Annotated in this window: 92 protein-coding genes and 8 tRNA genes (1 of these 100 running past the window's edge); 54 read left to right on the top strand and 46 right to left on the bottom strand. The window is 48.7% G+C overall.

Translation table 11 applies throughout. The features are described from left to right. The 3 genes in view from ACYQ2M_RS06065 to ACYQ2M_RS06055 are tightly spaced (at most 22 nt apart) and all read left to right on the top strand, a layout consistent with a single transcriptional unit that may run on beyond the window. Positions 1-347, top strand: the final stretch of a protein-coding gene (locus ACYQ2M_RS06065; protein WP_459915429.1) for a methylenetetrahydrofolate reductase. It extends 577 nt beyond the left edge of the window; the window shows 347 of its 924 coding nt (coding positions 578-924); the start codon falls outside the window, past its left edge; its stop codon occupies positions 345-347. 22 nt (positions 348-369) lie between these two features. After that, positions 370-1,518, top strand: a complete 1,149-nt coding sequence (locus ACYQ2M_RS06060) for an FAD-dependent oxidoreductase (RefSeq protein ID WP_459915428.1) — start codon at positions 370-372, stop codon at positions 1,516-1,518. Next, positions 1,515-3,089 (top strand): hydrogenase iron-sulfur subunit, encoded by a 1,575-nt coding sequence (locus ACYQ2M_RS06055; RefSeq protein WP_459915427.1) that lies wholly within the window; start codon positions 1,515-1,517, stop codon positions 3,087-3,089. The genes ACYQ2M_RS06060 and ACYQ2M_RS06055 overlap by 4 nt, the downstream gene beginning before the upstream one ends. Before the next feature lie 173 nt (positions 3,090-3,262). On the opposite strand, the gene ACYQ2M_RS06050 is transcribed toward ACYQ2M_RS06055, so the two are convergent. The 3 genes from ACYQ2M_RS06050 to ACYQ2M_RS06040 form a co-directional block, all read right to left on the bottom strand. After that, on the bottom strand, positions 3,263-4,513 hold the full coding sequence (locus tag ACYQ2M_RS06050; RefSeq protein WP_459915426.1) for a lactate racemase domain-containing protein: 1,251 nt from the start codon (positions 4,511-4,513) through the stop codon (positions 3,263-3,265). Positions 4,514-5,007: 494 nt separating this feature from the next. Continuing rightward, complete coding sequence (locus ACYQ2M_RS06045) at positions 5,008-5,970, bottom strand: hydrogenase iron-sulfur subunit (protein ID WP_459915425.1); 963 nt, start codon at positions 5,968-5,970, stop codon at positions 5,008-5,010. A gap of 162 nt (positions 5,971-6,132) precedes the next feature. Beyond that, positions 6,133-7,563, bottom strand: coding sequence for an FAD-binding oxidoreductase (locus ACYQ2M_RS06040; RefSeq protein WP_459915424.1), 1,431 nt, complete (start codon positions 7,561-7,563; stop codon positions 6,133-6,135). A 662-nt stretch (positions 7,564-8,225) separates the two neighbouring features. On the opposite strand from ACYQ2M_RS06040, the gene ACYQ2M_RS06035 reads away from it, so the two are divergent. From ACYQ2M_RS06035 to ACYQ2M_RS06015, 5 genes are all read left to right on the top strand, one after another. After that, positions 8,226-10,187: an ASKHA domain-containing protein gene (locus ACYQ2M_RS06035; protein ID WP_459915423.1), complete on the top strand. Its 1,962-nt coding sequence runs from the start codon at positions 8,226-8,228 to the stop codon at positions 10,185-10,187. Then, positions 10,187-11,755, top strand: a complete 1,569-nt coding sequence (locus ACYQ2M_RS06030) for an ASKHA domain-containing protein (RefSeq protein ID WP_459915422.1) — start codon at positions 10,187-10,189, stop codon at positions 11,753-11,755. Before ACYQ2M_RS06035 ends, ACYQ2M_RS06030 begins: the two co-directional genes overlap by 1 nt. Before the next feature lie 12 nt (positions 11,756-11,767). Next, a complete protein-coding gene (locus ACYQ2M_RS06025; protein WP_459915421.1) occupies positions 11,768-12,190 on the top strand; it encodes a hypothetical protein in 423 nt (140 codons plus the stop codon). A 90-nt stretch (positions 12,191-12,280) separates the two neighbouring features. Continuing rightward, positions 12,281-12,562 (top strand): acylphosphatase, encoded by a 282-nt coding sequence (locus ACYQ2M_RS06020; RefSeq protein WP_459915420.1) that lies wholly within the window; start codon positions 12,281-12,283, stop codon positions 12,560-12,562. Between the two features lie 6 nt (positions 12,563-12,568). Continuing rightward, positions 12,569-13,360, top strand: coding sequence for a Mut7-C RNAse domain-containing protein (locus ACYQ2M_RS06015; protein ID WP_459915419.1), 792 nt, complete (start codon positions 12,569-12,571; stop codon positions 13,358-13,360). A 386-nt stretch (positions 13,361-13,746) separates the two neighbouring features. On the opposite strand, the gene ACYQ2M_RS06010 is transcribed toward ACYQ2M_RS06015, so the two are convergent. From ACYQ2M_RS06010 to ACYQ2M_RS05970, 8 genes are all read right to left on the bottom strand, one after another. After that, positions 13,747-15,162 (bottom strand): tetrathionate reductase family octaheme c-type cytochrome, encoded by a 1,416-nt coding sequence (locus ACYQ2M_RS06010; RefSeq protein ID WP_463682441.1) that lies wholly within the window; start codon positions 15,160-15,162, stop codon positions 13,747-13,749. After that, on the bottom strand, positions 15,159-16,856 hold the full coding sequence (locus ACYQ2M_RS06000; RefSeq protein WP_459915416.1) for an ABC transporter substrate-binding protein: 1,698 nt from the start codon (positions 16,854-16,856) through the stop codon (positions 15,159-15,161). Before ACYQ2M_RS06000 ends, ACYQ2M_RS06010 begins: the two co-directional genes overlap by 4 nt. A gap of 540 nt (positions 16,857-17,396) precedes the next feature. Next, on the bottom strand, positions 17,397-18,056 hold the full coding sequence (locus tag ACYQ2M_RS05995) for a DUF1638 domain-containing protein (protein WP_459915415.1): 660 nt from the start codon (positions 18,054-18,056) through the stop codon (positions 17,397-17,399). 101 nt (positions 18,057-18,157) lie between these two features. Further along, complete coding sequence (locus ACYQ2M_RS05990; protein WP_459915414.1) at positions 18,158-18,568, bottom strand: PAS domain S-box protein; 411 nt, start codon at positions 18,566-18,568, stop codon at positions 18,158-18,160. Positions 18,569-18,620: 52 nt separating this feature from the next. Continuing rightward, a complete protein-coding gene (locus tag ACYQ2M_RS05985) occupies positions 18,621-18,800 on the bottom strand; it encodes a hypothetical protein (RefSeq protein WP_459915413.1) in 180 nt (59 codons plus the stop codon). A 115-nt stretch (positions 18,801-18,915) separates the two neighbouring features. Continuing rightward, the gene (locus tag ACYQ2M_RS05980; RefSeq protein WP_459915412.1) at positions 18,916-19,107 is read right to left on the bottom strand and encodes a hypothetical protein; all 192 of its coding nucleotides are present in this window, start codon (positions 19,105-19,107) and stop codon (positions 18,916-18,918) included. A gap of 439 nt (positions 19,108-19,546) precedes the next feature. Then, on the bottom strand, positions 19,547-20,743 hold the full coding sequence (locus ACYQ2M_RS05975) for a hypothetical protein (RefSeq protein ID WP_459915411.1): 1,197 nt from the start codon (positions 20,741-20,743) through the stop codon (positions 19,547-19,549). Positions 20,744-21,059: 316 nt separating this feature from the next. Next, entirely contained in the window at positions 21,060-22,475 is a 1,416-nt protein-coding gene (locus ACYQ2M_RS05970) for an outer membrane homotrimeric porin (RefSeq protein ID WP_459915410.1), read from the bottom strand. 834 nt (positions 22,476-23,309) lie between these two features. Between ACYQ2M_RS05970 and ACYQ2M_RS05965 the strand changes: the two genes are divergently transcribed. Beyond that, positions 23,310-26,576, top strand: coding sequence for a cyclic nucleotide-binding domain-containing protein (locus ACYQ2M_RS05965; RefSeq protein WP_459915409.1), 3,267 nt, complete (start codon positions 23,310-23,312; stop codon positions 26,574-26,576). Positions 26,577-26,729: 153 nt separating this feature from the next. Here the strand turns inward: ACYQ2M_RS05965 and ACYQ2M_RS05960 are convergent, their stop codons facing one another. The 3 genes from ACYQ2M_RS05960 to ACYQ2M_RS05950 all read right to left on the bottom strand — a co-directional run bounded on the left by ACYQ2M_RS05960 (position 26,730) and on the right by ACYQ2M_RS05950 (position 31,895). Continuing rightward, positions 26,730-28,142: a sigma-54 interaction domain-containing protein gene (locus ACYQ2M_RS05960; protein ID WP_459915408.1), complete on the bottom strand. Its 1,413-nt coding sequence runs from the start codon at positions 28,140-28,142 to the stop codon at positions 26,730-26,732. Continuing rightward, positions 28,129-30,786: an ABC transporter substrate-binding protein gene (locus tag ACYQ2M_RS05955; protein ID WP_459915407.1), complete on the bottom strand. Its 2,658-nt coding sequence runs from the start codon at positions 30,784-30,786 to the stop codon at positions 28,129-28,131. Before ACYQ2M_RS05955 ends, ACYQ2M_RS05960 begins: the two co-directional genes overlap by 14 nt. A 218-nt stretch (positions 30,787-31,004) precedes the next feature. Continuing rightward, on the bottom strand, positions 31,005-31,895 hold the full coding sequence (locus ACYQ2M_RS05950; protein ID WP_459915406.1) for a pseudouridine synthase: 891 nt from the start codon (positions 31,893-31,895) through the stop codon (positions 31,005-31,007). A 337-nt stretch (positions 31,896-32,232) separates the two neighbouring features. Here ACYQ2M_RS05950 and ACYQ2M_RS05945 point away from each other — a divergent pair, with 337 nt between their 5' ends. From ACYQ2M_RS05945 to ACYQ2M_RS05935, 3 genes are all read left to right on the top strand, one after another. Further along, entirely contained in the window at positions 32,233-34,212 is a 1,980-nt protein-coding gene (locus ACYQ2M_RS05945) for an LTA synthase family protein (protein WP_459915405.1), read from the top strand. A 405-nt stretch (positions 34,213-34,617) separates the two neighbouring features. Beyond that, on the top strand, positions 34,618-34,752 hold the full coding sequence (locus ACYQ2M_RS05940) for a hypothetical protein (RefSeq protein ID WP_459915404.1): 135 nt from the start codon (positions 34,618-34,620) through the stop codon (positions 34,750-34,752). A gap of 60 nt (positions 34,753-34,812) precedes the next feature. After that, a complete protein-coding gene (locus ACYQ2M_RS05935) occupies positions 34,813-35,973 on the top strand; it encodes an FAD-dependent oxidoreductase (protein ID WP_459915403.1) in 1,161 nt (386 codons plus the stop codon). Between the two features lie 117 nt (positions 35,974-36,090). On the opposite strand, the gene ACYQ2M_RS05930 is transcribed toward ACYQ2M_RS05935, so the two are convergent. The 7 genes from ACYQ2M_RS05930 to ACYQ2M_RS05900 all read right to left on the bottom strand — a co-directional run bounded on the left by ACYQ2M_RS05930 (position 36,091) and on the right by ACYQ2M_RS05900 (position 41,616). Continuing rightward, complete coding sequence (locus ACYQ2M_RS05930) at positions 36,091-36,321, bottom strand: hypothetical protein (protein ID WP_459915402.1); 231 nt, start codon at positions 36,319-36,321, stop codon at positions 36,091-36,093. Beyond that, positions 36,318-36,770, bottom strand: coding sequence for an iron-sulfur cluster assembly scaffold protein (locus ACYQ2M_RS05925; protein WP_459915401.1), 453 nt, complete (start codon positions 36,768-36,770; stop codon positions 36,318-36,320). The genes ACYQ2M_RS05930 and ACYQ2M_RS05925 overlap by 4 nt, the downstream gene beginning before the upstream one ends. Before the next feature lie 75 nt (positions 36,771-36,845). Further along, complete coding sequence (locus ACYQ2M_RS05920; protein WP_459915400.1) at positions 36,846-37,730, bottom strand: methylenetetrahydrofolate reductase; 885 nt, start codon at positions 37,728-37,730, stop codon at positions 36,846-36,848. A 156-nt stretch (positions 37,731-37,886) separates the two neighbouring features. Further along, entirely contained in the window at positions 37,887-38,474 is a 588-nt protein-coding gene (locus tag ACYQ2M_RS05915) for a lysophospholipid acyltransferase family protein (protein ID WP_459915399.1), read from the bottom strand. 727 nt (positions 38,475-39,201) lie between these two features. After that, complete coding sequence (locus ACYQ2M_RS05910) at positions 39,202-39,633, bottom strand: YqaA family protein (RefSeq protein ID WP_459915398.1); 432 nt, start codon at positions 39,631-39,633, stop codon at positions 39,202-39,204. Positions 39,634-39,701: 68 nt separating this feature from the next. Then, the gene (locus ACYQ2M_RS05905; protein ID WP_459915397.1) at positions 39,702-41,144 is read right to left on the bottom strand and encodes a diadenylate cyclase; all 1,443 of its coding nucleotides are present in this window, start codon (positions 41,142-41,144) and stop codon (positions 39,702-39,704) included. Positions 41,145-41,154: 10 nt separating this feature from the next. After that, positions 41,155-41,616, bottom strand: coding sequence for a DUF2914 domain-containing protein (locus ACYQ2M_RS05900; protein ID WP_459915396.1), 462 nt, complete (start codon positions 41,614-41,616; stop codon positions 41,155-41,157). Between the two features lie 421 nt (positions 41,617-42,037). On the opposite strand from ACYQ2M_RS05900, the gene ACYQ2M_RS05895 reads away from it, so the two are divergent. Beyond that, a complete protein-coding gene (locus tag ACYQ2M_RS05895) occupies positions 42,038-42,676 on the top strand; it encodes a hypothetical protein (RefSeq protein ID WP_459915395.1) in 639 nt (212 codons plus the stop codon). 9 nt (positions 42,677-42,685) lie between these two features. Here ACYQ2M_RS05895 and ACYQ2M_RS05890 read toward each other — a convergent pair whose 3' ends face one another. The 4 genes from ACYQ2M_RS05890 to ACYQ2M_RS05875 all read right to left on the bottom strand — a co-directional run bounded on the left by ACYQ2M_RS05890 (position 42,686) and on the right by ACYQ2M_RS05875 (position 47,236). Next, complete coding sequence (locus ACYQ2M_RS05890; RefSeq protein WP_459915394.1) at positions 42,686-43,423, bottom strand: RNA methyltransferase; 738 nt, start codon at positions 43,421-43,423, stop codon at positions 42,686-42,688. Between the two features lie 93 nt (positions 43,424-43,516). Then, a complete protein-coding gene (gene hisJ / locus ACYQ2M_RS05885) occupies positions 43,517-44,371 on the bottom strand; it encodes a histidinol-phosphatase HisJ (protein ID WP_459915393.1) in 855 nt (284 codons plus the stop codon). A 100-nt stretch (positions 44,372-44,471) separates the two neighbouring features. Next, complete coding sequence (locus ACYQ2M_RS05880; protein WP_459915392.1) at positions 44,472-45,740, bottom strand: radical SAM protein; 1,269 nt, start codon at positions 45,738-45,740, stop codon at positions 44,472-44,474. A 38-nt stretch (positions 45,741-45,778) separates the two neighbouring features. Next, positions 45,779-47,236: a 30S ribosomal protein S1 gene (locus ACYQ2M_RS05875; RefSeq protein WP_459915391.1), complete on the bottom strand. Its 1,458-nt coding sequence runs from the start codon at positions 47,234-47,236 to the stop codon at positions 45,779-45,781. A 438-nt stretch (positions 47,237-47,674) separates the two neighbouring features. Between ACYQ2M_RS05875 and ACYQ2M_RS05870 the strand changes: the two genes are divergently transcribed. Then, positions 47,675-48,772, top strand: a complete 1,098-nt coding sequence (locus ACYQ2M_RS05870; protein ID WP_459915390.1) for a tRNA-queuosine alpha-mannosyltransferase domain-containing protein — start codon at positions 47,675-47,677, stop codon at positions 48,770-48,772. A gap of 89 nt (positions 48,773-48,861) precedes the next feature. On the opposite strand, the gene ACYQ2M_RS05865 is transcribed toward ACYQ2M_RS05870, so the two are convergent. From ACYQ2M_RS05865 to ACYQ2M_RS05835, 7 genes are all read right to left on the bottom strand, one after another. Next, positions 48,862-49,641 carry an ATP-binding protein gene (locus ACYQ2M_RS05865; protein WP_459915389.1) on the bottom strand — a complete coding sequence of 260 codons (780 nt, stop codon included), beginning with the start codon at positions 49,639-49,641 and terminating at the stop codon, positions 48,862-48,864. Between the two features lie 33 nt (positions 49,642-49,674). Continuing rightward, positions 49,675-49,974, bottom strand: a complete 300-nt coding sequence (locus ACYQ2M_RS05860) for a hypothetical protein (RefSeq protein WP_459915388.1) — start codon at positions 49,972-49,974, stop codon at positions 49,675-49,677. Positions 49,975-50,136: 162 nt separating this feature from the next. Then, the gene (locus ACYQ2M_RS05855; RefSeq protein ID WP_459915387.1) at positions 50,137-51,042 is read right to left on the bottom strand and encodes a dihydropteroate synthase; all 906 of its coding nucleotides are present in this window, start codon (positions 51,040-51,042) and stop codon (positions 50,137-50,139) included. Positions 51,043-51,169: 127 nt separating this feature from the next. Continuing rightward, positions 51,170-52,510 carry an acetyl-CoA decarbonylase/synthase complex subunit gamma gene (gene acsC, locus ACYQ2M_RS05850; RefSeq protein ID WP_459915386.1) on the bottom strand — a complete coding sequence of 447 codons (1,341 nt, stop codon included), beginning with the start codon at positions 52,508-52,510 and terminating at the stop codon, positions 51,170-51,172. An 81-nt stretch (positions 52,511-52,591) separates the two neighbouring features. Next, complete coding sequence (gene acsB / locus ACYQ2M_RS05845; RefSeq protein ID WP_459915385.1) at positions 52,592-54,805, bottom strand: acetyl-CoA decarbonylase/synthase complex subunit alpha/beta; 2,214 nt, start codon at positions 54,803-54,805, stop codon at positions 52,592-52,594. 63 nt (positions 54,806-54,868) lie between these two features. Then, positions 54,869-56,896, bottom strand: coding sequence for an anaerobic carbon-monoxide dehydrogenase catalytic subunit (gene cooS / locus ACYQ2M_RS05840; RefSeq protein WP_459915384.1), 2,028 nt, complete (start codon positions 56,894-56,896; stop codon positions 54,869-54,871). A gap of 68 nt (positions 56,897-56,964) precedes the next feature. Then, positions 56,965-58,545, bottom strand: a complete 1,581-nt coding sequence (locus ACYQ2M_RS05835) for an acetyl-CoA decarbonylase/synthase complex subunit delta (RefSeq protein WP_459915383.1) — start codon at positions 58,543-58,545, stop codon at positions 56,965-56,967. 817 nt (positions 58,546-59,362) lie between these two features. Between ACYQ2M_RS05835 and ACYQ2M_RS05830 the strand changes: the two genes are divergently transcribed. Then, complete coding sequence (locus ACYQ2M_RS05830; RefSeq protein ID WP_459915382.1) at positions 59,363-61,138, top strand: formate--tetrahydrofolate ligase; 1,776 nt, start codon at positions 59,363-59,365, stop codon at positions 61,136-61,138. A gap of 261 nt (positions 61,139-61,399) precedes the next feature. Continuing rightward, positions 61,400-62,293, top strand: a complete 894-nt coding sequence (gene folD / locus ACYQ2M_RS05825; RefSeq protein WP_459915381.1) for a bifunctional methylenetetrahydrofolate dehydrogenase/methenyltetrahydrofolate cyclohydrolase FolD — start codon at positions 61,400-61,402, stop codon at positions 62,291-62,293. Positions 62,294-62,456: 163 nt separating this feature from the next. On the opposite strand, the gene ACYQ2M_RS05820 is transcribed toward folD, so the two are convergent. Continuing rightward, entirely contained in the window at positions 62,457-62,882 is a 426-nt protein-coding gene (locus tag ACYQ2M_RS05820) for a hypothetical protein (protein ID WP_459915380.1), read from the bottom strand. Positions 62,883-63,505: 623 nt separating this feature from the next. Here ACYQ2M_RS05820 and ACYQ2M_RS05815 point away from each other — a divergent pair. The 11 genes from ACYQ2M_RS05815 (at position 63,506) to ACYQ2M_RS05765 (ending at position 72,652) form a co-directional block, all read left to right on the top strand. Further along, positions 63,506-64,273: an ATP-binding protein gene (locus ACYQ2M_RS05815; protein WP_459915379.1), complete on the top strand. Its 768-nt coding sequence runs from the start codon at positions 63,506-63,508 to the stop codon at positions 64,271-64,273. A 14-nt stretch (positions 64,274-64,287) separates the two neighbouring features. Continuing rightward, on the top strand, positions 64,288-66,423 hold the full coding sequence (gene acs, locus ACYQ2M_RS05810; RefSeq protein ID WP_459915378.1) for an acetate--CoA ligase alpha subunit: 2,136 nt from the start codon (positions 64,288-64,290) through the stop codon (positions 66,421-66,423). Between the two features lie 11 nt (positions 66,424-66,434). Further along, entirely contained in the window at positions 66,435-67,079 is a 645-nt protein-coding gene (locus tag ACYQ2M_RS05805; protein WP_459915377.1) for a 4'-phosphopantetheinyl transferase family protein, read from the top strand. Between the two features lie 13 nt (positions 67,080-67,092). Further along, positions 67,093-67,413, top strand: a complete 321-nt coding sequence (locus tag ACYQ2M_RS05800; RefSeq protein WP_459915376.1) for a DUF1844 domain-containing protein — start codon at positions 67,093-67,095, stop codon at positions 67,411-67,413. Further along, entirely contained in the window at positions 67,413-68,294 is an 882-nt protein-coding gene (ispE, locus tag ACYQ2M_RS05795; protein ID WP_459915375.1) for a 4-(cytidine 5'-diphospho)-2-C-methyl-D-erythritol kinase, read from the top strand. Before ACYQ2M_RS05800 ends, ispE begins: the two co-directional genes overlap by 1 nt. A gap of 8 nt (positions 68,295-68,302) precedes the next feature. Then, positions 68,303-68,377: transfer RNA gene (locus tag ACYQ2M_RS05790), tRNA-Gln, on the top strand. A gap of 39 nt (positions 68,378-68,416) precedes the next feature. Then, on the top strand, positions 68,417-69,355 hold the full coding sequence (locus tag ACYQ2M_RS05785; protein WP_459915374.1) for a ribose-phosphate diphosphokinase: 939 nt from the start codon (positions 68,417-68,419) through the stop codon (positions 69,353-69,355). Positions 69,356-69,406: 51 nt separating this feature from the next. Continuing rightward, entirely contained in the window at positions 69,407-70,039 is a 633-nt protein-coding gene (locus ACYQ2M_RS05780) for a 50S ribosomal protein L25 (RefSeq protein WP_459915373.1), read from the top strand. 27 nt (positions 70,040-70,066) lie between these two features. Next, positions 70,067-70,645 carry an aminoacyl-tRNA hydrolase gene (pth, locus tag ACYQ2M_RS05775; RefSeq protein WP_459915372.1) on the top strand — a complete coding sequence of 193 codons (579 nt, stop codon included), beginning with the start codon at positions 70,067-70,069 and terminating at the stop codon, positions 70,643-70,645. A gap of 269 nt (positions 70,646-70,914) precedes the next feature. Next, a complete protein-coding gene (locus ACYQ2M_RS05770; protein ID WP_459915371.1) occupies positions 70,915-71,424 on the top strand; it encodes a CarD family transcriptional regulator in 510 nt (169 codons plus the stop codon). A gap of 259 nt (positions 71,425-71,683) precedes the next feature. Further along, entirely contained in the window at positions 71,684-72,652 is a 969-nt protein-coding gene (locus ACYQ2M_RS05765; protein WP_459915370.1) for an RluA family pseudouridine synthase, read from the top strand. A gap of 353 nt (positions 72,653-73,005) precedes the next feature. Here ACYQ2M_RS05765 and fdhF read toward each other — a convergent pair whose 3' ends face one another. Next, entirely contained in the window at positions 73,006-75,777 is a 2,772-nt protein-coding gene (gene fdhF, locus ACYQ2M_RS05760) for a formate dehydrogenase subunit alpha (protein WP_459915369.1), read from the bottom strand. A gap of 228 nt (positions 75,778-76,005) precedes the next feature. Between fdhF and ACYQ2M_RS05755 the strand changes: the two genes are divergently transcribed. Further along, entirely contained in the window at positions 76,006-78,105 is a 2,100-nt protein-coding gene (locus ACYQ2M_RS05755) for an RnfABCDGE type electron transport complex subunit B (protein WP_459915368.1), read from the top strand. Between the two features lie 699 nt (positions 78,106-78,804). On the opposite strand, the gene ACYQ2M_RS05750 is transcribed toward ACYQ2M_RS05755, so the two are convergent. From ACYQ2M_RS05750 to ACYQ2M_RS05730, 5 genes are all read right to left on the bottom strand, one after another. Next, a complete protein-coding gene (locus ACYQ2M_RS05750) occupies positions 78,805-79,725 on the bottom strand; it encodes a manganese-dependent inorganic pyrophosphatase (RefSeq protein WP_459915367.1) in 921 nt (306 codons plus the stop codon). Between the two features lie 385 nt (positions 79,726-80,110). Further along, on the bottom strand, positions 80,111-80,830 hold the full coding sequence (locus ACYQ2M_RS05745; RefSeq protein WP_459915366.1) for a pyridoxine 5'-phosphate synthase: 720 nt from the start codon (positions 80,828-80,830) through the stop codon (positions 80,111-80,113). A 12-nt stretch (positions 80,831-80,842) separates the two neighbouring features. Further along, on the bottom strand, positions 80,843-81,250 hold the full coding sequence (gene ybeY, locus ACYQ2M_RS05740; RefSeq protein ID WP_459915365.1) for an rRNA maturation RNase YbeY: 408 nt from the start codon (positions 81,248-81,250) through the stop codon (positions 80,843-80,845). Beyond that, a complete protein-coding gene (locus ACYQ2M_RS05735) occupies positions 81,240-83,600 on the bottom strand; it encodes an HD family phosphohydrolase (RefSeq protein WP_459915364.1) in 2,361 nt (786 codons plus the stop codon). The genes ybeY and ACYQ2M_RS05735 overlap by 11 nt, the downstream gene beginning before the upstream one ends. A 9-nt stretch (positions 83,601-83,609) precedes the next feature. After that, a complete protein-coding gene (locus ACYQ2M_RS05730) occupies positions 83,610-84,548 on the bottom strand; it encodes a PhoH family protein (protein WP_459915363.1) in 939 nt (312 codons plus the stop codon). Positions 84,549-84,743: 195 nt separating this feature from the next. On the opposite strand from ACYQ2M_RS05730, the gene ACYQ2M_RS05725 reads away from it, so the two are divergent. The 4 genes from ACYQ2M_RS05725 to hisF are packed head-to-tail and all read left to right on the top strand — an operon-like array spanning position 84,744 to position 87,491. Beyond that, a complete protein-coding gene (locus ACYQ2M_RS05725; protein WP_459915362.1) occupies positions 84,744-85,292 on the top strand; it encodes a CvpA family protein in 549 nt (182 codons plus the stop codon). Next, positions 85,253-86,062: a nucleoside triphosphate pyrophosphohydrolase gene (gene mazG / locus ACYQ2M_RS05720; RefSeq protein ID WP_459915361.1), complete on the top strand. Its 810-nt coding sequence runs from the start codon at positions 85,253-85,255 to the stop codon at positions 86,060-86,062. Before ACYQ2M_RS05725 ends, mazG begins: the two co-directional genes overlap by 40 nt. Beyond that, positions 86,059-86,694 (top strand): imidazole glycerol phosphate synthase subunit HisH, encoded by a 636-nt coding sequence (hisH, locus tag ACYQ2M_RS05715; RefSeq protein ID WP_459915360.1) that lies wholly within the window; start codon positions 86,059-86,061, stop codon positions 86,692-86,694. The genes mazG and hisH overlap by 4 nt, the downstream gene beginning before the upstream one ends. Continuing rightward, entirely contained in the window at positions 86,688-87,491 is an 804-nt protein-coding gene (gene hisF / locus ACYQ2M_RS05710) for an imidazole glycerol phosphate synthase subunit HisF (RefSeq protein WP_459915359.1), read from the top strand. Before hisH ends, hisF begins: the two co-directional genes overlap by 7 nt. A 147-nt stretch (positions 87,492-87,638) precedes the next feature. On the opposite strand, the gene ACYQ2M_RS05705 is transcribed toward hisF, so the two are convergent. Both ACYQ2M_RS05705 and ACYQ2M_RS05700 read right to left on the bottom strand, forming a co-directional pair. Beyond that, positions 87,639-87,998, bottom strand: coding sequence for a hypothetical protein (locus ACYQ2M_RS05705; protein ID WP_459915358.1), 360 nt, complete (start codon positions 87,996-87,998; stop codon positions 87,639-87,641). A 192-nt stretch (positions 87,999-88,190) separates the two neighbouring features. Beyond that, a complete protein-coding gene (locus ACYQ2M_RS05700) occupies positions 88,191-89,480 on the bottom strand; it encodes a class II fructose-bisphosphate aldolase (RefSeq protein WP_459915357.1) in 1,290 nt (429 codons plus the stop codon). A gap of 496 nt (positions 89,481-89,976) precedes the next feature. On the opposite strand from ACYQ2M_RS05700, the gene ACYQ2M_RS05695 reads away from it, so the two are divergent. From ACYQ2M_RS05695 to ACYQ2M_RS05680, 4 genes are all read left to right on the top strand, one after another. After that, positions 89,977-90,561: a TetR/AcrR family transcriptional regulator gene (locus tag ACYQ2M_RS05695; protein WP_459915356.1), complete on the top strand. Its 585-nt coding sequence runs from the start codon at positions 89,977-89,979 to the stop codon at positions 90,559-90,561. 417 nt (positions 90,562-90,978) lie between these two features. Continuing rightward, positions 90,979-93,045 carry a (Fe-S)-binding protein gene (locus tag ACYQ2M_RS05690; protein WP_459915355.1) on the top strand — a complete coding sequence of 689 codons (2,067 nt, stop codon included), beginning with the start codon at positions 90,979-90,981 and terminating at the stop codon, positions 93,043-93,045. Positions 93,046-93,090: 45 nt separating this feature from the next. Next, on the top strand, positions 93,091-93,882 hold the full coding sequence (locus ACYQ2M_RS05685; RefSeq protein WP_459915354.1) for an electron transfer flavoprotein subunit beta/FixA family protein: 792 nt from the start codon (positions 93,091-93,093) through the stop codon (positions 93,880-93,882). Continuing rightward, entirely contained in the window at positions 93,882-94,847 is a 966-nt protein-coding gene (locus tag ACYQ2M_RS05680) for an electron transfer flavoprotein subunit alpha/FixB family protein (RefSeq protein ID WP_459915353.1), read from the top strand. The genes ACYQ2M_RS05685 and ACYQ2M_RS05680 overlap by 1 nt, the downstream gene beginning before the upstream one ends. A gap of 151 nt (positions 94,848-94,998) precedes the next feature. Here ACYQ2M_RS05680 and ACYQ2M_RS05675 read toward each other — a convergent pair whose 3' ends face one another. Then, the gene (locus tag ACYQ2M_RS05675; RefSeq protein WP_459915352.1) at positions 94,999-95,196 is read right to left on the bottom strand and encodes a hypothetical protein; all 198 of its coding nucleotides are present in this window, start codon (positions 95,194-95,196) and stop codon (positions 94,999-95,001) included. A gap of 537 nt (positions 95,197-95,733) precedes the next feature. On the opposite strand from ACYQ2M_RS05675, the gene trkA reads away from it, so the two are divergent. The 8 genes from trkA to ACYQ2M_RS05635 all read left to right on the top strand — a co-directional run bounded on the left by trkA (position 95,734) and on the right by ACYQ2M_RS05635 (position 103,840). Further along, entirely contained in the window at positions 95,734-97,098 is a 1,365-nt protein-coding gene (trkA, locus tag ACYQ2M_RS05670; protein WP_459915351.1) for a Trk system potassium transporter TrkA, read from the top strand. After that, complete coding sequence (locus tag ACYQ2M_RS05665; RefSeq protein ID WP_459915350.1) at positions 97,098-98,546, top strand: TrkH family potassium uptake protein; 1,449 nt, start codon at positions 97,098-97,100, stop codon at positions 98,544-98,546. The genes trkA and ACYQ2M_RS05665 overlap by 1 nt, the downstream gene beginning before the upstream one ends. A gap of 75 nt (positions 98,547-98,621) precedes the next feature. Beyond that, a tRNA-Lys gene (locus tag ACYQ2M_RS05660) sits at positions 98,622-98,697 on the top strand. Positions 98,698-98,715: 18 nt separating this feature from the next. Beyond that, positions 98,716-98,793: transfer RNA gene (locus tag ACYQ2M_RS05655), tRNA-Glu, on the top strand. A 403-nt stretch (positions 98,794-99,196) separates the two neighbouring features. Further along, positions 99,197-100,666: a ribosome biogenesis GTPase Der gene (der, locus tag ACYQ2M_RS05650; protein ID WP_459915349.1), complete on the top strand. Its 1,470-nt coding sequence runs from the start codon at positions 99,197-99,199 to the stop codon at positions 100,664-100,666. Position 100,667: 1 nt separating this feature from the next. Next, positions 100,668-102,020 (top strand): replication-associated recombination protein A, encoded by a 1,353-nt coding sequence (locus tag ACYQ2M_RS05645; RefSeq protein WP_459915348.1) that lies wholly within the window; start codon positions 100,668-100,670, stop codon positions 102,018-102,020. Positions 102,021-102,300: 280 nt separating this feature from the next. Then, positions 102,301-103,587 carry a thiolase family protein gene (locus tag ACYQ2M_RS05640; protein ID WP_459915347.1) on the top strand — a complete coding sequence of 429 codons (1,287 nt, stop codon included), beginning with the start codon at positions 102,301-102,303 and terminating at the stop codon, positions 103,585-103,587. Positions 103,588-103,681: 94 nt separating this feature from the next. Then, positions 103,682-103,840 (top strand): hypothetical protein, encoded by a 159-nt coding sequence (locus ACYQ2M_RS05635; protein ID WP_459915346.1) that lies wholly within the window; start codon positions 103,682-103,684, stop codon positions 103,838-103,840. Positions 103,841-103,870: 30 nt separating this feature from the next. On the opposite strand, the gene ACYQ2M_RS05630 is transcribed toward ACYQ2M_RS05635, so the two are convergent. Beyond that, a complete protein-coding gene (locus tag ACYQ2M_RS05630; RefSeq protein ID WP_459915345.1) occupies positions 103,871-104,107 on the bottom strand; it encodes a hypothetical protein in 237 nt (78 codons plus the stop codon). Positions 104,108-104,517: 410 nt separating this feature from the next. Here ACYQ2M_RS05630 and gyrA point away from each other — a divergent pair, with 410 nt between their 5' ends. The 5 genes from gyrA to ACYQ2M_RS05605 are packed head-to-tail and all read left to right on the top strand — an operon-like array spanning position 104,518 to position 110,285. Then, the gene (gene gyrA / locus ACYQ2M_RS05625; RefSeq protein WP_459915344.1) at positions 104,518-107,061 is read left to right on the top strand and encodes a DNA gyrase subunit A; all 2,544 of its coding nucleotides are present in this window, start codon (positions 104,518-104,520) and stop codon (positions 107,059-107,061) included. Further along, positions 107,024-107,758 carry a RadC family protein gene (gene radC / locus ACYQ2M_RS05620; protein ID WP_459915343.1) on the top strand — a complete coding sequence of 245 codons (735 nt, stop codon included), beginning with the start codon at positions 107,024-107,026 and terminating at the stop codon, positions 107,756-107,758. The genes gyrA and radC overlap by 38 nt, the downstream gene beginning before the upstream one ends. Then, positions 107,751-108,041 (top strand): hypothetical protein, encoded by a 291-nt coding sequence (locus tag ACYQ2M_RS05615; protein WP_459915342.1) that lies wholly within the window; start codon positions 107,751-107,753, stop codon positions 108,039-108,041. The genes radC and ACYQ2M_RS05615 overlap by 8 nt, the downstream gene beginning before the upstream one ends. Then, complete coding sequence (locus ACYQ2M_RS05610) at positions 108,038-109,228, top strand: phosphoglycerate kinase (RefSeq protein ID WP_459915341.1); 1,191 nt, start codon at positions 108,038-108,040, stop codon at positions 109,226-109,228. The genes ACYQ2M_RS05615 and ACYQ2M_RS05610 overlap by 4 nt, the downstream gene beginning before the upstream one ends. Position 109,229: 1 nt before the next feature. Then, positions 109,230-110,285, top strand: a complete 1,056-nt coding sequence (locus tag ACYQ2M_RS05605) for a hypothetical protein (RefSeq protein ID WP_459915340.1) — start codon at positions 109,230-109,232, stop codon at positions 110,283-110,285. A gap of 218 nt (positions 110,286-110,503) precedes the next feature. Here the strand turns inward: ACYQ2M_RS05605 and ACYQ2M_RS05600 are convergent, their stop codons facing one another. The 3 genes from ACYQ2M_RS05600 to ACYQ2M_RS05590 all read right to left on the bottom strand — a co-directional run bounded on the left by ACYQ2M_RS05600 (position 110,504) and on the right by ACYQ2M_RS05590 (position 113,677). Continuing rightward, the gene (locus ACYQ2M_RS05600) at positions 110,504-111,790 is read right to left on the bottom strand and encodes a peptidase U32 family protein (protein WP_459915339.1); all 1,287 of its coding nucleotides are present in this window, start codon (positions 111,788-111,790) and stop codon (positions 110,504-110,506) included. Continuing rightward, positions 111,757-111,831, bottom strand: a tRNA-Arg gene (locus tag ACYQ2M_RS05595). Before ACYQ2M_RS05595 ends, ACYQ2M_RS05600 begins: the two co-directional genes overlap by 34 nt. 10 nt (positions 111,832-111,841) lie before the next feature. Beyond that, on the bottom strand, positions 111,842-113,677 hold the full coding sequence (locus ACYQ2M_RS05590) for a LysM peptidoglycan-binding domain-containing protein (protein ID WP_459915338.1): 1,836 nt from the start codon (positions 113,675-113,677) through the stop codon (positions 111,842-111,844). Positions 113,678-114,304: 627 nt separating this feature from the next. Between ACYQ2M_RS05590 and ACYQ2M_RS05585 the strand changes: the two genes are divergently transcribed. The 5 genes from ACYQ2M_RS05585 to ACYQ2M_RS05565 all read left to right on the top strand — a co-directional run. Further along, positions 114,305-114,380: transfer RNA gene (locus ACYQ2M_RS05585), tRNA-Thr, on the top strand. An 8-nt stretch (positions 114,381-114,388) separates the two neighbouring features. Beyond that, positions 114,389-114,473, top strand: a tRNA-Tyr gene (locus tag ACYQ2M_RS05580). A 107-nt stretch (positions 114,474-114,580) separates the two neighbouring features. Beyond that, positions 114,581-114,656, top strand: a tRNA-Gly gene (locus tag ACYQ2M_RS05575). 63 nt (positions 114,657-114,719) lie between these two features. Further along, positions 114,720-114,796, top strand: a tRNA-Thr gene (locus ACYQ2M_RS05570). Between the two features lie 25 nt (positions 114,797-114,821). Continuing rightward, a partial coding sequence (locus ACYQ2M_RS05565; RefSeq protein ID WP_459915337.1) for a GTP-binding protein occupies positions 114,822-115,343 on the top strand: 522 nt, incomplete at its 3' end.

Raw genomic sequence — 115,343 nt, 5'->3', positions numbered from 1 at the left:
ATAACATGCCGAAAATTCGTGAATGGATACGTCAGGCCAACGATATGGGTTTGACGGAAAAAGTCTATATTCTTCCTGGTGTAACCCCCATGAAGAGTATCGGTATGGCCAGATACATGCAGAAAAAAGTGCCGGGCATGGATGTTCCTGAAGAAATCATCAAGCGTCTCCAGGGTGTTGACAAGAAAAAGGTCGCCGACGAGGGAATCAAGATCGCCTGTGAGCAGATTCAGGAATTTAAAGAGACAAAAGGGGTGGCAGGCGTCCATCTGATGCCCATTGAATGGGAGCATAAGGTACCTGAGATTGCTGAAAGAGCCGGTATGTTGCCAAGGCCCGTCGTTTAACCCAAGACAAGGAGTTTCCAAATTGAAGAGTCAAACCGGAAAAGTGATGGTCATCGGTGGGGGTATTGCCGGTCTCACTGCTGCATGGGAGCTTTCCAGGCAGAATATCAATGTGGAGTTGGTTGAAAAAAGCTGCTTCCTGGGTGGGCACAGCATCGGATTTACCTGTAAGGCAACGGATACCTGCAAACAATGCGGTGCCTGTAGTGTGGAAGAGATGCTTGCAAATGTTGTAAATGAGCCCCTGATCACCGTTCATTTGAGAACAGAGGTCATCGGATTTGAAAAAAACGATGGTTTTACGGTCTCCATGGCCAAAAGTCCTGTGGATGCCGTGGCACCCCAGAATATACTCAAGGGATTTTCCCGACACAACACACCGCTTTATGTCATTACCGGGGATGTTGAAGGCGCACCGGAAGGCGCTGTGAATATCGATACGCTGGGCAGTGAAGGAAAAGTGATGGTGGATGCCGTTGTGGTTGCCACAGGTTACACCCCCTTTGATCCCAATCGTAAATCCACCTATGGATATGATAAATGGGATAATGTGATAACCGGCCTGGATCTTGAAAATATTATTCGGGAGAACGGTTCTCTGGTGCGTCCCACAGATGGTGAAAAACCCAAACGCATTGCCTTTATTCAGTGCGTGGGTTCCCGGGACGAACGTCTGGGCAATCTGTGGTGTTCCGAGGTCTGCTGTCCCTATGCCATGCGCATGGCAGGCGTTGCAAAAAAAGCCGATTCCGATGCCGAGATATCAATGTTTTACATTGATATCCAGAACAGTGGCAAAGAGTTCCCGGTCTTCTATGAGAAGATGAAAGAAGACATACGATTTGTCAGAACCATTCCCGTGGATATCTATCCCCTGGAAGGTGATAGACTTGAGCTTCGACACATGGTGGAAGAAGAGGGAAAGCCTTCCTCGGAGCAGTTTGATCTTGTGGTGCTCTCTGTGGGAATCATGCCCGGCATGGACACGGCAAAGATGTCTGAAATGCTTAATATCCCCGTGAATCAGGATGGCTTTCTTGGCGCAGATGACCTGGATGCAGGTGTGTTTGTTGCCGGAACGGCCGCAGGCCCCGGAAGTATTGCCGCCACCATTGCAGGTGCTGGAAATGTCGCCCTGGCGACCATGAATTATCTGGGGGGGAGCAAATGATAGCAGAAAAGAGCGGTAAAATGGTTGAAGTCGAGATAAATAAAGACGTCCTGGTGGTGGGTGCCGGTAAAGCGGGGCTTGAAACCGCAGCAAAGATCGCCGCCCAGGGATATAAGGCCGTGGTCATCGGTAATAAAACCACCTGTGCATGCAGTGCCGGGTGCACCAAAGAAATGCAGGCAGCCGGTCTTGTGGAAATGCAGGATGGGGCAGCCCTTGTTGCCATTGCAGGTGTGGCCGGTGATTTCCGGGTGACCATTGCAAAAGGTGAAGAGACCTCCGACCAGGTCTTTGGTGCCGTGGTGGTGGCTCCCGAGTACGCCAGTGTTGCCCTGAACGGTGCATACGGCCTGACCCTGAATGAAAAGGTCATCACCCAGAGCCAGATGGAAGCGCTTCTGGCCGATGATGCCGGAAAAGAAAAACTCGTCAACGGCAGTGGCAGCACCGTGGCTTTTTTGTCCGGTTTCGGTCAGGAAGGAGATCCCGTAGCCACCCGCAGAGTACTGCAGTCGGCCCTGGATGTTCAGAAACTGGAAAACTGCCGGTCATACATCTATGCCGGTAATGTCAAGGTCGGTGCCAAAGGTCTGGAGCGACTCTTTACCCAGGGCAGACATGAGGGCGTGGTCTGTTTTAAACCCAAAACCATGCCTGCCATTGAACAGGATCAGGACAAGCTGAAAATTGTCATCACCGATCCTGTGGTCCGGGCAGATATTGAGCTGGAACCAGATTATCTGGTGGTGGAAGAGGGTATTGTGGTGGGTCAGGACAATCTTGACATTGCCGCAACGCTTCGAATTGACACCGATGTGGACGGTTTTCTGCCCAGCAACAATGTGCATCGTTTTCCGGTAAAGTCAAATAGAGAAGGCATTTTTGTCGCCAAGGACGGTGTGGATTCGGCCAATGTGGCCTTGAATGTAAAAGCCCTTTTAGGTGATGGTATTCGTACCCTCACCGAGGACATTGCCGTGGTGGATGATACCAAGTGCGTCATCTGTCTCACCTGCTATCGCTGTTGCCCCCACGGGGCAATTTTCTGGCAGGATGGGGCTGCGGTTATTTCACCTGCGGCCTGTCAGGGTTGCGGTATCTGCGCAAGTGAGTGTCCCATGGATGCCATTCAGCTGGGTGAATTTTCCGATGAGGACTTGAGAAGCGGCATCAAGGAAGCCGTGGCTTCTTCCGCTGCTGCATCTCCTTCCATCGTTGCTTTCTGCTGCAAGAATTCCGCTCTGGAAGCCGGAGAGGCTGCGGCTCAGTTCGGCCATGAAATGCCCGCAGGATTCCGCATGGTCAAGGTACCCTGTGCCGGAAAGGTGGATGTGGAATTCATCATGAAGGCCCTTGTGGAAGGGGCAGATGGTGTTATGGTTGCCGCCTGTCATGAAGGAAATTGTAAGGCTGAGCGCGGTAATATCTATGCCGGATGGCGGGTTGAAGAGATTCGTCAGAGACTTGAAAATATGGGCCTTAACAAAGATCGGGTGGTCTTTACCACCATCGCATCCAATATGGCCCGGGAATTTGCCGTCAAGGTGAATGAGTTTGCCGAAAAGCTTTAATTCCTGTTTCTAAGGTTTGATGTTGCGTTAAAAAAAATCTTTCCCCGGCCCCCAGGGTCCGGGGGGAGACGTCTATATTAAGAAAGGCCGTTCAATGGATAGAGACTATCTGTTGAACGGCCTTTTTTTTGATAGAAATCCAGCAAGATTAGCTCAGGCACGTGTTATTTGTGTTATTGGGCCTGGAGCATGGGAACGGTGAGACTTCCGTCCATGAGGAACATGACATCGGCATCGGCACCCTTTTGCTCAAGGGCCGCATCAAGGGCTTCCTGTAGACTGTGAAAGGGCCGGATAAAAAGTTTCTCAATTTCATCATCCGGGATGTCGGTGACCCCCCACATCTCGGCCCACAGGCCTATTTCCGCCATTTTGGCGGCTTTGTGATATCCCAGTTTGTATCCTGTCTCAATGGTGTCAAGCACCTCCTGGGGGGTATCACAACTGCCCAGCAGATCGGCAAAGGCCTTGCCGCCGATGCCGCATCGGCATTTGGCCACCAGGATGAGGATACCGTCTTTGTTCAGGGCCAGTTTGGCGTTGTCAATGCCCTTTTGGGCTTGGTACAGATCAATGTCTGCGGGAAATTTCACCACGGAAACCACAATGTCCGCCTTTTTTTTGATGGGGGCGCAGAATACCTCATTGGCCCGTTCAATGGCTGCATAAAAGGAGGCATGGATGTCCCCGGCGGTGACAGCGTAAATCTTGTGATTTTTGTCCAGTACGGTCATGATGGCAAAGATTTCTTTTTTTACCACCTTGAGTGCATCAATCATGTCTTCGTGTACCGGGTTACCCTCCAGGGCCAGGGCACAGGCCTCGGGTACCAGAGCCAGTTTATGGTTCTGCTCAATGGTTTTATACGAGGCAATGCCGGGAAGAAAGGATTTTCTTCCACCGGTGTAACCGGCAAAATAGTGGGGCTCCACCGATCCGATGATGATGATCTTGTGGGCCTTGACGCCTTCTTCATGGACAAACATCTCCGTGCCGTTGGAAGAATTGCCAAGGTAAACCATCTCTTCGTCTTTTAAGGCATCGTGCACCACAATCTTATCTTTGATGTTTTCGTAGTGAGAGCCGAAAATCTGAATGTATTCTTCTTGGCTGGGGCCTCTATGGGCACCGGTGGCAATGATGAATTTTAAGGGAATAGCCTTGATATCGTCCCAGATGGCATCCAATACTGTACTGGTGGGGGTGGGGCGGGTGGCATCATTGACAATGATTAAAAGGTCAGTTGCGTCTGCCAGAAATGTTGACAGATCTTTACTCTCCTGGGGGGATGCCATGGCCCCCTGGATCAGGCTGTTGGTGTCTCCAATGGCCACATCATTGGCTTCAAGAATCACCGGATCAATGCTATTGCCAAGGTCAGCGGTGAGTTTTTCCGTCTTCCCATAGGGAACAGATATTTTCATATATTTTCCTCTTTTCTGTCAGTTACAGGTGCTCTGATTTGCAGATACCATTGGAATACGGATTAAATACCGATCCCCAGATGAAATGTAGATCCATATTTGTACAAGCCCTGCAACTCACAGTTTTTGTGTGTGTGATGTGAAACACAAGGTATTTGGCGGGGCAAACAAGCCTATATGTCAGTAACCTTCTGCCACAATGAAGATTGAACGTGTCTCTTGGTTTGTCCATAACATGGGACAGAAATAAATTCTGCCCCTGGGTTTTAAATCTTGTTTTGCCGGAATTTTTTTATAATCCGCATGTCCTGTCGGACACAACGAAGATAGGGTCGTAGACGTGGAACCAAATGGCATTATGCCGCACCTCCCCCGACGGGCAATGGGCCCGGACCGGAACTGTAGACAGCTCGATTGTCCGGCTCCTATTGCCCATCGGGGGAAGGTGCTCTGCTGAGGTAGACTTGAAGGCTACCTTTTCATGTAAAAAAATCCTACTTTTTCAAAGGACCAAGTGCATTGATGGTTTCCATGAATCCATCAATGGCTTTCTGAAAGCCTGCCTTGTCGCCATGGGCAATCTGCACAAGCTCAATACGTTCGGGTTCAATGTCTATCTGGGCCAGAAATTTCTTGATGGATGCCACATGGGTTTTTGCCTTGACGTTTCCATCATGCTCGCAATCCCCATCCGGGCAACAGGCCACCAGGACCCCCCAGCCGTTTTTCAAAAAGGGTTCCAACAGCAGGGGTTTTTCCAGCCTGCCACCGCACATGTTGATCAGGATTTTGTATTCTTCAGCAGGGGTCTCTTTTGTGGGCACCATGGCTGAAGATTGAAGATCTGGATAAAAGGACCAGTTGCATCCAAAGACAATGGCTTTGGCCTGATCTTTTTCCAGGAATAGTCCGATTTCACGGTTCAGGGCCTGTTGATCCGTGCCGCAGCTTAAGCGGGTGAATACCGCCTTGTTGGGGCATACATCCACACAGGCACCACAGCTCTGGCATTTTACAATGTCTGTGACGATTTTACCGTCCACAAAGGTGCGGGCTTCATGGGGGCAGGCCCGGACACAGGCCAGACATGCGGCGCATTCCGGGCCGGTTAGTGCCGTGGTGCCGGGGCTTTCCCAGGCCGTGCCTGCAAAATCTCTTTTGGCATCGGTGAAGATATCTAACAGGGGAACACCACTGGAGCAGGCAGCCACACAGCGTCCGCAATGAAAGCAGGAGGCAATTTTGTCGGCTATGTAGGTGGAGGGTTCCAGCTGTCCGGATAAAAGGCCGAAAATCATGATCATTTTGGCCCGGGGAGCGTCGGATTCCCAGCGGTCAAACTTAAAGACCGGGCAGTGTTCATAGCAATATCCGCAGCGGATACAGCTGTCCAGATTATTTTTCCATTTTTCCAGGTGGACGGGTTTAAATGCGCGGGGTTCCATTTGGGTTGCCATTTGTTTTTATTCCATATGTTTATGATAAAAGGGGGTGTTGGGGGTAACGGGTTCTGGCGCCATGGGCTGACTTGCCCGGAGGGGCTGGTTCCGCAATTACCCTTGCGTCCCTTTTTCATGGGTTGTGAAGTATTTATTTTTTGTCATTCAATGCGCGTTGTATCAGGCCACCATGTACCTTAAATCTGTGGCAGTCACCCAGTCCGCCGGGGCATTCATCAGTTTTCCCGGATTGAGGATGCCATGGGGGTCAAAGGCTTTTTTCACCTGGGACATGAGATCCAAGGAATCTGCTTTTTCCAGTTTAAAGGCAGCTGCCTTGGATATGCCGATGCCGTGTTCCGCCGAGGTGGTTCCGTTGACGGAACGAACATATTCATAAATCTGGGATACGGCCTCCCGGGCGGACGCCCATTGATCTTGGCGGCTTGGCTCCATGAGTATTTTGGTGTGCATACACCCGGAGCCGCAATGGCCATAGGCGGTCATGATGAGATCATTAGCAGCCGCAATTTCATGGATTTTTCTGGCCATTTCTGCCATTTTTGAGTAGGGCACTGCCATGTCATCGGCAAGGGAAGTGCTGGACAACACCTCACTGAATTTTGACAGGGCGGGGAAGAGTTTTTTTCTGCCCATGAATATTTTAGCCCGCTCATTGGGATCAAAGCTGCTGGTCAGACCCTTTCCATTGTTCTTTTTACAAAGGGCTTTCATGGTGTCAATTTCATAATCCACGGCTTCTTTGACCATGCCGTCGGCTTCATATAAAAGCACCGCCTCCACCTCGGGAAGTCCCAGATTCATGGTTTTATTCACCGCCTGGATGGCTACCTTGTCCACCAGTTCCAGCATGGAGGGGATGACGCCGCCCGCCATGATGTCTGCAATGGCGTGGCCTGCATCTTCCAGGCTATCAAAGTTGGCCATGCCAAGGCATCTGAATTTCGGGATGGGCACAAAGCTTAAGGTGGCTTCCACCACCACACCCAAGGTGCCTTCCGAGCCAACAATGAGTTTATGCAGCTGGTATCCGGTGGCCTCCACCCGGGTTCTGGCACCCAGGGTCACCAGTTTACCACCGGGAAGCACCACCTTCATCCCCAAGACCGAATCCCGGGTGGCACCATATTTCACAGATCTTACGCCACTGGCGTTGTTACCGATTTCACCTCCGATGGTGGCGATGCGGCTGGATGCCGGTGTGGGGGGATAAAACACCCCATAGGGCTTAAGGGCGGCATTCAGGTCATCATCCACTACGCCCGGTTCCACTCTGCAGTATACGTCAGATGGGTTGATTTCCAGGATGCGGTTCATTTTTTTCATGTCCAGGGAAATGCCCCCGTTGATGGGTACGGTTTGGCCGCACATGCCAGAGCCGGCTCCCCGGGTGATGACCGGAATTTTGTTCTCATGGGCATATTTCATGATTGCCTGAACCTGTTCAGTGTTTGCAGGGCGAACAATGGCCCAAGGTTTTGCCGCATGTACAGAACTGTCTGACCCGTATATCATGAGATCTGCGGGGTCAGTTTTTACATTCTCCTCTCCCACAATGCCTTGCAATGTGGAAACATATAGAGTGTCCATCTGTATTTTCCTTCTTGAATAATTTTGTAGCGGTGATTAATGGAATCAACTTTCAGGCTTAAATCTTGTTTTAAAACCTGGATGTCGGTGGACAGCACTCATCTTGTGTTTTTGTGCTTTTTATCAAAAAATATCCATCCGATTGACAAATATGGTAATTCGATTTGTTCTATTTTACGCAATTCTGCCAATTGTAAAAAGTTAGTTATATAATTGATTCAGTTGGTTGACTCACTCAGGGATAATCCTTTGTTTATGAGTCATAATCATAAAAGATTTTTACGTCAACACTAAACAATGTTTCATGCAGTATATGAGCATAAACTTGTAAAGGCAAGTCTTTTGTGTTATGCAAAATGAATAAAATACAGTAAATAAAAGTGGTTCTGATTATATATGGTCTTAGATTTTATGTGATATACCGGGCGGGATGAACTTGATAGACTTGGCGCTTGATTTTACGTTAAAAAGACTGGATATTATTTTATTAAGCGATTATACACATGGAGGGTAAGATTGTATGAACCCGTTTATAAAAAATGGTCAGTGTTGTGATCAAGCCCCTTTGGGATTAAACGCCTTGAGAGAAAAACAATGGACCTTATAAACAGACGACAGACAGTGTGATGCCCCATGCTGTTGTTGAAAAATCAGGAGAATATATGAGTCTGAAAATCCATAAAATTTTGTTTCAACCCCACGGAAAAGAGATTGAAGTTGCAGACGGTGAGAATTTAATCCGGGCGGCCATGGAAGCAGGGGTTCACATCAATGCCTCCTGCGGTGGTGAGGGGGTATGCGGCAAGTGTCGGATCCTGCTGGAATCGGGAGAACTTGAAGGGGGCGGTCTTGACAAACTTTCCGTAGAAGACAGAGAAAATGGATACCGACTGGCCTGTCTGTCCCATGTGATTTCCGATGCGGTGGTGAGAATTCCAGTGGAATCTGAGGTGGATACAAGCGTGCTGAATATCGGCACCACCCCCCGCCACACCGCCCGGGTAAAAAGTTTCAGTTTTGAAGACCTGAAGGAAAAGGGCCTTCTGGTGCCCCCGGTGGAGAAAAAATATCTCAAACTTCCCGAACCCTCGGCCCAGGACAACATTGCCGATGTCACCCGGTTGATCCAGCACCTGAAAGTGCAGTATGACGAGCATCGGCTGGGGGTGGATATAGATGTCATGAGAAAAGTTCCTGATATTTTACGGGAGAAGAATTTTGAGGTCACCGTGACCATTGTCCGCCCGGTGAGGGCGGATGGAAAAAATCAGATTGTCAACATAGAAGCAGGGGATACTACCACCTGCAATTATTCCGTGGCCATGGATATCGGTACCACCACCATATATGGTCAACTGCTGGATCTGAACACCGGAGAGGTACTTTCGGAATATGGGGATTTCAATGGTCAGATCAGTTATGGTGAAGATGTTATTTCAAGAATCATGTTTGCCGAAAAAGGTGATGGCCTTAAAACTCTCCAGAAAAGGGTGGTGGAAACCATCAACAATGTCCTGGACCGTATTTTCAAGTTGGGTAAGATTGATCGCAGGTGTATCACCACCATCACGCTGGCAGGAAATACCACCATGACCCAGCTGCTTCTGGGGATCAATCCCAGCTATGTCAGAAGAGCCCCCTATGTGCCTGCAGCCATTTTATATCCGCCCTTTCATGCCGGAGATATTGGCATAAATCTCTCTTCCCATGCCCAGGCCCTTGTGTATCCCGGGGTATCCAGTTATGTGGGCGGTGACATTGTGGCCGGAGTTATGGGGGCTGACATGTATAAATCAGAAAAGCTTACCCTTTTCATGGACATCGGCACCAATGCAGAAATTGTTATCGGCAACAAGGACTGGATGGCTTGTACGGCCTGTTCCGCAGGTCCGGCCTTTGAAGGGGGGGGCATCACCTTTGGCATGCGGGCAGCCAAGGGTGCCATAGAAGATTTTTCCATTGATCCTGTGTCCTATGAGCCCATGATTGTCACAAAAGGAAATGTGCGTCCCAAGGGCATATGCGGTTCCGGCTTGATAACCATCGTGGCCCAGCTGTTTGAAAACGGTATTATTGATAATCGGGGTAAATTCAACAGGACCCTGAAAACCGACCGCATTCGCCAGCGGGAAGATATCTGGGAGTATGTCCTGGTTTACGAGGACGCCACACAGATTGATAGAGATATTGTCATCACAGAACCTGACATTGATAATCTCATCCGGGCCAAGGGTGCCATGTACAGTGGTGCACTCACCCTTCTGGAAGAGGTGGGGCTTACCATCCAGGACATTGAAGTAATTATTCTTGCCGGTGGATTCGGCAGTTATGTGGATCTGGAAAAAGCCATGACCATCGGGCTTTTGCCGGAAGTTAATCCCGAGCAGGTTGTTTATCTGGGGAACAGTTCCCTTCTGGGGGCTAGAATGAGTTCCTTTACCAACGTCCTGCGCCGGGATGTGGTGGCTGTGGTGGAAATGATGACCAACTTTGAACTGGCCGAAACCGCCTCGTATATGGATCATTACGTGGGGGCTTTGTTTTTGCCCCACACCGAGCTTAAATATTTCCCCCGGCTCCATGAACGGCTCCAAGCAAAAGCCCAGGCAAGGCGGGATTCCTGATGGCGGCGCTGGAAAATATCAATGGGTTTGTTCGTACGGTACAGGTGGAAGAACCCCGGCTTGGCAATAATACCGCTGATGTGGAGCGGGTCCAGGCCGCCCTGTTACAGTCCCTTGGAAAGGATCAACATTCCATGGTATATTTTCCACCGGCCCTGGTGACGGATCTTGCCCGGCAGTTAAGAAAATGGCACCACCGCATCAAGGTAGTGATGTTTCAAGATTCCCGGGGGTGGATGGTGACGGCCGTGATGGACCCGGAAACTCCCCTGCCGGTGTGCGGGGTGGCAGCAGATCTTGGCACTACCCGGGTGGTGCTGCGCCTCGTCAATCTTGAAACTGGTGAGAATCTGGGGGAATTGGGATTTGATAATCCCCAGATTGCTCTGGGGCCGGATGTCTTGGCAAGGATTCATTATGCAAGGGATGCCAAAGGCCTTGCCCGGCTGCAGGATTTGATCATTGACGGTATGAATCGCCATATAAGGGAACTTGTCACCGGGGCGGGTCTGGAGCCGGATTCGGTCTACCTGCTTACCGGTGCTGGCAATACCGCCATGACCCATCTGTTTCTGGGCATTGAACCCTCGTTTATTATCCGCGAACCCTATATCCCGGCGGTGAATTCCCCGGAACCGTTGGCAGCCTCACAGGTTGGGCTTTGTATTCACCCCCGGGGAATGGTGTTTCTGTTTCCCAACATCGGCTCCTATTTTGGGGGAGATCTTATTGCCGGTATTCTTTTTGCCGGGCTTCATAACAAAGCGTATCCCTGTCTCATGGTGGATGTGGGCACCAATGCCGAGGTGGTGGTGGGCAGCAGGGACTGGCTCATGGCCTGTGCCGGGGCTGCCGGTCCGGCCCTGGAAGGCGGCATCAGCGACATGGGAATGACAGCAGGCCCCGGGGTGATTGACCGGGTGGTCATAGACCCTGGGACCCTTACCATGGACTTTCATACCATTGAAGACAAACCGCCGGTGGGCCTGTGCGGATCGGGTATGATTGATCTGGCAGCCCAGCTTTTTTTATCGGGCATGGTGGACATTCGGGGAAAATTTTCACCGGATCGTTGTGGAGATCGGCTTTTTGAAAAGGATGAGATTAACCATCTGCGTCTGGTGAGCCGGGAAGATTCAGGCACCGGCAAGGATATTTTGTTCAGCCAGGTGGATTTAAACTCTTTGACCAGTGCCAAGGCGGCCATGCACTCCATCCTGGAGGTTCTTGTCCAGCAGACAGCAGGCCTTTCCTTTGGGGATCTGGATAAATTTTATGTGGCTGGCACCTTCGGGTCGTTTATCAATCCCCGGTCGGCCATCTCCATCGGCATGCTGCCGGACATGCCCTTGGAAAAGTTTGAGGTTCTCGGCAATTCTTCACTGGGGGGGGCTGCCCGGCTGCTGGTGGATCCCCGGGCCTTTGAGGAGATCCGGACCATTGCCCGGAGCATCACCTACATTGAGCTCAACGTGAATCAATCGTTTATGAACACCTTCTCCGGTGCTAAATTTTACCCACACACCGACCGGTCACGGTTTCCGTCGGTGACGATTTATGGGCCGTGATGGGCCTTTTTCTTGAAACAACAAATATCACCGAATTTCCAGAATAATGAAATTGCCAGTCGCATTATTGCCCATCTGCTCACCTTTGATCGGCAATATCCCGGCAGCTTTGATGATATTGTGGCCTGGATTCAGACTCTGTTTGAAAAAAGCCATTTAAGTATAGGTAATGCCACAGACATGGCCGATAAAGACGGCAGGGTGTCAAAAATTTCCAAGGGCATTGTGAAGCTGGATGATTTTTTGCCTTTGCGTTTTCGGAATCCGGAAACGGGATATCAGCTCATTATCACGCTCATGGAACTTGAGATCTGTATTAAAGATATCTTTTGTCAGATCATGCATCGAACGGAGGCCACATTGGAAAATGCCATTTCAACAAAGGGTGCCCAGGGCGCGTCGTCTCCGGCAAAACTGCTGTTGTTTAAGAAATGATAATCTCCTTGAATATTCCGGAGATATCCATCCAAAATATTTTTCATCAGCTTTGACTATTTGTCAGAAACCTGTGAAAGGAGACTCCAAATGAACCCCAGTTATTGTTTAACCATAACCGGACGGGTACAGGGGGTATCTTTTAGGTACCATACCATGGAAAAGGCCCGGGAACTTGGCATATTCGGCTATGTAAAAAATCAGCCGGACGGAACTGTTTATGTTGAGGCACAGGGCGAGAGGGGGGCACTGGATCAGCTTGTGCTATGGTGCCATCAGGGTCCGTCCTTTGCCCGGGTAGAGAAGGTTGCGGTGGAGAAGGGAAAGGGGAGCGTCGCCTTCAGTAATTTTGAGATTCGATATCCTGGTTGATCTGCCATGCCTGCTCTGGAACTGACATTTCATCCGGACTTTTATTTTTTTCTATCCAGAGAGCGGCAAAAAGCCATTCCCTTTTTAGTCCCGCACCGGGGCGCATCTGTTAAGGACATCATTGAATCCTTAGGGGTTCCCCACACCGAAGTGGGACGGATTCTGGTTCGTACCAGGGGCAAATTACAGGATATGGGAGAAAATAATGGGGTATCGGTGGAGTTTGACTGTGTTCCCCGAGATCAGGATCGGATGTTTATTTATCCACCTGTGCCGCCAGTGGATGTCACCCTTCCGACCCTTTTGCGGCCCCTGCCTTTCAAGAGCCTGAAGTTTGTGGCAGATGTCAACGTGGGCGCCCTGGCACGCCTGCTGTTGTCCCTGGGATTTGATACCTTGTACAGCAACGCCTTTTCCGACGAACAGGTGGCACAGGTCGCGGAACGGCAACAGCGGGTGGTGCTCTCCCGGGATACCGGACTGCTCAAGCGTAAAAAGGTAATCTTCGCCCGCCGGGTCCGGGAAGAAACCCCGGAAGCCCAGCTAAAGGAAGTCTTGACCTTTTTCGGAAAGGAGCGGGGACCCTTTTGCTTTCTTTCCAGATGCCTGGCATGCAATGTGCCTCTTGTGCCCGTTGAAAAACAGGCCATTGCGCATCTACTGCAGCCCCTGACCCGGAAATACTACCATCGGTTTAAAAGATGCCCCCGGTGCGGCGGTATCTTTTGGAAAGGGTCCCACGTTGACGAAATGGCACACAAAATGATGCGCCTGTTTCCGGATGGATCATTTGCCTGAGTTCAACAGGAGTGCCTGTTCGGAGAGCAGCGATTTAAAACGGTCAAGACCAAACCTTGTCTGCCTTGCATGCATTATAAAGGAGTTGTCAGCCACTTCATCAGAATTAAGTGGGACAACCGATGGCGTATAAGCGGACCCTCTTCCGCCGTCCTTGTCTGTATAGATAGCATCCAGCTTTGCACAACCGTATAATTTAAAAACTGTATCTTTTGGCAGGATCATGGCACTGCCATTATTGCGGCTATTGGAGGCAGTTTCCACCGCAGCTACTTGTTTTTTTCCAGATCGTTAATTTTTTGCTGAAGCAATGCCACGTCAGCCCCTGATGAAGCGTCGAACCGGAAAAATGGGGATGTGCCCATGGCATATGCCAGGGTTTGGGATCAATCAAGATTTGTTTTCTTTTCCTGAAACCGTTTTCCTGAAATCGCCGGATCATCCGGGTACCCCAGGGCCTCAAAATCCATGACGCCGTCCGGGCCATGGCAATTGGTGCAGGACAGGGCTTTTTGTTTGGGAACAACCCCGTGATTGATGCGCCAGTGCATGAGGGTGTTGACGAACTTAATGTTGCCGCTGAATTTGAGTCCAGCTTCCTTCATGCCATCTGTTGCGGCCCGGTTCCAGTCAAAATGTGTCCAGAAGCCCTCCCACAATTTAGGAATAATGAGGTAACCGTATGTGGCATCCGCTGGTTGTATGCCGGAAAAAAGTTTATAAGGGGTGATTCTGGCGGCCAGTTCTTTGATATCTCCCACGGGGGGATTCAGGGCGGTGACCCCGTCAAGATTTGCGGGATCCCCATTTAAGTAGCGTGTATGCCTGCCGTCGTACCAGGTGTAAACCGGTTGAACATGTTGGCGTTTGACAAGAACCCCCTTTTTTTTGTTGTGGGTAGCAATGACGTCGGGATCCTTTGGCAACAGCCCAACTTCTTTGCCTGCTTTGGACCAGTCCCAGAACATGAGGGTGGGGTTGTCCCGGGCAAATGTGGGGATATGACAGGTCTGGCATGCGATGGTATCGCAATGCTCATTGAGGGTTTTGAGCAGGGGGTGATCATTGTCATGGGGATTTTCATCGTGACAATCCATGCAGGAAACGCGTCCCTCACTGACAGAGCAGGTGGTGCTGGCCCCGGATATTTTGTGCTGGAGGCTCACATGGCATTCCTGACAGGTGAAGTCCTGACCGCCCATGTGGACATCCTGCAAATTGCTGGGATCTTTAAGGGTGCTGTCCAGGTCTCCGTGCTTGATGGCATCCCCACCGCCACCGAACCAGTGGCATGATCCGCAATTGGCACGGGTGGGAAGCCCCACATGCTGTGCGATCTTTACCAGATCAAGGCCCTGCTTTTCCTGGCCGCAGCCCGTTGGTGTTTTGGCGTATGTGCCTGTGGTATCGTGACAGACCAGGCAATCTATGTGTGCGGGATCTGCAAAATCAAAGGTTTCGTCCTTCCAACCGTAGCCTGCATGGCAGCTGGTGCACCTGCACCAGTTAGAGATGGGGCTCATTCAGAAATTATTGATCAGGGTGCGCTTTCCCAGATCTGTTCGATGTTCTTTTCCCACAACGTCAGGGGTTGCCCCCTGCCAGAGCCAATGGGCAGAATGAAGCACTTCTTCTGCCTGTGTGCTGTGACAGTCAAGACAAGCTTGGGTCACCGCCATGCCGTTGGGGTAAGGCCCTTTTAAATGGTTTTGGTGATCTGACAGCGTCTGGGCCATGGTGGGGCCCGCATGGATACAAAAGAATAGAATCAAAAGCAGTAGCACAAATAAATTTTTTTTCATTTTTTGTTTTCCCCATCAGATTTGATTGCCTTAAGGCGAATAAAAGACCAGAGATTACCGATGCCCCCGGGCATTTTTACCCAGCCTTGAAAATGATCGTTTCGGGCCGCTTCCACCCGGGATCCCGTGTAAAGGGGAATACAGGGAATTTCCCTTGCGATGAGAGCCTGCATTTCGAAAACAAGGGCTTGCCTTTGATCCGAATCCTTTTCAAGAGATGCCTTTTGGGCCAGTTCATCAAAGGCGGTGTTTCGAAAACGGGCATAATTTTTGCCGCCCGGGAGGGCCTCCGCACTGTGAAAAAAAGTTTTGAGATAATCCGGATCATCGGAAAGGTTGGTCCATCCCATGATGCAAGTATCAAAATCTCCTTGTCTGAGCAGTGCAATGGTCTGGTGGAGGGGCTGTATTCGCGTGGATACCGGGATGCCGATATACGACAGGGCTTTTTTGATGCTCAGGGCCACTTTCAGGCGAAATGGCCTGTTCCACCCCCGGGTGGTCAGGATTTCCATGGGATTGATTTTTTTACCGTCTGGCAGGATAAGATGTTCTTCTAACCAGGAATAACCAGCTTCTTTAAGAATCATTCTGGCTTTTTCAACTCGAATTTCAGTGGTTAACCCCACGCCGGGAGCCTTCAGGTGGGGATTGGACCAGAAGGTGTTTTGGGGTGGAACAACACCATAAACCGGTGTGCCCTGACCCTTTAGAACCCGTCTTACAATCTGCTCCCTGTCCACCAAAAGTGCCACTGCCCGTCGAAATGCGGGATCCGTATAGGGGGCACGTTCCAGATTAAAGGTAAGATAGTCATAACCGGTTCGATCTGTGCCATAAAGCGTTACATGGGGCATTTGGGAAATTCGGGGGACAACATCCAGGGGCAGATCCCACCAGATAAAATCGATTTTGCCTTTTGCGAGTTCGTTCAGATTTTTTTCAACATCGGAGTTGAATTCCAGAATCAGGGTATTCAAGTAAGGTCCCACTGAGATGCCGTCCATTTGAAGGCCACTTCCAAAAAAATGGGGATTTTTTTTGAGCACCATAAAAAAAGGCTCGGTGTGGGTTTGCAGGAAAAAGGGACCGTTGCTGGATACGGTTTGCGGGGCAAATTCCATAAGGGTTTTCAGGGGATTGTCAGCAGTTCTGGCCGAACTTACCGGCTGGAACCATCTTTTTTTTTGTACAAAGGGTGCAAACAGCGCCCGTTTAAAAAAACCTGGACTGGGTCCTTTCAGGGTAAATCGCAGGGTTCGTTTATCCAGTGCCTCCATTTTTTCAATGTCCTGCCATTTTTCCATGTGACCGGGAACCTCGAATTCCTGAATGGTTTTGATCGTAAACATCAAATCCTCAACCGTCACCGGTGATCCGTCGTCCCATTGTGCTTGTCGAAGTCGAATGGTGACGCTGTCGGGTTGACCTCCCTGAATCGGCAGGGATTCTGCCAGCCAGGGAAGCATTTTTCCATCTGTGGGGCCCCTCATGTAAAGGGACATGTGGAATAGCCGAAAAATCTTTTGGGACCATGCATCGGTGGCGGCAAAATAGTTCATGGATTTCGGAGGATTCGGCATGGCAATATGCATGCTGTCTTCAACCGCATTGGCAAAACCATACGGGATCACCAGACAAACTGTGACAAAATAAAGAATGACTCTTTTAAAAACATTTCCTTTGTGCTGCATGACATCCCCCTTAACCGACGTCTAACTCTGTTTTCTAAGAAAGAGTAGGTAAGCCTAATATTCTTTCATGCTTTGTTGTGGGCAGATCGAAGAGACGAAATAAGGTCTGCCCGTGGCTGTTATATGAAAAGGTCGTCTTCAAGTTTACCTCAGTAGAGCCGCCCCCCGACGGGCAATAGGAACTGGCCAATTGGGCCGTCTACGATTCCGGGCGGGCCCATTGCCCGTCGGCATGATAGTATTTTCAATATTCGTTGTGTCCGCCAGGACATGTGGGATATATAGGTTGCATTGCATAGTGTCTATGAGCACTTGAACTTTGCCTTTTCCATATTTTCCATGGATAAAAAAGTTCTAAGCGTCACTAATCATAAAAATTATGCTCCTGTTTTCGTAAATATTCGGCTTGCTCAGCCAATGTTTGGAACCGTACCCCATATTCGCTTGTTTGGGGCTGCGTAGCAGACTAATACTATGTGAGCAGGGTAAAAACAGGTGAAGATGGGGTGCTGACCGAATACTTACCTGTTTTCGGATGGATCATCTGCCTGAGTTCAACAGGAGCGCCTGTTCGGAGAGGAGCGATTTAAAGCGGTCCAGGGTAACCGGGTGTGCCTGCATGGGAATGCCCATCCAGTCGCAGTAGTTCAGGAAGGATTCTGGTTCTGTCTCCATGTATTGATTCATAAATCCAATGCCATCCAGCACAATGGCACCACCGGTGTGACGGGGAAAATTTTCATTGGCAAGGGCCTTGTCCCATCCCTTGAACACCTGGTGTTTGAATTTTACCCAACCCGGTGTCATCCACCAAACCGGTTCACCACCGACAAGTTCTTCACCAATGCGTTTTAACTCAGATGCATCTGCAAGCATATCCATGCAATGGGTGGCGTTAATTCGTGCCACTCCGGGACCTTGGGCGTCAATGATTTCCTGCATGTTTCGGGTGGGATTGTCAGCATTGACATAGCAAAATTTTCCGCCATAGACCACAATAATCTTGTCTACCACCTTTTTAGCTTTATTAATCGCGGTGATGAGTTTTTCTTCCAGCTTTACCACATCCTGGTGCAGACCGGGTAGGGTAAAAAACAGATGATCGGTGTCAAGAAATCCCTCTTTTTTTAGCGCATCCAGCTCCATTTGCATGGTACCGCAGGAAACAATAGCCATATCTGAGAATGATATATTTTTCATAAAAAATTCCTCCTGTGTCTGTTTATCTTAAATTTTTGGGCCTGGTTGTGAACAACGTCAGGCAAGCAGACATAATCTGTCAGGTACTTTAATTGGCCGCATCATGTCGAAATATCTGCCATTTGATTTTCCGGGTTCATGTGGTGGGTGACATTGTTAATGTTAGATACAAAATAGATGGGTTTTCCGTTGAGGTCCCGTTGCATACACGAGCAGATGTCCACCCATATAATGCCTCCATTTTTGTGTATGTATCGTTTGGTCAGTGTTTGGTTCTTTTCCTCTCCACACATCATTAGCTCTATCATCTTTTGTGTCGATTGAATATCGTCTGGGTGCGTAATATCCTGCCATTTGATGTTAGAGAACTCATCTGCATCATAACCCAGCATATCCCTGAAGCATTGGTTTACCTCCATTTCACCGGATATAAATGTAATGCTTTTCCCTATATTACAGTGATTAAAACTGTTTTCATATTTTTCCTTAGCCGCTTTTAACTCCTGCTCCATGTTTTCAATGTGTTTTATTTTTTCGAGGAGCTGTCTGTTTGTATTGCGTAAATCAGTGTAAAAGGTTTGCACCAGAATCTTGAACTGTTTGCATAAAATGTTTTCCAGAAAATTTTTGATTTTTTTCGTCATCATATTTTCCTGATTGGGGGGATGTATCAAACAGGGATTCCTCAAAAGTTTGTTTTTGATCTGAACAGAGTTTTATAGTAGGTCTCAACTCATCAATCATAAGTTCTCATTATGATTTGCTTGAAAGTTAGGTAATTATTTGAAATTATTAATGTATAATTTAAAAAGGCATCCACTGGTGTCTAATGAATTCAGAAAGATATTAGAAATTATAACTATTGATATGTCGCTGCCCCCGCCATACCAGTAGCACTCTCCGAAGTTGCCCCCGTCTGGGAAGTCCAAGCTGTCGTATCTTCGCCGGTGAGACACTGGTCTTCAATAAATTCTGAATGATCCACATCTGCGTATGAGGTTGCACAAAATGAAATGATAAGGGCTGCTGATACCAGTAGAATTTTTTCCATTGGACCTCCATGGTAATTTTTGATGATATTCAAATTAGCATATTCTCAAAACAAGGGCAAAATTTTTTGAAAATATTTATTTTTTATCGTCATTTTCAGCCATCCTAAAGAAAGCAAGATGGAGAAAATGTCAAAAAAACCTCGGTTATGAATTGATCGGTCCGTTCCCAATCCCAATCGGTACCATCAGGTATCGGTCCAAAGGGGTTCGGGCCTGGTTAAAGGGGAGTGATAAAAACTGAATTATGGGCTGTAAAGCGCCCATGGCTTTACGTTTTGCATACGTTTGGGTTCTTGGTACTTTAATGTCTGGCCAGTGCCCCATATCCGCCTGTTGGGAGCTGCGTAGCAACTGATGCTGAGCAGATTAAAGCTGGTGAAAATGGGGCGCTGGTTGAATATTTTGACTGCTTTTAAAATGGCATTTTAACACTACGGATTAGAAACTTACCTGGAGTTGCGCTACAAGAACTTGTTTTTCTTCAGCATACTGAGGATCATCATAATCTGAGAAGAGGTAGGTCAACGAAAGTTCCGTGTTGGTGGCAATGTCGTATCCGATCCAGGCGTTGAAGATGGTGATATCGTCAGTTGTGGTGTTGTCATCATTTTCCGGTTTGAAATATCCCGCTTTTCCACCCAGTCTGAGGCCGTCCATTACAATATATTTTCCATAAACTGCAACTCCCTGTACACCGGCACTGTCACCAGTGGGATCAAACGGACTGTTCCAGTTGTAAAATGCGGTTATGTAGGTGGCAGGAGGGGTGTTCCAGGCCATGGGAGTGAAGGATCCCCAGTCGTTGATGCCGGTGAGTTGTTTTTCATCGGCATCGTCGGCTCCCAGGGCATAAAACAGTTCTGCTCCCAGGTTGAACGCTTCAGTGATATTGACGTCTCCCTGGAGATAGAGCTGGGTTCCCATATAATCCGTGGCACCGTCATCGGTGTCGCCGGTGGCAAAGTCAAATTCTCCGCTTAGATTTATATTTCCAAGTGAACCTGTTGCATAAAGTCCGACCATGAGCGGTGAATTGTCTGTATCGGTTCCATCAACTTCCATGGCACCAAATAGATCGACAGTAAAATTATCGGTATTATATCCGAAATTAATGGCGTATAAATCGATATCATCGTTGGCTCCATCATCATTTAATGAGCCGTTTTCACTGTTTTTAAGGTAAATAAGGGAGGTTTCGACCGGTAATTTAAGGTTCAATTTGGCACCCACGGCATTGGCATCCAGAACTTCACATACACCCAGTCCCACAAACTGCTGTCCAACCCTCAGCGACCATTTTTCTTTGTCAATGTTTATAAAACCACGGTCAATATCTATGGTGTTTACCATTGAGTTCCTGGGTCTTGAGACCAGACCACCGGTGTAGTCCTGTCCCCAGACACCTTCTCCATAGTCGGCTCTCATCTCCACATATACATCGTCTGCAATGTTGATTTTGGTTCCCAGTCTCAGGCGCTGATCGATAAAGCTTTTATCAGTTCCATCAAAGGCGGTGTTGTCAAATGCCCGCACCCAGAACAGCCCATAAAGAGATACCCTGTCGTCGGCGTAGGAGGGAACAATGAACGTGAATACGCTGGTAATGAGCAAAATGGCGGTGAGAAATTTTTTCATATTTATCCTGATATAGTTAAGTGTTTTTTAAATGAGATCTCAATTTTTTGTCTTCAATGGTGATCTTTTTACGAATCCATCTACAGCGAGTGTTGAGAGCTGTTTGTTATTGTTCTTTTACTTCTTTTTTAAGGGGTTGTGGTTTGGGGCCGGGCAGGCGCTATGGTGTTTAAAAGCGAAGGGCTTTAAACAGGAGAACTATTTTCATCGGCGTTAAATCACGTTTTTTGTAGGAGGAAAACATGTTTGGTTTGATGATTTAATATACTACCCGCCCGCCCGGCCCCAGTGTTCAGGGGGGTGTAAGAGTTAATGTTTAGAATGAAAGCTCAATGGAACATGCCACTTTCCAGAAATCTTCCACAGATCCGTTAACGGCCTCGTCGTAGTCGGAATCCTCATCAAAGGTCATGTATCCAAGTTCCGTTGCAAAGAGCAGGTGATCCATGATCTGATATTCTGAGTTGAAGTTGATTTCCACAACGCTTTCATCTTCGTTCATGAGGATGTCATTGGGGGATTCAAAAATGGTATCCTCGGCCGTACCTTCGGCATACATGATCTGGAATTCATGGGACAGTTTTTTGCCGGTCTTGATGTCTTTGAGTTTAAACCCCACGGCCCACATGGATACGGCAACGGTGGTATCATGGGAATCAAACATGTTGTCGTTGAACCGACTGCCGCCAAAAAAGGAACTGGTGTAGGAGGGACCGCCGATGAGCATCGGCATCATGTTTAAATCTTTATCATTGGCATCAGGCCCATTACCGTAGAAGGCGAAAAATTCGGGGGTGAACCCATCCATTTTATAGTCGACGACCAGATCTGCAAAATAACCGGCGATGTTGGCATCCACCGTGGCGGTTTCCCAGTCCATATCACCATATGTGGCACTGGCTTTAACGGACAGGGCATCCATGTCATATCCAAACGTCATTCCGAGATACCAGGCAGATACGTCGTCTGTTGGTGTGGGGTCAGCAATGGCAGCGTTGGCACCGGAGAGCAGGCCGGGATAATTGATGTATGCGTATCTGTAATAGCTTGGGGCATTGGCAATTACATCTTCCTGGATGTTCGCATAGGCCACCCAGGGCGTAAATTTTACGGCATTCATGGTAACGGGCAGCTTGGCAAACAGAAAGTCTGCCTGGTCGTCGGTGTTGGTTGCTGTATCGTCCATCAAATCCGTCATGCGGAACCAACCAGCCTGGAGGGAATAAGTGTCGGTGAAGGGAGCGGAAAAGGTTACGCCTGCGGGCACTTCATAGAAAAGATTGCTGCCGTAGGCGATTTCACCCATATTAAAACTCTGGGAACCGAGTTTGAAATTCATTCCTGAATCGGAGGTGAAATCAATGTAGAGGTTGTCCAGTTCAATTATAAAATTTCCATCCTCTTCACCGCCTACCAAGGCGTCATTGGTACCAAAATACCCACCGGTGTCACCTTCACCGATCTGGAAACTGATTACCCCTTTGAGGTTTTTATTGAGAATCCACTGGGCCTTGAAGCTCAATTCCCGTGTGGCATCAAAATCAGCATCATCACCCTTTGAATAATCATCCACAAAATCAAGATACTGGGTGGCACCAAAACAGGCCTTGAAGGCACCACTGATCTGCATACTTCCCATGTTCCCGGCATCAAAGGTCATGGCACCGGCACCGGCGGCCATGAAAAAAAAGACCGTTACTGCAATGGCAATACAACGTGTTAGTTTTTTCATCTTTTATCTCCTGAATAAAAAATTGAAGGTTTTTTTCGGCAGATTATGCATAACGCCATTGTCTGTTCTAAGAGCAAATGCTGTGCCATTGGATTTTTGCCTTGATTTTTTTGAAATTCAGGTATCTATATGTATTTCAGAATAATGCAGGATGCTTGTTAATGGCCTGTTTCTGGGGGATTCCCTTTTTATTTGCATGGAAAAGGCGTTTGTCAGGAAATGGATTGTTCCTCGTTATGGTAACGTAAGCGTTAACGTTCTGGTAACGGTTATGGCAGTTAATTGCTGCCATGTGTTTTTTCTATTAGAAAATTAAATTTTCGGGCAACCTCAGCAGAGCCGCCCCCCCGATGGGCAATAGGAACCGGACAATCGAGCTGTCTACAGTTCCGGTTCGGGCCCATTGCCCGTCGGGGGGGCGGCGGCGGCATAATGCCATTTTCAATATTCGTTGTGTCCGCCAGGACATGACCGTTATATGAAAAGGTAGCCTTCAAGTCTACCTCAGCAGAGCCCCTCCCCCGATGGGTAATAGGAACCGGACAATTGAACTGTCTAAAGTTTCGGTCCGGGCCCATTGCCCGTGGGGGGAGGGGCGGCATCATGCCATTTGGCTCCGTGTCTACGACCCTATCTTCGTTGTGTCCGACAGGACATGTGGGTTATATGAAACTCCGTCTAAAGCGCTGCAATGATTAGAGTTTCATTTTTTGTTGTGGCAGGTGCTTACTGCCATGTGGGTTATAAGAAAGCTTCTGGAACGTTCTTTGCTGTTTGTTTTTTTGTTCATTGCATTTTAGATTATCCAAACACATAAGGCTGTTGAGATCACCCATGACTGATTACATTAAAAGATGGATGAAGATTCGTCCCGAAGAGATGGGGCTGTTTTTCGGGGCGGTGACCTTGATCTTTCTGATCCGCTGCGCCGGACTGATTTTTAATAATTTTGCTGAAACCGCCTTTTTAAAGCGATTTGGTGTCTCCTGGCTTCCGGTGCTTTATATTGCCAATCCCATGATTACCCTTTTTTTACTGGAGAAGCTGTCCAGCATCAAACCCCACCTTTCTGCTTATACGCGTCTTTCTTTTCTGCTCATGGGGTGTGGTATCACCGCTTTTTTTTTGTGGTTGCTGCTGTTTCTGGAAGGCCGATTTTTATATCCCCTGTTGTTTGTGATGAAAGTGCAGTTTGAGACACTGCTCAGTGTTTTTTTCTGGAATCTGGGTAACGAGCTGTTTAATTTTCATCAGTCCAAGCGATTGTTTCCCTTGATTACCATTGGTGGGGTTCTGGGGGACATGGGGGGGAACCTTTTGACCGTGGGATTTTCAAAGGCCGTTGCCATCAATCATCTGGTGTTGATGTATGGGACGGTATTATTGTCGGCTGCCTGTATTACCCGCTATCTGGGCGGTCGATTTCCCCTGCAGGTGGTGCCCGGGGTGTCTAAATCATCAGAAAAAAAAACATCCACGTTTTTGAAACGCATTGCCGGTATTGGCCCTTTAATGAAAAAATCCACCCTTGTTCTGGTGATGGTGGGACTGACTTTTTTTGCCAATGTTGTCTTGCCCATCATGAACTATCAGTTCAATGTGGCGGTGGATCACAGTTTTGGGGCTGAAAATGCCATGATTGTGTTCTTTGGAACCTTTCGAGGAGCCATGAACGCTGTTTCCATATTGCTGCTTTTCTTTTCCGGCAGATTTTACGGCAAATGGGGCATTCCCGTGGCGCTGTTGTTTCACCCTGTGAATTATTTTCTGGTCTTTCTGGGATTTTTATTTCGGTTTGATCTGGTTTCTGCCATGTATGCACGGTTTTCCACCAATGTGGTTCGAACCACCTTTAATCAACCGGTGAACAACATGCTCATCGGTATTTTCCCCGATGCCTATCGATCAAAGATCCGTCCTTTTTTGCGGGGGGTGGTGGCCCGGGCCGGATTGATTACCGGTTCCTGTCTGATATTATTGACCACCACCGTTTTGCCACCCCATTATCTTTCTCTTGTGGCATTTCCCTTTATTTTTGCCTGGATTGCCACGGTGATTTTTTTAAAGTTTAAATATGCGACTTTGATTATTCGACTGCTTGCATCGGATGTTCTGGATTTGAGAATCACCGAGGCCCATGTGGTAAAGAAGCTGTTCCAGGACAGGCGCATTCAGGATCAATTGCTGGAAAATTTTCGATGTGCAAGGGGACAGGATGCCTTTTTCCATGCCCGGTTGTTGCGGTATCTTGGTATGGAAAATCTCGATAATTATATATTAAACAGTCTGAAATACCAGGACAGCCCCACCGTGATTCAGATGCTGCCGTTGATTTCAGATCGTGTGGGGGATCGTTTCTTCAGGGTGTTGAAAAAATTAATCCATGTGGCGGATGAGCCATTGACCCTTGCCATGATTCGGGCGGCTAAACCCCGCAACACAAAGGCCTGTCGGACGTTTTACCGGGCACTGGAAGAAAAGTGCCGACATCATGGCGTAAACGCCTGCGTTTCTCCGGAAATCCGGGCATATTCCGCTGCCTGTGTACTCATGGAAATGTCTGAACACCGCCGGGAGATGATGGGACAGTGGATGCGCGATGCCAACATGGAGCATGTCCATGCCGGTATCATTGCCGTTACAGAATCCGGGGACAAGGCATATGTTCCCTTGCTCAATCAGCTGTTAACCCGGGAAAAAAACGACCCCGTGCTCCCCGCCCTGATTCGTGCCCTTAAAAAATTGGACCCCCTTGATGTCACGGATCGGGTGGTCCCGTTTTTAAGCCATAAACAGGCGGCTGTGCGCATGGCGGCCCTGGAAGCGGTGGAACTTAATGAGGATGATGCCTTACGCCGCCGTGTCCTTGCCCTTGTGGGGGATCATGCGGAAAATGTCAGACAGCTTGCCATTGAAAAAATCAAGTCCTGTCCCTACTGCAATGGGAAATTGCTGTTTGAATTTCTTTATCCAGGTTCCCGGAAAATGCGGGAGGGTATTTTTGAAATTTTAAAGGCCCTTGATATCAAAGATCTGGACCTGTTTGCTTTTTTTGAAGACGAGATCCGTCAAGCCTGCATCTACCTTGCGGTTTCTGAAACCCTGAAAAAATTACCCCAGACCCTTTCCTGTGATCTGCTGTTGCGTCACCTTTCTGAGATCAGGGTCGCCCATATTCAAAACGGGCTTCGGGTGGCCTCCATTAATGATGATTCCGGGCAGGTGAGGCTTATTTTAAGAAGCCTTTTTTCCCAGGACCACCGCAGGCGATCCAATGCGCTGGAAGCCCTGGAAAGTACCATGCATCCCCGACTGGTAACGCGTCTGATGCCTTTTCTGGATGGAACAGCTCCAGCGGATATCCTGCGAAATCAATACAGACAGCTGGGGGGACCGGTGGCGTTACTGGAGACCGGAAAGGCCCTTGACTTTCTGCTTCACAGTAAGAACTGGCTGGCTGTACGCCTGGCCCGGGGGATCTTACAGACCCTGCCCTGGGATGAGATGAACGATGAAATGAAAGAAAAAAAACACCGCTTGAGTGCTCAGTTATCCCAGGATGATACAACGGCAGAGGTGTTTGGATGTTCCACTTCAATGGAGGCGGTTATGGAAAGAACCTTAAGTTTTCAGGAAAAAATTGTTCATATCCAGAAGGTGGATATCTTTAAGAATCTGGCCATCAATGAACTGGCAGCCATCAGTGACATTGCCCGGGAAGTAACCTTTGCCCCCGATGAGATTTTGTTCCATGAAAAGAGCTTTGCAGACACCATGTATATTTGCGTGGAAGGGGCCATTTCCGGATCCAGAAACAACGTGGATGTGGGGCAATTCAAGGCCGGGGACAGCTTTGGCATGAGCGCGTTTCTGGTGGATAGTAAACGGCTTCTCACCTGCCGGGCCACCGCGCCCACCCGGCTGCTGGAAATCCATAAACAGGAATTTGAGGAGATGCTCATGGAGTATCCCCAGATTTCCTTTGAGATCGCCAAGATTCATGCACGTATGATCCAGCGCCTTTTGGAACAGATTCAGGCTGAAGATACCCACGAAAGTCTGATGAAGGATTTTTTCAACAAGGACCAACGGATGAAATAGAAAGGCTTTTTCAGATGATGCGTAAATATTCGGGTGGGTCATGTAAACGCTTGCTCCGTGCTTCATATTCGGTTGTCTGGTGGGACGATACGACTGCCATGTGAGCAGGCCAACATGGGCGAAGAGGGGGCTGCTGGGCACATATTTATTTATTTATTTATTTTGAGGCTGCAGGGCAATATCCCATTTTTTCATGTATTTCCAGACAGAGGTTCTGCTCTTTCCGATACGTCGCCCCACTTCTGCTTTGTTCCAGTCACATTCATGGAGAAGATTTACAAGCGCCTCCCGGTTTAATTTGGATTGTGGGATTTCCTTGGCACCGGAAATCGGCGAATTGCTCTTTTCTGATGGTGCCCCGGCGCATTCTCTTTTTTCTCTGATTTCAAGGGGAAGGTCACGGGTTTTAATCTGTGGGGATGAACACAGAACAAAGGCATGCTCAATGGCATTCTCCAGTTCACGGACATTTCCGGGCCAGGGGTACTCCATGAGTTTTTCCATGGCATTGCGGCTGATATCCTTTATCTTCATGGATTCCCGCTTATTGTTCTTGTCTATGAATTTTCTCACCAGCAATGGAATGTCCTCCCGCCGGGATCTTAGGGGGGGGATCTGGATGGGAAACACCTTGAGCCGATAATAGAGGTCTTTTCTGAATTTTCCTTCCAGTGTGAGATGGTAGATATCCTTGTGGGTGGCGGCCAGTATGCGGATGTTGATTTTTATTTTCCGGGAGTCTCCCACCCGCTGGATTTCCCTCTCCTGGAGTACCCGCAGCAGTTTGACCTGCATGTAGGGGGACAGTTCTCCGATTTCGTCCAGAAAAATGGTGCCCCCATGGGCTTCTTCAAATCTTCCTTTTCGATCGCGGTGGGCCCCGGTAAAGGCTCCCTTGACATGGCCGAAAAGTTCACTTTCCAGAAGGGTTTCTGACAGGGCTGCACAGTTCACAGCGATAAACGGTCCCTGGGACATCTGCCCGTTGTAATGAATGGCCCCGGCCACCAGTTCTTTGCCGGTGCCGCTTTCCCCCTGGATTAATACGGTGGCACGGCTGTCTGCCGCTGCTGTGATGGCATAAAATATCTCCTGCATGCCGTGGCTTTTGCCGATGATATTGCCCATGGCATGGAGTTCTCCCAGCCGTCGTTCCGCCTCTTGTGCCTTTTTTTTGATGTGGTTGAGTTCTGTGAGATTCGTAAGGGTTTCCACGATGCCAAGAAGGGTGTTGTTCTCATCCCGGATGGCCCGGGCATTTTTGATCACAGGCACCTCGTACCCGTCCCGGTGTTTTACATGGCATTCTTTGGACTCTGATGTGCCGTGTTTCAGTACACCACATTTTTTCATGTCCGAGGGACATTCCTTATCAAAGCAGCGGTTGCACTGGAGCAGCTTGCATCCCTGTCCCAGGGCCTCTTGGGCGCTGTACCCGGTGATACCTTCCATGGCACGATTCCAGGAAATGATCTCTCCATTGCTGTTCAACGTGAACAATCCGTCGGCCATGGTGTCAAGAATTTGATTGAAAAAGCGAATATCCCACATTTCATGGGTTTTCATGACCCAGCACCTCCCGTACCTGCCTTGCCAGGTCCTGCCTGGAAAAGGGTTTATTGATAAAATGAACGCCCTGTTCCAGAACCCCATGTTGGGCAATGACATTGGCGGTATATCCGGACATGAAGAGACATTTGATATCCGGATAAAGACAGATGAGTTTATCAGACAGTTCCCGACCGTTCATGCCCGGCATGACCACATCTGTGATGAGCAGATGGATGCCATCCTGCCCCTGTTCCTGGGCGATCTGGAGGGCCTGCCCGGGATCACTGGCAGTCAGGACGGTGTAGCCCAGGCGTTCCAGTATCAACCGGGCAATTTTCAGTATGGAGACATCATCCTCCACCACCAGGATGGTTTCATCGCCCGTACGGGGAGAAAGAGGGAGCTGGTTTCTGGTTTCTGATACCATGGCATTTTTAGCTGGCAGGTAGAGTTTAAAGGTGGACCCTTTATCCGGCTCACTGTAAACGTTGATAAAGCCGTTGTTCTGTTTCATGATACCGTAGACCGTTGCCAGTCCCAGCCCATTGCCCCGTCCCACGGCCTTTGTTGTAAAGAAGGGTTCAAATAGATTTTTCAGGGTTTCTTTGTCCATGCCCGCGCCGTTGTCGCTGATCACCACCATGACAAAATCACCCTCGATAAACCCGGGATGATCCCGGCAGTAATCGGTGTTGAACGTCACATTTCTGGTTTCTATGGTCACCCTGCCGATGTCTTTGATGGCATCCCGGGCATTGAGACACAGGTTGGCCATGAGCTGATCCACCTGGGAGGGGTCCATGCGCACCGGTCGGACACGGGTTCCGGGGAGCCAGGCCAGTTCAATGTCTTCACCGATGAGCCGCTGCAGCATTTTAAGCATGTCTTCAATCACCTGGTTGATGTCCAGTATCCGGGGGGCAATGGTTTGCTTTCTCGCAAAGGCCAGTAGCTGGCGCGTGAGATCGGCGGAGCGCCGGGTGGCACTGTGAATTTCCTGGACATTTGCCATCAACGGATTGAGTGTATCCATATCTTCCAGCAGAATTTCCGCATTTCCAAGGATGACGCTGAGCATGTTGTTGAAATCATGGGCCACCCCTCCGGCAAGCCGTCCCACGGATTCCATTTTCTGGGCCTGGTGAAGCTGGGCCTCCATTTTTTTCTGTTCGGTGATGTCCTGGAAGGTACCCTTCATCTTTAAACATGTACCGTTGGAATATTCAGGATGTCCTGCAACTTTTGCCCAGATCAGTCGCTTTTTGGCCGTACGACATTGCAGTTCCAGAGTGAAATTTTCACCGGTTTCCATGGCATGTTTGTAGGCTTTTTCAAGCAACTGCCTGTCCTGTGGTAGATAATAGTTCAGATGCTCATCCGGACCGGGAATATGGTCGGATTCAATTTCAACTATTTTATAGGTTTCATTCGTCCAGATGGCCGTCTTTGATATCAGATCATGTTCCCAGCCCCCGATTTTGGCAAGGCTTCCCATTTCATTTAAAAGGTGTTCTCTGTCTCTGAGTGTTTTTTCCACTCGTTTTCGTTCCACCACCTCCTTTGCCAGTTTTCTGTTGAAAAACCACAATATAAAAATGACAATGGTGAACATCAGACAGATGCCCACGGCGATGCGTTTGAGCCTGGTGTAATCCTTTTCGGGATCAGGATTGTATAGAAAACCTTCAAGGGAAACATCGCCGGTTATCAGCCCGAGTTTTTGATAGGTTATGCCAATGTGTCGCCATCTTCCAGGGTTCATGTGCCCGACCTGGATTAAATCCGGGAGCATTATTTTCCGGATGGCTTCGGCTTCGAAACGAAGGTGGCTTCGTTGTTTTTTAACGCCATAGTTGTTGATGAGAAGCTCAATGATTTCTTCGGGATGGTCCATGGCATATTCCCACCCTTTAAGGGATGCCGCCAGGAATGCCTTGACCCGCAGGGGGTGTTTGTCAATTTCAGTGTCCGTGGTGAAAAGACAGTCACTGTAAAAATCAACCCCATAGGTTTGGGGCGAAATGATGGCCGGTTCAATGTTGTTCTGCAACAGTTGCCAGGGCTCATTGGTGGTGTAAGCGCTCACCGCATCTGTGCGTCCTTCCATGAGGTCCCTGATGTCATAGGTTTGATCCATGCGTTGAATGGCATCAAGGGGGATGCCTTCGTTTAAAAATGCGGCCATGATATCTGCGTCTTTGTTTCCCGGCAACAGCATCACCCGTTTGCCGATGAGATCCTGAAGGGTGGATATGCCGGCATCCCGGCTTGCCAGAAGAATGGACGGGGAATGTTGGAAAATGGGGGCAAGTACCACAAAGGGATCTCCGTCCATGCGATGCAGCAGCAGTTCTGAACCGGCCACCCCATATTGAGCGGCACCGCCCATCACCACCTCTCTTGCAAACTTCCCTTCTCCTCCTTCAATGATGGTTACATCCAGACCTGCCTGGCTGTAGTATCCCTTTTCAAGGGCAGCGTAGTAACCTGCAAATTGAAACTGGTGCTTCCATGCCAGCTGTATGGAAACTTTTTCCGATGCCTGGGCTCTGGCCATGATAAAAAAACAAGCCAGAAAGACCCAGCGGCATAAAGTGAGACGGGTGAAACAGGAAAAATTGATCAGGTGTTTTTTTACCAAACGAATGCCTCTGGTCATTGTGACTCAATGGGGCAGTCCTGGGTTGGGATTGCCAGGATTTGCCGGTATTAAAGAATGCAAACAAAGCTATTAAAACATTTTTTCATGGTGCCTGCAAGATATTCGAGTATAAAAGCAGGCTTTGCCCGCAACATGGGCCACCCGTCACGGTTGACGGACCAATGGGGGTCAGACTTGTGTTATTGTGCTTTTGACAAGATGTTTAAATTGCTTGCTCATCGGGGATGACAACAGAGCTGACGGTGTGATTCATAGCGCACCTGTCTGCCCGAAATGGGATCACGAAATTCAAGCCTTCCGGCAAGCAGCTGAAGGGGGGCTGAATACGTGTTTTTTTTCTCCGGTAAAAGTTCCGGGTAGTATCGATCATTGAGAATGGGAAAGCCCGATTCTGCCAGGTGCAGACGCAGTTGATGTTTTTTGCCGGTGACAGGCTTTAATCTGAAAATCGCTCTGTTGCCCCAAGAGTGAATCAACGCGATTCTTGATACGGCATTGGCTTGTCCCGGGGCGGCTTTCATTCTGAACCAAGGGGTTCCTCTGATCAGTCGATTTTCCATTGTCCATGTGTCTTTTTCAGGAGCATGTGGGTACTGGGTCACCGCTTGGTAGGTTTTGTCCACCTTGCCCTGCATGAACAGTTCCTGGTAACGGCCCCTGGTTTTCGGGTTCATGGAAAAAAGGACCAGGCCTGCGGTTTCCCGATCGATTCTGTTGATGGGGGAAAGATGCGGGTTGCCTGTTTTTTCTTTTAACCGATGAAGCAGGCACTGGTTTACGTATGGCCCCCCCGGTGTCACAGGAAGAAAATGGGGCTTACACGCCACAAGCAGTTCCCTATTGCAAAACACAATGGTTTCAGTAAAGGGAATGATCTCTTCCTTTAGCACTTCTCGAAAATAATGCAACCTTTTCAGGGGGGTGCAGGGCATGTCCAGGCAAATTGTTTTTCCCTCTTCGGTGAGAACCTTGCCTGATTGAATTCTACGTTTCCAGATATCGGCGTCAATCCCCGGGAATCGCTGTGTCAGAAAATCCACGATCAGGGGATAAGGCTTCTCCATTTTGGGCATGAGAACGGTGGATGGATAAGTAGATATTGCCATGTGCATGCCTCCTTAGGCGTGATGATCTGGTTTTTTATGGGCCACTCGTCGTAATTGTTGGGTGGGGCAACGGGGTCAGGCTTGTGATTTGGCGTTATCGAACACAGCCTGTGAAAAGGCCAAAAGCACCGATAATGCCAGTAACGCAAACCTGACCCCTCGCCAACAAACAGGCGAATATGGGGTGCTGTTCAAATATTTACAATACCAACCCGAATATTAACATTTTTTGGGGGGTAAAATAAGTTTAATCTTCACGCTTTCTTCATGGTGATTCAGCTAAACTGATTTTTTAAGGATCTATATTTAAAAAAATGAGACTGGAGATCGTATCCAAATGCTGAACAAAATCTTTATTACTCCCACAACACGCTTTGCCATGGTTTTTCAGATGGGACTGATTGCCCTTGCCGGTTTTATCTTCCTGAGACTGGCATTTTTTTGTAGAATATGGCACCTTATTAACCATGAAACCCTTGACTGGTTTTATATTTTTGGTCAGGGCCTGGTTTACGATATGGCTTTTATCAGTTATTTTTATATTCCCTTTGTGATGCTATTGCTGGTATTCCCCAACAAATGGGTGGGAGGTATCTTTTTTAGATCCGTATCCCAGGGCATGGGGTTTTTAATATTATATGCCCTTTGCTTTTCCAGCATTGCTGAATGGCTTTTCTGGGACGAATTCGGGGTGCGCTTTAATTTTATTTCCGTTGATTATCTGGTCTATCGTCGTGAGGTAACCGATAATATCCTTGAGTCTTATCCTGTTTTTTGGATATTGCCTATTCTCTTTGTCATAGCCGTGCTGATTGCTTCTGTGGTACGGCCAGCCTTTGTTAAAGCAATGACGGTGAGGGAAAAATTTTCCAGGCGGTTTGTCATCGCCGTCTCCTTGCTGTTAATCCCTGGTGCAGCCTTTCTTTTTCTGGATCAATCCCAGCGGAATCTGTCCGATAATAATTATGTGAATGAACTGGCATCCAATGGGCCTTACCAGTTGTTTGCCGCTTTTCGAAACAACACCCTTGATTACCGGCAATTTTATAAAATCGGGGATGAAAAAATGTTGTCTGCCTGCCTGAAAAAGGAAGTAGTCGGGAAAAATAGCAGGTGTCTTAATGACGATCTGTTCAACGTGTCAAGACATATTCGTGCAAAAGAACGCCCCCGAAAACTCAATGTGGTTCTTATTTCCATTGAAAGTCTGAGTGCAGACTTCCTGACCCGTTTTGGTGAACAGAAAAATCTCACGCCTTTTATGGATCAATGGTTTAAGCAGGGAAAGCTTTTTATAAACTTTTATGCCACTGGGACCAGAACTACCCGAGGACTTGAAGCCATAACCCTCTCCATTCCCCCCACCCCGGGTCGATCTATTGTTAAACGGCCGGACAATAATCATATGTTCAGCCTGGGAAAGGTCTTTAAGGATAAGGGGTATGACACTGCCTTTCTCTATGGTGGACGGGGATATTTCGATAATATGAATGCTTTTTTTTCCGGTAACGGGTATCGCATTGTGGATCAAACCCGTTTGAGAGATGAAGAAGTCAGTTTCAAGAATGCCTGGGGGGTGTGTGATGGCGATTTGTACAGGCGTACCATTGATGAGGCCAACCAGGCCCATGCCTTGCAACGGCCCTTTTTTTTCCATGTCATGACCACCAGTAATCATCGACCGTTTACCTATCCGGAAGGAAAAATAAATCTGCCTCCGGGGGGTGGTAAAACCGGCAGCGGCAGAGCAGGGGGAGTAAAATATACCGATTATGCCCTGGGACAGTTCATCAAAGAAGCCAGAGCGCAGTCCTGGTTTGACGATACCATATTTGTGGTGCTGGCGGATCATTGTTCATCCAGCGCCGGTAGGGTGGGGTTGCCCGTGGAAAAATATCATATTCCTTTGTTTATTTATGCTCCCAGGTACATCGATCCCCAGGAAATCAATACGTTGTCAAGTCAGATAGATGTGGCTCCCACGCTTCTTTCCCTGCTTCATTTTTCCTATGATTCCTTCTTTTTTGGAAATGATATCCTTGCTCCGGATTTCAAACCAAGAGCCTTTATTGCAAATTATCAGAAACTGGGACTTTTGAAGGATAAACAACTGGTTTTTCTGTCTCCCGGACAGAAGATCAGCCTGGTTGACGGTAATTTAAACGTACCAGTTCTTAAAAAAACAACCCTTTCACATCCCTTGGTTAATGAGTTGATGTCTTATTATCAGGGGGCGGATTATATCCTTGTAAACCGGTTGAATCGATGGTCGGAAGGTAAAACAGAATTCACCCTCTCTTCAGTCCTGAAAAAGTGAACCCATTGGCCCTTACGGAGGAAAACTACAGAAAGCAGAAGTAACGTTACTGTGGCGCAATGGTGGCGCTTCTGTACGGTGGTGTCCATGGTCGATTGGATTGTTTGGGTTTGGTCATAATATGGGCCATTTGGGGGAGCGGGCAGGCTTGCGTTATTGGCATTATCGGTGTTTTCGGCGTTTGCACAGGGTATGGCCGATAGCGCCAATAACACAAGGCTGACCCCATTGAGCCAACACTTATGACGAGTGGCCCATGCCATGACCAAGTCCGATTGTTTTTTTCTGTTAAGGGGTGACTTTTATTTTATAATGAGATAATGATCAAAATATGGTATTTCTTTTGCATAGATGCGTTTCCAGGATCACATGTTTTTTTTTATTCAAAAATAAAGGAGACATTGTATGAAAAAAGGAGAAAATCTTGTCATTGTAGGATGTGGTGGTGTCGGCGCACCGGCGGCCATGCTTTCCAGAAAATTGATGCCCGAAGTGAACATTACCCTGATCCGGGCGGAAGATCGATTCATCGTCCGCTGAGCGCTCCCCCACGTCGTGGCCGGTCTGGTCACAGGAGCCTCCATTGTTAATCCGGACACCATGTTTACAAACAATAATATCAAGGTGATCATTGACCGTGTGGAAAAGGTCAACCGGGAAGCGAAAACGGTTTTTTTAAGTGATGGAACCGATATCGCATACGATAAACTGATTCTTTCAACGGGTTCGTCCCCATTTCTTTTACCCATTCCCGGCAATGATCTGGAAGGTGTTTTTACCCTGAGAGCCCTTGTGGACGCGGAAAAAGCACGGGCATACATTGAAAAAAAGGCTCCTAAAAAAGTGTTGTTCATCGGGGCTGGGTTTTTAAATCTGGAAGTGGCCACCCTTTTAAAGGAATCCAATCCTGAATTTTATGAAATAACCGTTGTGGAAGTGCTGGATTATCCCCTGGGCTTGATGCTGGATTCGGAAATGGCCGGCACGGTTCAGGCCAGCCTTGAGGAAAAGGGACTTACCATGTGCATGGGCGAAAAGGTCATTGAAATAATTGGAGCAGACGGTCAGGTCAGCGCTGTCAAATTCGAGTCCGGAAAAACCGTGGTAACCGACATGGTTTTCATGAACGTCGGCTCCCGCCCCAATGTGGAGCTGGCAACAGCGGCAGGGCTTGACATGGGAAAATTCGGCATCAAGGCCAATGAATTCATGGAAACCTCGGATCCGGATATATTTGCTGGCGGTGACTGCATTGATAATTTCCATTTCATCACCAAAGAACCCACCCCCATCCAACTGCGGGGGCCCGCAGTGATCCAGGGACGTCTTATTGCCAAACGTCTGGCAGGGTTTGATCTTCCCTTTCCGGGTCTGCTTGGCAACAGTGCCGTGAAATTGTTTGAAAAACGCATTTCTGCCACGGGATTTACCGAAGAACAGGCAAAATTAAATGGATTTACCCCGGTGTGTGCCACCGTGGATTCAGTGAGCAAACACAGCATGATCCCCGGGGTGCTTCCCTGGACCCTTAAACTGGTATTTGACAAAGATTCCCAGAAACTTCTGGGGGGACAGATCATCAGTGACAGTGACGGACCGGTGAAGGAAATTGACGCCATCAATGCCCTGATCCTGGGGGAAAAGAAAATTGCGGATTTGGTGATGCTCATGTGTGCCGGAAATCCCGATTGTGCATCGGAACCCAGCAAGGAACCCATTACCATTGCTGCGGAGCAGGCCCTTCAGAAAGCAAGGAAATAATCAAGAGCGCCTCAGTTAAACTTAAGACTCTGGGTAAGAAAAGGTCAGGCTTGTGTGATTAACACAAGCCTGACCCCAGCCCAAACTGGCCCATGCAATGACCACCCCTTATTTTGTTTATTTGAAATTTTGCCTGTAGTTTTGCTCATTCCCGGCAAATACTTCAAAATTATGGTCATACAGAAATTGTGAAATGATTTTTCCAGGGCAGCCTGCTGTATCCACGCGAAACATTCCTTTTTTATCTTTGCCCGCGTTTTTTTTGGCATTGGCCAGCACCGTCTGGAGGGCTGTAACAGTGATGTCCAGATTCGCCTGGACCTTTATCATCTCCGGGCTATCATTCATTTGGGCATTTCTTTTTTCCTTGGATCTTCTGTGTAGTATTGTCTCAGGGCTTCCTGAACGGTGCCAGCAGCCAGAAAGGCACAGTGCCTGTCATCTTCTGGTACGTTGCCAAGCTTTGACAGAATCAGTTCCCCTGTGATGTCTGCAAGTTCCTCTGCCTGTCTGCCCATGCTCAACTCTGCGGCAAAGGAGCCGCAGACATTGCTGGAACCGCATCCATCGGTTATGTATGATGCCTGAGAGACGCGATCCCCATCAAATTTGAGATAAATGTCCATGGCGTCCCCACAGTCACCAACGGTGTGTGCGTGGACATCAAAGGCTGGAAGCTTTCCCCGGAATCGGGGGTTCTGCCATCTGTCAAATCCCTTGTCCCCTAGCACATCCCTTGCCTCATTAAAAATTTTTTCCTGGAGATCATCCAGAAACCGATCCAGTTTATCCGTCATTTTGCGTTTACCTGTTTTTTTCGCAATGATTGGGTTGTTTTGCCCCCCGGTTACGGGAACGGGGGCGGGGCTGTTTTATTTGAGCAGCAGACCTTCATCATTCAGGCGCTGGATAATCCGGGTTATGGATGGGGCACGGTTCATGGTGTAAAAATGAAGGGCATCCACCCCATGGGCCAGCAAATCTTTACATTGTTCAAAGGCCACGTCCACTCCCAATGCCGCCACATCCTCAGCTTTTGCAGAGGAAAGGCCATCCAGCTGTTTTTTGATCCCTTCGGGTAGGGTGGAACCACACAGTCTGCACAGCATTTTGGTCAATTTTGAGGTGTAGATGGGCATGATACCGGGGATAATGGGGAGAGTGATTCCAGCAGCCCGGCACTTGTCCACATAGGTGTAAAAGAAGTCGTTGTCGTAAAAATATTGTGCCACCACATATTGCGCGCCGTTGTCCTGTTTAAGCTTGAGGTATTCAATATCCTTTTCAAGGCTTTGGGCCTTTACATGGCCTTCGGGATATCCGGCACATCCCAGTTCAAAATCATAGTGGTCTCTGATGAATTTCAGCATATCCGAGGCATGGGAGAAACTGTCTGGGTGGGGTGTAAAATCGGCATCCCGGGGTTCATCTCCCCTGATGACAAAGATGGTCTCAATGCCCAGTGCTTTGTATCTGTCAAGGACCCTGACGATCTCATCGGGGGCCAGGCCAAACCCTGCCAGATAGGCAACGGTGGGAATGTTTTTTTCTTCCTTCATGAGTTTGACGGCCTGATAGGAGCCTTCCTTGGTGGAACCTCCGGCGCCAAAGGTCATGGACATGTAATCGGGGGACAGTTCGCAGAGGTGGTCAAGAACGGCAGAAAATTCAGTTTCGGCATTGTTGTCCCTGGGGGGGAAGAATTCAAATGAAACGCAGGGGCGGGTCTGATTTTTGTACAATGTGGCAACACGCATGATAGGTCTCCTTTATGGGTTATAACTCTTAATACGCATTGTAAAGTAGACCAGAATGAAAAAAAATCAATGATAAAATGATAAAAAAATAAAAAAGACGGTCCGGGGTCTGACGTCACCCCGAGGTGGCCGAAGGTGCGGTCAGGGGGTGATGGATCAACGGGGAGATATGGCATTCTCGGGATATTTTCCCGTCACCTGGGCATAAAATGCATGGATGATTTTCATGTCAGCGTCAATGTCCCCGCTGGGCACCAGGCTGGAGCCGATGCCCCCTGTTTTTTTTCGATAATCCAGAAAACCTAGGGCAATGGGAATATTAGCGCCATGGGCAATGTGATAAAATCCCGTTTTCCAGCGGCTTACCCGTTTCCGGGTCCCGGAAGGGGGAACCACCAGGGCCAGGGTGTCATGCCGGGCCAGGGTTGCTATGGATTGCTGTACCACGTTGTTGGGGCTGGCTCTGTCAATGGGGATTCCCCCCAGCCATTTAAACAGGCCGGTGAAGGGCTTTTTAAAAATGGCATTCTTTCCCATCCAGTAAACTTTCATTTCCATGGCAAAGGAGACAAGCAGCATAAAAGGAAAATCCCAGTTGGATGTGTGTGGGGCGGCAATGATAACAAATTTGCGATAATTGGGAAGGGTGCCTTTAACCTGCCACCCGGCAAGCTTTAAGATGAGGGTTGAAAGGCGTGGCATGATTGTGTTGAGTAGTGGGGTATCAAAAATTGTATGGGACAAGGGGGCTCCCTGGGTGTTTAAAATGATGGCATACAGGTCATATGCGACCGGGAACTGCAATTGCAGAACGTCTCAGATTGGTAAATATTGGGCTTTGCTCAGTAACAGTTTTGATAGTGCCCCATCTTCACCTGTTTGGGGCTGCGTAGTATACTGATGCAATGTGAGCAGGTCAAAACAGGTGAAGATGGGGTGTTGACCGAATATTTACCCAGGTTTTATGAAATATTTTTGTGGAAAAGTAAAGCTGTCATGGAGATGGGGACAAATCTTTTACAATTTGCCGGAATATGGAAAAACGAATATATGGCAACGCCATTTCACCTCTTCTGGTGCTTGGATATAACATCGGTTAGTAATCATAATTGGCTGCCCTGGGGGATCAAATCCTGTCAAGTTTTATATGAAAAAGAAGGTGCTGAGTACTGGGTGTTAACAGCAACTAGTTTTTCATTATTGGTTGTGGCAGGTGTTTACTGCCACGTATGTTTATATGAAAAGGTAGCCTTCCAGTCTACCTCAGCAGAGCCCCCCCGATGGGCAATAGGAACCGGCCAATTGGGCCGTCTACGGTTCCGGGCCGGGCCCATTGCCCGTCGGGGGGGGGCAGCATGGTAGCATTTTCAATATTCGTTGTGTTCGACAGGACATGTGGGTTTATATGTAAATATTCGGGTTGGTATTGTAACTGTTTGGACAGTGCCCCATATTCGATGGTGTGGTGACCTTATATGACTGTATATCCAATGACGAGGTAACGAAGCAGTTTTCCGGCAGTGACAAGGCTTAAAAAGATAAACCAGTTGATTTTAAGTACACCTGCAACCACGGTTAATGGATCTCCCACAACGGGAACCCAGGCAAACAAAAGCGAAAATACGCCATAGCGGGAAAATCGTTTTCGTGCCGATGCCATTTCCCGTTGGGAAATTTTAAATATCCGCTGCAGTACCACCTGGCTGCCCCAGAATCCCATGGCATAATTCACCATGGATCCCAGCACGTTACCCAGAGTGGCCACGGTTATGGTGACAGTGGGATCATAGTGGTTGGCAAGCAGAAGTACCAGTACGATTTCCGAACTTAAAGGCAGAATGGTGGCTGCCAGAAAGGAAGATATAAACTGCCCCGGATATCCGAATTCCAGAAAAATGTCCATCCCTATCCTTTCCATGAACCTTGCAAAACGCCGTGATGATATGCATTACCTTCTGACAGGAGCGGTCATCACTGTTGGGTTGTCTCTCTGTTGATTACAGTGTAAGTAACCGTCACCGTGTTTTTTTTGTCCGCTACTTTTAAAGAGGAGGGCTGAAGAATAACAGCCACCTCTTGTGTGCCCGAAGTCTGGATGGCATCCAGGGGGATTTTCTCCGTGTACAGGGTGGTGATGGTTTTAAGAATCTTTTGTGGACCTGTCACCGTGATGGTGTCGGGTTCCATCTTTGCCTGGGCAAGAATAAGTGTTTCTGGCAATTTGCCGGTCCAGTTCAACTGAATGGGAAGTTGTCTGGTGATGGTGCCGTCAAGCACCAGGGTCACGCTGGATGGCTCTACTTTTTTCAGATGAATTCCCGGGGGCAGAATGATGTTTTTCCCGGAGACGGTGTAAATATTTTCACCTGCAGAGGCTGCATTGAGTTTCAGCAGTACTTTCACCTGTTGGGGACCCACGGATTTAAGAAGAGGACCCGATCCCGCAAGGTGAATGGTGACAGTATTGGTGGAAGATTCTATGATTTCAAAGTCTTTTTGAACATCGGTGTACTCCAGTGGTACCTCAATGGTTTTAAAACTTTCCCGCCCCCGGGACAGGCCAAACCAGATACCGATGACAAGGGTCAGGCACACAAGGGCTGAAGTGCCGTATTCAAACAGATCCTTCCACAGTGCGGAATCCCTTTTTTTCCCTTTACCGGAGTGCCCTTCAATGATGCTTTTCAGCTGGGTGATGTTTCTGACATCTTTGATTTCATTGCCCTTGACAACCGTCACATGGCCCGACTCTTCAGAAACGATGATGACCAGGCAGTCGGAACACTCCGCAAGCCCCACCCCAGCCCGGTGACGGGTACCATATCTGTTGGGAAGATCCCTGCGACGGGAAAGGGGCAAAATGACTCCCACCCGGGAAATGCGATTTCCTTCAATGATAATGGCCCCGTCGTGTACGGGATTTTTATCCCAGAAAATACTTAAAAGCATTTCCTGGGAAAGCTTGCCGTCCCAGTCAATGCCGCCCTGGACAATTTCATTGATGTCCTTGTTGTTGGGGAACACCATCAGTGCGCCTATTTTATGGTTTCCCATGTGAAAGGCACTGTGGGCAATGATATCCATGGGGGTGATGTCCTTGCGGGAAGGAAACCCCCATAGAAATGTCTTGAGATTTCTGGCCTGGAATACAGAGGCAATTTCATCTCTGAATACGATGATTAGAATCAGTGCTGCGGTGGCGATGAGTCCCTGGATGGCCCAGCTTGTCACCACAAGACCTGCGAAAAGTGCCCCTCCTTTTAAAAGCCACAGAATCAAAACCACCGGCATGACCCGGATAAGCCGTGATCCTCTGAAGAGTACATAGAGTCTGAAAAGGATAAATCCGTTTAAGCCGATGTCCACAAAATCCTGCCACCGGAGGCTGAGTATGAAGGTCATGGCATCCGTCATGATGTTCCCTTTAATCTGATATACTGAATCGTAAGCGTTGGAGAAGGGTATCGTCTTTGTCTGTTATCTCTACATACCAGGGGCCCCTGTCGGCCATGCGAAGCTGCATGCTGCTGATGGTGGACCATTGGGGGGGATTGATCGTCAGCCGTTTCCTGGAAACCAGGCGGTCCATTTGAAACCATTTGTGGTAAATATGGGTGGTGTCACCGATCTGATCAAAGGTCGTAAAGCAAAAAACCTTACCAAGGTCAATTGAAAAGACAATGGCGGGATTCTGGGGTTTGAAATTATCAATGGATTCACACATCACAGCCTGGGTCAGTATCAGGGACGCAGGGGTAACTTCCTGAACTTCACCGGTCCGGGCAGGAGTGCCGTAAAACAGAAGACTTATGGGTATGATAAGCAATATTAATCTTAATGGATTCATGGATTTCAGTGTATAGAAGTTTGAGATTTTTTCAAGCAAAAAGTATTCCGTCCTTGTACTCGTGTGGGTACTAACGTCGTACCCCCAATCAGAATCAACTGTCATTTTTTTTGTATTGAATAATTCGTGAAAAAGTTTTATAAAAAACAGCATGCTATCTCTCAATGTTAGGTTTTGATCATAAGATGGTCCATGCGTTATAATTTGCGGGCCAAGGGGGTCATCCTTGTGTTATGGAAGGCTGAGGTTTTTATCAGGCTTCATGCGTTTGACAATTACCTGTGTCTTAAGGTCTTTTTGAATAAAAGCGTCAGTAACCCAAGCCCGCCCCCTTCCCAAAGTGGCCCAGATTGTGATCAGGCCCGCTAAGAAATGGCTTACAATGTGATCAAGTATGATATTAGCATGTCATATTTTTTTAGTTTAACCCATAAAAATAAAAAACAGGAACTCCCTGCCCATGAAAATCGAAATTAAAATTGAAGCGGACAAAGAGGCACTTGAACGAATTCAAAAACAGTTAGGTGCGGTTGCTTCAGGGGTCAACAACGTTGTGAAATTTTTTGAACAGTTTGAATTCAGTTTAAAAAACAGGTCTGAATCCAAAGTCGTTGAACAGTCACCGGAAAACCTTTCCGGGGCGGCTGATAAAACTATTTCAGAGCAGGAAACCGTAACAGAGCAGGAAACACCGAGTGATGAGCCAGGAGACACGAATTCGGCTCCAGACTCTGTCCCGGTGGCGGCATCATCCGTTAAAACCGTTGTGACCGATACCAATATTCCATCATCGGATGGAGATGATATCTCCCCTGCAAAGCCGAAAATTGTGCCGAAAAAAAAATCCGGGCCAGCCAAGACGGTTACACGTAAAACAAGAAAGACTCCCAAGGCCGGGACCGTTAAGAAATCAAAACCCCGGGTGACTGCCCAGGACATGGTTTTACGCCACATAAAAAAAAGTAAAAACGGCCTTGATTCCACACTCCTTCAGGCAAAAACAGGATTCAGTGCCAAAAAAGTCGCGGATGCAGTGTATCAACTTAAGAAAAAAGGCCTGATTGAGAAAAAAGAAAAAGGACTCTTTGTGCTATTGTGATGTTCTGGATCAGGCTTTTTTACGTTGTTCCTCAATCCAATCTATGCGGCTCATTAATCCCCGGATGATATTGACATCCCGTTCGCCAAGACCGGCCCGGCTGAAGATTCTTCTGAAGGTTCTCAACAGGTGATCGGGATTCTGGGGGTCTAGGTAATCAATGCCACAAAGGGTATTTCTCATGTGGGCGTACATCTGCTCTGTGAGGGCCATGGTGGCAGGTTTTGGCTGGTTGCTCGTTGTCGTGCGTACCGCCGACTTCATGGCTTTTGAGATCTCATAGAGAAAAAGGGTCAGGGCATGGGACAGATTCATGGAAGGGAATGAATCCTCCGTGGGAATGGTGATGAAATCATGGCATAGGGATAACTCTTCCGTGGTCAGTCCATTGTCTTCCCGCCCAAGGACAAGGGCACATCGAAACGAATTAGAAAGACCGGCTATCTTTTTCCCGGCGGTGTCGGGGGTGAAGAAATTTTTTCGATATTTTCCAAATCGTCGGGTGGTGCCAAAGGCCACATGACAATCTGCCAGGGCATCTTCCAGGCTGTCAAAAACCCTTGCCTGCTCCAGCATGGGCTGGGCGCTTAATGCCATTTTTCGGGCTTCAAGACCCTTGTATTCCCTGCAGGGGGTTACCAGTCTGAGGTCTGAAAAGCCAAAATTCATCATGGTCCTGCAGGTTGAGCCCACATTCAGGGGCCCCTGGGGTGCCACAAGCACCACGGTGAGATGATCGTATTTCATAGGGTTATCGTATCCAGGATAAGGGTTACCGGGCCGGTGTTTGCAAGGCTATTGTTTATCATTGCCTGGAATTGACCGGTGTGGTTGTAACGTTTACCAGTTGTACATTCTCGGAGGGGACCAGGAATGGGTTCTGCCGCCAGCGTTTTTTAACTGTTCCAGGGCCAGGGGCATGTGGTTGCCTACATCGCATACCCCGTGGGAATCATCCCCGGGAAGAACAGGGATATTCATATCCAGGGCTTTGTGAAGAATGGATTTTGACACATAGGGTTCCAAGGCCCCTTTTTTTAAGGCACGCAGATTGAAGTCCAGCGCCGTTCCAAGGTTTTTTATGCATGTAAGGTTCCGGAGGATGCATTGCCATATCTCCGGCTTTTTCAATCGTGTCTCATAGTCAGCATCAAAAATCCGGATCAGATCAAAATGACCCGCCACGGCGGGTTTCAAGGTGCAAAGCATGTTATACTGCAGGTCAAAGTAGCGGCGGTAAAGTGCATCCATCCCCCCCATGGCCCGGGCTGCAGCCTGGTACATCTGACTTGAATAATCAATGCACTGATCGTCCACATGGTGGACGGATCCCACCACATAATCGGGCTGGAAACGTTGAATAAGCTCCTGAATATAGGATAGGCAGCCGTTCCAGGTCTCGGTTTCAAATCCCACAAATACTGTCAGTTTCTCCCGGTATTTGGCCTGGAGTTGTCGGCAGTGATTTATATAGCGGGCAAAGCGTTCCTGTAGAAAGGCAGCAGAAACAGCTTTTTCGATTTCATCGGGATATCGCAGGAGGTCAGTGGGCGGAGGCACATGTTCGGTTATACCCACCCAGGCAAACCCAAGCTCAATGTATTTTTCAATGATATCTTCCAGGCTATCCCGGGCATGCTCGCAAAAGTCTCTGCTGTGCCCGCCATGGACAGATACCCAATTTGTCTTTTTCATGAATTGTCCCATATCACATATGCACAAGATTGAAAAGAACCCGGGGGGGGATGAAAAAAATAAAGTTCCGAGCAGGGCATGTGATTAATCCGGTGCCGGGTTATAGCCGCTGGATAATGTACAGGTACGTGGGCAGTCGACTGAGTCTTTTTAATTCATTGAACTGAAACAGCACAGATCTTGAAGGCGCATTGATGCGAAGGGGTGACAGATAAATGCTTCCCTTGTCCCGGGGTCTGTCAATTTTGTCCCGCACAAGGGAAAGAAAGGATGGATAATGGCCCTTGGGAAGGCCGTCATCCATGATGAAGTTGGCGGTGATTTCAATGCAGCTGAACCGTCGGTTGATATCCTGCATTTTGTCAAAGGCGTTTATCACCTGCTTGACAAGGATGGGTTTGCCGATGCTGTCCAGGGTTTCCTGATCAGCGGATTCAAGACCGATGTTGAGGTGGGTAAGATACCCGGAGCTGTTGAGCTGTTCAAACAGACGGGGGGGAGCATTTAAAAGGGAATCAACGCTTCCGAATAGAAACAGCCGGGGGGTTTTCATATAGGCATTTTCAAGATCAAAGGCCTTGAAAGCTTTGGTTACGGAATAAAGAATGGTATCCGGATCGGCGTTCAGGGCATCATGTTCTCCCAGGAAAATGCCGTTGTGATTGATGATGTCCCTGGCATAAAGATCTTTCAATTGTTGGATTTTTATGTCAATATCAGCCTTGGAAACCACGGAAAACGGCTGGTCAGTTTTCACCCGGCAGAATCTGCATTTGTAAATGCAGCCATGGGATATGGTCAACGGGATGATATCATAATCCACATGTCGGGCATCCGGGGGGATCACCGTGATGCGCCCATCGCTGATATTAAACAGATTCCTGGCTTTGTCTTCAAGCTTTTCAGGTGTGTTGGCCACAACCCTTTCCAGAAATTCCTGTATAACGGGCCGTGCATGGGTAACCTGTGATTTCACAGCCTGAACCCTGTCATGCCATCCCTGGGTGATACGCATCACCGAAGGTGTCTTAAGGGGTTTCCCCCCCAGAAGTGAATTGGTGGGGTAGGGTAGGTTGGGCAGGTAGTACTCACCGGTGGCTTCAAATACACCGGCATATCCACCTGTGGAATAATAGATCCAGTCATTACCCATGCTTCGTTTCAACCATTCGGTGGGTTGAATCCACGCGCTGTCCTTACCCCTGGCCCGGACAATTTCATGGTTGCAGTTGAACTGAAGCACGGCATCTCTGGTTTCAATTTCAGAATAGATGCCGTACTTGAGGGGGTAACTGATTTTGATATAGGTGTCTGCCCCGGGTTTATCAAGGGTTATTTTATAGTTCGTATCAGTGAAAATTTCCGTCATGATCGAAGATTGCCCATGCACTGCGGGTGGTGCAGGTATTATTTTTTGCTTTTTCCCATGGCTTCCATTAATAGACTGCCCATGGTGCCAAGGCTCTTTTTTTCCGGGGTGATAAAGGGTTTCCAATTGTCTTTTTCCCGGAGATCCGTGGGGGACAGACTGATCCTTCTGGCATCCTCGTCGACATTTTCCACCACCAGAGAAACGCTGTCTCCGGGTTTTAATCTGTCAAAATCGGCGGCGGTGGCGGATTTTCCCATGAGGGATGCGGGAAGAAGCCCTGTGACACCGGGTTCAAGATTGATGAACAGGCCGAAATTTTCTCTTTTTTCCACGGTGCCGTCCACGGGTTGACCGGGCTGGTATTTTGTCGTGACGCCTGCCCAGGGATCATCCAGGGCATCTTTCATGCTCAAAGAAATGCGTTTCTGATCCGGCAGGATTTCCTTTACCACCACCTGGATCATCTCCCCCTGGGACACGGCATCTTCTGCTTTGATAATGCGACGGGTGTGGCTCATTTCACTTAAATGGACCAGACCGTCAATGCCCGGCTCAATTTCCACAAAGGCACCAAAGGGTGCCAGGCGGACCACCTTGCCCGTGAATTGATCCCCGGCTTTGATGGTGTCCACCGCTCTTTCCCAGGGATCAGAAGAGATCTGTTTGAGGGAAAGTGAAATTTTGGGGCTGTCCTGATTGTCACGGGCTTCAATTTTCAGAATTTTCACGGTGACGGTTTCATCGGGGGAGAGCACTTCCTCGGCCTTGTCCACCCGGGACCAGGACAGTTCTGAGATATGGGCCATGCCTTCCACGCCGGGGGCAAGCTCTATAAAGGCCCCATAGGGCATTAGTTTTACCACCCGTCCCTGGCAGGTGTCTCCATCCTTGATTTCCTTTAAAAATGCGTCTCTTGAAGCCTTGATTTCCTGGTTGAGCAGATCCCTTCGAGAAACCACAATGTTTCGCCCTGATTCGGAAAAACGGGTGATGATGAAGGTTAGCTGCTGCCCCACATAATCTTCCGGGGTTTCAACATATTTTGTGTCTATCTGGCTGACGGGGCAGAAGGCTCTTTTACCCATGATATCCACACTGAATCCACCTTTGATGGTCTCGGTTACTTTCCCTTCCACCGGGGTTTTATTATAGGCGGCTTCTTCAAGGAGTTCACTTGTACCTGCCCCGGAAAGGGCTTTGGACAGGATGATCTCACTTTCATTCATGGAGACCACAAAAAGTTCCAGGGTGTCTCCCACGGCAACGGGCAGTTCACCGTTTTCATCCAGGAGTTCTGCTTTCTCAACAACGCCGTCACTTTTAGATCCTGTGCTGACATAGACACTGTTTTTACCGATGGCAATTATTTTTCCCTGAATTTTATCACCCTGTTGAACATCATGGCTGATGTCCGAACCAAAGGCTTCAAAAAGTTCGGCAAAGCTCTCCTCTTTGTCGCCGGATACTTCTTTTTTTTCAACATCGTCTGTCATTACATATGCTCCTGGGCAAATTTTTTTGTAAAACGAAAACTTGATCATCAAGTAAAAGTAAAAAAAATGGCATCTGCTGTGACTTATGCCATTCCGGTGTGTTGCTGAAAGTTTTTCCCCGGAAGATGGCGGGTGAAAGCAGATTTTAAAATTGTCAGTGGGTACAATCTCAATCCTTTGTTTAATACCCTCTCCAGCTGTCGGTGTAAAGTTAAAAACAATTGTTTTACTTACTTTTAAAAATCTGGAATCAATGCAATGATCTACTCTTTTGATGCCTTAACTGTGAAATAAAGATAGCTTGGCCAGCATAATCTTCTTCAAGGCACATTCCTATCACGATTAAGCACAGAGGGATCCGTCTTGTGTTATGGGCATTTTAAACAGCATCTGGAATGCTATGGTGTTTTTGAATCAGGATTGTAAGGAAAAAAATAAATGAAGATTTTATTCATGGAGCCTTTTTTCGGCGGATCTCACAGGGCCTTTGCAACTGGATGGCAGGCCCATTCCCGGCATGAAATTGAGCTGTTGACCCTGCCGGACCGTTTCTGGAAATGGCGCATGCGTGCAGGCTCCCTGCAATTTTTGGCACAGAAAAAAAATTTTGACTCCTATGACGGCATCATCACCACTGATATGATGAACCTTGCCGATTTTATGGGCCTTGCAAAAAAGCCCCTTCCTCCCTGTCTTGTGTATTTTCATGAAAATCAGATGTCTTATCCACCATTCCCAGGAAAAAAGATGGATGAATCCCTAGCCATAACCAATATCACCACGGCCCTTGCTGCCCGTCGTATTGTATTTAATTCCAGTTTTCATCAAAGCGCATTCCTGTCAGGCGTGTCCGAATTTTTAAAACAGGTGCCCGATGGTGGGATAAATGATTGTAAAGATGATCTTCTTGCAAAATCTGTGGTGTGCTATCCCGGATGTCAGGTGCCTGACCATGATATTGCCCTGAAGGATTTCAGTTTAAATCCTCCTTTGATTATCTGGAATCATCGCTGGGCGTATGACAAAAATCCAGGTCCTTTTTTCAAGGCATTGAAAATTTTAAAAAATAAAAAGATTGCATTTCAACTGGCATTGCTGGGGGAGACTGGGCCTGCTGTGCCCAAGTCCTATCATGCTGTCCGGAAATTTTTTAAAGAAGAACTGGTTGCCTTCGGGTATGCCAAGTCCAGGCAGGAATATGAGAACTGGCTGCGCAGGGGAAATATTGTGGTCAGCACTTCCGAGCAGGAAAATTTTGGTATTTCAGTGGTGGAGGCGGTGTCAAACGGGTGCTTTCCCGTGCTGCCCCATCGTTTGTCCTATCCTGAAATCATACCCGTACGTTTCCATGATGATGTGTTTTATCACAACTATGACACGCTTTGGAAGATGCTTGAAAATATGCTTCTCAATCCCCGGCGGTTTGATTCCATGGGAAAGGCACTGGCAAAGGAGATGAGGCAGTATGCATGGCCCTCTGTGATTGAAAGCCTTGACACACAGCTCGATATGCTGTGTGGAATACCTGAACAATAAACAAGAACAACCCCAAAGCCTTGAGCTGAGGGGTTGTTGACTTGAATATTCCATGAGCTTTTTTTGATGTATTGTTGAGTCCTGCGGGGTCAGTGCATTTCCATGAATTTGCGGGCAATGTTCATCAGCGCTGTGGGTGCGGTGGAAATGTCTTCATAGGGACGGACCCCTTTTCTGTCCGCCATTAAAATTTCATCCATTTCCGGCAGAAAACCAATGATTTCAAAATCAGGCAGTGATTCCCGGATCAGCTGTTCGTCCGCCGGTGACCCCACACGGTTTCCAAGAACCACCACTCGTTTGATGCCGATATCCCGGCCCAGCTTTCGTATTTTTTCCGCCGCCACCCGGCTTCGTTTTCCAGGATTGACCACCACCACCAGGGCATCCATGGAACCTGAAGTCCCCCGGCCCAGATGTTCCACACCGGCTTCCATGTCCATGATTACAATTTCATTTCTGGCCAGCACCAGATGGTTCATTAAAGCTTTTAAAATAGTGCTTTCCGGGCAGATACAACCGGAGCCGCCGCTCTGAACTGTACCCATGACCAGCAGTTTAACACCGTCCCGTTCCAGTGAAAAGCGGTCGGGGATATCATCCACCTTGGGGTTGAGGGTGAAAAATCCCCCCATGGTCCCTGGTTTTGCGCCGGTACGCTCTGCAATGAGGTCGGATAGCTCGGAAATGGGGGTGATGGGTGTTTCTTCAGGGATCCCCAGCCCGGCGGCCAGATTGGCCACAGGGTCCGCATCAATTGCAATGACACTGTTGCCTGCATCCAGGTGCGCCATGCACCGTGCAAGAAGAGAAGTGATGGTGGTTTTACCAACGCCGCCTTTACCACCGATGGCAAGTTTTAGACTCATTTTCTGTTTCCCTTGTTTCCCGGCAGGTCCCGGTTAGATTAATTCCTGTTTGATACGGCCTTTATCGTCCATAAGAAAAACTTTAAAATTGTTTTTCCGGGCCTGGTCTAGCAGGTCCTCCTGAAGGATGGCATGTACTTCATATTTATGTTTCATGATATCCTTTGGCATGATCATAAAACAGGCATGGGCCTCATCCCGGCTGACAAAGGTGGGAACAAAGGGTTCAGCGTTTTGGTCGGTGGTGTACCCCATGAGTTCTTCTCCGGGAGTTCCAGGGTTTTGCACCACCACATGAACCCATTTATTTTTAATCGTTTTATCTGGTTTCATAAAATTCCCAAAAAGTAAAAACGGGCTTGGTTTTAACTTCGGCCACCCTGACAGCAGCGGAAGGCTCTCCACCCCACAAAGTGGACGAAGTTAGAACCAAGCCCGTAAATACCTCACCCCTTTTGGGGGGAGAGGCCTTGTCTTACATGGTCAGAAATGGGATTACAGCTCAAGCCATGAATCTGAATAAAGGGTGTTGCCCAGAATTACATTTACGGTTTTGGCGTAATCGGCCAGTTCTTTGCTCAGGCTTGCCATATCCGGCTGAGTTCCATCCATGATGCCATACACAAGGTCGATTATTTCAGGATGTTTCCCCTTGGCAATGGCTGTCAATTTTTCATCCAGGGGATCGGAAATAACCGATGCCATGCCGTATTTCTGCAGCATTACCATATACGTCTGGTTCAGGATGGGTCTCAGGTGATTTGGCGGACCATTGGAAATGTTGGACAGACCGCAGGTGCTCTGGGCACCGGGAGCGATGTCCTGAAGCATTCCCTGGAACTCCATGAGGCTGATGGCCTGGGGCTGCTGGATGTTCACCGGGGTAACAATACCGTCCACCCAGATTTTTTCGTTGGGAATGCCAGCTTCATTGGCAAAGTAGAGCAGTTCCACGGCAAGGGCAGCACGTTCGTTTTCATCCCTGGGAAGTCCTTCAGGTCCCCACATCAATGCCACAAAATCAGCATCATACTTGGCTGTCATGGGCACCATTTTTTCATATCTTTCAGGACGTGCCATGATGGAGTTGACAATGTGTGGCTTGTCGGCGGGTTTGGCCACTTTAAGACCGGCTTCAATGGCGTCGATGTTTGATGAATCAAGCAAAAGGGGCATGCCGGGAACGGCTTCCTGGACAACGTTGACCACCCATGGCATCAGCTCTGTACCAAATTTTTTTGCAGGCCCAAGGTTAATGTCAATGTAATCCATGCCCTTTTCTTTCTGCATGATGACTTCTTTCTGAATGGGCTCGGGATTCCGTTTGGCAGGATCCGCCTGTTTGAATTCCTTCCCGATGACAGTGGAAATTACATTCAAGCTTTCTCCGAAAAGTATCATAATCTTTTCCTTTCAGGTCTAAAGTTTTTTATGGGTTAAAAATAGCGGGTGATAATGAATGTTCAGAATATATCGAAAGGGAGAAAAAAGATAGCAGGATTTTCCCCCCCTCTATTTTATTTGGGCATTATCTGTTTTTAAGAAATGCCGGCAGGTGAGCAGCTTCCCTTGGTCCAACGGTGATGGTCCAACCGGGAAGTTCTTCTTCCACATCACCGGCAATGGCTGCTGCATATCCGGGGATAATCAGCTCGGTGTGTTTCACCTTATCCATGATACCACATTTTTTAACGAACATTCCCACATCATCACCGCCAAACTTACCAGCAGCCCAGGCCGTGAGAACAGAGAGACCTTCAGAATCCTTGATGAGCAGCCAGCAGGGAACCTTGCTGCCTTCAATTTCACCGGATACGATGAAGTAGGTAAGGGCAAAGTTGGTGGTGACCACAACCGGGGAGTTCTCATCCGGGTTGCCGATTTCAAAGATGCCTTCGGTTACTGTCATGGGACGTTGGGGATCTGTAAAGATATTGAGTCTTTCCAGAAGCAGTGGAAACAGGGATTCTGTTGTGAAGTCGGACATCACAACGATGCCGCCGTATTTTGCCACAAACATGGCGGCAATAACGGTTTCCATGTCAAGGTTGGAGGCCATTTCACAGGGAAAGGTTATGGTGGGAAAGCCCAGGGCTTTGTTGCCGGCCTTGAGGGCGGCACGACGGATACCCACCTGATCTTCCAGGGCCTGCTTGATCTCTCTTGAGCCTGAGTCAATGACCAGATCTTTGAGTCCCATGCCGGTGAGTTTTTCAGTCAGGGGCATCAGGGCTTCAACAGAATCTGCCTTTACCGCCAGGGGCAGGTCATTTTCTTTGGCCAGGGCACCCATGGCATCGACATTGGCTTCTGTTGCCGCATAGAGCAGAGGACGTTTGAAACCGGCAGCTGCAACACCTGCCTTCATGACATCCATATCTTCGGTCATGAGCACCAGATTAAACTCTGAGGTTTCTGCAATGCATTTTGCCGTTGCAGCAAAGGCATCAGCGCCGGCACCGGCATCTTTTACCACTATAAGTTCGGGTCTCAGATTCAATCCCACCCGTTCATACTGAAAGGCATTGTAGGCTTTAAGCTTTGTTTCAAGATCTGCTGCAGCCACATCAGATGCCACGGTGGCAGCAAGGATGGTGGGATTGAAGAAGGTTTTTTCATGTCTGTAAAGAACGGTTTCTCCACCGGTTGAGGTCTGTCGAACGCCCTTGCCCAGTTTTACGGGGCGGATGGGAGGTGCAGAGGCTTCCGCCAGTTTTTCCCTTGCTTCGTCGGACACATAGGGGCAGCTGTCCAGTTCAGCCTTGCCCGATGCGAGGTTCATGGCAAATGCAAGGCAGGTGGGCACGCCACACTCCTTACAGTTTGTCTTGGGAAGGAGTTTGAAAATCTGAATACCGGTTAATGCCATTGTTCTCTCCTTTTTTCATAAAATATGGGTGTCCATGGAGCTGTACCCGTTTAACGGCACAACTCCATGGTTGTCAGTTGATTAACCAATCAGGGGTTCCATGCTCATTGCAGGATGTCCTTTCTCTTCGAGGAAGGGGAGAATCTCCTCTTCGGTGATGCCGACAGTCTCATCGGCAATCTTGTCATAGAGATCGGGTACGCCCATGGCCTCGCCTCTGGCAACGATGCGATCCTTGAGCTCTTCCTTGAGCATCTTGGGCATCCATACCATTCTTAAAAGCCCACCATCACCAAGGATGAATTTACCCTGGGTGATGTTGTGTTTGGAATGGCCCACAAAACCCGGGGAAGAAGCGCCACCGCCCATGACACCGGCCAGGGTGGTAAACTTCATGCCGCAGGGGGTATCGCCTGCATAATCACGACCAACGGTCATGACGCCGTTACAGGAGGGCAGCATGGCGGCGATGCACTCGCAGCAGCCACAGGTGGTCATGGGATCGTGTACCATGGAGTAGAAGTTGTAATGGGTAACCGCACCACGGGAAGCCTTGTTGACAAAGTCATTTACACCCTTCCACTGACCCAGCTTGGGATCAATGCACTCACCCTTTTCAATGGGCTGGTTGGGACCGGTGGGGTTGATTTCAAAGGCGGCCCGGCAGTCCATCCAGTTATATGCGCCACACAGCCCGGTTCTTTCTGGGCTTACGGAACAGACATGGTTGGGTGCAAAGGACTGGCACAGCGTACAGGAGTAGAAAGTTTCCACATCCTCGTCGGTCATGGAGTCAACGCGGGAGTCACGGGCCAGATAGTTTTCCCGTGCCGTGGCCGTCATTTTATCCACATCTTCTGTGTTGGTGTACAGGGTCACCTGGACCTTATCCACGATTTTCTGGAAATCCTGGTGGAACTTGGCATAGAGCACGGTACCGATGTGTTTCAGGCTGAAGCCCTTTTCCATGGCGGCCTTGGAAACCCGGACCCAGGAGATATCGCGCTGTCCAATGTGCATGATGCCCTGGATGTAGTTGACCAGATGATGGATCTGACGCTCCATGATGGGCTCAAAATCTTCCTGGAACTCACGACCGGCAATCTGTACAAAGATGCCAAGGGGGAAGGTTTCGCCTTCTTTAAGATCCGTGACATCGGGACCTTCCAGAATAACCTTGCCGTCTTCAATCTCGTTCATCTCTGCTTTTTTCACAAGCTCGGTGCACTGGGTCTTACCGCCGCCGCACTGTACATGGAGATCGGCGCCGCGGACGCGCTCACCCTCAAAGGCGGGACCAAAGGCCATGGGAATGTCGATTTCCGTGACGTTAACCTTGAGACCACGGGTTTCAATGGACTTTTGGCACATCTCGTCGTGGGGAACATTGGTGACCACATGCTCGTAGGTACAGATACCCGTGGGCAGGATCTGCGGGATGTCGGTGTCGGCCAGGGTCGGGAAACCCCAGTTGACGCAACCGGCAGCTGCAACGCCCCATTCGGTTCCGATATCACCAAGGGCGTTTACAAAGGCAAAGATTCTCTCTTTGTTGTACATGAGGATCTTTTTGTGATCGCCGGGCTGAACACCACCAAATGCCATGGCTGCCCTGTTGGCAAAACCAAGGGCAAATACAGCTGAGGAAATGTCAGGACCAAAGGGAACAATACGGGTGTTCCATCCCACCTGAACGCCTGCTTCAATCAGCTGCTCAATGACGGTCTGGCCATTGTGGTTGGCGGCGCAGAAGATGTAAAGACTCTTTTTCTGGTAGTCTTCCACGATCATCTTGGCAATTTCCGGGTTGGGAGCAGCACCAACGATGGCGGCAAAGCCAGGTGCAGAGCCATCCACAAATTCAACACCCCTTTTTCTCAGGATGGTGTCATCGGCGGGACCGGTCCAGATTTTTCCAGCGTCCAGATCGGGATCTTCATGGGGATAGTAGAAATCGGGATCTGAAACGGTTCTTAAGGCTTCCTTGATCTCATAGGCGATGATACCGGCCATACCGGCATCAAGGAGGGGCCCAAGATAGGGAAGGTGATTTTTACTTTTTACATGGGGGGGCAGAAGTCCCCTGGCAAAGGCCAGCGGTTTCTTGATATCTTCCAGGGTCTGAACTTTAAGTCCGGTCAAGGAATAAATGACCGGAAGAAAATAACCTGTGTTGGGAAATTCAACTTTGGTATCTGCATTGTAGGTCTGAAGCGCTTTGTTGTAAAGACCTTCAACCTCTGAAACGACTTTATATCCACCTTGAATAGCTGCAAATGCTATTAATTTTGACATGTCTTCCTCCTTCGTTGAGGATTTATCTTTTTAATAACCGTATGATCTGTGACCCTGTATGGATTATGCCTCAAGTTTCTGGCGATCTGCCATGTCCATGAGAACCCTTTCCCTTGCCTTGTCAATGCCCAGCTCTTTACGTTTTTTATCAATGTGGGCAATCATCTTTTGGGCATGTTTGATGGGATCAACTTCAAGATCCCATTTGCCGCCATAAATTTTTTCCATTTCATCGGAAATATATTTATGGAATACGGGGGCACCGGAGGTGGGCAGGGTGACGCCGAATACGGTGTAAACACCGGAGGCGACAAAGTAATGACCGATGGAGATGGCCTTTTCACTCATCCATTCCGGGGCACTTCCTGCTGCAGGAAGGTCACAGATATCGTTACCGAGACCGCCAGCTTTTACCACCTCTGTGGCGGCAAGGAGGATACGGCTGTTGTCAACGCAGGAACCCAGGTGCAGGACCGGTGGGATACCAACGGTTTCACAGACTTCAGCAAGGCCGGGGCCGCAGTGTACGGCGGCGGCTTCAGGTGTCAAAAGTCCTTCCATGGCGCAGGCAATGGCGTTGCAGCCGGTGGTGAGAACAATGACATCGTTTTTGATCAGCTCTTTGACAACTTTGATATGGCCGTCATTGTGTTTGGTTCTGGCGTTGTTACAGCCAACCACACCGGCAATACCGCGGATACGACCGTTGATGATATTATCGTTGAGGGTGTAATAAGTGCCGCGGAAGGTTCCGCCCAGGTGATACTTGATGGATTCCACACCAAAACCTGCCACCTGGCTGGCTTTGTGTTTGGGAATCATGACCTCTGCGCCACGGTTTGCAAAGTTGTCAATGGCCAGTTTAACGATTTTTTTGGCATCTTCCAGGGCATAGTGCTCGTCAAATTCAATGTGGATGACGTTGTCCTGTTCCATTTTGGCAATGGGATGGGTGGTGATCAGTTTTGTATGGAAACATTTTGCCACGTTGGCAAGATTCTGCATGATGCACTGGATATCAACAACCATGGCATCGCAGGCACCGGTGATGATGGCAAGTTCCTGCTGCAGGAAGGTGGCTGCCGTGGGAATTCCGTGGCGTTGGAGGATCTCGTTGGCCGTACAGCAAATGCCGCCCAGCTGAATACCCTTGGCTCCCTTGCTCTTGGCATAGTCAATCATCTCCTGGGACTGGGCAACCGCCACCAGAATTTCCGACAATACAGGCTCATGACCGTGGACGATGAGGTTGACATGGTCGGCTTTCATGATGCCAAGGTTGGCTTCTGACTGAACCGGATAGGGGGTTCCGAAAAGAACATCCTGGAGATCTGTTGCCAGCATGGAGCCGCCCCAGCCGTCGGCCAGTGCTGCTCTTGTACCCTGTTTCATGAGGTTTTTGTAGTCCTGGTCCACGCCCATGTGGGTGCGGTGCATGATCTCTACAATTTCCCGGTCGATATTTCTGGGAAGAACACCTTGTTTTTTCCATTTTTCATATAGAGCAGCCGGTGCCCGTTTCATGTAAAGGATTTCACCTTCGGGTTTACCCCATTCGGCGATGGCAATTTCAGCCACTTCAAGGGCAATCTCGTCTATGTCGCGGTCTTTGGTCTCTCCGTCAACTTCAACGGTGATATCAACCCCCAGGGCCGGTGCAATCTGGAGCAGTTTGTCTGTATCTTTAATCTTATAGGCTTCGCTCTCCTTACGGGCTGCAGACAGGAATACCTCTGCCACACAACGACCGTGGTCGGAGTGGGCGGAAGCGCCGCCGGCGATCATACGAATGAAGTTTCTTGCAGCAATGGTATTTGCAGTGGCACCACAGAGACCTTTACGGGTATCTTCGCCTTCAATGCCGTCTTTGGGAAGGGGCAGTCTGCACGGTCCCATGGAACAGTTTTTGCAACAGATGCCCTGGATGCCGATGGCGCAGGGTTTCATGGTGACGGCGCGATCAAATACGGTATCAATGCCAAGTTCATGGGCGCGAACAATCATCTCTTGTGATGCCACATCAATGGTGGCCTCAAGTGGATTGGCTAATTTGGGTGCTTTTTCTTTTTTGACTTTTTTTACGTCTGCCATTAGAGGTTCCTCCTCCTGTTATGTAAATGGTTGCCATGGAGTACGGCAATCATCATTGAGTTAGGCAATTATGCGACATGTCTTCTGTGGATTCTGTCAAGACCCTTGAGAATCTTGTCCAGCTCAGACAGTTGTTTTTTTGCGGCAGTCTGGGTGGCAGCCTTTTTAGGCGTTTTAGTTGCCTCAGCCATGTGTTGTTCTCTTGCTGCAGCGCGTTTTTCCCTGATGGCCTGTTCTTCGGCTTCACGTTTAGCAACCGCTTCGGCAGCAGCTTTTTTCTCTGCCTCAATCTTGGCCTTGGCATCTGCTTCAGCTTTAGCCTTGGCATCAGCTTCTGCCTTTGCTTTGGCTGCTGCATCGGCTTTTGCCTTGGCTTCCGCATCCGCCTTTGCCTTTGCCTCTGCCTCGGCTTTCGCTTTTGCCTCAGCCTCAGCCTGAACCTTTGGATCTACAGCAGGAGCTGCTTCTGCCTTGGGAGCTGCTTCTGCCTTGGGAGCTGCTTCTGCCTTGGGAGCTGCTTCTGCCTTGGGAGCTGCTTCTGCCTTGGGAGCTGCTTCTGCCTTGGGAGCTTCGGCTTTCTTTGCGGCTGGAGCAGCCTTTGCCTCTTCAGCAATGGTCAGATCCGGTGCAGGAGCAAGGGCTGTGAAGTCTATTTCCACATCATCGAGCTGCTTGGTGATGGGGGCTACATCGGCGGCGGTTCCACCGTCACAGATGAGATCCACAAAGGCTTTGGCAAGCTTGATGGCTTCAGGATGTCGCATGATCATGATGCTGGAACCGGCCATGAAATAAGAAACCGCACCCACAGCTTCCATAAGAATGCCTCGACGCTCGGGATCGCCAAGTTCCGGTGCTTCCTGGGCAGTGAGTTTGGCCTCTTTGCATTTCCATACTTCATTGGCCAGGTTGTTGATCATGGGATTCTGGAGTTTATCATCACCCTGGGCCATGGCGGCCATGTTCAGGCGCTCCATGACGGAGTAGGTGTACTCAAGACCATAACCAAGCCCACCGGTGGTGGGATCCACGATTACTTTGTCAAGGGGCATGCCAAGGTTTTCCAGAAGGATATTAACCTGTTTGGCAAGGTTTACATCAATGGGAGAGGATGAGATAACGCAGTGGCCGTAACCCATGGCTGCCGCACCAATCCCTTTATGATTTTTTTCTTCCACAGGGCCCAGAATCAGCTGGTCGCCCTGGCACACGTCGGCAACCTCTTTGAGAACTTCTTCGTCCTTGGCCGGCGAAGCACAACCCCAGACAATAATCGGTACATCAACGGCATCCACCACTTTTTTGACTGTGGCGGCAGCTTCCTGGGGGGTTGCATCCATGTCGTTGGGATCGATGCTTTTCAATTGGAGTACGATGATCTGTGCGCCGAAGTCATTGACGCATTTCTGTGCCCATGCAGCCGGATCACCAAGCACATCTTTAAATGGAGCAGTTGCTGCTGCAGGCCATTCCTGGGGCTCGATGTCCCAGATTTCCATGGCAATTGCCGGTTTGGCGGGCATGTTGCCCTCAAACTGGTAAAAAGGATAACATGTTTGTCCGCCGATGCTTAAGGCCTTGTCACCTTTTCCAATGGTGATTGCTTTAATTCCGCCGGCATAGGATTCTTTCGTAAGTTCAAATCCCACTCTTACCTCCTTATGGGTTGATAGTTATTGGTTGCGGGTTGGTTATAGATACTATGATCGTTGTATTTAAAAAGATCATAAGTTGAGAATGGAAGAAAAAAGAAAGGAATGTATATATGAAGAAGGGATGAAGAAAGTGTGGATATGTCGTCGATAAGTATATTCAAAATACTTATCAGATCGCATTGATTACGGAGTCTCATAATTGATCTATGGCCCACCATCCACCTTTATTACATGTTAAATTACATGTCTAATTGAATTACGCCACAAACTCTACCGTACATTGATTTACATCTAGAGGGTTTTTTTGTCAATAGAGGAGATACCAAAAACTTGCCGAATTCTAAAAAAAAGAAATGCCAGCTCGTGTTGAAAATGTTTGATATAATTAATAAATGAATTTTGTTTATTCGTTGTGGGGCTCATGTTTTCAGTTTTGGAAGCATTCGTCTAGCCAAAACAGGTAATTTTTTTTTAGCTAATGTGCAAATAGTACTTGACGGAAAATGAACATTATAAGATTATTCCCGGTGAAATATGATGTAACTAATGACTCTGACCTGCTCCCTGTATGTGCTGCATAATCTATTAAAATCAAGTATTTGCTTGTTTTTTTATGGGATTCTGTGACGGGCGTGGGCATTTATACTATCGGCCTGTTCTTGGTTAGTCGGGGGGTGTATAACCCACCTCCTCATTACAGCGGGCCTGGAAAATCTATTGATGAGGCATTTTGCCTCGTTAATTTTTAGAGGTGATTTAGAACAAAACGGCTCGTCCCCTGAGCCCCAATATTAAAAAAAGGAGTTTTACCATGGCATTGGATCCAACCAAACATGCGGACTGGGAAATTGCACAGGACGCAGAAAAAAACATGCTCACTATTTATGAAATTGGCGAAAAACTTGGACTGACCAAAGAAGAGTTGCTTCCCCAGGGCCACTACATTGCCAAGATTGACTTCCGGGCAGTACTTGAGCGCCTGAAAGACAAACCCAATGGAAAGTACATTGATGTTACCGCCATTACCCCCACCCCCCTTGGTGAGGGGAAATCAACCTGTTCCATGGGGCTTGTCCAGGGACTTGGCAAAATCGGTAAAAAAGTGTCTGCTGCTATTCGTCAGCCCTCCGGCGGACCCACCATGAACATCAAAGGCTCTGCCGCAGGCGGCGGGCTTGCTCAGTGTATCCCTCTCACACCTTTTTCCCTTGGTTTCACCGGTGATATCAACGCTATCATGAATGCCCATAACCTTGCCATGGTTGCCCTGACATCCCGTCTGCAACATGAGAGAAATTACACCGACGAGCAGCTTGAAAGACTGTCCGGCATGAAACGCCTTGACATTGATCCCACCCGGGTGGAAATGGGCTGGATCATGGATTTCTGCTGCCAGGCCTTGAGAAATATCATCATCGGCATTGACGGTGTAAATGGTAAATCCGACGGTTTCATGATGAAATCCAAGTTCGGTATTGCCGTGTCTTCTGAAGTAATGGCTATCCTGGCTGTTGCTAAAGATCTCAAAGACATGCGCGAAAGAATGGGCAAGATCGTTGTTGCTTACACCAAAAAGGGTAAGGCGGTTACCACAGAAGATCTTCAGGTGGCAGGTGCCATGACAGCCTGGATGGTGGACGCCCTGAATCCCTCCCTGATGCAGACCCTCGAAGGTCAGCCAGTTATTGTCCATGCCGGCCCCTTTGCCAATATCGCCATTGGACAGAGCTCCATCATTGCTGACCGCGTGGGCCTGAAGCTTGCCGATTACCACGTCACAGAGTCCGGATTTGGTGCGGACATCGGATTTGAAAAATTCTGGAACCTTAAATGCCGTTTTTCAGGACTTGTACCCGATTGTGCCGTTGTTGTTGCAACCATCCGTGCCCTTAAATGCCATGGTGGCGCACCGGTTCCGGTTCCCGGAAAACCAATGCCTGTGGAATATGCCTCTGAGAATGTTGAGTGGGTTGCCAAGGGATGTGAAAACCTTATTCATCACATCAGAAACGTCAGAAAAGCCGGTATCAGCCCGGTTGTCTGCATCAACGCCTTCTATACCGACACCGATGCTGAGATTGCAAAGGTCCGTGAACTCAGTGAAGCTGAGGGTGCAAGAGTGGCTCTGGCTCGTCATTGGGAACATGGTGGAGACGGTGCCATTGAGTTCGCAGAAGTGGTTGTGGCTGCCTGTGAAGAAAAAACCGAGTTCAAGTTCCTGTATGAGCTGGACATGCCCATTAAAGAAAGAATCGAACTCATTGCCAAGGAAGTTTATGGCGCAGATGGCGTTGATTATTCCAACGATGCCAATGCTGCCATTGCCAGAATTCAGGCAGATCCTGAGCTTGCCAAACTTGGTATGTGCATGGTGAAAACCCACCTGTCACTGTCTGATAATCCTGCACTCAAGGGTGTGCCCAAGAACTGGAGACTGAACATCAGAGAGGTCCTCACCTACGGTGGTGCCGGATTCATCGTGCCTGTGGCAGGTACCATCAGTCTCATGCCGGGTACCGGTTCTAACCCCGCATTCAAACGGGTTGACGTGGATGTGGAAACCGGTAAGGTTCAGGGCGTATTCTAAGACGTAATAAAATATGCCGCTTCATGTGAAGTGATATTCTTTACCATCCGTCATGCGTTAAGGCCCGTGGGACTTTTGGCATGGCGGATCGTCATATTACTGCAGGAGATAACTTGCAGTGCATGGTGTGTCGAATTTTAACGCTTCGTTTATGTCCTGGCTTTTAAGGACAGCTGGTTTGCCAAAAATGAGTAACTAACCAGCCATGGAGCCCAGCGATTTTACGCCTGTTTTCAGAAAAATCAGGAGATATATAGAAAAATGACAGCAGAAATTATCAGCGGTACCAGTATTCGCAAGGATATCCTTGCAGAGGTGAAGGCAGATGTTGAAGAGATGAAAGCCAAATATGGAAAGGTGCCTGGCCTGGTAACCATCCTTGTGGGCTCAAGTCCTGCATCCATAAGCTATGTAACCCTTAAGGTTAAAACCGCGCTCAGCGTGGGATTTAAAGAAATTCAGGATGATCAGCCCGACGATATTTCAGAAGCAGATCTTCTAGCCCTCATTGATAAATATAACAAGGATCCTGAAATTCATGGGATTCTGGTTCAGCTTCCCCTGCCCAAACACATTGATGACAAGAAAGTCCTTAACGCCATTGATCCCGACAAGGATGTGGATGCCTTCCATCCCGTCAATGTTGGTCGTTTGATGATCGGTGGGGATGAGGTAAAATTTTTGCCCTGTACACCGGCGGGTATCCAGGAGATGATCGTACGCTCCGGCACGGAAACCTCCGGTGCTGAGGTGGTGGTTGTGGGGCGATCCAACATCGTTGGAAAACCCATTGCCATGATGATGGCTCAGAAAGGTGTGGGTGCCAATTCCACGGTAACCATCGTTCATACCCGTACAAAAGACCTTGCGGCCCATTGCAAACGTGCAGATATCCTCATTGTTGCCGCTGGCGTTCCCGATCTTGTGAAGCCTGAATGGATTAAACCTGGTTCCACGGTCATCGATGTTGGTGTTAACCGTGTGGGCATGAATGAAGCCACCGGTAAGGCCATTCTCAAGGGTGATGTGGACTTTGAAAAGGCAAAGGAAATTGCCGGAAAAATCACACCTGTACCCGGTGGGGTTGGACCCATGACCATTGCCATGCTCATGAAAAACACCCTGAGATCTGCCCAGCTCAGCATCAAGGGATAAATCAGTTTTTTGCTTTATAGAGCCGTTTGTTCGCTTGCAAAGGTGGGTAGAACGGTGGTATTGTGCTTTAGAAAAAAATAAAGGCCGAAAGAAGGTTCCTTCTTTCGGCCTTTTTGTGTAATGTTTCGCCCCCCCCAACGGTTAGCCGCTCAGGCCCCAACTTTCAGACGATTTCGTCTGCGGCAAAGGTTTTGATATCACCCTCAAGGGTCATTATTGTCCAGTCCCCCGCAGCATCCATAGCTTTGACAAGGCAGTTGACAACTTCCCCGGCTTTTAGGGAAATTTCACAGGCGGTGGTGCCGTCAAAACTGGATATCTCTTTAAATTGCTTTTCCGCTGCCAGAGCTCTGAATTCCAGGGATGCTTTTTCAAAGGTGAGAATTCGTTCATATTCCTTGGGGGCAACTGCTTGCAATTCACGCCTCAGCTTGTTAATCTCTTCTTTTTTTTTTGCAATGACATTCATTGTTTTTTCTATTTCCGCTTTATCCGCCGAGGGGATGGAAAATAATATCTGTTTTTGAATGTCCATGTCAATTTCAATATAATTGATCTTTTTTAAAATGTCCTGTGCATTTTTGAGCATATGTTTTTAACCCTGTTTTCAAAATGTTGGCATCTATGTTGACTGTTCTGTATGCAGTCAATACTCGGCATATGTGATGAATAAACCCTGTGAATCATATCTATTTTGGAAAAATGTGCAACAGAAAATTGATATTGTCACCTGGATACGGCTACTTATATGGGTATTGATTGCCTTAAACAAAAGATCTGAGTCCTTTTCTGGGCCTCGTGTTTGTGGGGGGCTTGCTTGCCAGGTTGCTGTTTTTTTAATACAGAAACTCCATGCATTTGTTGAAAAATAGGCTCCAATAAGCATAGTGGGATTTATGCCAAACTGTACCAGGGCCTTTGTGATTAAACATAGAAAAACTTTGCTTTTGGATGGATTAATCCTTATATATTATTGCGACATGTGCCGTTGATTTCGAGTCTGGTATCAATGTTTCTTTTTTGGGATGTAAGGGGGGACGTTTGTGGGCTGATCTTTCTGGTTTATGTCGTTGTTTTATGGTGAGGGTAAAAACGGCGGGATCGATCTTTATTGTGCTTCCATCCAAATGATAATTCACCAATTATCATGGTGCTGGAACTGAAGCCAGGCCCGTAAAGTCTTTTTTAATGATAAAATTCTTGGGAGTGAATATGAGTAAGGTTATTGCATTGGCCGGAAAGGGTGGCGTTGGAAAAACCACTGTGGCATCACTTGTGATTAGGTATCTGTCAAATAAGAAATATTCTCCGGTACTTGCCGTGGATGCGGATCCCAATTCCAACCTGGGGGAAACCCTGGGGCTTGAGGTGGAAAAAACCGTTGGGGATATAAGGGAAAATTTCATGAAAGATCCCCAGGGGGTACCTTCGGGCATGGACAAGATCGTTTATCTTGAAATGCTCATGAACCAGGTGCTCATTGAAAACAAAGATTTTGACCTGTTGGTGATGGGACGTCAGGAAGGCCAGGGATGTTATTGCATGGTGAATAATATTCTCAATCGTTTTTCCGAAGAGCTGGAAAAAAATTATAAATATCTGCTGGTGGACAATGAAGCGGGTATGGAGCACTTGAGCAGGCGCACCAGCGGCAAGGTGGATATGCTGCTTCTGGTTACTGATTATGCCCTACGCGGACTCCGGGCCGTGGGTCGGATTAATTCCATGCTGGGGGATTTGAAGCTTTCCGTTGGGCATGTGGGGCTGGTTGTGAATCGGGCTCCCGACACACTGGGAAAGGCGTTCCTTGATGAGGTGGACAAGATCGGGATTCCCATTATCTGTACCCTACCCAACGATGAAGCCCTACTCGAATATGACATGGATCGAAAATCCTTGCTGGATTTACCCGATGATGCCCCCGCTGTAGAGGCCGTTAAAGAGATGATGGAGAAGGTTCTGGGCACCGTTAATAATTGATAAGGAGGCCTTTAATGGACAAACTTGATGCAATATTTTCTCCTGAATCCATTGCGGTTATAGGTGCTTCCAGCCAGAAGGGCAAGGTGGGCCATGATATCTTTGCTAATATTCTTTATGGTGGTTTTCAGGGTACCCTTTACCCTGTAAACCCAAAAGCCCGATCCATTCTCAGTGTAAAATGTTATGAAACCATTGCCCATATCCCTGATCCCATTGATCTGGCCATGATTATTTTGCCCCCCCGGCCCGCCGTAAAAGCGGTGGAGGCCTGCATTGCCAAGGGGGTAAAGGGAGTGGTCATCGTGTCTGCCGGTTTCAAAGAAGTGGGTGGCGAAGGTCTTGAGATGGAAAAAAAAATCCAGCTCTTGTGCAAAAAAGCTGATATTCGACTGGTGGGACCCAATTGCCTGGGGGTTATAAACCCCTCTCCTGAGGTTTCTCTTAATGCCAGCTTTTCAAATCGCATGCCCCAGCCTGGTAATATTTCTTTTATTTCCCAGAGCGGGGCGCTTTGTACGGCGGTGCTGGACTTTGCCGCAGACCAGGGGTTTGGCTTTTCAAAATTCATTTCCATTGGTAATAAGGCCGATGTGGATGAACTGGATCTGCTGCGTTATTACCATGCCGACCCTGAAACCGATGTGGTGATGATTTACATGGAGGAATTGTCCTGCGACGCAGAGCTGTTTATCCAGGAAGTCCGGGCCATGACCTCTGGTCCAGATCCCACCCCGGTAATTGCCATTAAATCGGGGACGTCCGATGCCGGTGCCGCCGCAGCTGCTTCCCACACCGGCTCTTTGGCCGGTTCCGATGCGGTGTATGATGCCATTTTTTCCCAGTCCGGAATTATGCGCTGCAGTACGGTGAACGAACTGTTTGATTATGCCAAGGCCCTGGCCGGGAAAAAAGTCCCAAGAGGAGACCGGGTCGCCATTGTCACCAATGCCGGTGGTCCCGGGATCATTGCCACGGACATGAGTGAAAATTCCGGCTTGAAGCTGGCTGTTTTTTCGGAAGATACCATCCGTGAACTGCATAAATACCTGCCGCCCACCGCCAATTTTCATAACCCGGTGGATGTTATTGGAGATGCGGCCCGGGATCGCTATGAAAATACCCTGGCAACGGTGATCAGTGATCCCGGGGTGGACAGCGTTCTGATCATTTTGACCCCCCAGTCCATGACCGATGCCATGGGAACGGCCGAAGCCATCGTGCACATTGCCAGATCCGAGGTAAAACCCATTGTTTGTGCCTTCATGGGGGTGGTGGACGTGTCCGACGGGGTTCATCTGCTCCAGCGCAATCATGTGCCGGTGTATCAATTTCCAGAAAGTGCGGCCCGGGCCCTTGGAGCTCTTTGTGCCCATAATAGATGGCTTTCCCGGCGACGTCTGCCCCAGTATGAGCTGATCCATGACACACAAAGGGCCCAGACCATCATTGATGGCTATATGGAACAGGGTAAAGACACCCTGGGAGAGCTGGACGGCAATGAAATTTTGAAATGTTATGGATTCAATACTTTAAAAATGGAGCTGGCCAGGACATCCGATGAGGCCGCAGACATTGCCGAAAAAATCGGTTTTCCCGTGGTGATGAAAATCGTATCCCCCCAGATTCTCCACAAGTCCGATGCCGGTGGCGTCAAGGTGGGGCTGGCCGATAAGCCGTCGGTGAAGAAAGCCTTTGACACCCTCATGGAAAATGCCCGCAGGTATAAACCCGGGGCGGTTTTAGAAGGGGTACTGGTCCAGCAGATGGCCGATTTGGGGAAGGAGGTGATTCTGGGTGTTACCCGTCATGCCTCTTCGGGACATGTGCTTATGTTCGGCCTGGGGGGGATCTTTGTGGAGGTCTATAAAGATGTGGTTTTTCGCATGGCGCCTATGGGGAGAAATGTAGGCCGTCGCATGGTAAAGGCCATAAAGGGGTACCCAATTCTCACCGGATTCCGGGGGGAAGCGCCCTGTGACATTGAAACCCTGGAAAAGAACCTGGTCAGCCTGAGCACCATGGCCAAGAATCATCCTGAAATAAAGGAACTGGACATAAATCCCCTCTTTGTACATGCCGATGGCAGGGGGACCACAGTGGCCGATATTATCATTACCCTTGCCCCTCCGGTTGAGCGCAGGGTGTAGCCGTTAAGGTTATGAAAGAACATCTCTCCCGGGGGGATAATGCAGACACACGTCTGTTTCCGGTGGTGCTGCAGGTGCCGAGAGCCATTCGGGAATTGCCCCTTTCCCGGCGGGGAAAGGCCCTGGGGGAACTGGCCCGGAAAAGCGTGTCCTTGTCTGCCCACCGGGCGGGATTATCCATGGCGCACTTTTTAAAGGGGGACCGGGGGCAGCCCCTGCCGTGGTGTGGGGTTCACTGGTCCCTTACCCATAAGCCGCTTTATGTGGCAGGGGTTGTGTCTCTTTGTCCGGTGGGAATTGATATTGAGTGTATTAAACCGGTTTCAGCAGGTGTGTTTGCCCGGATTTGCCGGAAAAAAGAGGTGTCTCTGTTCCATGGGCTGTCCCGGGAGATGGTTTTTTTTAAATGCTTTACGGCCAAAGAGGCGCTTTTAAAACGCCATGGAATGGGATTGACAGCCCTTGGTTCTGTCTGGGTGAGGCAGGTTTCAGACTCCGGGCATCTGGATGTGTTCTATGAAAATACCTTTACCCGGGTTGAACAGTTTGAAGTGGATGGTCACCTGCTCTCCATTACCGGAGACGGGGCGGATGTGATATGGACAACGATGCACATGGATGCCCGTGGGCAGTATGTGTCAAGCTCTTTCAAGTAAAAGGAGGAAAAAAATGGCTCAAGGGAATGGCTTTGTGATGAACGAGTGTGATGGGGAAAAAGGGCCTTGCCCCCCGCCAGAGGGGCTGCCCCAGGCGGATTTTTCAACCCTCATTGTTTCTTTGTATTCAACGGCCTTGGTGCAGATGGGGGAAATGCCCGACCCTGCCACGGGGAGCCGGACCAGAAATCTGGACCTGGCTCGGCAGACGGTGGACATCATTGATATGCTCCGGAAAAAAACCAAGGGAAACCTGGATGCAGAAGAGAGTCAGTTGATTGGAAGTCTTCTCCATGAACTGCAGATTTCCTATGTAAAGGCCAAGCAGCAGTGATGAAATTTTTTTCACCTGCAAAAATTAATCTGTTTCTCCATGTCACCGGAAGGCGGTCCGACGGCTACCATGAACTGGAAACATTGATGGTGTGTCTGGACCTGTGTGATGAAATCACCTTGGATTTTTCTGTTTCAGATATATCAGTGACCTGTAATCATCCCCAGGTGCCTGGGGATGCCTCCAATCTGGCCCACAGGGCTGCCGTGCTTTTTTTTAAAGAATTGGCCCGGGAAAGGGGTGTGAATCAGGTGCCGGGGGGGGTGGCCATCTCCATTGATAAAAAAATCCCCGTGGGGGGCGGTCTCGGGGGGGGCAGCAGTAACGCCGCAACGCTTTTAAAGGCTTTGAATCAGCGGTTTGACTTTCCCTTTTCCGATGCTGGGCTTATGTCAATGGGATTAACCCTTGGTGCGGATGTGCCTTTTTTTATTCAGGGGGGGCCGGCGCTGGCCAGGGGGGTGGGGGAAATTTTGACTCCCTGTGTCCTGAAATCACCCTGCGGGGTACTGGTGGCAACACCCGGTGTGGCGGCATCCACCGCCAGCGTCTATAAAAATATCAATTTTGCATTGACAACGGAAGGGAAATCTAATAATAATACTCCGATTATTGCGTGTGAGAAGAATCAGATGCTGGATTTCAGGGATTGTCTGCACAACGACCTTGAAGCGTCCGCGTGTGAGTTGTACCCGGAGATTCAGGCATTTAAAAGCGAGATGGCCGACCTGTTAACCCAAACGGTTATGATGACAGGGAGCGGGTCATCTTTTTTTGTTCTTTTCTGGGAGGAGGGTCAGGCGGCATGTGCCTTTGACATGCTGTCACGCAGGTGGCACAGTGATGTGCGCAGGCGCGTTTATCTGACATCCTTTCTGTGATGCATTCATGGGGCGTCGTCAAGCGGTAAGACACAGGATTTTGATTCCTGCATTCGGAGGTTCGAATCCTCCCGCCCCAGCCACTTTTAAAAATTTAAAAATTTGCGAAGAAGAGAATTTATATGAACGGTATGTCGGTTTTCTCGGGAAATTCCAATATAGCGCTTGCTCAAAACATTTCCGATTATCTTTCTCTGCACCTTGGTCGGGCAAAGATCAATCGGTTCAGTGACGGTGAGATTCAAGTGGAAATTCAGGAGAACGTCAGGCGCCAGGAGGTGTTTGTTATTCAGTCCACCTGCGCTCCGGTAAATGATAACCTGTTTGAACTTCTGCTCATGATTGATGCCCTGAAACGGTCTTCTGCAAGCTATATTACGGCAGTCATTCCTTATTTCGGGTATTCCCGGCAGGATAAAAAAGTGGCGCCCAGGGTTCCCATCAGTGCAAAACTGGTTGCCGATCTTTTGACCCAGACCGGGGTTCACAGGATTATTACGCTGGATCTGCATGCCGGTCAAATCCAGGGTTTCTTTAATATCCCGGTGGATAATCTCTATGCGGCACCTGTGATACTGGATCATATTAAATCCAATATTTCCGGTGAACTGGTGGTGGTTTCTCCAGATGCCGGTGGGGTGGAGCGTGCCAGGGCATTTGCCAAACGGCTTCACGCAGGACTTGCCATTGTGGATAAACGCCGCAGTGCTCCCAATCAGGCCAAGGCCATGGCAATTATTGGTGATGTTGAGGGTAAAACGGCCATTATCCTGGATGATATGGTGGATACAGCAGGCACACTCACCGAGGCTGCAGGTGTTATTCAAGATAAAGGGGCAAAGGCGGTTCATGCCTGCTGCACCCATGCGGTCTTGTCCGGCCCTGCCGTGGAGCGCATCAATAAATCTTCCCTTGAAAGCCTTCTGGTAACCGATACCATCCCGCTGTCCGATGCGGCGTTGAATTGTGAAAAAATCATTCAGGTCTCCATATCAAAGCTTGTCAGCGAAGCCATTCTTCGAAGTTACAGGGGAGATTCTGTAAATTCTCTTTTTGTATAGAAAATAAAATGACAGATCTGTGCCAATGCACAGATACGGAGGAACAAACAGTTGGAACTATTAGACTTAAACGGAACAGTTAGAGCGGGCAGAGGCAAGAGTGCTGTTCGGGCACTCAGAAATAAAGGCTTTCTGCCAGCGGTGATTTATGGGCCGGAAACGGAGGCTGTAGCGGTTTCTGTGCCCGCCTATGATTTGTCTGAAATTATCAGAAAAAATGGAACATCCGGTATCTTTATCAAGCTTGTCGTGGCCGATGATTCCAAACCATCCCGGACCGTGATGCTTAAAGATGTTCAGATGGATACCTTTCGCCTGAACTATCTCCATGCGGATTTCCAGGAAGTCAATCTGGATAAAACCGTAACCATGACCATTCCTGTGGAACTCAAGGGAGAGTCTCTGGGGGAAAAGAATGGTGGTATGGTTCAGTTAATTCGTCGAGAGCTGGATGTTGTCTGCCGACCCGCCGATGCCCCTGAAAGCATTCTCATTGATATTACTGCCCTTGAAGTAGGCGATTCCATCCATGTGGAAGATATCGACATGGGCGATACTGTTGAGCTTCTCCATGAGGTGAATTTCACCGTTATCACGGTGGTACCACCCACCGCATCTGAAGAAGAGGTCTCCGAAGAAGATGAAGACCTGGATGAAGACGTTGAAGTTTTGACGGAAGAATAAACCCTTTTAAATTTACAGGGTTCATCCATGCCTCAAAATTGTATTACCATGGTGGCTGGTCTGGGCAATCCCGGAAGGGACTATGTCCGGACCCGTCACAATATCGGTTTTCTTGTCATTGAGTCCCTCGCATCCCAGGCAGGTCTGGGATTAAAAAATGCCCGCTTTGACGCACAATGGGTCAAAGGTACCTTGGGCCAGCAACAGGTTCTTCTGGTACAGCCCCAGTCCTATATGAATCGAAGTGGTTTTCCCATCCAGCAACTCTCTTCCTATTTTAAAATCCAACTTTCTGATATTATTATTGTTCATGATGACCTTGATCTTCCCTTTGGCCGTATACGTGTGGCCCATAACCGGGGACATGGCGGCCATAACGGCATTCGTTCCATCATTAACGCATTGGGCGAAAAGGCCTTTTATCGGGTGCGTGTGGGTGTGGGCAGACCCCAGCCATCATCCGGGGCCGTGGGGCATGTTCTGGGAAAATTCTCACCGGAAGAAACAGCCGAACTTGATCAGGTGGTGGCAAGCGCAGCAGATGCCTGTGTGGCCATCATGGAAAAGGGTGGAACTGCTGCCATGAATCTCTTTAACAGGGGATAGGCGACGGCTGTTTTTTTGTGTTTGCCGTAGCTGCTGAATTGTGCTATATTATTAGATGATGGGCAAATTGTTGCTGGCAATATTCGAAAGAAAAAGAGACATAAAGGATTTTTGGAAGTATACCCTGATTTGTTTTTGTACAGGAACATTACCAATCTTATCCTCCCAAAATGGTGGAAGGTTTAAAATATTATTTGTGTGATGTTGTGACAAGGTGTCAATGGCGGTATATCCATGATTCTCACTCTAAGAATGGGGGAAAATTTACAATGGCAGAAGTGCTTGCACCTGAAAAAAAAGAGTTTTTCAAAGGAGATCTGGCAGTATATCCGGCACATGGCGTGGGTTGTATAGAGGCCATTGAAAGCAAGGAGATCAACGGTGAGAGCATGAATTTCTATATGATGAAAATCATAGAAAACGGCATGGTCATCATGATTCCCACTTCCAATGTTGAATCTGTGGGTCTCAGGCAGGTTATATCAAAAAATGAGATTCCACAGGTTTATGAAGTGATGCAGAAAAAAGCGGCCTCTGCAGATAATCAAACCTGGAATCGCAGATATCGTGAATACATGGATAAGATTAAAACCGGTTCCATCTATGATGTTGCCGAAGTGTTCCGGGATCTGTTTCAACTCAAGCTTGAAAAAGACCTGTCCTTTGGAGAACGTAAACTTCTTGATACTGCCCAGAGCCTTCTGGTCCAAGAGTTGTCCACTGCAAAGGATATGGATGAAAAGGCAATGATGAAAGAGATTGAGACTTTGTTTGATTAATGCATTGTTTGTTGAGATGTTTGATTTTCGGCGTTAATTCCTGGTGGGAGGGGATGGGGTTGCTGGTTTAAACCATAATAAATAAAACCTTGTCCCCGGCTGAAAAAAGACAGCGAAACAAACTGGAATTGATTCCAGTTGACTGATTTGAAAGCTTTGTAAATACTGTTAGTTCCATTCAAACCGGAAGACGCCATTGCAGGTGTTTTTCGGTTTTTTGTTGGAAAAAGGTACCTGTTTTGAATGTGGAGAAAAAGATATGGAGACACGCATAGATTTAACAATAGATGAGCTGCAGATGGGGCTTCGCCTGGATGCCGTGGTGTCCCGTAATTCAGTTGACCTTTCCAGAAACCAGGTGGCTGATATGATTCGATCGGGTATGGTGCGGGTGGACGGCTCCATAAAAAAGCCGGGTTATCGGTTAAAACCCGGGGAGATCATCATGGGCAGATTTTCTGCGCCTTCATTGCCAAGTGTTTTAGCCAAGGTAATCCCCCTTGATATTCTTCACGAAGACAAATATGTGCTTGTAATCAATAAGCCTGCGGGAATGGTGGTGCATCCAGCCCCCGGCAGCTGGTCAGATACTCTTGTAAATGCCCTTCTTGCCCATTGTCCGAGCATAGAGGGGGTGGGAGAAGAAGTCCTTCGGCCGGGGATTGTGCACCGTCTGGACAAGGATACCAGCGGCGTCATGGTGGTGGCTAAAACCGCCAAAGCCCACGCGTTTTTAAAAAAGGAATTTCAATATCGACGGGTGGATAAGCGATACCTTGCTCTGGTGTCCGGGGAGATCTTTGATGCTTCGGGGGGGATGACCCTTCCCATTGGTCGGCATCCGGTGAAGCGAAAGCGAATGGCCGTGAACATTTCCAATGGCAGGCCTGCCGTCACCCTGTGGCGTAAACGTTCCCAGTGCAGGGGGGGGACCCTGGTGGAAGTGGAGTTAAAAACCGGTAGAACCCATCAGATTCGGGTGCATTTCAAGGCCCTGGGCTATCCTTTGGTCGGTGATACCTGCTATGGTCGGCGTTTTAAAAAGAAAGCCGAAAAACACATGGCTCCTGTTGAAAAAGGGGTGGCCCGACAGATGCTCCATGCATGGAAAATTGGATTTCGTCATCCATGGTCCGGGCGGCGCATGGATTTTTCAGCCCCCATGGCGGCGGATATGAAACGCCTTCTTTGTGAGCACGGCATGTGGGATGCTGAATTTTCAAAGTAATGCATCCTCAACGTTTAGAAAATAAAACTTTCGGGTAACCTCAGCAGAGCCCCCCCCACGATGGGCAATAGGAACCGTTCAATTGAGCCGTCTTGAGCCGTCTACGGTTCCGGGTTGGGTCCATTGCCCATCGGGGGGGCGGCAGAATGCTATTATTTTCACTCATCGTTGGGCAAGACATCCTGCCATGCAGATTTTATATGAAAAAAAGCGTTATAACTCAGCAGTATGCTGAGTTATAACGCTTTTTTTAATTGTTCGTCTGTCATCCAAAAAGGAAGGCAAGATTTTCAGTGCAGTGTATCAAGCCGGGGCTGAAAAATAAATACGTCCAATGGCCCCGGCAATCAATGTCATGCAGCTTTTTCAATGGTGATGGCGCACACTTTGAATTCCGGTATTTTGGCAACGGGATCAATGCGCGCATTGGTTAGCCGGTTGGCAGCAGCCTTGGCAAAGTGGAAGGGGATAAATATGGTGCCGTCCATGGCCTTTTCCGAAATATTGAGTCGGGCCTTGATTTTTCCCCTGCGGGAAAATACATTGACCATTTCTCCATCCACCATCTCCAGGCGGGCGGCATCATTTGTAGAGATTTCTACAAAACAATCCGGTGACAGCTGGTTAAGCCCATCGGACTGCATGGTCATGGAGCCGGTGTGATAATGGAAAATAACCCGTCCGGTGGTGAGCATGAAGGGATAGGCTTCATCGGGAAGTTCCGCCGGTGGCTGGTGTTCAATGGCATGGAAAAGGCCTTTTCCCCGGGTGAACTGGGCCGTGTGAAGAATGGGTGTGCCCGGATGTTCTTGGGTGGGGCAGGGCCAGTGAATACCGGTTTGCCGGATGCGTTCCCATGTGATACCACTGTAGGAGGGGGTAACCTTTCTGATCTCTTCGAAAATTTCTTCTGCATTTTCATAGTGCATGGGCTTTCCCATGCGTGTTGAAATTTCACAGAGAATTTTCCAGTCTTCCCAGGCAAAACCCGGGGCTTCCACGGCTTTTCTGACCCGCTGGACCCGCCGTTCCGTATTGGAAAAGGTGCCTTCTTTTTCCGCAAAGCAAAAGGCGGGTAATACCACATCGGCCATCTGGGCGGTTTCCGTCAGGAAAATATCCTGTACCACCATGAACTCCAGATTGCCAAAGGCTTTTTCTGCGTGGTTGAGATCCGGATCGGAAACCATGGGATTTTCACCGATGATGTAAAGGGATTTTAACTCCCCGAGTTCGGCCTTGTGTATCATTTCGGTGACAGCCAGCCCCGGTGTGGTGGAAAGTCCTGTGACATCCCAAGCGGCTTCGTATTTCTTTGCAGTGTTGGGATCCGTCACGCTTTGATAGGCGGTGAATACATTGGGAAGGCCCCCCATGTCACAGGCACCCTGCACATTGTTCTGACCCCGCAGGGGGTTTACCCCGCCGCCGGGCTTGCCCAGATGTCCGCACAGCATGGACAGATTGGCAAGGGATTTGACGTTGTCGGTGCCACAGGTGTGCTGGGTGATGCCCATGCAGTAGAGGATGGCGGCAACCCGGGCCCGGGCAAACTTTCGGGCCGTGGCCACGATTTCATCGGCGGGAATGCCGGTAATCTCTTCCACGTATTCCGGGGTGTATTTTTTAACGGTTTCTGCCAGGGTTTCAAAGCCTTCTGTCCGTTCTTTAACAAACTTTTTGTCCTGGAGATTTTCATCAATGATCACATGCATCAGACCATTGATCCAGGCAATGTCGGTTCCCAGCTGGGGGCGCAGCCATTTATTGGCATGCTGCGTAAGTTTTATTCTTCTGGGGTCCACAACGATAAGGGTTTTACCATTTTTGGCAGCCCGTTTTACAAATGTGGACAGTACCGGGTGATTTTCCGTGGTGTTGGACCCGGTGACCAGTATTACATCAGCCACTTCTACGTCGGCGATGGTATTTGTCATTGCGCCACTTCCAAATGCTGCAGCCAGACCGGCTACGGTGGAGGAATGTCACAGTCGGGCGCAATGGTCGACATTGTTTGTTTTCAGCACTGCCCTTGCAAATTTCTGGGCAATGTAGTTTTCTTCGTTGGTCACCCGGGCCGAGGTCAGAAGACCCATGCTGTCTGATCCAGAACGATCCTTGATTTCATTCAGGCGGGTGGCCACGTAGTCCAGGGCTTCATCCCAGTTGCTTTCAGTTAGTTTGCCTTCTTTTCTGATAAGCGGGGTGGTCAGGCGGTTGGGGGAGCCCACAAAGTCATATCCATAGCGTCCCTTTACACAAAGACTGCCGTTGTTGGGTGCAACGTCTTTACCTGCACTGTTGATGCCCACAATTTTATTGTTTTGCACAGACAGTTCCATTTGACATCCCACACCGCAGAAAGAGCAGGTGGTGCGGACTTTTTTAATTTCTTTGAACCGTGTCTTTGTCTTAAAGCTCTCCTTGGGAATCAAGGCACCCACCGGGCAGACCTCTACGCATTCGCCGCAAAAGACACAGTCGGAATCTTTCAGTGCCACATCCGTTCCGGCGATGATTTTAAGAGGGGTGTCTTTATGATTAAAATCAATGGCATTGTTTACCTGAACTTCTCTGCAGGCTTTGACACATCGTCCACACATGATGCAGCGGGAAAAATCGCGAAGAATAAAGGGATTTTCCCTTTCCATGGGATATGCTGAAGGATTCAGGGGCATGTGTCGGGTGGTGACCTGATATCGATAGGCAAGATCCTGGAGTTTGCAGTTCCCCCACACAGGGCACAGTTCATTGTACTGGTCCGTTTCCAGGGTCTGCAGGTGAAAGGCTGTCCAGTCATCAGCGTTAAAATCCCGGATGGCACAGTTGTGGTTTCCCGTTGAGAGCATCTTTTGTATGGTGTTCTTCCGGGATGTGATCACCGCCGGGGATTCGGAATGAATCTCCAGGTCGGGGGTGGCAGGTGTGGAGCAGGCGGTTTCAAGATCCCTTTTTCCTTTTACTTCAACCACGCATATGCCGCAGTTCCCTGTGGGAGTTGTCCCTTTCAGGTGGCACAAGGTGGGGATGAAAATGTTGTTCCGATGCGCAACGTCAAGGATGGTTTCACCGGGATCAAAGGTAAACGGGTTGTTATCAATATAAATAATATTTTCTTTACCCATGGGTTTTCCTCTTCAATGGTAAATTAAGGCAGAACACTAAGATTATTATAAAACTTTAAGTACATGATAAAAATGCTTCTGTCAATGTGCCCCATCCCTAATTTTAGTGCAAAATTTAGAATCAGTGAATTTTCCCGGAAATCTTGACTTTTTTTTGATCAGGTGATTATAAGACAGGGGTGAAATAATATAAACCAAACATTATACCAGTATATAAATGGGGGAATCATGCTTGAATCGGTTTTTTTGATGGGTGGTCTTGGGCTCCTTATCGGTGGCGTATTGGCCTTTGCATCCAAAATTTTTTATGTTTATGTGGACCCGCTGGTGGCTGCCATTGATGATGTGCTTCCCGGTGCCAACTGCGGTGGGTGCGGTTATCCCGGGTGTACACCCAATGCCCAGGCCATTGCCGCCGGGAAATCTTCTCCGGATTCCTGTGTGGCTGCGGGGCCGGATGTGGCCATTGCCATTGCCGGACTCATGGGGGTGACCATCGGAGATAAAGAGCCGGAAGTTGCAAAATCCGGCTGTTATTACGGAACAAAAGATGCCGATATCAAGTATCTTTATGAAGGTATTAACGACTGCAGAGCAGCAGCCATGGTGTTTGGTGGCATGAAGGAGTGCAACATCGGCTGTCTGGGACTTGGTACCTGTGTGGCAGCCTGTCCCTTTGGTGCCCTTTCCATGAGTGAAGAAGGTTTGCCGGTGGTGGATGAGGAAAAGTGCACTGCCTGCGGTACTTGTGAAAAAGTGTGCCCCAAACATATCATTCGTCTGACATCAGCCTCCCATCGGATCATGCGCGAATACACAGAAGATAAATGCGTAACTCCCTGTCAACGGGCCTGTCCCACGGGGATTGATATCCGGGAATACCTGGCCCGTATCCGTGAAGGGGACAATGCCGGGGCCGTCCAGGTGATCAAAGAGCGTAACCCATTTCCCACGGTGATCGGACGTATCTGTCCGGCCCCCTGTGAATCGGAATGTCGTCGTCAGCTGGTGGATGAATCCGTTGGGATTAATAATCTGAAGCGATTCGTGTGTGATATTGAAATGGACCTTGGTGAGCGGGTGCAACCTTACAAGGCCCCTGCAACGGGACGACGGGTGGCCATTCTCGGTGGCGGTGTGGAAGGACTTTCCGCCGCATTTTTCACGGCCAGACTGGGACACAGTCCCACCATTTTTGAGGCCAGTTCCACTTTGGGTGGTCTGTTGCGCATCGCCATTTCTGATGAGCGTCTTCCCCAGCATGTCCTGGACTGGGATATCGACGGGATACTGGAAATGGGGGTAAAGGTTAAAACCGGTAAACAAGTGGGCAGGGATGTCACCATTGCCTCCCTTCTCAACAACGGCTATGAGGCGGTATTCTCTTCCACCGGCGGCTGGGACAGCCGACTGTCAAAGGGAGAAATTTCCACGGTGTCCTCTGTGTTTCCTGGTGGATATCTGATGATTGATCTATTGAGAAATGATGTGCAGAAAAGTCAGCGCATTCCCTGTGACGGCGACGTGGTGATTGTGGGTGGAGGTGTCATGGCCCCAAGAGCGGTGAAAGTATGCCGTGAACAGGGGGCGGAGTCCATTACCGTGGTGGTACGACGGGAGGAGCAGGCTTCCGGTTTTGATGCCGCAGATCTGGCAGCCATGGAAGCCCATGGTGCCACCATCGTGTATGCTTCCGGTGTTACCCGTCTTGAGGGTGCCGGGCAGATGCTGCAATCCGTTGAAATCACAGATCTTGGTTCCGGTGAAAAATCCCTTATCAATGCCAATACTTTGATTCTGTCATCGGGACGATTTCCTGAATTGATTTTCACGGCTGTGAATGTGCCGGAGGTGAATCCCGAGGCTTCGGAAGAGGCAGTCGCTGTCCGACTTGACGATGAGGTGCAGTGGCAGGGAGTTGAGAAGTATAAGGAACCGGCTGACAACCAGGAACTGGGATTGCTGTCTGATGCTGATGAGCTGAGCGGCTACAGTGCAGCCGTGGTGGCCATCAACGCTGGAAGGCGTGCGGCAGCAAGTCTCCAAAGTGTCATGTATGGTATTCCGGTACTCAATGGAAAATATAATCCGGTGACCCGAAAGTCTCTTCTCCAGGGGATTACACGGGTTGAGGGTGTCCAGATTATGCCCAGAAATATCATGCCGGTGAATGATGCCGAGACAAGAGCCGTAAAGACGGAGCTGGCAGCCGGATATACGCCTGAAATGGCCCTGGCCGAAGCCCAGAGATGTCTTAAATGCGGATTACTCTGTTATGAACGTACCCAGGCAGCTGAAGCTGAAGAAGCCGACGTTTCTGCGGTATGATGGACTTTTGTTCTGCGGAAGGTTCTCATTGAGAGGTTCTCTCACGCCAGCGTAGCCTGTGCTAAAATTTAAACAAGGGGTAGCGATATGTTCATATGTTGCTGCCCCTTATTTTATTATTCGTTGTGGCAGGTGCTTACTGCCATGTAGGTTTTTATATGAAACTTGTGCCATTCCGACGACCGGGGCAGGGTTACCCTCCGATCATGTATGCATGCGCATCTCTTCGAGACTCGCAGCCCGTCCATGGGTTGTTCCGAGGGAAATGGCAGCTTTTTCAGCGTCCATGCTTAAAAGCTGCCATTTAATCCGTTCGGGCAATACCTGCCCCGGTCGCTTCTGTTATCGCGTTTCATGCTTCGTTGTGTCCGTCAGGACATGCCCGTTATATGAAGAAGTCGCCTTCAAATTTACCTCAGCAGAGCCCCCCCGATGGGCAATAGAAGCGGCCAATTGAGCCGTCTACGGTTTCGGGCCGGGCCCATTGCCCGTCGGGGGGCGGCATAATACCATGTTCATTATTCGTTGTGTCGGCAGGTCCACATGATCGTCATGGAAAAAATGGATGTTAAAAATAAAAAAAGGCCCCGGGGAGGAAAATCCCCGGTGCCTTTTTTATGGGTACAAAATTTTACACAAGATAAAGCATGTGGCGTGCAGGCACTTTTTAAAGTGCCTCAGGCAAGCCTTTCTCAGGTTTTATGCAAATGCTTTCTCAAGATTGGGAACTACTTGTTTTTTGCGGCTCATGACGCCGTCAAGCCATGCTTTTCCGGCTTCGGGTTTAACACCGAAGGCTTTTTCAATGACAGAGGCATCATCGGATACGATGAGAACCTCTGAACCTTCTTTCATGATGTCTGTGAGCAGCAGAAAGATGGAGTGATGTCCGCCTTCAGCCTTAAGGGCGGCAATGTCAGCGGCAAGATCTGCTTTTACACCGTCCAGGATGGAAAGATCAACCACTTCCAGCTGACCGATACCTACCTTGTTCCCGTTCATGTCAAAATCTTTGTAATCACGGAGTACCAGCTCTCTTGCAGGGGTGCCGTCAACTGCGGATTTTACCTTGAACATATCCATGCCAAGGGCCTGAACGTCAGCCACGCCTGCAATTTTTGCAAGATCTTCACATGCGGCCTTGTCCTGGTCTGTGCAGGTAGCTGATTTGAAAATAACCGTGTCACTGATGATGGCGCACAGCATGAGGCCAGCCATTTCTTTGGTAATTTCAACGTTGAAAAAATTGTACATGGATTTGATCACGGTGCAGGTGCAGCCCACAGGCCAGATCCAGCATTCCAGGGGCTGACTTGTGGTAACGTCACCCAGTTTGTGATGGTCAACAATACCCAGAATGTTGGCGTCTTTAAGATCGTCGGGGCTCTGTGCCAGATCTGAATGGTCCACCAGATATACATCTTTTCCTGCATATGAGGTTACCACGGCAGGGGCGGCAACACCGAATTTCTCAAGGACAAACTTGCTTTCCGGGGTCAGCTCGCCCTGGATGGCGGGGGTGGCATCTTCGCCAAGTTTCTTTTTAAGATCTGCCAGGGTGATGGCTGCACAGACAGAGTCTGTATCCGGGTTTTTGTGACCAAAGACAAGCGTTGACATAAATCCTCCTCTTTTGCATTAAGATAAAATATAATAATTATGATGCTACTGCGATGATTAATTGATCCATTAACCATCCATAAAGAAATTCTGGGTTTCGATTGCGGTGGTTAAACAATAGCCGTGTAATAGCTGGCATATTTGAATCTATTTTGAGTATCCTGGGCAATCCATGGCAACCAAAGTTAGAATCAAGGCATTAAAGAATGTGCTGCCCTCCGCATGAAAAGGCTATGGTTTCTTATATGGCGAATTGGAAAGATACACAAGGAAAAATTGGACATGTTTCGATTTTCGTCCCTCCATGGGTTACCTAAGGTTGCAAACAGCTTTCCTACCTTTTTTAAATCTTGTCAGGCACAGTTACCCCCGTGCTTTTTTCTGTTTAAAGGCTTTTAATTAGAGCAAGCATGTCCCGCACAGCGGTTTCCATTCCCGTCAAGGTAGCCCGGGCAACAATGCTGTGACCGATGCTGAATTCATCTATGATATCAAATCCCTTAAATGCCTTGATGGTGTTGTAACACAATCCATGACCGGCATTTACCTCCAGTTTTAATTTATGTCCCATGGCGGCTGCATCCACAATCCTTGAGAATTCAAGGGTTCGTTCCTGGGCCGTTGCCGCATCACAAAAGGCACCGGTGTGTATTTCAATCATATCGGCATCAATTTTGTGGGCCATGCGGATTTGTTCCAGGTCCGGATCAATGAAAATACACACAGCCATACCTGCATTTTTAAGTGTGGATACGCTTTGACGGATGACGGCATGGTGGGTGATCAGATCCAGGCCCCCTTCTGTGGTGAGCTCTTCTCTTTTTTCGGGAACCAGGGTGACTGTGTCGGGTTTAATTTCCAGGGCAAGCCCCAGCATTTCCGTGGTGGCGGCCATTTCAAGGATGAGTTTACTCTGGACAATCTGCCTTAAAATTTTCACATCCCGTTCCTGGATGTGACGTCGATCCTCACGCAGATGGACAACAATTCCATCGGCCCCGGCCGTTTCTGCGGCAACGGCTGCGGCAGCCGGTTCCGGATAATTAATGCCCCTTGCCTGTCTTAAAGTGGCAATGTGATCCACATTCACCGCAAGATTTGCCATGTTTCCTCCTGATTAAAATATTTCAAGATCCGGGTTGGGCTCAAGGAGCCGGATCAGTTCAAGGCTTTTTTCTTCCATTTCCAGGGCATCGTCATCCCCGCGTTCATGGTCATAGCCCACCAGATGCAGGATCCCGTGTATCAACAGCTGACTGAGCCGTTCATCTCTGGTAATTCCCGCCGTTTGGGCCTCTTCTGTAGCTTTTTCCATGGAGATGACAATGTCACCAAGAAGGGGAAGCGGAATGTCTGGGCCAGCTTCCGGCGGGAGGAAGGCCATGCCCTGGTCCTCGTCCGGTCCAAGCATGGGGAAGGCCAGTACGTTGGTGGGGCGGTCAATGTTCCGGTAGGTCCGGTTCATTTTCCTGATGCCGTCATTGTCGGTGATCACAATGGACAGTTCATGATTTTTATATGCCAAGGCGTTTAAGATTCTGCTGGCTTTTTGGCTTATGCTGTCCTTTGGGATCTTTGTCAGATTTTCCTGAATCAGAATCTGTATGTTCTTTTTTTCCATTGGGTTCTTTTTTTGTTTCCTGGGGTTTATCAGTGTATTCAATGCGATGGTGGTAAAGCCCTGTGAGAATTTTATTGAAACTACCGGCAATCTGGTGCAGATCCTTCAGAGTCAGTTCACACTCTTCCAGTTGCCCATCGGCAAAGATGGCGTTTATAAGATCCTGGACACGTCCCTGGATACGGGCCGAGGTAGGTCGTTCCAGGGTTCTTAACGCGGCTTCAACCACGTCTGCCAACATGACAATGCCAGCTTCCCGGGTCTGGGGTTTGGGTCCGGGATATCTGAAATCACTTTCTTTAACGGCATCTTCCCCATTGAGTTTGATGCTTTTATTATAAAAATAACGGATGAGGCTGGTGCCGTGGTGCTGGCGAATGGTGTCCACGATGTCACTGCCAAGCTTGTGTTCTTTGGCAAAGGCCACTCCTTTTTTTACATGCTGGATGAGAATCAGGGCTGACATGGAAGGGGACAGCTTGTCATGACGGTTTTTCCCGTCGGTCTGATTTTCGATGAAATAAAGGGGTTTGTCCAGTTTGCCGACATCGTGGTAGTAGGCGCATATTTTGGCCTTTAATATGCTGGCCCCGATGGCAGAGGCCGCTGCCTCGGCAAGGCTTGCCACTATGATGCTGTGGTTATAGGTGCCGGGGGCTTCCACCATGAGGCGTTTCATGAGGGGCTGGTCCAGGTTGGATAATTCCAGCATTTTGATCTCCGTGGTGTACCCGAATAGCATTTCTACCACCGGGGTTAATCCCGCCGTGATCACCCCGGAAATGAATCCGCCGCATGCGGCAAGGAGTCCATCTTTTAAAACAGGGGCAATCTCGGGGCTGGCTGCCGCATACAGGTACAAAAAAAAGGCTAGAATGGCATTGAAGATTGCCAGTCTGAACCCTGCGGAAATAAAGGTTTTTCTTTGCCTGCATTCACTGACCCAGAAGGCTCCTGCCATGCTGCTTAAAAAGAAAAAAACAAAGACATCCATGCGACTTGAAATAATGATGGATACCAGCAGAGAAAGCAGCAGAGAGAAATAAACGGCCACATGAAATCCCAGAAACATGCAAACGGTCATGGCCCCGGCCCCCAGGGGGAGAAGCATGTAAACCGAGGTGTCTCCCATGATCAGTGGAAGTGCCATATCCACCTTGCCTGCAATGGGTACCCCAAGTTTTGCTATGATCAGAAAAATCAGCAGCAGGCAGGTCATGAAGATGATGTTGCGGTTATGATATTTCTGGAGATTTTCGTGGTCTTTTAAAGCCGTGAAATAAACGGTGAATATGGAAAAAAATATCAGAAGCCCGGAGCCGATACGGGCCACAAAAATATTTTTTCCATGGCTCTGCTGCCGAAGGGCTTTGAGTTTTACTATTTTGAGTTCATCCACCCGTTCGCCTTCCCGGAGGATCATTTCTCCTTTTTTAATTTGGTAGAGAACAGGTTTGACCTTTGCCTGGGCATCCTTTATGCGTTGTTCGGTCTCATTCCTGTTCATGGTGATATTGGGAAGCATTAGGCGCTGGCAAATATCCACAATGAGATTACTCAGCCCATAGCTAAGGCCTTTTAAGAGGGGGTCGCCAACAATTCGCACCATGGTTTTTGCCTGGTCCGGCCCATAAAATGACTTCAGGGTTGTCACCAGACGTTCTTCGGAGGAATCTATGGTTTTTAAAAGGATTCCCTTGTCCTCTTCTTTTAAGAGAATTTCCTTGTTGGCCACCACCCCGTTATCCAGAATTTCCTTCAGGATGGTTTCAATGAGCTGGGTAATCTCCTGGGAAAACTCACTTTTGTATAAAATGCTGTAGGCACCTTTGCTCATGGGAATCCCAAGGGTTTCTTCAAATTTTTCCCTGCTGGCCATGACCATGGCAAGACTTGGTGGGGCTTCTTCTTCACCATGATTGAACAGTTCCCGGGGCTGGGCAAAGGCCTGATCTATGCGCTGGGCAATGCGTTGCAACAGCCCTGGATCATAGTCGTAGACAAAGGGAATGGTGCGCACCGTGGCTTGCTGGTTCTGGAGGGTTGCCTCCCTGTCTTCAATGAAAAAGTCTCTGGGGGCTTTGATATCCCTTTCTGCAATGTCCCCCTGTCGGTAAGCTTCTGTGATATTGGTGTCATCGGGACCAAGGACCATGGTGATAAGCAGGGTAAGGCAGATCAGTAATGCCCAGAGAACACCAGTGCTGGTGCCGATAAAAATGGAAATGGCCTGGAATCTGCTGTCAGATTTCATTAAAACACCCTATTGTTTTTCATAGGCATCAATTATTCTGGAGACCAGTTGGTGACGAACCACATCAGATTTGGTGAAAGAGATAAATTCCAGACCCTCTATTTTATTGAGCAGAGCCTTTGCCTCCACCAGGCCCGATTGTTTTCCCGTGGGAAGATCAATTTGGGTGATATCACCGGTGATGACGGCCTGGGAGCTGAATCCCATGCGGGTTAAAAACATTTTCATCTGCTGGGAGGTTGTGTTCTGGGCTTCATCCAGAATAATAAAGGCATTGTTAAGGGTTCTGCCACGCATGAAGGCCAAGGGAGCAATTTCAATGGTACCCTGTTCAATCATATCCTTTGCCTTTTCAAAGGAGAGCATGTCATAAAGGGCGTCGTACAGCGGGCGCAGGTAAGGATTTATCTTTTCTGCCAGATCGCCGGGGAGAAAGCCTAGGGCTTCGCCTGCCTCAACTGCAGGTCGGGCCAGAATAATCCGGTTGACTTCCCCCCGGGACAGGGCCGCCACGGCCATGGCGACGGCCAGGTAGGTTTTGCCTGTGCCAGCCGGGCCGATGGCAAATACAATATCGTTTTGTTGCACGGCCTGGTAATACCGCTGCTGGTTTTGATTTCTGGGGGTAATAGGCTTCTTTTTCACCGTGGTTAAAATGGTGTTGAGAAACAGTTCCCGGATGCGGCAGGAGGGGTCTTGGTTTATGGCCTTTATGGCGGAGTCAACATCGGCGGGCTGCAGGGTGAATTTTTTCTGGAGCAGTTCGTAGAGCTGGTGCAGGATGGATTCCGCCACAGTAACCTTCTGGTCATCCCCCTGCAGGGTCAGTGTATTGCCCCTGGCATCAATTTTTATTCCCGCACCGTCGGCCACCCGTGCCAGGTGATCATTGTGCCGACCAAACAGCTCCTGGGCCAGGGAGATATTGTCAAAAGTCAATTGTTTCATGGCCCATAGATTGCACTCTCTTGGCGAAAAGGTCAATAAAAAATCTTGACGTTGTGGAGGTGCTCCTGCTAATTATGCCTTAATTTAGATGTTAAGATTAGGGGGTTGCCTTTCAATCCGATCCCGGCCATGCGTGTTTCTCCATTTTTGAGTAATGGCCTTCGTGGAAATAATCTTTTTTAATATGGTGAAAACATGAACACTTTTGATATTATTGTGATGGTCATCATTGCCCTTGGCCTGATTCGGGGGTTGTTTCGTGGATTTGTCAAAGAGATTGCCTCCATTGCCGGGATCCTGGCCGGGTTCTATGGTGCATCTGTGTATTATCCCATGGTGGGAGAGCTGCTGGGGAACTGGATTGATGCTACAATATATCGTGATCTGTTGGGCTTTTTCCTGCTTTTCATGGCAATTGTCGTGGGCGTGGGGCTTGTGGCCAGCCTGCTTCGTTATGTTTTAAAAATTGCCTTTCTGGGGTGGGTGGATCGATTTTGCGGCATGGTCTTTGGTGCGGCAAAGGGACTGCTGGTGTGTGTGGTGATTTTCATCATTGCCACGGCCCTGGTGCCCGGGCAGAGTAACTGGATATCCACCTCCCGCCTGTCTCCCTATTTAGGGGAAGTGTCCCGGTGGGCAGCTGTTTTTGTGGACAATGATATGAAAACTCAGTTTCAGATAAAAATGAAAAGGATGAAAGCGTTTTGGGAAAAACAGAGCATGACCGTCAAAACCAGGGTATAAATGAACTGATGGACATCATCCGCACATTGCGCGGAGAACAGGGCTGTCCCTGGGATAAGAAGCAGACACCGGAAACCATGTGGAAATGCCTTGTGGAAGAGGTGTATGAACTTCTGGAAGCCATTGAAGAAGACGATGTGGACGGCGTGTGTGAAGAAACAGGAGATGTATTGTTTCAACTGCTATTCATCGCAGAAATTTATCGCGAAAAAGGTGGGTTTGCATTGTCTGAAAGCATGGAGGCCATAGCATCCAAAATGGTGCGCCGTCATCCCCATGTATATGCCAATGCCGGTCTTGAAAATGAGCAACAGCTGTGGGATCGTTGGGAGGTCATCAAGAAGGAAGAAAAAAAAGCGGCCGGCAGGCGTGTCGGGGCCTCAGTCCTGGATGCCATCCCCTCGGGTATGCCTCCGTTTTTGCGGGCCTATAAAGTCTCTGAAAAAGCTGTCCGTGCCGGGTTTGATTGGTCCGGCATGGAGCAGGTTCTTGACAAGGTTCAAGAAGAACTGACGGAATTTAAAGAGGCTCTTGCCACGGGTAATCAGGACCACATTGCCACGGAATTTGGAGATGTGATGTTCACCATGACCAATGTGGCAAGGCTTGCAAAAATTCATCCGGAAACCGCCCTGGCCCGATCCACGGAAAAATTTGAAAAACGATATAGAAAAATGGAAACCGAACTCACCGGTCGGGGGCTTTCATTAAAGGATGTACCCCGGCAGGAGCTTGAACATTTATGGGATAAGGCGAAAAGAAACGTATGATTGCAATTGTAGATTATGGAGCAGGAAATTTAACAAGTGTGGCCCGGGCCGTGTCCTTTCTGTCTTTTGAGAGTATCATCACCGATGACCCGGCAAAGATTATGGCCGCTGACCGGGTGATTTTTCCGGGGGTGGGGGCTGCCGGGGCTGCCATGGAAGTTATGGCTCAGCGGGGTCTTGATGATGCCCTGAAAGAGGTATTTGTCGCCGGAACACCCATGCTGGGTATTTGTGTGGGGTGTCAGATTATCATGGATACAAGCCAGGAAAACAATACCAGCTGCCTTGGGCTGATTCCGGGCAGTGCCCGGGCCTTTTCCGATACCATGCCGGCCGATCATGGTGGGGATGGCTTTCTTAAGGTGCCCCACATGGGATGGAACGGGCTTGAGGTTGTCCGGGATCATCCCCTGTTTGCAGGTGTGGGCAGGGAGGATGAATTCTATTTTGTTCACTCCTATTACCCGGACCCGGACAGTAAGGATGCGGTATTTGGTACCACGGATTATGGGATCTCCTTTGCCTCGGCTGTGGGAAAAGACAATTTGTTTGCCACCCAGTTTCATCTGGAAAAAAGCGGTAAGCCCGGACTTTTAATTTTGAAGAATTTTTGTGAGTGGACACCATGTTAAGTAAACGAATTATTCCCTGCCTTGATGTGCGGGAAGGCCGAACCACCAAGGGCATTAAATTTGAAAATAATATAGAAATCGGCGATCCTGTGGAAATGGCCCGCTTTTACTATGAAGCCGGTGCCGATGAACTGGTGTTCTACGACATCACTGCGTCCCATGAAAAAAGAGATATCATGATTGATGTGGTGAAAAAAGTTGCACGGACTATCTTTATTCCTTTTTCCGTGGGGGGGGGGATCCGTACCCTGGAGGATATGCGGGCCGTACTCCTGGCCGGTGCGGAAAAGGTAAGCGTCAATTCAGCGGCGGTGAAAAATCCCGACATCATCTCCCAGGGTGCCAGAGCCTTTGGTAATCAGTGTGTGGTGCTTGGCATGGATGTTAAGTATGTGGGGCAAAAGCACGGAATTCCTTCGGGCTATGAGATTGTTATCAATGGCGGACGTACCTATATGGGAATAGATGCCCTGGAATGGGCAGAAAAAGGGCAGGCCCTGGGGGCTGGAGAGATCTGTCTTAATTCCATTGACGCCGATGGAACAAAGGACGGGTATGAAATGACGCTGACCCGCATGATTTCAGAGAATGTCAATATCCCTGTCATTGCCTCTGGAGGAGCCGGTACCCCTGGGCATCTTGCTGAGGTTTTAACCCATGGCCGGGCAGATGCAGCCCTCATTGCCTCAATGGTTCATTTCGGCACCTATACCATTGCAGAAATTAAATCCTTTTTGACCCGCAGGGGCGTGAAGGTCAGAAAGACCGAGATTGATCACAGTCTGAGCCATTCTTAACCCTTTGTGATGCAACGGGGTCGGAGCCTGACCCCGTTTTCCAGTCACCCGATGAGATGATTTAAGGCCCAGACCCATGTCTGATCAAACCCGTGATGACATTTTTATATCTGTTCCGGCAGAATCGGCGGCCAGGGACACCGGATTTTATTCGCCGGTGCCCAGCTCAATGGTTTTTTTTATGCGGACATTGTTTTCATTGAGAATGCTGAAGGAAAACAGATGGCTTCTTGCGGCCGGAGATATCCGTGGCAAAGGTCTGCAGGGCGTAATGGCAAATTCCGGCTGGGCATGCTGTTCCATGTAGCGGCGGGGACCCATCATAGTGATTTTTGACAGGATACTTTCCGTTATTTTGTTTATCACCATTTCTTTTTTGCTTTGGGCAATGACATTTATTTTCCAGCCCAGTGCAGGCACCTGTTTTTTATCATTATGCCATGATTGTTCCAGCTTGCGACAATAAAGGGTCAGAATGTTTTGTATTTGATACACGGGTACCGCCATTGAAACCGTCTCCTTTTTTCCCTTTTGCTTGCTTGGGGCTGCTCTGCCCCCTCCCAATAATCCAGCATGGTTTTATTTTTTAGCTGAGTGCTGTTTTTACCTGGGCGGCTGCTCCCTCCCCAAGGGGGGGACTGATATTATCACCAACCCCCAGACTGGACAGTTTTGAAAGTATGAGCTGATGGCGGGGAGTTAATCGTCAAAGTCGCCATCGGGCCCCTTGTCGGACTTAATCAGCGAGGCTTTCTCTCTTATTTTATCTGGTGTCCACTGGGTGGGTTCTTCCATTCGCCGGGCCTGGGGGCCGGGATCAAATGATGCCGTTGTCATAATATCTTCCATGACAAATGCGGCTGTGTCTTCTGCGTTGAAAACAGTGGTCAAAAGATTGTAGACAAAACTTTCCACCCCCTGGGACATACGCTGTCTGATTTCCCGTGGCTGAGCCAGGAGTTTGTTTTCAAAGGGCAGATTAAGTTTTTTGAAGTCCCCGGCCTTTAAATTGTTCTTGCGTGCAAAATCACACATGTCTTCCCATATTTCCCGGGACATCCCCTGGCCCTGCATTTTAATGAAATTTCCCCCGTCATCCAGGATGGCATTACCGTAATCATTGACCTGTATACCCCAGGAAATCATCTGGAGAGCTGTTGCCACATTGGCCTTGGTGGTTCGGGTTTCCGCAGCAATGGATTTAAGCCTTTCCGAACTGTTCCCGGAGGTGCCGTGCTGGGCACCAGATACATTGTATGTCAACAGTGCATCATGAATTTCCCGGGTCAAGGGAACATCAATGCCGGAACCAGTTGCTTCTATGCCATGGGTTGTACCATTATTAAGGGCGATCCAGTTGGGAAAAATGTCGTGGGCATTGAGGCCCTGGATAAGAAACAGCGCTTCCTGGGGGGTTGACATGCCCAGTTTCCCTTTTATTTCACCTACTTCAGTTTCAAGCCCTGCCCAGATGGGAACATAGGAATTCAGGGCAATATTGGCCAGAAGGTTGTCGTCATCGGGCATGTGGGAGGCATCAATGGCAATGGAGGTGATGCCAGCCTCAAAAAGGGTGGGAATTTCAATCTGTGCCCGGGGTACCTCGGATAGGGATTTGATTCCGAAGTGATCGGCGTGGATGGCCACGGGTATGGTGATTTTTTTGCGATTACATATGGCATCCACCTGCCTTGCAATGTTCCAGAAATTCACTGCGCAATAGGCCCCGGTTCCGCCCTCGGATCTAGCAATTTCAATTATGATGGCGGCATTGGCTTTCTGGGCTGCCATGAGGACCCCTTCAAGGACAAAAAAATTTCTGCCGTTGGCTGCAATGGTCATGGCATGGCCTTTGCGGGTCAGTGCGCGATCAATGAATTTCCCGCTGACAATTAAGGCCCGGGAGTGGGGGAAAAGTGTCTTTATGTTGGGGGGCCGACCCAGATCCAGGGCGGTGTCAAAATCGGGATGGGGGTGAAAAATGGACATGGAGCCTCCTTATTTAATATTGGAAAAATTTCTGTTTATTTTGTTGCATGAAATTCAGAAAAAATCAAGCGCTTCTCTGTAAATGAATTCGGCGCATTCTCATTTTTTCGGCAATATCATGTCATTTTATGCATATGATTTTTTGGCAGGCGGGGTCAGGCTTCTATTGTGGGGGGATCCGCCACTGCCTAGGCAAACCGCAAGACCACCGATTATGCCAATAACGCAAGACTGCCCCCCCCCCATCAAGAATGAAGCCCCCGACTGAAAAAATGGGAATTCTTCCAATGAATCTATGCTCAGTCTTTAAATTTAGAGATAGCTGAGCTGTTTGTTTTTAGAGCTAAACGGTGTTTGTGTATTTTTTCATTTAAAAACAGTCTATTCCTATATTTTTGTAAAATATAATTGTCCTTGACAATGCTGAAAAGAATTTGTTAATGGATATGAATATAAATTCATTTAAAGTCATACTCTGAAAAAGGATCAATTCGTTTTGCTGAAAGAGAAATCTGAAAAATATTCCGCCATACTTGAAGGTGCCGGAGCCGTTTTTGCCAGGCTGGGTTTTCATAAGGCCACCATTTCCCAGATCGCCCAGGAGGCAGGGGTTGCCGATGGAACCATCTATCTCTATTTCAAAAATAAAGACGATATCCTTTACCAATATATTCAGTTTAAAACCACCGCATTTTTTGAGAAGATGCGAAGTGCAGTGGATGCCACGGAAGGTGCTGAAGAAAAACTCAGAAATTTAATCCGGTGTCACCTTAAAGAATTTCAGAATGATCGAAACATGGCCATTATTTTTCAGTCCGAAGTAAGGTATTTGAGAAATATTGCCCTGCAGGTGAAGGATATCTCCAAATGGTATCTTGATTTTCTCACAGAGATCATAGAACTGGGGCAGATGGAAGGGTATCTGAGACAGGACCTTTTCATCGGGCTTGTGAAACGATTTGTTCTCGGGGCTGTGGAGGGTATCATTAATACATGGGTGGTGGCTGAGGGCAAATATGATCTCACCGCCATGGCGGATCCCCTGGTGGATCTTTATCTTGTCGGTATTCGAAAAAGATAGGGATTGATCACAACATGGGCTAGCTGTCACCGTTGGCGGGTTAACGGGGTCAGGTTTGTGTCATTGGGGTTATAGACCGCAGCCTGTGAAAATGCCAAAGCCAAGGACAATGCCAATAACGCAAGCTTGACCCCACCCCAAAGAGGTCCATGTTGTGGTCAAGCCCAAAAGATAAATGAATGACGGCTGCTTAAATTTTTGCATTCTCAACTACCACACATTGGAATAGGGGCTAAATGGGATATATGACATAAATGGTATTCTTTTGCTAAATACCTTTTTTCCTTGATTTTTTTGTACTTCTTGATTAGAGATATGGTGGTTTGATAATGAGCTGACATGGCTTTTTGTGCCATACATTCTTCGAAAAACTAAGGTAAACCTTTAATATTAATATTTTATTATGGAGTCGAAAATATGTCACCACTGATTGGACCAGCAAGCTTTAAGTTTTTCGGGGTTTTTCCTGCTGCTGTTTTTTCCTTTGTGATACCTGTTGTGGGTGTTGCATTTTTTGCCTATATCATGGCCCGGAGGCTTGCCCCCCTGGTAAAAGCCGCGCCGGACAACCGGTTAAATGATATCCCTCGCCGCATTAAAAACCTGGCCGTGATCTGGCTTGCCCAGTACCGGCAGCCACGTTATCGGGTGGCGGGTATCTGCCATATCGTTATTTTTGCAGGTTTTTTAATTTTGTCCATTCGATCCACTTCTCTGGTGATCATCGGGCTTTCCGACGGATTTGCACTGCCGGGCTTTGATGGAGTTGTGGGCAGTATCTATAATTTTTTTAAAGACTATGCTGCCACTGCAGTGCTCATTGCCTGTATCGTGGCTGCCTGGCGACGTCTTGTGACCAAGCCTGCCCGTTATTCGGTGCCTGAGAAGTATGGAAAGGATCACACGGCAGAGGCTGTGTTTGTACTTGCCATTATCTCCACACTGATGATCTCCGAAAGTCTTTTTGAGGCCACCCAGGTGGCCGCCGAAGAGGCTGCCTTCGGCCACGGTGTTTTCCTTGCGCCCCTCTCTCTGGTGTGGATATTTAAAAAGCTGGTTGCTGGCATGTCCCAGGGGGCACTGCAGGGACTTCATATCCTCATGTATTATATCCATGACCTTACTTTCTTCTTCTTCTTATGCTTCCTGCCCATGGGTAAACATTTCCATGTCATTACTTCTATTTTCAACGTGTTTTTCATGCGGATTAAAAAGGGCAACATCAAACCGGTGAAACACGGTATTTCCGAAGAAGAGCTGGACGATCTCGAATCCTTCGGCGTCAAACGCCTGGAGGATTTCACCTGGAAACATATGCTCGATTTTTACTCCTGTGCCGACTGCGGACGATGTTCAGACCAATGTCCGGCCAATGCCGTGGGACGTCCCCTTTCCCCGCGGTTTATCACCATCAAGGCAAGGGATCTGATATTTAAAAATTATCCCCTTTCCGGTGAAATTTATAAGAGCAACCTGCTGGTGGAGGACATTTACACCGAAGATGAAATCTGGTCGTGTACCACCTGCGGTGCCTGTGAAGAAGAGTGTCCCCTGGGTATTGAATATATCGACAAAATGGTGGATCTGCGCCGGGGCATGGTGGATGAAGGAATGGTGCCCCAGTCCCTGCAGAAACCCCTCAAGGCCCTGGAAAAAAGAGGCAATCCCTATGGCATGATGGAGAAAAAACGTGCGGACTGGGCAAATGAAAAAGACTTTGCCTCCCAGTGCGATGTTAAAATTCTGGAAAAAGGTGCCACGGCAGACACCCTGTATTTTGTGGACAGCATCTCCTCCTATGATGACAATATCCAGGAAATTGCCCGGAGAACCTCTAAAATTCTGGCCCGGGCCGGCGTTGATTTCGGGATTCTTGGCAAAGCGGAAAAGGACAGTGCCAACGAGGTCATTCGATTTGGAGAGGAAATGCTTTTCCAGGATCTCAAGGCACAGAACACCGAAGCCATTCTGGAGTCCGGGGTTAAAAATATCGTCACCGCTGACCCCCATGCTTACAATGCGTTAAAGAATGATTACCAGGGGCTGCCCCCGGTGAAGCACATCAGTGAGTTGATTACCGAAAAAATCAAATCAGGTGCTTTGACCCTGAAACACGCCATCCATCCGGAAAAGGTATATGTTTACCATGATCCCTGTTACCTGGGCCGTCACAACGGTATATATGAAGATCCCCGGGAGGCTCTGGATGCCATTGAAGGGTTAAAGCGGGTGGAGTTGGAAAAAAGCCGTGATCGTTCCTTCTGCTGCGGCGGTGGTGGGCTTATGCTGTTTTATGAACCGGAGGAAGAGGTTCGCATGGGTGTGTTGCGGGTGAATATGGCAGCTGAGGCCGGTGCCAATGTGATCGTTACTGCTTGTCCCTTCTGTCTTGTTAATATTCAGGATGGCATTAAGGTGGCGGGCAAGGAAGGTGAAATTGAGGCCATGGACCTCACCCTTCTCATTGAACAGCACCTGGCATGAATATAATAAATTTTATGAATTTTTTACCTTAATTTGGAGGCCATAATGGAGATTTTGGTGTGTGTCAAGCGAGTGCCCGATACTGCTGAGAACGAATTTGAGCTCAACAGTGCCGGTAATGATCTTGATCGTGATGATCTGGTCTATTCCGTGAATGAATGGGATAATTATGCCGTTGAAGAAGCCATTCAAATTGTAGACAAAGTCGGCGGCAACGTTACGGTGGTAACCGTTGGTGATGATGAGTCAGAAGAGGTCCTCCGTCGGGAGATGGCCATGGGTGCCAATAACGGTGTCCTGCTAAGTGACGATGCCTTTGAAGGCTCCGATGGAAAGGGTATTGCAACCATCCTCAAAGCCGAGGTGGAAAAGGGCAATTATGATTTGATTCTCACTGGTGCCCAGGCCGATGAAGGTGCGGGTCAGGTGGGTGGCATGCTTGCAGCCATGCTGGATTATCCCTATGCATCCCTGGTCAATAAGCTGGAGGTGGACGGTGATTCCACCATTAAAGTAGGCCGTGAGATTGAAGGCGGTAACCAGGAAATGAACGAGATGGATCTGCCCTGCGTGCTCTCCATTCAGACTGGTATTAACGAGCCCCGCTATGTGGGTATCCGGGGTATTAGAAAGGTTGCCAAACTTGATATTCCGGTGAAAGGTGCTGCCGATCTGGGTCTGGATGCGTCCGCTGTGGGTGAAGACGGTGCCAAAGTCAAACGTGTGGATTATTTTGTGCCTGATATGGGCGATGGTGCGGAGATGCTGGAAGGTTCCACCGATGAAATTATTGCCCAGCTCATTGAAAGAATCAAAAGCAAGGGAGGGCTTGCATAATGGCTGAAATATTTGCATACATACCCCACAATGCCGGCGTTGCCGAAGACATTGCCATGGAATACCCCGAAGCAGCAAAGAAAATAGATGCCGGTGCTGCCCTTACGGCTGTGGTCACCGGTTCCGGTGCAGACCTGGACAAGGTGGCAAATGCCATGACCGATATTTATGCATCGGTGATTAAAATTGACAATGAAGCCCTTGCCTATCCCAATGCCGAAGTTGTTCGAAAGGCCCTTGTGAATGTGCTACCGGCCGATGCCATTGTCCTGCTTCCCCATAATACATTGGGAATGGATCTGGCCCCGGGTCTGTCCATTAAGATGGATTCTGCCTTTGTGGCTGACGTGGTGGACATTGACGGCTGTGATGGCAAAACACTTAATGTGGTTCGCCAGGAGCTTGGCGGTGCCGTAAGTACCCATGTTGCCTGTGATGTTTCAACAGGGGCTGTGGTGACCGTTCGCGGGGGCGCCTTTGCCCCGGTGGAAGGAAGTGCTGCAGGTGGTGCCGTGGTGGATAAATCTGCTGATGCAGGCGATCTAACCGCTAAACGTCGTTTTATTGAAGTGCTGGCCGCAGAAGTCGGGGATGTTGATATCACCAAATCCGATCTTCTTGTTTCCATTGGCCGGGGTATTGAAGAAGAAGAAAATATCTCCGTGGCCCAGGATCTTGCCGAAGCCATGGGCGCAGTGGTCTCCTGCTCCAGGCCCATTGTGGATGCCAAATGGCTGGAAAAATCCCGTCAGGTGGGAACTTCAGGACAGACCGTCAAACCCAAAGTCTACATGGCACTTGGTATCAGCGGTTCCTTCCAGCACATGGGCGGCGTAAAGGGAAACCCCTATATTGTGGCAATAAACAAGAACCCCAAGGCACCTATCTTCCAGGTGGCGGATGTGGGTGTTGTGGCTGATATCCTGGAGTTCATGCCTGAACTCACCGATGCCATATCTGGATAATAAAGCTGTAAAACGGGGTTGAAAAATATTTTATAGATATATTGTATCCCCGTGATATTTTTGTGTAGAAATATGTGATGGAAATAATTTCTTATTTAAGCCATCAACGATTTAAGGCCATGGGCTCCCTGTCGGGAGGCCATGGCCTTTGTCAGTCTGGGGAAACGATGAATTCTTCCAGTTTTTTCATCAATGTTTCAGGCCATGCCTCGGCATGGAGAAACAGATCCACCTCCTCTGGCGTCATCTGCTCCCGGAGATGGGGTGGAAGGCTTTCCAGGGCCATGCGGCGCTGGGGGTCCACTTTTGTCTCCACTGTTTTTTTCTGTTTTTTCTTTTCTTGCGTCATGGTTTTTTTTCTGAATTTGTAGGGTTGATGATGTCACCGGTACCCGGTGGCCAGGAGATTTTGATCTGTCTTAATTGATGGATCGCCGGGGTCAGGCTTGCGTTCTGTTATTTTTGACAATTATCAGCGTTTCAAGGCAGATTTCAACAAAGGCATAGACAATGCAAGCCTGACCCCACCTCCATGTGGTCCATGTTGTGAACAAGCCCGGCTTTTTATCCTGGACCTTTTTATCCTGGGCATCGAGAATTGCAGGTGCAGGGGCTCCGCCTTTCGTATATGTTATATCCAGATACCTTTCAAGGGGAAAATCACGGCGGGCTTAAGGTTGACACTGAAAGGAGCATGTAGTAAATCCACACTTTGACGATTGGGTTATGTATGGCGGTATTATGTTGATCTTCCGGGAGCTTGCCGGGTGGCTGTCTTTTCAAGGGTGGCATAACATTTCCCAGTCATCAATCTTGGTGGCCCAATGAGGTCAGGCGCGTGTGATGACCCACCCTTTTTTTTATTATATCCCTTAGGAGTCAGGTAGTGAAAATCATTATTGTGGGAGCAGGGGAGGTGGGCTATCACATAGCCAGTCGCCTTGCCTTTGAAAACAAGGATGTCGTAGTGATTGATAAATCAGTGGATGCCATTCGCAGGGTGACTGAAAATCTGGATGTCCAGGGAATTACGGCCTCCGGGAGTTCGCCGGAAATCCTGGAAAAAGCAGGTATCCGGCAGGCTGAAATCCTGCTTGCCGTGACTGACAGTGATGAGGCCAATCTTGTGGCCTGTCTCATGGCTGACATGTTGTCTCCGGCCACCAGAACCCTGGCCCGCATTAGAAATGCCCATTATGATCAGTACCATGGGGCCTTTAAAACGGCACCTCCTCACATAAACACGGTGATCAATCCGGAAATAGAAGTGGTGAAAACCATTTATCGCCTTATGAAAATTCCGGCGGCAGTGGACATGGGAGAACTGGTGGAGGGAAGGGTGAAATTTGTGGGATTGCGCCTGGATGAAAAGTCACCCATGGCCGGTGTTCGGCTCAAAGATTTTGCTTCCATGTTCGGGCAGACCCGTCCCTTGATTGCAGCGGTTGTCAGACGACAGGAACTTATTATCCCCCGGGGTGAACATCGCCTGGAGGTGGGGGATCTGGTCTACTTTATTTGTGAAAACGACCGATTAAAAGAAACCGTTGCCCTTTTTGATAAGACAATTATTACCCTGCGTCGGGTCATTATTGTGGGGGGGGGGCGTATCGGTGAGCGCTTGGCCAAACGTCTTGAAGAAGAATGCATTCACACAAAGATCATAGAATTAAATCTTGAACGCTGCCAGGCATTGTCCGAGGCCATGACAAAGACCGTTGTTCTCCATGGGGATGGGTCAGATCAGAATCTGCTTCTCGAAGAAAATGTGGGGGATGCGGATGTGCTCGTGGCTCTTACCAATGATGAGGAAACCAATATCCTGGTCTCCCTGCTGGCCAAGAATCTTGGGGCTGGAACAACCATTACCAAGGTGAGCAAGTTCAGTTACATTCCACTTATGTCCACCATCGGGCTGCAGAAGGTGGTCAGCCCCCGGTTATCGGCCATCAGCTCCATTCTTCATGACGTAAGAAAGGGAAAAATATTGTCCGCCATCTCGGTGCTGGGGGAGGAGGCGGAAATGATTGAAGCCATTGCCCTTGAAACCTCTGCCATCACCGGTCGTCCCCTGAAGAAAATATCCTTTCCGAAGGGGGCCATTCTGGTCTCCATCATCCGGGAGGATGCCATCATGATTCCATCGGGGAACAGTGTGGTGGCGCCCGGGGACCGGATTATTATTTTTGCAAGACGTCAGGTGGTGCATAAACTTGAAAAAATGTTGACGGTTAAGCTGGAGTTTTTCTGATGCGATGGCAATATATTGGAAATATTATCGGGATTCTGGTTATTTTCATCGGCGTGGTAATGCTGTTTCCCCTGGCATGCAGTCTTTTCTACCACGATGGAAGCCAGATGGCCATTGTGTTATCCATGGGATGTACCGTGTGCGCAGGGCTCTTTCTTTTCCTGGTGTCCCGAAGGTCGGGTATTGAATATATAAGTCCCAGAGAGGGCATTGCCATTGTGGCCCTGGGATGGACCGCCATAGGTTTTTTTGGCGCATTGCCCTTTTATTTCGGAGATGCCGTGCCCTGTTTCACCGATGCCATGTTTGAATCGGTATCCGGATTCACCACCACGGGTTCCTCGGTGTTCACCAATATAGAGGGGGTATCTAAAAGCCTTCTTTTCTGGCGAAGTTTTATCCAGTGGCTGGGGGGCATGGGTATTATTGTGCTTTCCCTTGCCATTTTGCCCTTTCTGGGGGTGGGGGGGATGCAGCTGTTTAAAGCCGAAGTGCCAAGTCCGGTGCCGGATAAACTGACCCCCCGCCTGAGTGATTCCGCTAAGATCCTGTGGTATGTATATGCCCTGATTTCCCTTTTGCAGGTGTTGTTTTTAATGGGGGGGGGGATGGGATTGTACGATGCTCTATGCCATGCTTTCACCACCATGCCCACGGGTGGATTTTCCACCAAAAACGCATCCGTGGCCCATTTTGACAGTGCCTATTTTGATTTTGTGTTTGTGTTGTTCATGGTGCTGGCAGGCATTAACTTTTCTCTGCATTATCAGCTGTTACGGGGCCGAACCCTGATTTTCTGGCGGGACTCCGAGTGCCGGTTTTTTCTTTTGATGTGTCTGGGGTTGACGGTGGTGGTTACCTTTGATCTGTATGGCACTGTGTATGATTCCCTTGGCAGTGCATTTCGATATGCATCCTTTCAGATTGTTTCTATTGTCACCACAACGGGGTATGCCACGGCGGATTATGAGCTGTGGCCGGGGTTAAGTCAGTTGATTATCTTTATCTGCATGTTTGTGGGTGCTTCGGCGGGCTCCACCGGGGGGGGGATGAAATGTGCCCGTCTCATGGTGTGCTTTAAATACTGCTACCGGGAACTGTTCACCCTTATTCATCCCCGGAGTGTGGCCCAGGTGAAAATAAACGATGCCGTGGTGCCGGATCATGTGCTCAAAAGCATCATGGGATTTCTGGGGCTTTATCTTTTGTTGTTTGCCGTGTGCAGTGTTATTTTATCTGCCATGGGAGTTGATATGCTAACATCCCTTGGGGCGGTGGCATCCTGCATTGGCAACATCGGCCCTGGCTTTGGCACAGTGGGACCGGTGAATAATTTTGCCCATATCCCCCTGGCTGGAAAATGGCTGCTGCTGTGGTGTATGTTGCTGGGAAGACTGGAGATCTATACCATGATTATTCTTCTTGTCCCGGAATTCTGGAAAAAGTAGGGATAAAAAATCCGGTCTTTTGAAAAAAAGAGTTGACAAGGAATTCAGGAAAGTATAAGTTCGCTTTGTTTTTGGGGGCCGTTAACTCAGTCGGTAGAGTATCTGCCTTTTAAGCAGAGAGTCACTGGTTCGAGCCCAGTACGGCCCACCACCCCAAAAATGATGTTGCGTCCCCATCGTCTAGCCCGGTCCAGGACACCGGCCTTTCACGCCGGCGACAGGGGTTCGAATCCCCTTGGGGACGCCATCAGTTTTTAAGTTTAAATAAAAAATTATAAAAGCCCCGGGAGTTTTTCCGGGGCTTTTTTTCGTTGGTGTTATCTTTTTTTATTCCCTGAACCCCGGGAAATCTCCATGGGTTTTTCCGACAGATTTTTTCCGGTTTACGCCACTGTGATCTATCCCTTAACCACATAACCAATAGTAAAATATTCCATGATCTGATTTCTCTTTCCAAGGGGACCTGGGCGACGACGATGGTCGGTTTGCTTGACATTGAAAGCGGTGCCTTTCAATATCAGAAAATGAAGCCGACGACTCTGGCGACTGCCGAGCCCTTCCACCTCCGATGCTGATACGGGTTTTTATGGGAAAAGCCTGTCCCCGGAGGATCATGGCGTGTCTTGTTTTAACTTCGGAGGTTCTACATAATGAAACCCATTGTTGCCCTTGTGGGGCGGCCCAATGTGGGCAAATCAACCCTTTTTAATCGAATGACAAAATCTCGTAATGCCCTTGTGGATGATTTCCCCGGGGTGACAAGAGACCGGCATTATGCCGATGCCCAGTGGGATGATGTTGCCTTTACCCTGGTGGACACCGGGGGCTTTCTTGTGGACGATGAGGATCAATTTGCCACTGAAATCCGGGAGCACGTTGAAATAGCGGTGGAAGAAGCCGATGTGATCGTGCTGGTGCTGGACGGCCGGGGGGGCGTTTCCCCCTTTGATCAGGATCTTGTTCACATTCTCAGAAGAACCGATAAACCGGTTTTCTATCTGATCAATAAGATCGAGAACAACCGCCAGCGGGAAGACCTTTCTGAGTTTTTTGTTCTGGGAATGGACCGATTTTTTCCGGTGTCCGCCGAGCATGGGGTGGGGGTTCCCACATTTATGGATGAGCTTGTTTCCGTGCTCACCGATGAAACCCTGTTTGACCCATACGATGCAACACAGGATGACGCCGGAAATCGGGAAATATGCATCGCCGTGGCCGGACGGCCCAATGTGGGAAAATCCTCCCTGATCAATCGCCTGTTTGGTAAAAAAAGAGTTGTGGTAAGTGAAAAGGCGGGCACCACAAGGGATGCCATTGATCTGACCCTGGAAAAAGAGGGAACCACCTTTCGTCTCATTGATACGGCGGGGATTCGACGTAAGGGAAAGGTGCGTGAGCGCATTGAAAAGTATTCCATTTTAAAGGCCCTGAAAAGCCTTGATCGCTGTGACGTGGCACTGATTTTAATAGATGCAAATGAGGGGGTCACTGACCAGGATATCACCATTGCAGGATATGCCCATGACAGGGGGTGCGGCGCACTTTTTGTGTTGAATAAATGGGATCTTCTGGAGGCGGATAGAAAGGATCAGAAGACATTCATGGAAGATCTTCGCATGAAATCCAAGTTTTTGTCCTTTGCCCCGGCCATCACCATTTCGGCCCTGACAGGCCAGCGAACCCATAAGATTCTGTCCATGGTGAAAGGCATCTATGAAGAGTACAATTATCGTATTAATACCGGACTGCTCAATCGCATTATTGAAAATGCCATTTACCGCACAGAACCTCCCCTGCACAAGGGAAAACGCTTGAAGTTTTTTTATGCAACCCAGGTGTCGGTGAAACCACCCACCATTGTGTGTTTTGTAAATTATCCGGAAGCGGTGCATTTTTCTTACAAGCGGTATCTCATCAACCAGATACGTGAAATGGCGGAGCTGGAAAAAACCCCCGTAAATTTATATTTCCGGGAAAAAACGGGAAAACTGGAATTTACCGGGAAAACCCTTGTGGAAAAACGTTACACGGCCAAGAAATCGAAAATCCATACCCGGCGAAAAAAAGAACGTGTGGAGCAGCAACGAAGAAAAAGAGCCCGGGATGGGGTGAAGTCATAAAATGGATTTGTTTGATGCCGACATGAACCGGAAAGATATGGCCCATGCGCCCCTGGCCGATCGCATGCGTCCAGGAAGTCTTGCCGAACTTGTGGGGCAGGAACATGCCGTGGGTCCCGATACGGTGCTGTGTCGTGCCATCGTCAATGACCGTTTGTTTTCCATTATCCTGTGGGGACCGCCCGGATGTGGTAAGACCACCCTTGCCGGCATCATTGCCCGTGAAACCCGGTCATATTTTCTTCAGATATCAGCCGTGCTTTCCGGGGTAAAAGATATCCGGGCTGTGATCGAGACCGCCGGAGAACAGCGAAGGTATCATGCCCGGCGCACCATTTTGTTTGTGGATGAAATTCATCGATTTAACAAAGCCCAGCAGGACGCCTTTCTTCCCCATGTTGAAAAAGGAACCATCATACTGGTGGGCGCCACCACGGAAAATCCCTCCTTTGAAGTGATTCCGGCATTGGTATCCCGATGTCGGGTGGTACCTCTCAAGCCGTTGGCTGATCATCAGATACGGCAAATTCTTGAGAGGGCGCTGGCTGACCGGGAGCGTGGGCTTGGTGCCATGAATCTTGATTTCTCAGGGGATGCCCTGGATCACATTGCATCGGCCGCCGATGGCGATGTTCGTATTGCCTTGACAAATCTTGAGGCCGCCGCTGTTTTTGTCCGTCACAGGAATCCGGGTGAACGCAAGATGGGGCCATTAATGCCCCTTAATGTCAGCCTGGGGGATGTGGAAAAGGCGGTTCAGAAAAAGGCTCTACGCTACGACAAAGGTGGGGATCAGCACTTTAATCTTATTTCCGCCTTTCATAAAAGTCTCAGAGGCAGTGATCCGGATGGTGCCCTGTATTGGTTGACCCGGATGCTTTGTGCCGGAGAAGATCCTTTTTATATTCTTCGAAGAATGGTGCGTTTTGCCGTGGAGGATGTGGGGATTGCAGATCCCGGCGCCTTGACCGTTGCCTTGAATGCCCTTGATGCCTTTAAATTTTTGGGGCATCCTGAAGGGGATGATGCCCTGGGTCAGGCAGCCATCTATCTTGCAACCGCACCAAAGAGTAATAGTGTATATATGGCGGGAAAAGCTGTTCGGCAGGAAGTGAAAAAATCGGGTAGCCTTGCTGTACCGATGCATATTAGAAATGCCCCCACCCGGCTGATGAAGGAGCAGGGGTATGGTGCCGGATATCGGTATGCCCACGATTATCAGGATGGGTATGTTGCCCAGCAGTACCTTCCTCCGGAACTGAAGGATTGCTGTTTCTATAAACCCACTGCCCGGGGATATGAGGCAACGGTCAAACAACGTCTGGATGCATGGATAGCCCTTAGGGATAAGTGATGTTTGTATTCGTGATTGATTCAGTACCTTAGTCACCCTTGTTGAATAAAAGAGATTCATAATTAGAATGGCTGAGAATGCCCGTAATTCCTTGTATGTTTTGTGCAATTTTGGTATTGACTCTGGTGATAATCGTATCAGGTGATGGCCGGGATTCCGGGTAAAATCTTTTGGAACACCGCCATCGGGACAAATATATTTCCCCTTGGATGTTGCCGGGAATGTCGACCGGCAGGATGCCGTTTATATGGGAAAATATCAACACATCGGAGACAGAAATATGAAAGACGTCGTGATCGTAAGTGGTGTCAGGACACCTGTTGGATCTTTTGGTGGTTCTTTGAAAAGTGTGTCTGTTGTTGAACTGGGTGCCACGGTGATGAAATCGGTTCTAAAACGGGTGGGGCTGCGACCCGAAGCGGATGCGTCCGAAAAGGCATTCGGCCCGGAAGCACTCAAAGATCAGGGGCAAATTGATCTTGAAAAAAAAGGCTATGACTATGATGATACCCTCGCCCCTGTGCACATTGATGAAGTTATTATGGGTAATGTGCTTCAGGCTGGCCAGGGACAGAATACGGCACGTCAGGCCATGATTGCTGCGGGTATTCCCCGGAATACTCCTGCCTTCACTGCCAATAAAATTTGTGGTTCAGGCCTTAAAGCCATTGCTCTCGGTGCCCAGGCCATCATGACCGGTGAATCCGATGTGGTTCTGGCCGGGGGCCAGGAAAGCATGAGTAATGCCCCCATGGCGCTTCCCAAAGCACGCTGGGGGCACCGCATGGAGCTCACCGGTACCGGCGATATCTACGACCTTATGGTATTTGATGGCCTCTATGAGATTTTCTATGGCTATCACATGGGTTTGACGGCGGAAAATATTGTGGCAAAGTACGGCATTACCCGTCAGGAACAGGATGAATTGGCCCTTTTGAGTCATAATCGAGCCCTGGGAGCCATCAAGGACGGCACCTTTGCCAAAGAAATTATTCCCGTGACCTACATGTCCCGCAGAAAAGAAGTGGTGGTGGATACAGACGAGCGTCCCATGGAAACCAGCATGGAAAAGTTGGCAAAATTACGACCGGCCTTTAAAAAGGACGGCAGTGTCACAGCGGGTAATGCATCCGGTATCAATGACGGTGCGGCGGCGGTGCTGCTCATGAGTGAAGAAAAAGCCGATGCCATGGGCCTTGAAAAAATAGCCCGGATAAAATCCTTTGCCGCCGGTGGTCTTGATCCTGCCTACATGGGACTGGGACCGGTTCCTGCCATTAACAAAGTACTTTCCCGTACCGGAATGACCATGGCAGACCTTGATTTGGTGGAGCTTAACGAAGCCTTTGCCGCCCAGGCCATCGGATGCATGAGGGAACTTAATATTGATGTGGAAAAACCCAATGAGCTGGGAAGTGGTATCTCTCTGGGGCACCCCATCGGATGTACAGGTGCCCGGCAGATGGTCACGGCCATCAACCTCATGAAACGGAAGAACTACGCCACGGGTATTATTTCCATGTGCATTGGTGGCGGCATGGGCATGGCCATGATCATCGAACGCTAATTTCCACTTTACTTGAAGCCTTTGTGATGATAAAAAACACAATGTTTCTAAACGATAACGGGTGCGGATTAAATAACAAGGGGAACTTTAAGCTATGGATATCAGCAGGAAACTGGGTATCATGATTTTTTCCGCCGTTCCGGCAATCATCGGCGGCGGCATTGTTTATCATTTTTTCGGCAGTTTTGTTCAGGTTATTATTTATGAATGTGTGCTTTTACTGGCAGCCATTGGCTGTATCGGTCATAAATAGTTATGATGTAAACTGTTTATAAGTTTGCCTTTACCATGGGCAGAAGGCAGTTGTCGATTTTTCCAGGGAGGGGGCCATGAACGCCCCCTTTTCCTGAATGCTTCCCGGAACCAGAGGATACATGATGTTCTTTTGGGCCACGGATGTTTTAACAACACGGTATCTGATACCGACATGGCTCGACAATGCCTTGAAGTGAATGATTTTTAATGTTTTTGTGTTGCAGACAGCGCCTGCTTTATGGTTCCCTTCCTTACGCTGTCCCATGTCCTGGCAGTTGCCTCCATTCTAAATCTGTCGGTTTTCTTTCCCCTGGCTCCGGCATAAAATGATGTGATGATGAAAGCGGTATCCCGTTTCATATAAAGTAGGGCCCGGTGGCAGTGCCGTATACTGTTGGAAAAAGCCACCCCCCCATCCTTGCCGTTCATCTTACATGTGTTGTGTTTTTCCCCGTGTTTCCCCGTTGCTGAACATGCACGCACAGCCAGGCAGCGTCTCCCCCGCCTTTGAGGCAACGCTTCGTTTTTTTTATTGTTTTTGTCGGGGATTGCTTGGCCTGCTGCTTAAATTTTGATATCATGGAAAGCTTGGAAAATTTCCGTTAAATGGTACGTTTTCAAGGTCGTGGTCGAATAATTGTTAATATCAGTTGTAAAGTGCTTAAAGGACAGTGAATGATAAACCAAGACAACAATGTGACAAGCATCGAGAAGGAGATGAAGCAATCCTATCTCGAATATGCCATGAGTGTCATCATCGGCCGAGCCCTCCCCGATGTGCGGGACGGTCTTAAACCCGTCCATCGTCGGGTGCTGTTTGCCATGCGCCAGTTGCGCAATGACTGGAATAAACCTTACAAAAAATCCGCCCGTGTGGTGGGTGATGTCATTGGTAAGTATCATCCCCACGGCGACTCCGCAGTGTATGACACCATTGTCCGCATGGCCCAGGATTTTTCCATGCGGTATCCCCTGGTGGACGGCCAGGGCAATTTCGGTTCCGTTGACGGTGATTCTCCGGCGGCCATGAGGTACACGGAAATCCGTATGAAGAAGGTGGCCCATCAGATGCTGGCCGACCTTGAAAAAGAAACGGTGGACTGGATTCCCAATTACGACGAAACCATGGAGGAGCCGTCGGTGATGCCCACCCGGTTTCCGGCGCTTCTGGTAAATGGGTCTTCGGGTATTGCCGTGGGTATGACCACCAATATCCCCCCCCATAACGTCAATGAAGTGGCAGATGCCATCATTGCCCTTCTGGATAATCCTGCCATTTCCATTGCTGAGATCATGACCCACATTCCCGGACCCGATTTTCCCACAGCTGGCATGATATTTGGCAAAAAGGGGATCCATGATGCCTACCACACCGGTCGCGGGGTGGTGGTCATGCGGGCAAAGATTGATGTGGAGGAAAATAAAAAGACCAACCGGGAAACCATTGTGGTCACAGAACTGCCCTACCAGGTGAACAAAGCAAGGGTGGTGGAAAAGATTGCAGAACTCATGAAAACCCGGGTGATTGAAGGGGCATCCTTTGTGCGGGATGAGTCCGACCGTGACGGCATGCGCATTGCCATCGGCCTGAAAAAAGACCAGTTCTCCGAGGTGGTCATCAATCAGCTGTACAAGCACACCAACATGCAGTCCAGTTTCGGCATTATTTTCCTTGCGGTGGTCAATAAACGTCCAGAGCTGTTTACCATCAAGGAGCTGCTGGAACATTTTGTCAAGCACCGTAAAGATGTCATTGTTCGAAGAACTCGTTTCGACCTGAGAAAAGCCCAGGAACGGGCACATCTCCTTGAGGGACTTAAAATCGCCCTGGATCATCTCGATGAGGTGGTGGCCCTTATCCGGGGTTCCCGTTCTCCGGAAATTGCCAAGGACGGACTCATGGCTACTTTTGCCCTGTCGGAAGTCCAGGCCCAGGCCATACTGGACATGCGCCTCCAGCGACTCACCGGTCTTGAGCGTGATAAGATTGATGAGGAGTATGCTGCCCTGTTAAAAGACATTGCCTGGTTCCAGGAAATCCTTTCCAGTGATCAGGTGGTCCGAGGAATTATTCGTGAGGAGATGCTCACCCTCAAGGAAGAGTTCTCTGATGAACGGCGTACCCGCATTGTGGAGAGCACCGGTGACATCAACATTGAAGATCTCATTGCAGAAGAAGATATGGTGGTCACCATTTCCAGAAGTGGTTATATCAAGCGGAATCCCATAACCCTCTATGCCACCCAGCACCGGGGGGGCAAAGGTAAAATGGCCATGGGCACCAAGGAAGATGACTTTGTGGAACATCTTTTTGTGGCATCCACCCATCATACCTTTCTTTTCATCACCAATATGGGCAAGGTGTACCAGACCAAAGTATATGAGCTCCCCATGGCCAGTCGCTCCAGTCTCGGCAAGGCCATTGTCAATCTGTTGAATCTGGATGAAGGGGAGAAACTTGCCACCATATTGACCGTGCCCGAATTTACCCCAAACAGTTATGTGGTCATGGCAACGGTGAAGGGCCGGGTGAAAAAGACCGATCTCATGGCCTATTCCCGACCGCGGTCCGGGGGACTCATCGGTATTAAACTTGCTGAAGATGATGAGCTGATTGCCGCCCGTATCACCGATGGAACCATGGATATCTTTCTGGGTTCCAATGAAGGAAAAGTCATTCGTTTCCATGAGGACGAGGTGCGTTCCACTGCCCGGGGGTCCATGGGAGTCCGGGGTATGCGCATTGGTGACAAAGATTCCCGACTGGTGGGCATGGAGGCCTTAAGCCACGGGGAAACCCTTCTTACGGTGACGGAAAACGGTTATGGCAAGCGCACCAGCATTGAAGAGTATCGATGCCAGACCCGGGGTGGCAAAGGGGTCTTTTCCATCAGAACCTCCCAGCGCAACGGGCAGATGGTGGCCCTTCTGCTGGTGGAGGATAAGGATGAACTGATGCTGGTCACAGACAAGGGTAAACTCATTCGCACAGACATCAGCAGCATTTCAGTGATCAGTCGTAATACCCAGGGGGTGAAGCTGATTAATCTTGCTGCCCAGGAACAGCTCATTGCTGCGGCAAGGCTTCCCGAAGACCAGAAAGAAGATGAACTTATGGAGCATGAAATCCGGGATTCCTACCAGGATGTAGACAGTGAGCCGGATGGGGCACTGCCGGATCATGAAGATAATGACCAGGGAGATACAGAACAGTCATAAAGGGCAGGGCCATCGGCAACGCCTGAGGGAACGCTTTCTCAATGCAGGTCTGACGGGATTTCTGGATTACGAGGTGGTGGAGCTGTTATTGACACTGAACACTCCCCGTCAGGACTGCAAAGCCCGGGCCAAGGAACTTCTGGAACGCTTTAGAACCCTCCAGGGGGTTTTTGAAGCCAATCCCGAAGAGTTGGCCCGGGTAAAGGGTATTGGGCCTTCCAATATTCTTGGCCTTCGCCTGATAAAGGCGGTGGCGGATCGTTACCTTGCCTCCCAGGTGGTCCAGGGGGATATCATTGGCAATTCCCAGGATCTTAAAACCTATCTGGCCCATGCCATAGGTGGGAAAAACCGGGAGGTGTTTGCCGGGATTTTTCTGGATGCCAAAAACCGGGTGACTGCCATGGAAATTCTCTTTAAGGGAACCCTGACCATGAGTGCCGTATATCCCCGGGAGGTTATTATAAAGGCCCTGGAACACAGGGCAGCCGCAATTATTTTTGCCCATAACCACCCCTCCGGGGATGTGTCGCCTTCTCCGGAGGACATTGCCATTACCAAACGGCTGGTGTTTGCCCTGCGGTATGTGGGTATCACCGTCCATGAGCATGTGATCACCGGGGGAAGTGGGTTTTATAGTTTTGCTGAGCAGGGCTACATTGCCGAATTTAACAGGGAGTTTGAACAAAATGGCTGAGGAAGATGCAGAAAAAAAAAATCTGCCGGAATGCTTTGGACAATTGGAACGGGTTTTTCCCATGGGCTGCCATGGATTACGGGAGACCCCCGACCAGTGTATGTTCAGCTGTCCCCATAAAACCCAATGCCTGAAACTGGCCATGTCAGGGACCGGGGGATTGGGTGTAAAACATGAAATGGTGGCCCGGGGAGAAAAGGCCGGTAATATTGGTTTTTTTCAGCGCTGGTCCCGGAAAAAAGAACTTCATAGACAACAGATGGATTTGGGAAAAGAAAAATGAAATCAGTAAGAGATCTTCAATTGCCAGGTAAACGGGTGCTGGTGCGGGTGGATTACAATCTGCCCCTGGATGAACACCAGGTTATCACAGATGATAATAGAATAAGGGCCACCCTTCCCCTGATTCATTATCTGTTGGAAAAAAACAGCCGTATTATTTTAATTTCCCACATGGGGCGACCCGGTGGAAAACGTTTGCCGGAATTTTCCCTTGCACCGGTGGCACAACGACTGGCTGAACTTCTGGGACAACCGGTGAAATTTCTCAATGACTGCATCGGGCCGGAGGTGCGTGCCGCAGTGGAAAACATGGCCCCCGGGGAAGTTATCCTGCTTGAAAATTTAAGATTCCATGAAGATGAGAAGTTTAATGCCCCTGAATTTGCAAGGGAACTTGCATCCCTTTGTGATTGTTTTGTCAATGAGGCATTTGCCGTCTCCCACAGAACCCAGGCCTCGGTGGTGGGGATTCCTCGCCTTGTGAAAGACTCCGCCGCCGGTTTTCTGCTGGAAAAGGAAATTTCCTGCTATCGAAATTCCGTGGAAGCCCCCCGTCGCCCCCTCACCGCCATTGTGGGCGGTGCCAAGGTGTCAAGCAAGCTTGCCACCCTGGAGAATCTCCTTAACCATGTGGATACCCTTATCATCGGGGGGGCCATGGCCAATACCTTTTTAAAGAGCCAGGGAATAGACATGGAAGCATCTCTTGTGGAAGCAGACCTTGTGGCCACTGCAGGAGCCATTCTTAATAAAGCCAGGGCCAGGAAGGTTCAATGTCTTTTGCCAGTTGATCTGGTGGTGGCCTCTGCCTTTGATAAGGATGCCGATAAAAAAACAGTTGCGGTGGACAAAATTCCCCTGGACTGGATGGCCATGGACATCGGACCTGACACAATTGCCCTTTTTTCCCGGGCCATTGAATCCTCTGGCACCATTGTCTGGAATGGACCCATGGGGGTTTTTGAAATGAAACGATTCTGTGACGGCACCTGCGGGGTAGCAAGGGCAATTGCCTTGTCCCAGGCATTTTCCGTTGTGGGGGGGGGGGATACTGGACTGGCCGTCAATGTGTGCCAGGTGGCTGCGGAAATGGATTATATTTCAACGGGGGGAGGTGCATTTCTTCATCTCATGGAGGGACGTGCACTGCCAGCTGTGACGGCCCTGGAGGAAGCGGGTAAGGTATAACATGGAATTCTGTTGCCCCAGAGATGCGTTGAGTCGGGATGAAAAGCTTCGCCGATCATATTATCAGGTCCTTCGGGATGAGATGGATCAATTTGTCATTCAATATTCCCTTGTGGACTCCTACCAGAATTTCATACGGGAAAACCAAAGGTATCCATTTGTTGAGACCCGTGAGATGAAACCCCGGGCAAGGATACCAAGTGTGGAGTTTGAATTCCAGAATTCATTTCTGATTCTGTTCCTTGAAGACGGCATTGATGATCAGCATAAAAAATATATTCGTTTTTTTGATATCAATAAAACCACCAAGACTAATTTGATCAAGCACAAGGAATTTCCAAGTGTTACGGAGTTTCATCGGAATATTAAGTTTCTGGAGTGTGATGGTTTTTTTGATTTCATGAAGTCCCTGCTGCCGGTGGATTATGCCCTTCTTATCCAGCGGGATGTCAATTCCACAAACCGTTATGCTCTGACCCATTTTCATGTGCGCATTGACTGGCCCATTGCCGATGCCGCAGAGGATCTTGCCATTTACCTTCGGTATATTTCAAAGGACCTCTATGAAAAAGGCGATAAGTACGCAGAAAATTTTCAGAAGAAATTTTTTGAATATCATGGAATACCGGTGATGGCGGGGGGGCGGCGGACAGCCGCCATTGTGGCGGCCCAGTACCTGCGCAAGATAAGGGGGATTAAAACCGTATATGTGGGCAGCAGCGAATCCCGGGCATTGTTGAAACTGGGGGAAAATGGACTTTCAAAATTTGTGCTGGCAAAATTTCCCCGGGATGTGGTGGTGGATATTGCCAGAAGTGCCATGATTTCCCAGAACAGTTTCACCAAAAATTATGCCATTGCCAAGGAGGGAAAACATCTGGTATGCATCTTTAATGCCAATTATGATTACACGGCGCATGCCCTGCCCCCTGAGGGGGGGCGACTGCGTGAGTTGAACCCGGATACCAACTGGTTGACGGTGTCACTGGAACAGATTCTTCCCCGGCCCGGGGTGGATAAATATCCTCCCATTCCCTTTAAGATGATTTATTCATAATTTGGGGTAAAAATTTATTTGGAAGGAGTCGTTGCGCTTGCCTTCCAACCAGACGTTGCAACAGACACGCTTCGCATGCTGATGAACTTTTTGTTAAGTGCGCCTGCGGCGCACTTAATGCCGAGTTGAGGTCGCTCCTCAACTCGGCATTGACTCCCATCGTTACACCAATGCCTGGAAAATGGGAATGAGCCCTTTAGATGATCCACCCCTGATGTTTAGGATTTAGGGTTAGTTTTTCTAATAATATCACCTGGATGTCCGGTATGCTCAAGCTTCAGAGTTACCCGGGCGTTGGGCTGACCATGGGCAATGGGGATGCCTGTTAGATCGATTATTGCCTTCACACGGCTTTGCACCGGTTTTCCCCGGGGGATTACAATTTCCACGGTGTCCCCCGGGGAAATTTTGTTTTTCACATCCAGTGTGATCTGGCCTTCAGGCGTACAAAATAAAATACGACCAATAAATGCATGAATCAAACCTGTGTGATTGTTGGCATAGTTGGGTACGATTGCATCGGGGTCGTCAAAGTAAAATCCGGTACTGTAGTCCCGGTGGTACACAAGCCCCAGCTCTTTTTTCCATTGCGAACTGACATGAAAGGTTTCCGGACTTTCAACCCAGGTGTCAATGGCCTCTCTGTATGTTTTAACCACTGCTGCAAGATAGCTGATGCCCTTCATGCGCCCTTCAATTTTCAGGGAAGATATGCCCGCACTAATCAGTTCTGGAATGTGCTCAATCATGCACAGGTCCTTGGAATTGAAAATATAAGATCCCCTTTCATCTTCCATGACAGGATGGTACTGGCCTGGGCGCTGGGCCTCTTCCAGGCGGTAAGTCCAGCGGCATGGATGGCTGCATGCCCCCCGGTTGCTGTCTCGTCGGGTGAGAAAATTACTTAAAAGGCATCGGCCGGAATAAGAGATGCACATGGCACCATGGATGAAGGTCTCTGTCTCCAGAATATTCTGGCTGGAGATTTCCCTGATTTCCCCGAGGGTCAGTTCCCGGGCTAGATTTACCCGGGTAACACCCACCTGTTTCCAGAAGTTAAGGGCATTGTAATTGGTGGTATTGGCCTGGGTGCTCAGATGAATATCCATTTGGGGAATGAGTGTTCTGGCAAGAAAGACAATGCCGGGATCAGAAATAATTACCGCATCAGCCCCCATTTGTGCAATGGTTTCAAGGAAACTGGCCAACTGGTCTTGCTCATAGTTTCGGGAGTAGATATTGCAGGCCACATATACCTTTACCCCATGATCATGGGCCAAGGCAATGCCATCGGCCATCTGGGTGTCGGTGAAGTTGTGGGTGAGGTTTCGAAGACTGAAGTCCTTTCCGCCAAGATACACCGCATCCGCTCCATAATGGATGGCGACTTCGAGTTTTTCAAAATTCCCGGCAGGTGCCAGCAATTCAGGCTTTATAAGGTCTTGAGACATGTTTTCCGAAATAGAAGGGATGGTGCCCCCGGCAAGAATCGAACTTGCGCACATGGATTAGGAATCCAATGCTCTATCCACTGAGCTACGGGGGCGTGGGGGTTGTTATTCCACAAGAAGTTTCTGACCCGGATATATTCTGCTTTTTGAGGTCAGGTGGTTCAGCGAAAGCAGACGTTGCAGTGTCATATTATATTTCTGGGCAATTGTAAAGGGATTATCTCCTGATTGTACCCGGTAGGCCGCTGTTTTTTTCTTCTTGTTCCTTGCGGTGACAGTCACACCGGGAATGGTTAGTTTCTGGCCGATGTGAAGTTTTGTGGATCGCAGGTGATTTGCCATCTGAATATTTTTTGTGGTGGTTCCATAGGTGTTTGCAATGATCCATAGATTGTCGCCGGATTTTACCGTATAGTGAATGGTTTTACGCGTGCTTTTGGGCGATTTCCCGGCAACCCTGGAAATGGTGCTGACGCTGCCGGCCGGAATTTTTAGCACATGGCCTATTTTTAGTACAGCCCGTGTGGAGATTTTGTTGGACTTTGCAAGAATTTTAATGCTGGTGCCATAGTTTTTGGCAATGCAAGATAGCGTTTCTCCCCTTTTGATTCGATGGTAAACATATTTTTCGGGGCCCGCTGAGGTTCTGGATTGTTTGATGGTGTTAAATTTTACCAGAAACTGATCAGCATTAGTCAGCGGAATTCGGAGATCATAGGTTTCATCGGGTAACAGTGCGTACCGCAATTCCGGATTCAGGTGTTTTAACCTTTCAAAGGGAATATCCATGGCAGCGGCTATGTCTTTCAGTCGTACCTGTTTTTTTACCGAAAAGACCTCGTAGGGGATGGGATTTTCGATTTCACCGGGATCAATGTCATATTTTTCAAGATCATTGATAATGTGGAGGGTGGCCAGAAAACGGGGAACATAGCGTGCCGTTTCCCGGGGTAGTTTCTCGTAAAGGTCCCAGAAATTATCAAGGTAATTTGTTTTTTGTTTTCGAATGGTTCTCAATACTCGTCCCTCTCCACAATTGTATGCGGCAAGGACTGTGGCCCAGTCACCGAAAATATTGTGCAGCTCGGAAAGGTATGCAATGGCCGCCCGGGTGGATTTTTCAGGGTCTAGGCGTTCATCAATGAAATAGTTGCGTTTTAATCCGAATTTGTAACCAGTAGAGGGGATAAACTGCCACAGTCCCAGGGCTCTGGCAGGTGAAAGGGCAACAACGTTAAAGCCGCTTTCTATGAGGGGAAGCCAGGACAGTTCTTCTGGAAGACCGGCTTTCTTAAATTCACTTACAATGTAAGGTCTATAACGTCCTGCTCTTCTTAATGATCGAATAAAAAATTGTTTCTCAGGCCCGGAAAGTCTGGTAATTTCTTTTTTCACATGGTCGTTGAGGGTAAGGGGGATGGCCTTGTGCGCTCCGTTAACTACGATGTGGCGGGAAGCATGTATTTCAAGAATACGTTTGGCAATCATGTAGCGCACATCATCTTTCTGCTGATTTAGTTCTGCCTGTTCCTCGATGTCAAGGTCCAAAATGGTGGCATATGCAATGTCCAGCTCATTGAGGGCGCTTTCAAGTTCGCCTGCTTCCCAGAAGTTCTGGGCAGACTCACACAGTTCAAGGGCATGATCAATACCTTCCTGGACCGCACGGCAGGTGGGTGAATCTGCTTTGATTTCCGAGGTGCCCATCAGGGAAATCTCCTGGTGCTCTTCCTCCAAAACCGGGGCAGTCTCATTTTCATCATTGGAGATATTTTTTAGAAAGCGTTTATGCAGTGCAGATGGTTTGAGTCCCGGATGGGCGGAAACTGGGTCAACAGAAGCAGTGGAAGTTGTATTTGGCGTGTGTACGCACCCCGACAGATAAAGGCTGCCGCCCATGACTACCAAAGTTAAAGCCAAAGAAATATTTTTTTTAATCATGATATCATCTTCATTTCAATGTAGTGCAATGTCATTACTTGATTTTAGGATTGCCGAATCCAAAGATGTTAAAGATGTTATGGTGTAATACGCTGCGGTATGTACAATCCTGAATCTTAGCTTTGACCATGCAGTAGGTTCCTGTTTGAAAGCGCAGTGAATGGATCGTTTGAATAAAATTGAGTTGAAGGTGTACTGAAAATAAAGGTTTGGTCGTAATCCCGGCAGACCCTGGTGGTTTATATAACTTAGGCCCTGTCGGTTTATGCAAATATCCGGGAACGGCACTGTTCCCACACCAGTGTGGCAGATATCGTGACTAAACCCTATAAATTATCATGCTGCAGCTATCTTAGTTATCGAATTAAAATAAGGGTGTCAAGTAAATACGGGAGTCATCACATGCCTTGAAAGGGGGTATGGTTTATGTTGAAAAAATCCAAAAAAGAATAAAATATCAAAATCGTAAGGATAAAAAAGTATTTGGGTGTAAATAAAGCAAAATGGTAAATATTTAATTGCGATAGTCATTTATGATTGTTAATCGATCTTTATGAGGATTGCCAGATGGGGGGTGCTCTGCTATTATCCCCGGGTCTTTCGCAAGGCAGACTTGCTGCGAATGATGCCGATATAGCTCAGTAGGTAGAGCATCTCACTTGTAATGAGAATGTCCTCCGTTCGATTCGGGGTATCGGCTCCAAAAGTAATGGTGGGGTTCCCGAGTGGTCAAAGGGATCAGACTGTAAATCTGACGGCTCAGCCTTCGGAGGTTCAAATCCTCCCCCCACCACCACTTATGTGTTCGTGTAGGAGATCTCAAGGTCAAAAGGGGTCGCATACTGCATAGAATGTATGCTTCAATGTCTCAGTCGTTGTGTTTTATTGGCTGCAGTCAAAGATGCGGGAGTAGCTCAGTTGGTAGAGCTTCAGCCTTCCAAGCTGAATGTCGCGAGTTCGAACCTCGTCTCCCGCTCCACACCTTGTTCTTGATATCTTCAAGATGATAAATAGCTTCAGTGTAGTTACTCAAGTGGAATTTGCCCATGTAGCTCAGTAGGTAGAGCGCTTCCTTGGTAAGGAAGAGGTTCAACGGTTCGAATCCGTTCATGGGCTCCACCCCACCAGGGAGGATCTGTTTAAAATGGCTAAAGAAAAATTTGAGCGGACCAAGCCGCATGTCAACATCGGGACCATCGGGCACATTGACCATGGCAAGACCACGCTTACTGCTGCGATCACCAAGCACGCTGCCCTTGCCGGTCATGGCACTTATATTCCCTTTGATGAGATTGATAAGGCCCCTGAAGAGCGTGAGCGGGGTATTACCATTGCAACGGCCCATGTGGAATATGAAACGGCAAACCGTCATTATGCCCACGTTGACTGTCCCGGCCATGCCGACTATATTAAAAACATGATCACCGGTGCTGTCCAGATGGACGGTGCAATTCTGGTGGTAAGTGCCGATGACGGTCCCATGCCCCAGACACGTGAGCACATTCTGCTTGCCCGTCAGGTGGGTGTGCCCAGCATTGTTGTGTTTCTCAATAAATGCGACATGGTGGACGACGAAGAACTTATCGAGCTGGTTGAGATGGAGCTCCAGGAATTGCTTGATAAATATGAGTTCCCTGGAGATGATACCCCCATTATCAGAGGGTCT

This window comes from Desulfocicer niacini (assembly GCF_054657595.1).
Note: the sequence above shows the minus strand (reverse complement) of the source record. Positions and strands in the feature narration are given on the sequence as shown.

Excerpts from the sequence above, each read along its gene's own strand:
- ACYQ2M_RS06055 (WP_459915427.1), top strand. The coding sequence starts at position 1,515 with ATGATAGCAGAAAAGAGCGGTAAAATGGTTGAAGTCGAGATAAATAAA.
- ACYQ2M_RS06050 (WP_459915426.1), bottom strand. The coding sequence starts at position 4,513 with ATGAAAATATCTGTTCCCTATGGGAAGACGGAAAAACTCACCGCTGAC.
- ACYQ2M_RS06045 (WP_459915425.1), bottom strand. The coding sequence starts at position 5,970 with ATGGCAACCCAAATGGAACCCCGCGCATTTAAACCCGTCCACCTGGAA.
- ACYQ2M_RS06040 (WP_459915424.1), bottom strand. The coding sequence starts at position 7,563 with ATGGACACTCTATATGTTTCCACATTGCAAGGCATTGTGGGAGAGGAG.
- ACYQ2M_RS06035 (WP_459915423.1), top strand. The coding sequence starts at position 8,226 with ATGAGTCTGAAAATCCATAAAATTTTGTTTCAACCCCACGGAAAAGAG.
- ACYQ2M_RS06030 (WP_459915422.1), top strand. The coding sequence starts at position 10,187 with ATGGCGGCGCTGGAAAATATCAATGGGTTTGTTCGTACGGTACAGGTG.
- ACYQ2M_RS06020 (WP_459915420.1), top strand. The coding sequence starts at position 12,281 with ATGAACCCCAGTTATTGTTTAACCATAACCGGACGGGTACAGGGGGTA.
- ACYQ2M_RS06015 (WP_459915419.1), top strand. The coding sequence starts at position 12,569 with ATGCCTGCTCTGGAACTGACATTTCATCCGGACTTTTATTTTTTTCTA.
- ACYQ2M_RS06000 (WP_459915416.1), bottom strand. The coding sequence starts at position 16,856 with ATGCAGCACAAAGGAAATGTTTTTAAAAGAGTCATTCTTTATTTTGTC.
- ACYQ2M_RS05995 (WP_459915415.1), bottom strand. The coding sequence starts at position 18,056 with ATGAAAAATATATCATTCTCAGATATGGCTATTGTTTCCTGCGGTACC.
- ACYQ2M_RS05990 (WP_459915414.1), bottom strand. The coding sequence starts at position 18,568 with ATGGAGCAGGAGTTAAAAGCGGCTAAGGAAAAATATGAAAACAGTTTT.
- ACYQ2M_RS05985 (WP_459915413.1), bottom strand. The coding sequence starts at position 18,800 with ATGATTGATGAGTTGAGACCTACTATAAAACTCTGTTCAGATCAAAAA.
- ACYQ2M_RS05980 (WP_459915412.1), bottom strand. The coding sequence starts at position 19,107 with ATGGAAAAAATTCTACTGGTATCAGCAGCCCTTATCATTTCATTTTGT.
- ACYQ2M_RS05975 (WP_459915411.1), bottom strand. The coding sequence starts at position 20,743 with ATGAAAAAATTTCTCACCGCCATTTTGCTCATTACCAGCGTATTCACG.
- ACYQ2M_RS05970 (WP_459915410.1), bottom strand. The coding sequence starts at position 22,475 with ATGAAAAAACTAACACGTTGTATTGCCATTGCAGTAACGGTCTTTTTT.
- ACYQ2M_RS05965 (WP_459915409.1), top strand. The coding sequence starts at position 23,310 with ATGACTGATTACATTAAAAGATGGATGAAGATTCGTCCCGAAGAGATG.
- ACYQ2M_RS05960 (WP_459915408.1), bottom strand. The coding sequence starts at position 28,142 with ATGAAAACCCATGAAATGTGGGATATTCGCTTTTTCAATCAAATTCTT.
- ACYQ2M_RS05955 (WP_459915407.1), bottom strand. The coding sequence starts at position 30,786 with ATGACCAGAGGCATTCGTTTGGTAAAAAAACACCTGATCAATTTTTCC.
- ACYQ2M_RS05950 (WP_459915406.1), bottom strand. The coding sequence starts at position 31,895 with ATGGCAATATCTACTTATCCATCCACCGTTCTCATGCCCAAAATGGAG.
- ACYQ2M_RS05945 (WP_459915405.1), top strand. The coding sequence starts at position 32,233 with ATGCTGAACAAAATCTTTATTACTCCCACAACACGCTTTGCCATGGTT.
- ACYQ2M_RS05940 (WP_459915404.1), top strand. The coding sequence starts at position 34,618 with ATGAAAAAAGGAGAAAATCTTGTCATTGTAGGATGTGGTGGTGTCGGC.
- ACYQ2M_RS05935 (WP_459915403.1), top strand. The coding sequence starts at position 34,813 with ATGTTTACAAACAATAATATCAAGGTGATCATTGACCGTGTGGAAAAG.
- ACYQ2M_RS05930 (WP_459915402.1), bottom strand. The coding sequence starts at position 36,321 with ATGAATGATAGCCCGGAGATGATAAAGGTCCAGGCGAATCTGGACATC.
- ACYQ2M_RS05925 (WP_459915401.1), bottom strand. The coding sequence starts at position 36,770 with ATGACGGATAAACTGGATCGGTTTCTGGATGATCTCCAGGAAAAAATT.
- ACYQ2M_RS05920 (WP_459915400.1), bottom strand. The coding sequence starts at position 37,730 with ATGCGTGTTGCCACATTGTACAAAAATCAGACCCGCCCCTGCGTTTCA.
- ACYQ2M_RS05910 (WP_459915398.1), bottom strand. The coding sequence starts at position 39,633 with ATGGACATTTTTCTGGAATTCGGATATCCGGGGCAGTTTATATCTTCC.
- ACYQ2M_RS05905 (WP_459915397.1), bottom strand. The coding sequence starts at position 41,144 with ATGACGGATGCCATGACCTTCATACTCAGCCTCCGGTGGCAGGATTTT.
- ACYQ2M_RS05895 (WP_459915395.1), top strand. The coding sequence starts at position 42,038 with ATGAAAATCGAAATTAAAATTGAAGCGGACAAAGAGGCACTTGAACGA.
- ACYQ2M_RS05890 (WP_459915394.1), bottom strand. The coding sequence starts at position 43,423 with ATGAAATACGATCATCTCACCGTGGTGCTTGTGGCACCCCAGGGGCCC.
- hisJ (WP_459915393.1), bottom strand. The coding sequence starts at position 44,371 with ATGAAAAAGACAAATTGGGTATCTGTCCATGGCGGGCACAGCAGAGAC.
- ACYQ2M_RS05880 (WP_459915392.1), bottom strand. The coding sequence starts at position 45,740 with ATGACGGAAATTTTCACTGATACGAACTATAAAATAACCCTTGATAAA.
- ACYQ2M_RS05875 (WP_459915391.1), bottom strand. The coding sequence starts at position 47,236 with ATGACAGACGATGTTGAAAAAAAAGAAGTATCCGGCGACAAAGAGGAG.
- ACYQ2M_RS05870 (WP_459915390.1), top strand. The coding sequence starts at position 47,675 with ATGAAGATTTTATTCATGGAGCCTTTTTTCGGCGGATCTCACAGGGCC.
- ACYQ2M_RS05865 (WP_459915389.1), bottom strand. The coding sequence starts at position 49,641 with ATGAGTCTAAAACTTGCCATCGGTGGTAAAGGCGGCGTTGGTAAAACC.
- ACYQ2M_RS05860 (WP_459915388.1), bottom strand. The coding sequence starts at position 49,974 with ATGAAACCAGATAAAACGATTAAAAATAAATGGGTTCATGTGGTGGTG.
- ACYQ2M_RS05855 (WP_459915387.1), bottom strand. The coding sequence starts at position 51,042 with ATGATACTTTTCGGAGAAAGCTTGAATGTAATTTCCACTGTCATCGGG.
- acsC (WP_459915386.1), bottom strand. The coding sequence starts at position 52,510 with ATGGCATTAACCGGTATTCAGATTTTCAAACTCCTTCCCAAGACAAAC.
- acsB (WP_459915385.1), bottom strand. The coding sequence starts at position 54,805 with ATGTCAAAATTAATAGCATTTGCAGCTATTCAAGGTGGATATAAAGTC.
- cooS (WP_459915384.1), bottom strand. The coding sequence starts at position 56,896 with ATGGCAGACGTAAAAAAAGTCAAAAAAGAAAAAGCACCCAAATTAGCC.
- ACYQ2M_RS05830 (WP_459915382.1), top strand. The coding sequence starts at position 59,363 with ATGGCATTGGATCCAACCAAACATGCGGACTGGGAAATTGCACAGGAC.
- folD (WP_459915381.1), top strand. The coding sequence starts at position 61,400 with ATGACAGCAGAAATTATCAGCGGTACCAGTATTCGCAAGGATATCCTT.
- ACYQ2M_RS05820 (WP_459915380.1), bottom strand. The coding sequence starts at position 62,882 with ATGCTCAAAAATGCACAGGACATTTTAAAAAAGATCAATTATATTGAA.
- ACYQ2M_RS05815 (WP_459915379.1), top strand. The coding sequence starts at position 63,506 with ATGAGTAAGGTTATTGCATTGGCCGGAAAGGGTGGCGTTGGAAAAACC.
- acs (WP_459915378.1), top strand. The coding sequence starts at position 64,288 with ATGGACAAACTTGATGCAATATTTTCTCCTGAATCCATTGCGGTTATA.
- ACYQ2M_RS05805 (WP_459915377.1), top strand. The coding sequence starts at position 66,435 with ATGAAAGAACATCTCTCCCGGGGGGATAATGCAGACACACGTCTGTTT.
- ACYQ2M_RS05800 (WP_459915376.1), top strand. The coding sequence starts at position 67,093 with ATGGCTCAAGGGAATGGCTTTGTGATGAACGAGTGTGATGGGGAAAAA.
- ispE (WP_459915375.1), top strand. The coding sequence starts at position 67,413 with ATGAAATTTTTTTCACCTGCAAAAATTAATCTGTTTCTCCATGTCACC.
- ACYQ2M_RS05785 (WP_459915374.1), top strand. The coding sequence starts at position 68,417 with ATGAACGGTATGTCGGTTTTCTCGGGAAATTCCAATATAGCGCTTGCT.
- pth (WP_459915372.1), top strand. The coding sequence starts at position 70,067 with ATGCCTCAAAATTGTATTACCATGGTGGCTGGTCTGGGCAATCCCGGA.
- ACYQ2M_RS05770 (WP_459915371.1), top strand. The coding sequence starts at position 70,915 with ATGGCAGAAGTGCTTGCACCTGAAAAAAAAGAGTTTTTCAAAGGAGAT.
- ACYQ2M_RS05765 (WP_459915370.1), top strand. The coding sequence starts at position 71,684 with ATGGAGACACGCATAGATTTAACAATAGATGAGCTGCAGATGGGGCTT.
- ACYQ2M_RS05755 (WP_459915368.1), top strand. The coding sequence starts at position 76,006 with ATGCTTGAATCGGTTTTTTTGATGGGTGGTCTTGGGCTCCTTATCGGT.
- ACYQ2M_RS05750 (WP_459915367.1), bottom strand. The coding sequence starts at position 79,725 with ATGTCAACGCTTGTCTTTGGTCACAAAAACCCGGATACAGACTCTGTC.
- ACYQ2M_RS05745 (WP_459915366.1), bottom strand. The coding sequence starts at position 80,830 with ATGGCAAATCTTGCGGTGAATGTGGATCACATTGCCACTTTAAGACAG.
- ACYQ2M_RS05735 (WP_459915364.1), bottom strand. The coding sequence starts at position 83,600 with ATGAAATCTGACAGCAGATTCCAGGCCATTTCCATTTTTATCGGCACC.
- ACYQ2M_RS05730 (WP_459915363.1), bottom strand. The coding sequence starts at position 84,548 with ATGAAACAATTGACTTTTGACAATATCTCCCTGGCCCAGGAGCTGTTT.
- ACYQ2M_RS05725 (WP_459915362.1), top strand. The coding sequence starts at position 84,744 with ATGAACACTTTTGATATTATTGTGATGGTCATCATTGCCCTTGGCCTG.
- hisH (WP_459915360.1), top strand. The coding sequence starts at position 86,059 with ATGATTGCAATTGTAGATTATGGAGCAGGAAATTTAACAAGTGTGGCC.
- hisF (WP_459915359.1), top strand. The coding sequence starts at position 86,688 with ATGTTAAGTAAACGAATTATTCCCTGCCTTGATGTGCGGGAAGGCCGA.
- ACYQ2M_RS05705 (WP_459915358.1), bottom strand. The coding sequence starts at position 87,998 with ATGGCGGTACCCGTGTATCAAATACAAAACATTCTGACCCTTTATTGT.
- ACYQ2M_RS05700 (WP_459915357.1), bottom strand. The coding sequence starts at position 89,480 with ATGTCCATTTTTCACCCCCATCCCGATTTTGACACCGCCCTGGATCTG.
- ACYQ2M_RS05690 (WP_459915355.1), top strand. The coding sequence starts at position 90,979 with ATGTCACCACTGATTGGACCAGCAAGCTTTAAGTTTTTCGGGGTTTTT.
- ACYQ2M_RS05685 (WP_459915354.1), top strand. The coding sequence starts at position 93,091 with ATGGAGATTTTGGTGTGTGTCAAGCGAGTGCCCGATACTGCTGAGAAC.
- ACYQ2M_RS05680 (WP_459915353.1), top strand. The coding sequence starts at position 93,882 with ATGGCTGAAATATTTGCATACATACCCCACAATGCCGGCGTTGCCGAA.
- ACYQ2M_RS05675 (WP_459915352.1), bottom strand. The coding sequence starts at position 95,196 with ATGACGCAAGAAAAGAAAAAACAGAAAAAAACAGTGGAGACAAAAGTG.
- ACYQ2M_RS05665 (WP_459915350.1), top strand. The coding sequence starts at position 97,098 with ATGCGATGGCAATATATTGGAAATATTATCGGGATTCTGGTTATTTTC.
- der (WP_459915349.1), top strand. The coding sequence starts at position 99,197 with ATGAAACCCATTGTTGCCCTTGTGGGGCGGCCCAATGTGGGCAAATCA.
- ACYQ2M_RS05645 (WP_459915348.1), top strand. The coding sequence starts at position 100,668 with ATGGATTTGTTTGATGCCGACATGAACCGGAAAGATATGGCCCATGCG.
- ACYQ2M_RS05640 (WP_459915347.1), top strand. The coding sequence starts at position 102,301 with ATGAAAGACGTCGTGATCGTAAGTGGTGTCAGGACACCTGTTGGATCT.
- ACYQ2M_RS05635 (WP_459915346.1), top strand. The coding sequence starts at position 103,682 with ATGGATATCAGCAGGAAACTGGGTATCATGATTTTTTCCGCCGTTCCG.
- ACYQ2M_RS05630 (WP_459915345.1), bottom strand. The coding sequence starts at position 104,107 with ATGGGACAGCGTAAGGAAGGGAACCATAAAGCAGGCGCTGTCTGCAAC.
- gyrA (WP_459915344.1), top strand. The coding sequence starts at position 104,518 with ATGATAAACCAAGACAACAATGTGACAAGCATCGAGAAGGAGATGAAG.
- radC (WP_459915343.1), top strand. The coding sequence starts at position 107,024 with ATGAAGATAATGACCAGGGAGATACAGAACAGTCATAAAGGGCAGGGC.
- ACYQ2M_RS05615 (WP_459915342.1), top strand. The coding sequence starts at position 107,751 with ATGGCTGAGGAAGATGCAGAAAAAAAAAATCTGCCGGAATGCTTTGGA.
- ACYQ2M_RS05610 (WP_459915341.1), top strand. The coding sequence starts at position 108,038 with ATGAAATCAGTAAGAGATCTTCAATTGCCAGGTAAACGGGTGCTGGTG.
- ACYQ2M_RS05605 (WP_459915340.1), top strand. The coding sequence starts at position 109,230 with ATGGAATTCTGTTGCCCCAGAGATGCGTTGAGTCGGGATGAAAAGCTT.
- ACYQ2M_RS05600 (WP_459915339.1), bottom strand. The coding sequence starts at position 111,790 with ATGTGCGCAAGTTCGATTCTTGCCGGGGGCACCATCCCTTCTATTTCG.
- ACYQ2M_RS05590 (WP_459915338.1), bottom strand. The coding sequence starts at position 113,677 with ATGATTAAAAAAAATATTTCTTTGGCTTTAACTTTGGTAGTCATGGGC.